Source organism: Lysinibacillus sp. OF-1, assembly GCF_028356935.1.
Classification (GTDB): domain Bacteria; phylum Bacillota; class Bacilli; order Bacillales_A; family Planococcaceae; genus Lysinibacillus; species Lysinibacillus fusiformis_D.
This window is the reverse complement of the sequence record NZ_CP102798.1, coordinates 3,286,847-3,402,189: the sequence shown is the minus strand read 5'-3', so window position 1 is coordinate 3,402,189 and position 115,343 is coordinate 3,286,847. Positions and strand designations below refer to the sequence as shown.

Genomic DNA, 115,343 nt, shown 5'->3' with positions numbered 1-115,343 from the left:
ATTGGACGGTCAAAACAAGGTCAGCCTGTTATTTTCCAAGCTGGGTCATCAGATGCAGGCATTCGATTGGCCGCCAAGGATGCAGATGCTATTTTTACACATGGTGCATCAATTGAAGAGGCGCAAACATTTTACAGAAGAGTAAAAACAGAGGTGGCAGCATTTGGGCGTAATCCAGATGAAGTAAAAATCTTCCCAGGAATTTCACCTATTATTGGCGATACAGTGGAGGAAGCAGAGGCAAAATATCAAGAAATCGTTGAACTAGTTTCCATAGACCGTGCACTTGCTTATCTTGGGCGTTATTTCGACCATCATGATTTTACTCAGTATGATGTGAATGCTCCGTTTCCTGAACTAGGTGACATTGGAGCCAATAGCTTTAGAAGTACAACTGATTATATTAAACGATATGCTAAACAAGAGGGTCTTACATTACGTCAGGTTGCTTTACGTGAAGCTACACCTAAAACAGCCTTTTTTGGGACAGCTGAGCAGGTAGCGGATCTAGTACAGAAATGGTTTGAAAAGGAAGCGGCAGATGGCTTCATCATTGGTGTGACAGTGCCTGGTGCTCTTGAAGATTTTGTGGATAAGGTCGTGCCTATTTTACAAGCAAGAGGACTTTATCGTAAAGACTATGAGGCAGAAACACTGCGTGGGAATTTGGGGTTACCATTCAAAGAAAGTCGCTATGTCACACAGTCTGTCTAAAAACCTAGTAAATTTATTCGAATAAAAGAAATTAGGAGGCATTATATGAGCTATACATTAGGCATATTAGATCAAAGTCCGATTATCGAGGATGCAACAAACGAACAAACTTTGCAAAAAACAGTGGCACTTGCACAAAAAGCGGAGCAGTTGGGTTACTCACGTTTTTGGGTGTCGGAGCACCATCATACAGAAACATTAGCAGGTTCCTCGCCAGAAGTATTAGTTTCCTATTTATTGGCAAAGACAAAATCCATTCATATCGGGTCAGGTGGTGTGATGCTACAACATTACAGCCCATACAAGGTGGCAGAAAACTTCCATGTACTGGCAGCGTTGGAGCCAGGACGAGTGGATTTAGGTATTGGAAAAGCACCAGGTGGTTTACCTCTTTCCACAAAGGCATTACAATATGGCACGCTCAATCAGGGGGACGATTTTGAAGATAGACTAACATTTTTACAGCAATTAATGGAGCAATCAATACCAAAAGAGCACGAATTATATGGTATACAAGCAACGCCGATTCCGAAGATAAAGCCAACATTATTTTTACTCGGTGCTAGCCCAGAAAGTGCTGCTCTTGCAGGAAAACTCGGCATTGCATTTGTCTTTGCTCGATTTATTAATAGTGACAATGATGTATTAGCGCAAGCAGCACGTATCTATCGTGAGTATAATGCCAGTGGCCACTTCGCCATATCAATCGCAGCCATTGCAGCTCCAACCAAAAAGGAAGCAAAGGAATTGATTGGGGATCAAAAAATTACGAAGGTGCATTTAGCGAGTGGTAGAACACTGACATTACAATCCATAGAGCTAGCTGAAAAATTTGGTCAAGAGTCTGGAGAGGCGTATACAGTCAAACAATATGAGGCAGATATTGTCTATGGATCGCCTAAGGATATTAAAGCAATATTAGATGATTTTCATGTTCAATATCAGGTAGATGAATTCATTTTGCATACTCCTGTATTGAAGGAGTTTGAACGTAAACGCTCATTCGAACTATTAAGTCCAGTTAATTTACAGCTACAGCAAAAAGTGGCAGTCAGCTAAGGAGGTCATCATCATGACAAAAAATGTAGAGATAATTGTTTGGTCGAAACAAGGTTGTAGTTATTGCGAGGATATAAAAGCGTATTTACAGGAACAACGAATAGCATACAAAACGGTGGATGTCACGTCGAATGATACGTTCCGCGACATCCTTGAAATAAAATATGGTGTTCGATATGTACCTGTTGTAGAAATTGGATCAAGTGAAACGGGTATCTATCAAGCTGTAACAGAAATAGGTTTAGAACACCTGCAGAAGGCACTTGCTGTGAGCTTACCCTCACATGCATAACAGAAGGAATGAGGGATTTTATGAAAAAAATATCGTTTTATCTACTATTTGTACTAGCGGCACTATTAACAGCCTGCGTAAGCTCAGAAAAATCAGATGGAGATGCGAGTGCTCAAAATACAGCACAGGGTGGGAAAGATGTTCAAAAAATCATTGTAGGTACGGGGACACAGTTTCCAAACATCTGCTTTTTAGATGATAAAGGCAATTTAACGGGCTATGACGTGGAGCTTGTTCGAGCAATTGATGAGAAGCTACCAGAATATGAATTTGAGTTTAAAACAATGGAATTTTCCAATTTATTACTAAGTTTAGAGACAGGGAAAATTGATTTTATTGCCCATCAAATGGAAGTCAATAGTGAACGACAGGAGAAGTTTTTATTCAATAAAGAGCCGTATAATGTCTTCCCATTAAAGGTGACAGTGAATGAGAAAAATAAAGAAATTCAATCCGTTGAGGATTTGAAAGGGAAGAATGTCAGTGTTTCACCAACGAGTAACTCCGCTGTTTTTATTGAAAAATATAATAAAGAGCATAATTTAGGAGCGAATATCGTCTATTCTTCTGGTTCAGTAGATGTCAATAATCAACTGGCTACAGGTCGTATTGATGCCATTATTACAACACCGTTCGCAGTCAGATACTATAACGAGAGCAATGAAGCACAACAAAAGGTTGTAGGTGACGCATTATTAAATTCAAAAGTATACTTTTTACTCAATAAAGATGAAGTGACATTACAGGAGCGTTTAGATGAAGCTATCGTTGAATTAAAGAAAGAGGGAGTGGTAAGTGAACTTAGTAAAAAATGGTTAGGTGATGATTACACAGTAGACTTCTAATGACAGGAAAGGAAGGCGGAAGTATGGAAAATAACTTTGATGTCATGCTCATTGCGAAGATCATTCCAACATTGCTTCAATATTTACCAGTAACATTTGAAATACTACTATTCTCCATACTTTTTGGTATGGTACTAGGGATTGTGCTAGCCATACCGAAGCTACTTCACATACCCGTATTGAAGCAGATCATCACGGTCTATATATCCTTTATTCGTGGAACCCCTATTTTAGTGCAGTTGTTCTTAGTATTTTACGGCATACCTGCATTGCTAAAATTGATTCATATTGACGTTACTCGCATGGATGCGATGTATTTTGTCATTATTACCTACACACTAAGCAATGCGGCAGCCTTTGCCGAAATATTTCGTGCTGCTATTTTAACCGTTGACCGAGGACAAATGGAGGCTGCCTATTCAGTAGGCTTAAATGGAACACAGGCTTTTATGCGCATTGTTTTCCCACAGGCAATTCGTGTTGCTTTTCCAAATATAGCAAACACGATGATTAGTTCATTAAAAGATACATCACTAGCGTTCTCTATTGGCGTAATGGATATGGTTGGACGTGGAGAAACCTTGATTGCTTCAACGACACGAGCGTTTGAAATCTATGTAGCATTGTCTATTGTTTACTATATTATCGTGATCGTGCTGGAAAAACTATTTAAGTTCAATGAACGCTATTTTAATCGTTATATGCCAAAGGAATTGGCTTCACAATAGGGGGAATATAGTATGACCATTGATCTGGCTTTTATAGTAGAAGCCTTACGAGAAATTAGTAAAGTAATACCTTTAACCTTATTCATGACCATTACACCTGTTTTATTAGGTATTGTTATAGGGATAATCGTCGCTTTTGTTCGCATTAAACAAATAAAATTTATTGCGCCTATACTTAATTTTTATGTCTCTTTTTTTAGAGGCACGCCCATTATTATGCATATCATGCTCGTTTATTTTGGCTTGCCAATGCTAGTGGATATGATGGCAAGTACTTTACAGTTAAAGATACAATCAAGCACCATTCCTATATTATTTTTTGTCATACTCGCCTTAACACTTAGTGCGGGAGCTTATGCTTCTGAAATTATTCGCTCAGGAATATTAAGTGTACCGAAAGGACAATTAGAAGCAGCCTATGCGATTGGTTTAACATTTACTCAAGCGATGCGACGTTATATCTTACCGCAAGCATTTGGGCAGTCTATTCCGAATTTGACAAACGTCTTTATTGGCTTTTTACATGCCACATCCTTAGCATTTTTTCTATCTATTAAAGAGTTGACTGGTGCTGCGAATATCGTTGCTTCTGTGAATTTAAAGTTTTTAGAGTCATTTATTGCTGTGGGAATCATTTATTGGGGAATATCAATTGTGGCAGAATGGATCTCACATCGCATTGAAAAAAGAGTAACCGCCTATCGTAAGGGTGGCTTTTCATCATAGAAAGGGGAAACTAGCATGACAGTAGCTGACATTGTGATTGAACATTTACAAGAGGAAGATTATGAACGCTATCTTGAGGTTTTAGTCGAGAGCTATGAGCAATACGAAAAAGACTATCAGGACCCTGAACATTGGCAGTCATATTTAAGTGATATCCGTGCTTCAGTCGGCAATCCGAACGCAGAAACAATTCTTGTAGCAAAGCGTGGTGAGGAGATAGTAGGAGGGCTACAAATATTTACTGATGCGGAAAAAGCATATGGCTTGCCAGAGCTGAATATTCAATCTACGATCGTACGCTTGTTAGGCGTACATCCGAAAGGGAGAGGGCAAGGGGTCGCTAAGAAATTATTACACGAAAGTTTTGCCTTTGCCAGAAAGAGACAGGATAAGGCTCTTTATTTACATTCAGGTGATATCATGCAGGCTGCTATTAATCTTTATTTATCTCTAGGCTTTGTACGAGACGAGTCAAAGGAATTTTATAAGGGCGACATTTTAGTCAAGAGCTTCCGCTATGATTTATAAACATAAACCCGCTGATGACATAGTCATTCAGCGGGTTTATCGTTAGTTATAGGGTGAAAATTTTTCCTGGATTCATAATGTTATATGGATCGAGTGCTGCTTTTATACTTTTCATGACAGCTAAAGAGGTACCGTGCTCAGTAGCTTGATATTTCATTTTGCCAATGCCAACACCATGTTCACCTGTACATGTACCACCCCGAAGTAAAGCATATTGAACAATCTGTTCATTGAAGCGATCTGCTTTTGCCTGCTCCTCTATGTCATTAGGATTTAACATTAGTAGTGCATGGAAATTTCCATCGCCCACATGTCCGACAATCCCGCCTGCAAGACCAATATGATCGAGCTGCTCACGCGCATACAAAATGGTTTCTGCAAGCATGGAGATTGGTACACAGACATCTGTTGACATAAGCTTTTTCCCAGGGTAAGCATGAATATACGCATAGGCTAAGGAATGACGTGCTTCCCAAAGCTTGTTACGTGCCGCATTATCTTGTTCAAATTCAACGGATAGACAGCCGAAGTCCTCAAAAATTTCTGTAGCAAATGCTATATCTGCATGCATACCTGCTTCATTTCCGTGAAATTCTAAAAATAATGTTGGTTTTTCGCTATAGGAAGTATCGTTATAGATATTGGCTTGTTTCATAGAGGCTTCATCAACTAATTCCACTCGGCCGATTGAAATGCCTACCTGTAATAAAGCAGTGACGGCACAGACAGCATCGCCTACTGTGTCAAAAACTGCGCGTCCTGCTGTTACAAATTCAGGTATACCGTAGACTTTCAATATTAACTCTGTAAAGCAGCCAAGTGTCCCTTCTGAGCCTACAAATAGACCGTTGAGATGATAACCAGAAGAGGACTTCGCGGCTAAATTACCAGTATGGATGACGGAGCCGTCTGCAAGTACAACCTCTAAATCACGAACTTGATCCCGCATAACACCGTAACGTACTGCGGTTGTACCACTAGCATTCGTTGCTGCCATGCCACCTAATGTTGCATCTGCACCTGGATCTACTGTGAATTGTAGACCGTGCTTTTTTAATTCCTTATTCAATTGAGAACGTGTGACCCCAGGCTGTACTTTTACAAGAAGGTCATCAGGTCGAACTTCTAAAATAGCATTCATTTCAGAGAAGTCGATGGAAATACCATGTGCAATAGGAATTGCATTTCCTTCTAGGCTGGAGCCAACACCAAATGGTACAACTGGTACACGTTGTGCATGTGCAATTTTTAAAACGGCACTGACATCTGCTGTGGAGCGTGGAAAAACAACGATATCAGGTAGGCTCACGGCATGATGAGATTCATCCTTCCCATGTAGCTGTCGTACCGTTTCGTTTGTTGACACTTGTTCTTCTAATAATACCTGTTTGAGTTGATTGACAAGTAATTCTACTGCAACAGTCATTCCAATCCCTCCAAATTTTCTGATAAATAAAACTTTATCACGCATTTATTGGAAATGGAATGCACTGTGCATTAAAAATCAGTTTGCAAATATTTTTTCTAGTTTTTGAACGAATTCATCTTGTTCAGATGGACTTGATTGCTTCCACCAATTTTCGAAAAACACCCCAAGCCCTGGCAGTAAATGTTCTTCTCCACGGTTAATGGCATCTTCCACAATATCTTTAAATTCTGCTGCAGATTGACCATGAACATTTGCAGTAATGGCATCTCTTATTTGAAAATTCATCTATTTCGCCTCCTTAGTAGTAATTTGTCCAATCATCGTTTAAATATGTATGAAATGCCAAAGAAAAATATATGATTTTTACAATAAATTGCTGAGATTATGTATAAATAGGTCAGGGATTTTAGTCATTCTCAACGATGAAATGATGAAAATGTGTACTCGCTTTCAATAAACGCCAGGGACTAAGATAGTATCACCTAGGAATATTGGACTGTGCATAGTCGACAGGAAGAGTAAAATGTCTATTCAGAACGAGCAAAAGCTTTCACCAACACAATCCTTTGAAGAAATATTAGAATGTGTGCAACCAATGATTACCGTTATTCTTAAGCAACTTCATATCTATAAGGAGTTTGATTATTATCGTCATATTGCTTCCATTGCTGTATGGAGGGCATGGCTAAAAGCAGATCCAGCAAAAGGACAATTTTCCGCTTATATATATTCATCGATCAAAGGAGAGATTTTAAATGAATTATCAAAGGAAAGAAGCTATAAAGAGCGAATAACAGTCGTTGATGATGAAACACTCGATTATGTTCGTAGTGAGTTCAAAGGAGGGGAGAATCAAAAAAATTCTATTGACCTTGAAAGTATTTTGACCCAGTTAAAGCAGATAGAAAGAAAAATACTACTCCTTTATTATGTAGAAGGCTACAATGATCAAGAAATAGCCAAAGTACTAGGTTTATCTGTCGCTGCTAGTAAAAAAAGACGGGCTAGAATCTTCCAGAGGCTAAGTAACCAAGTTTTTGAAGTGGAATGAAGTACTAAAATATCAAAAGTATGCTAATATTGAAATAAAATGAATATTAGCATACTTGATATGAATGCATACAAATTCAGATAAAAGTGTTATGATTTGTAAGAAGTCAAAGAAATATACAATTCTAAGTGTATTATTTAATATAGTTAGTTAGAATTTCCTAGTCAATGTTTAGATAGTTGTATGGAGGGTTTGTAGTGGAGAAATGGTTTAATCAAATAGAGAAAAAAGAGGTTTGGTACATAATATTGCCGTTATTACTTGTCATACCATTATTAAGCTTTAGCAATCAAATGTATGGTGTATTCCAAGGTGACATTTATCAAAATTTAAAATTGGTGATCCAAGTTTTAATCATTGTTTTTACAATGGCTATTGCGATCCAATCTTATTTAGTATTTTCACACTTATTATCCAATCAAACTTTATACATAGGGAACATTTTTTTTATAATTGCATTACTTGAATTAGTTAGCTTGTTCTTTAGTCAATCTACTGAATGGGGCTATATGGACGAGTCAATACATATATTAATGCGTGTGTATCTATCCATTGGATTTCTACTGATTATTTTATTCAAAAGACAACAATTATCAATGAACTATCGGTTGTTTACATATGGTAGTTCTTTGCTATTCGTTATAGTCAGTATTTCTCTAGTGTATATGGTATCCAACATATTGTCAGAACAATTGCTAGTGTATATTGATAATATGGTACACCTTTTTGCTATAATTCTTCAAATTATAACCATTGTGATAGTAAGTAGGTATCTAAAAAAAATGCCGAAGCGATCGATGTGGTTAATCAGTGCAGCCATCTCGCTTATTGTAAGTGATGTCTTTTTTATTTTTAGTCAAGATCAAAATGCGATATGGGATTTCTCGGCATTAATTTATCAATTTTTAGCCTTTTACTTTTTCTTAAAGGCGATTTATTATACATCTGTGGAAAAGCCGTTTCAACAATTATTAAAAATTAAAAAGGATCTTGAACAATCTCAAGAAGAGCTGCGATTTCAGGCCTATCACGATGATATAACACTACTGCCAAATGAGCATTTATTACTAAAGACGTTAAAGGAAAATTTACATGATAATCAAGTGCAGAAGGCCATCATTGCCATAGAAATTGACCGTTTTGCAGCCATTCGCTCCTCTATCGGGATAAGTAATTCTAATAAAATGATGAAGCTTGTCGCAGAGCGCATTCAAGCGATTGTACCTCCTCATTATTTTGCAACGAAGCTGCGAGAGGGTCAATTTGTTATTTATATTAATCATGTAAAGACGGTTGAAGAATTATTACAATTTTGCTTAAATCTCAAAAGTGCCATGAAAGACCCTTTGCAGGTACAATTATTTTCATTAAATGGCAACTTGAATATGGGCATTGCCCTCTATGAGGATAAATGGACGGGCGAAGAGCTATTGATGCATGCCCAATTAGCAATGAGAGAGGCTAGACAAATACCCCAAAGATTTCTTTTTTATAAGCCTTATATGTCAAAAGACATTGCAGATCGAATTTTGTTAGAGCAAGACTTACATAATGCATTAGCCAATAATGAGTTTTATTTAGATTATCAGCCACAGGTAAATTTAAAGACGGGCACAATTGAATCCGTCGAAGCATTGGCCCGCTGGCGGCATCCGACGCGTGGCTTTGTACCACCAGATGTATTTATTCCCATTGCCGAAGAGTGTGGGCTTATTATCCCATTAGGTAAATGGATATTAGAAACAGCTTGTATGCAAGCGAAAACATGGGAAAAACAAGGGTTACCCCCGATGAAGGTGGCAGTGAATTTGTCACTTGGGCAATTATTTCAGCAGGATTTAGTAGAAATGGTGGAAGAAATTTTACAACGCACAAAATTGACGCCTAAATATCTACAATTAGAAATTACGGAAAGTATGACGATGAATATTGATCAAATGACACAGCTATTACATGAATTAAAGGCATTAGGCATTCAAATTGCTGTAGATGATTTTGGAACAGGCTATTCATCTTTATCCTATTTAAAGGATTTTCCCATTGATTGTTTAAAAATCGACCGTACTTTTGTAAGAAATGTGCCGCATAATCCAAACGATGAAGCACTTGTTTCCATGATTATTTCGATGGCTAAACATTTGCGTTTAAAGGTTGTTGCAGAAGGTATTGAAGAAGTGGAACAACTATCATTTCTGATGGATGGCGGTTGTGATTATATTCAAGGCTATCTATTTAGTAAGCCAATCTCACCTCAGCAAATTTCAGAAACCTATACGGAGTTACACCACCATATAGATGAAGTGTTAACACAGCTTCAATATATTGAGGATTATATTATTTAAATAAAAAAAGAACCTGCTTATTGACTATGCAAATAAGCAGGTTCTATCTGTTTAATGAACGAGATATTCTTCCTTTAATTCGGAAATAGCTACTTCAGATCGCTCTTCTAAAGAGCGGCGAAGGTGAACAGTCGCTGTTTTCTCATCATTGTGGAGTTGGTCGATCCAGACGGAAACGCCATTATAGCTCACTTCATATTCTGACGGTGAGGCGACAATTTCTTGTGCACGTTGAAAATTCAACGGAAGCCCCCCTTATTTTTTTTGTTTATTTTTGTTTTGTGTGACTGAATTAATGAGCTCCATAAACTCTTGAGAAAATTCTTCACTCACCTTATTTGGTGCGATTTTTTGGTTTTTTGGTGTTTGAGGTAATGAAGCTTTATTATTGCTTTGACCTTGTTTATTGTCTCTTCCCATGTGAGTTGCTCCTTTCCTGTTGATATAGGTTAATATGGCTTCAAACAGCATTTTTTATCCCGACATCACAGGTAGTAAGTCGTTACTTCACATGGGAAAAAGTTGCATAGCTCTTTATTTTTTGAGAACAATAACGAGCACTACGGTTTTTTAATGGAAAAATGATTGCTTAATAAAACCCAATTTTGAGGGAACGGGAAACCTAATGCCCAATAACTAATACCTCGAAGGTTATAGTGTTTGACCATATCAAATTTCGCCTGTGCACTTCTTGCATCTTCAAACCATACCTCGTGATGCCTTCCTTGCTCATCGACATACTGATAAAAAGGAGATTGTGCAGTCGGGTCAAATTGTATTGTTGCTCCGTACTTGATGGCTCTATTAAGCGCCTCCTGCGGACTAAACGTTTCTGCTTCCTGTCCTTTGACATGAGGTAAGAGCCAATCACGCGCATACAGCTCAAAGCCCAATAGAATCTTATCGGCTGGAATTTCAGTTAAGGCATATTCCACAACTCTTCGCATTTCATTAATAGGGGAAATGGCTTGTGGAGGGCCAAGTCGATATCCCCATTCATACGTCATTAATACTACAAAATCTGCAATTCTCCCATGTGCTTCGTAATCATGTGCTTCATACAATGTGCCAGTTTGCGTAGCACTTGTTTTTGGTGCAAGGGCAGTTGACACTAAATAGCCCTTTGGATGAAGCATATCAGCGGCTAATTGTATAAAAGCATTGAAATTTTCACGATCTGCTGGCAAAACATTTTCAAAATCGATATTCAATACTTGGTAGCCTTTATCTTGCATCACTTGTAAAACATTATTCATGACTTTTTTTCGTAGGTCAGCATCGGACAAGACGACATGTGCTAAATTAGAGCCTTCCTCTGTAGCAGTAAAATTAGCGAGCGTTAACATAGGGATGATGTTTTTAGCCTTTGCAGCTGCTATCATACTTTCGTCGCTGATGGGCTGTAATGTACCGTCTTCCTTCATTTTATAAGCAAAGGGACTAAAGTACGTTAAAAGGTGACCAACGGCATTAATTGAATCAATCGCTTCTTCAGATGGCTGATAGGAATAAGCATTGACTTCAATCATCGGTAATTCTCTTGGGATGATTAAATTAGTTCCTACATATAGCATATTAGGATTGTTTATTTGATTTTCCACCACAATGACTTGAACGGTCGTACCGTAGCGCTGAGCTATTTGCCATAATGTTTCTCCTGGCTGCACGATATGGATGATGGGGGGAATTATTAATTTCGTTCCTGGTGTTAACATATCAGGATTTGTTAGATGATTTTCTGAAATGATGGACTGTAAAGGAACACTAAAACGTTGAGCAATTGACCATAACGTGTCCCCACTTTGAACAGTATAAATGGTATAAGGAGAAGGAATAACTAGTGATTGCCCGATAGCTAATTGATCGGGTGTAGCTAATGTATTTAATAGACTGATCGATTGAACAGGTACAGCATAATGATTGGCTATTTGCCATAATGTTTCGCCAGCACTCACTACATGAATAAGCATAGAACACCTCCTACACGATGTTATTAGTGCATCATATGTTTCAAAGGTGAAAATGAGTATTTTCATGTGAGTCCAGTAAAATAGTTGAAACTTCAAATTCTTTGATAAGTTTCATGGGGAGAAAGGCGCTTGTTGTTGAAAAAGGTGAGGCTCACGGGGACGGCAGAGCCCTTCTCCTTATGTATTTTAAATATCGATCATTTTAAAAATGTTCATGATATAGAGGGTCATTAAGTGGGAGATGATGTCCTGTTCAATTAGCACAGCTACTGCAGCATCGAGTGCGTGTAAAAGACAATGTTGCTCGTTACGGCGATGAGGAATTTATCAGCATCTTACCAGTGAACGAAATAGCTGTGGCAAAAGCAATTGGAGAACAATTAAGACAAACTGTTAAGCAGGATAATTGGCCGACAGGACGTATTACGCTCAGTAGAGGGATTGCTACAATAACAGCTGGGGATACAGACATGCCTTTCATAAAAAAAGCAGATGAAGCACTGTATGTATTGAAAGCGTATGGATGCAACCGAGTTACTCATTATCATGAGATGAAATGAATGTCTTTATTTTTCGGCTAATAATTTTTGGATAGAAGGTAGATCTGCTGGAGCGAATGGAAGTTCGAGCAATTGCTTGCGAGGAACCCATTTTGCTTCAGCATGTTCTAGTATTTTGGGTACGCCTTTCACAATCGTTGCCTTATATGTTTCTAAGTGAACGAAAAATGTGTCGTATTCATGAAGGGTTACTGCGACTCGATCACCTACTTGAATCATACAGTCAAATTCCTCAAAAATTTCACGATAAAGCGCCTGCGCAGGTGTTTCGCCGTGTTCTATCTTCACACCAGGAAACCCCCAGTAATTTGCTAGTACCATATGTGGATTTCTTAAAGCACAGAAAATTTTTTGCTGCTCATTTTCTATAATGGCACCAACGACATGTATCGTTTTTTTCATTTATATTCAGCTGCCTTGACTTAGTATGCTGTGTCTAATTATAGCATGTCTATATTGTTCTTTACTGAACGACTGTAGAAAATAATAGTTTTCTCACATAACTATGAAATTTGCCATTTGCTAAGGTATAATAGTGGTCAATATATAGGAAAAAGGCGGTAAGAGGTAGCATATGAAGAGAATTGAATCTACGCAAAATGCGTTAGTGAAATATTGGAAAAAGTTAGCGACAACAAGAAAAGAGCGTGAACGATCAGGTGAATTTCTAATAGAGGGTTTTCATCTTGTGGAGGAAGCTTTAAAAAATAAAGAGCAAGTATTACAAATTATTGTACGTGAAGGTATTGATTTGCCAATGTTATGGCCGATTGATGATGTTGCTATTGTAGAAGTAACAGCAGCAGTAACAAAGGAATTCGCAGAAACAGAAACTTCTCAAGGCGTGTTTGCTGTATGTAAACAGCCAATTTTAGAGGATGAAGTGAAGGCCACTTGGCGTAAAGTGCTATTAATTGATGCAGTCCAAGATCCTGGTAATATTGGAACAATGATACGCACTGCCGATGCAGCAGGATTAGATGCCGTGATTTTAGGAAAAGGCTGTGCAGATGCCTACAATCCTAAAACATTACGCGCAGCTCAAGGCTCCCATTTCCATATCCCAGTAGTACGCGGAGACTTAGCAGAATGGGTAGACTTGCTACAAAATCAAGGTGTACCTGTCTTTGGTACTGCTTTGGATGAGGAGGCAGTGCCATATAGTGACATTCAGCATTCGGGTGCATTTGCTATTATTATGGGGAATGAAGGAAGTGGCATCCAGCCACAGCTATTAGCGATGACAGATCAAAATATGATTATTCCACTTTTTGGACAAGCTGAATCATTAAACGTAGCAGTTGCAACAGGTATTGTTTTATATGGCTTTGTGAAATAATTGACAGATCCTTGTGGGATTCAGGTAGTTGTCTCTTGATTTGCTACTATTCGTTATTGTATAATTTATTCTAAAATGTATGTTTAAATAATAAATGCTTTGATCGGGAAGTAGTAAAGATTGTGAATGGACGACAGGGAGCGTAAGGCCGGAGATTGAGAGCCGACGCCGTACCAATGCAATTTTGAATTCAGCCCGTGAGCAGCTACCGGGACCAGCGTGATGCTGTAAAGGTGTGCCGGCTTCATCAAGTCGTTATGTCAATGAAGTGATTGTAAGTTTTTTGCTTGCAATAACTAGGGTGGTACCGCGAATATGTCCTCGTCCCTTTTTAGGGGCGAGTTTTTTTTATGCCTAAAATGCAGGCATTTATTTTCTAAGGAGGTTTTAACATGGAAGAGCAATTAAAACAATTAGAGCAAGAAGCTCTTGCTAAAATTGAAGCAGCAGCAAATTTAAAAGAATTGAATGAAGTGCGTGTTGCATATCTAGGGAAAAAAGGACCTATCACAGATTTACTAAAAGGGATGGGGAAATTATCAGCTGAAGAACGTCCGAAAATGGGGGCTTTAGTGAATAATGTTCGTGAAAATGTAACAGCAGTACTAGAAACAAAGGTGGTTGTTCTAGAGGAAGCAGCGATTGCTGAAAAATTAGCAAGTGAGTCGATTGATGTCACTTTACCAGGTCGTGAAGTGAAAGTAGGAAATCGCCATCCGTTAACACGCGTTATTGAAGAAATTGAAGATTTATTTATCGGAATGGGTTATGAAATTGCTGAAGGTCCTGAAGTAGAAAAGGACTACTATAACTTTGAAGCACTAAATTTACCAAAAGGACACCCAGCACGTGATATGCAAGATTCGTTCTATATTTCCGAGGAAATATTGCTACGTACGCATACTTCGCCAGTACAGGCTCGTACAATGGAAGCAAAAAAGGGTGAATCTATTCGCATCATTTGTCCAGGTAAAGTATTCCGTCGCGATAATGATGATGCAACACATTCCCATCAATTTATGCAAATTGAAGGTTTAGTCATTGGCGAGAATATTCGTATGAGTGATCTAAAAGGAACATTAGATACTTTAGCGAAAAAAATGTTTGGTGCAGACCGCGAAATTCGACTTCGTCCGAGCTTCTTCCCATTCACAGAGCCATCAGTAGAAATGGATATTTCTTGTTTCAAATGTGGTGGCGCTGGTTGTAATGTATGTAAGAGCACAGGTTGGATTGAGATTCTAGGCGCAGGTATGGTGCATCCAAATGTATTAGAAATGGCTGGCTATGATCCGAAGAAAGTTTCTGGCTTCGCTTTCGGTATTGGTGCAGAACGTATTGCGATGTTGAAATATGGTGTTGACGATATTCGTCATTTCTATACAAGTGACACTCGTTTCTTATCACAATTCGAGCGAACAGAAGCGTAAGGGGGATAAAACATGTTAGTATCATTAGAATGGTTAAAAGATTATGTCAATACACAGGACTTAGCGCCTGAGCTATTAGCTGAAAAAATTACACGCTCTGGTATCGAAGTAGATGCAGTTATTGATCGTGCAAACGCTATGGATAAAGTAGTGGTTGGCTATGTAGTGTCTAAAGAGAAACATCCAGAAGCTGATAAGTTAAATATTTGTCAAGTTGATGTTGGAGAAGCAGAGCCACAACAAATTATTTGTGGTGCACCAAATGTAGATGCTGGTCAAAAAGTCATTGTTGCTCGTCCCGGTGCACATTTACCAGGTGGCATTAAAATAAAAAAAGCAAAACTTCGTGGTCATGAATCAAACGGTATGATTTGCTCATTGCAAGAACTTGGAATCGAAGGCAAGCTTGTTCCTAAAGCATATTCAGAAGGAATCTACGTATTACCGTCAGATGCAGAAGTTGGCTCTGATGCACTGGCTATTTTAGGCTTACGTGATACAGTGCTAGAGCTAGGCTTAACACCAAATCGCTCAGATGCTCTTTCTATGCTTGGTGTAGCCTATGAAGTAGGTGCCATCCTTACTGAGGAAATTAAGTATCCAGAGATTGCATATAAAACGGCTAATGAAAAAGCACAGGATTTATTAAAGCTACGTGTGGAAGATTTACAAGCAAATCCGATGTATGTCGCAAAAGTGGTGAAAAACGTAAAAATTGGTGAGTCACCAATGTGGTTACAAAATCGTTTAATGGCAGCGGGTGTACGCCCTCACAATAATGTCGTGGATGTAACCAACTATGTGTTAATGGAATATGGTCAACCATTGCATGCTTTCGACTATGATAGCCTAGCAACAGGTGAAATCGTCGTTCGTAAAGCAAAAGAAGGTGAGAAAATCACAACACTGGATGACCAAGAACGAACTTTAAAAGCTTCTGATTTAGTCATTACGAATGGAAAAGAACCAGTGGCGATTGCTGGCGTAATGGGTGGTGCCAATTCAGAGGTAACAGACGCAACAACGACTGTTGTCATTGAATCAGCTTATTTTGATGGTTTAACAGTACGCCAAACATCTCGTCACCTTGGTCTACGTTCAGATGCATCGGCTCGTTTTGAAAAAGGGGTAGACCCAAATCGTGTCTTACCAGCCGCTGAACGTGCTGCCGCATTGCTTGCTGAATTAGCTGGCGGTGAAGTATTAGAGGGTACATGTCTAGTAGATGAGTTAGATAAAACAGCAGCGCGAGTAGTCGTTTCTCCAGATTTTATTAATGAGCGTTTAGGGATGAAGATTGCATTGGAAGATATGCTTTCGATTTTAGAGCGTCTAAAATTTGGTGTAGAGGCAGCAAATGGTTTACTAATGATTGATGCACCAACACGCCGCCAAGATATTAAAATCGAAGAGGATATTGTAGAGGAAATTGCTCGTCTTTACGGTTATGATGAAATCCCTATGACATTGCCAGAGGGGGCAACACAAGTAGGCAATCTAACACCATACCAAGCTAATCGCCGTGTTGTTCGTCATTATTTGGAAGGGGCTGGCCTCTACCAAGCTGTAACATATTCATTAACATCTGATGCATTGTCACAACGTTTTGCCTTAAAAGCAGAGCCAGTAACTAAATTGTTAATGCCAATGAGTGAGGAGCGCTCTACATTACGTCAAAGCCTTATTCCACACTTAATCGAAGCGGCTGCGTATAATGTGGCTCGCCAGGCTGAGGGTGTTGCTTTATATGAAATTGGTTCTGTGTTCCTTGGTCAATCAGATGAAGGGCAACCTTACGAAGAAGAGCATGTAGCAGCGGTACTAACAGGTAAATGGCTAGATCATGCTTGGCAAGGTGAGAAAAAAACAGTAGATTTCTTTGTGCTAAAAGGTATTATCGAAGGTGTAATCGGTAAACTTGGCTTAGAAAATCGCATGACATTTGTGAAAGCACAAGTGGATGGATTACATCCAGGACGTACGGCTAGCATCTTATTAGATGGCGAGCAAGTCGGTATTATTGGTGGACTCCATCCTGCAGAGCAAAAAGCATGGGGAGTCAAAGACACATATGTTATGGAAATGAATTTAGTTGCCCTATTAAATGCAAATGCACAAGAAGCCCCACTTGCATATACATCAGTGCCTCGTTTCCCAGTCATGTCTCGTGATATCGCGCTCATTATGGACCGTGCAACAACAGCAGGTGAAGTTGTCGAAGCTATCAGCGCAGCTGGCGTGAAATTATTAAAAGACGTTCGCATATTCGACGTTTATGAAGGGGAAAAAATGGAGCTAGGTAAAAAATCCGTTGCATTTTCTCTCACATACTTCGATCCAGAACGTACTTTAACGGACGAAGAAGTAGTAGCCGCACACAATAAAGTGTTAAAAGCTATTGCTACGATTGCAGGTACAGAAGTACGCTAATCTATTTGAAAAAAGACTGTCTTTTTGAGGCAGTCTTTTTTTACTTGGGGAATTTAGCTAAGGGGGAGGATCAGCGCAAGCAGAAAGGCACTCTCAAAGAGGCTCAAAGCGTTCACTCCGAGAAGGTAGTTGCTCAAAGTAGTCCAAGTCGCTCTCAATCGAATTAAAAGCGTTCTCGTACAATTGGAATCTAGCAAGATTACTATTTTTCAAAAGAACCTAGATATGGGAACTACCCATAAGACTCCCCCTGCTACTTAAAAGAACATGGAATGCTTTTTAAATCTTCTTTCGTGCTTTTTCGGTGTTGGCAAAATGCCATTTTGTTATGGAGCGTAGAAATTCCTCGCCATGGCTACGCCAAATGCGAGCTGCTTGCATATCTACCTTGCTAGAAGCCCCCTTCATTAAGGTAAGCCCTGCGATTGCACTCAATCGATCCATTTCCTTTAAAAATGCAGCACGCGCTAAAATAGATGCTGTAGCGACAGCGACATGTAATTGCTCTGCTTTGGTAGAAAAATAGACATTTTCTTGTACAAGTTCATGTTCGTTTTTTAAATAATTGTAATAGACACCGCGTTCGGCAAACTGGTCGATTAAAATGAATTCGGGTTTTTCAGGTGCCATTTTCGTCAGCGTATTTTTTAGAGCCTTGTTGTGCATCATGGCTTTCATTTTTCCTTGGGAATAGCCTTTTGCCTGTAGGCTGTTATATTTCTCGTTGTGTAATACGAGGACACTATGGACACAAGCTGCTCGTAAATCCGGTGCAATTTTTCGCATGTAATCATCCGTTAGCATTTTCGAATCTTTTACGCCAAGCTCATTAATAAGTTCGATTTTGGAGGTAGGTACATATACCGCAGCCACTGTGATAGGGCCGAAATAATCACCTGTGCCAGTTTCATCTGAGCCTAAGACAGACATTGCTGCGAAATTTTCAGGTAGTACATCACCCTTTGCCCCGATAGATGAGGATGTCTGGCTAGTTGTTTTTTCAATAGTTCCCCAACGTGCCGCCTCGCGTTCAGCACCACCTCCTTGAAACATTAATTTTCCTGATTTATACATAGTAATGGCGGTATCTGGTAGCTTTGCAGCAAAGATGACACCAGGAGCCTTACGCTCGATAAAATAGGTTGCGTAGTAAGCCATCACCTCTTTTTGAATATTTGTTGAAATGGAAAGCACAATATTTGACATTTAATCGTTCCTTTCTGTCCTCATTGTTCACAATTTTATACCTTTCATGGTATGATAATAAATAGCTTTTTTGTGTGATGGTGCTCACAAGCTGAAAAGATCGTGTGTGCATCGAATTTATAGGAGGGTGCGACTATGGAAAAACAAGAAAAAAATAAAATTTCTGTGGAAATATATGGTCATACATATAAAATGGTCGGCTCAGAATCCATTGGCCATATGCGACTTGTTGCTTCGATTGTTGATGACCGGATGCGCGAGATGAGCGTACATAATCCCTCACTTGATAGCACAAAACTTGCTGTTCTGACGGCAGTAAATACAGTACATGATTATTTACTATTAAAAGAACGAATGGAGCAACTAGAAGAAGAATTGAAAAAACTAAAGGGTTGAAGAGAATGTTAGATTTAATCATATTAGTGGTACTGCTAGCTGGAATTGGTGTCGGTGCAAAACGAGGTTTCATTGTACAAATGATGCACATTGTCAGCTTTGTCGTAGCCCTAATTGTTGCGTATATTTATTATAAGCCATTAGCACAAAAATTTGTATTTTGGGTGCCTTATCCAGGTGTCACTGATACAGGTAGCCTTGGTGTCGTCATTGATAGTCTCGATTTAGATCGCACCTTCTATCGTGTGATTGCCTTTGCGGTAATTTTCTTTGCTGTTAAAATAACATTGCAAATCGTGGCATCGATATTTGATTTTATTGCGTATTTACCTGTGCTCAATACAGTGAATCGTTGGCTTGGCGCATTACTTGGCATGATTGAAAACTATTTAATTATGTTTATTTTGCTATACGTGTGCGCTTTATTGCCGATTGATGTCATTCAAAATTTAATGTCGAAGTCATTGTTAAGTGGGCTTATGTTGGAGCATACACCGATTATTACGAAGATGTTCCAAAACTGGTGGTATATTTATATGCAATAGTAAACTGTGCACTTCTCTCTGTTTTGAGAGAAGTGTTTTTACGATAGGGGGAATTACCAATGAATAAAAAAACAATTATTCGCACACTCGAAAAAATTGCTTTATATATGGAACTACAAGGAGAAAACCCATTCAAGGTATCTGCTTTTCGGAAAGCAGCTGCAGCACTGGAGGGGGACGAGCGTTCATTAAGTGAAATGGACGATGTAACAAAACTTAAAGGGATTGGTAAAGGAACGGCTGCTGTCATTGAGGATTTGATGGTAACAGGTGAATCTAGTTTGTTAAAAGAACTAGAAGACATTGTCCCTAAAGGATTATTGCCATTGTTAAAATTGCCAGGCTTGGGAGGTAAAAAGATTGCGAAGCTTCACCAAGAGCTAGGCATTGACTCAGTAGAAAGCTTAAAGGCAGCTTGTGAAGCAGGGAAGGTTCGTGAATTAGCAGGCTTTGCTGTAAAAACAGAGGAAAAAATTTTAAAGGAACTCGCTAATTTGGCGAATCGCTCAGAACGTTTACCAATTTGGCAGCTTGAGCCTGTGGTTTTACAAATAGAGGCGCTTCTAGGTAGTATGAAGGAAGTGGAACGTTTTTCAGTTGCTGGAAGCTTCCGTCGGGCGCTAGAAACAAGTAAAGATATTGATTTTATTGTGGTGACACAAGCAGTTGAGGCTGTACGTGAAAAGTTATTAAATGGATTAGCCATCCAAGAAGTAGTGGCAGCGGGAGATACTAAAATTTCAGTGATTTTAGACTTAGAGGAGCCAGTTGGTGTTGATTTCCGTTTAGTGAAGGACAATGAATATGCAACTGCCTTGCATCATTTTACAGGGTCAAAAGACCACAATGTGCGTATGCGCCAACTTGCCAAAGCGCGTGGTGAAAAAATTAGTGAATATGGCGTTGAACAGGAAGATGGTACCGTTATAACGTTTTCAGATGAAGCGGCATTTTTCGCTCATTTTGACCTACCTTGGATTCCACCAAGCTTACGCACAGGAACTGTGGAATTTGATAATACAAAGACGATTCAACAGTTAGTGCGATTAGAGGATATTCAGGCAGATTTACATATGCATACGACCTGGTCTGATGGTGCATACTCTGTTGCAGAAATGGGCGAGGCATTACGAGCGCGTGGCTATCAATATAGCGTTATTACAGATCATTCACAATTTCTAAAAGTAGCAAATGGTTTAACACCGGAGCGTTTAGAAAAACAGCGTGTGGAAATTGAGGCATTTAATGCAACACATCCAGATTTCCATTTGTTTAAAGGGACAGAGATGGATATTTTGCCAGACGGCTCCCTTGATTTCGACGATCAAGTGTTAAAAGAGTTAGACTTTGTTATCGCTTCTATTCATTCGAGCTTTACACAATCACAAGATAAAATTATGGCACGTTTACTAACGGCCATGCAAAATCCTTATGTTCATATGATTGCCCATCCAACTGGTCGAATTATTGAGGATCGTGATGGCTATAATCCTGATATGAAACAGCTGATTGCGTGGGCGAAGGAATATGGTAAAATTTTAGAGTTAAATGCAAATCCGTATCGTTTAGATTTATGTGTGGAACATTTAGAAATGGCTTTAGCTGCAGGTGTACCTGTAGCCATTAATACAGATGCTCATGATATAGCGCATTTACGTTTTATGGATATCGGTGTTCGCTATGCCAATAGAGCATGGCTACCGAAAGATATGATAGTGAATACATGGACGCTTGAACAATTTGAGGCGTTCATACGACGAAATAAATAGGTTGAGGAGGTGTTCTCAGTGATAGCAGAACGCGCATTGAAAACACTAGAATACGATAAAGTTCGGCAACAAGTGGCCTCATATTGTACTTGCTCTATTGGGAAATCTGCCATTGAGGAGCTTGTACCACAAACAGATTTTGATAAAGTAGTACAATTATTAGAGGAGATGGATGAGGGATTATCCATTTTACGTGTTAAAGGCAATGTTCCAATGGGAGGAATATTTGATGTACGACCATCTGCAAGACGTGCCCAAATAGGAGGCATGCTAGCAGCAATAGAATTAATGGAAATATCGAGCACAATTCGAGCGAGTAGAATTTTACGTAATTTCATTGAGGATTTAGAGGCTGATGAAGTGATTGAAATTCCACATTTCATCGCGAAAAAGGAAGCGATACCTGTTTTAACAGGTTTGCAACATGAAATCAACAACTGTATTGATGACAATGGAGCTGTTTTAGACTCGGCTAGTCAAACATTGCGTTCTATACGCCAATCTTTACGAGCTGAAGAAGGGAAAGTCCGTTCTAAGCTGGAAAGTTTAATTCGTGGAAGTAATGCAGCGAAAATGCTTTCTGATACACTTGTGACAATTCGTAATGATCGCTTTGTTATTCCTGTTAAACAAGAATATCGTCACCATTATGGCGGGATTGTCCATGACCAATCCTCTTCTGGTCAAACCTTATTTATCGAGCCAGACTCTGTTGTACAAGCGAATAATGAAATTCATCGCTTAAAAATGAAGGAGCAGGCGGAAATTGAGCGTATTTTACTGGCATTAAGTGCAATGGTGCAAGAAGTAGCATCAGATTTATTTAATTTAGTGAAAGTTTTAGGGGATATTGATGTTATTTTAGCTAAAGGCAAATATGGACAAGCCAATAAATGTACAATGCCTAAAATGAATAAGGATGGCTATATTCGACTAGTTCGTGCACGTCATCCACTTCTACCAATAGAGATAGCTATTCCGAATGATATTGAATTTGGTAAAGAAATTACAGCTATTGTCATTACGGGTCCTAATACAGGTGGTAAAACGGTAACATTGAAAACGGTAGGTCTGTGTACATTAATGGCGCAGGCAGGATTACCAGTGCCAGCATTAGATGGCTCAGAACTTGCTGTATTTGAGCAATTGTTTGCTGATATTGGTGATGAGCAATCAATTGAGCAGTCACTTTCTACGTTCTCGTCTCATATGGTCAATATTGTAGACATTCTACAAAAATTTGATCATGAATCACTTGTTCTTTTCGATGAATTAGGAGCAGGTACTGATCCTCAGGAAGGAGCAGCCTTAGCTATCTCCATTTTAGACGAAGTACATGGACGCGGTGCACGTGTAATGGCTACAACTCATTATCCTGAGCTAAAAGCGTATGGCTATAATCGACCAGGTGTTGCCAATGCTAGTGTAGAGTTTGATATTGAAACTTTGAGTCCAACCTACCGTCTACTTATTGGTGTACCTGGGCGCTCTAATGCATTCGAAATATCCAGTCGTCTTGGACTGCCTGAATCCATTATCGATCGTGCGAAAGGCTTTACAGGGACAGATCGACATGAGGTTGAATCGATGATTGCCTCATTGGAGGAAACACGTCGCCAATCAGAAGATGATGCAGAACGTTCCCATGCATTGCTAGTAGAATCGGAAACTTTACGTAAAGAGCTTCAAGATAAATTGCAAGCCTATGAAGAGCGTAAAGAGGCACTTGATAAGAAAGCAAAGGAAAAAGCTCGTAAAATTGTTGATGAAGCGAAAAGAGAAGCGGAAGCGATTATTGCAGAGCTTCGAGAAATGCGCAAAAATGCTGATCAAGTTGTCAAGGAGCACGAATTGATTGAAGCACGTAAACGTCTGGAAGAAGCAACACCACTTGAAGACAATAAAGTACTGAAAAAAGCAGCGCAAGTAAAAGCACGTGCGCAAAACTTAGTTGTCGGGGACGAGGTAAAGGTGTTAAGCTATGGTCAACGAGGTACTTTGTTAGAAAAAGTGTCAAATACCGAATGGGTTGTCCAAATGGGGATTTTAAAAATGAAAATCGCTGATAGTGATTTAGAGTATATTAAGCCTGAAAAAGAGACGGTATTACGAACAGCTGGTGTGAAAAATCGCAATAGCCATGTAAAATTAGAATTAGATTTGCGTGGTGAACGCTATGAGGACGCTATTTTAAGAACAGAGAAATATATTGATGATGCGTTACTCGCTAATTATGGGCGTGTGTCTATTATTCATGGGGTTGGTACAGGGGCTTTACGTCAAGGTATTCAAAGCTATTTAAAGAAGCATAAGCGCGTGAAATCCTTCCGTTTTGGTGAAGCCGGCGAGGGGGGCTTAGGCGTCACAGTTGTTGAATTGAAATAAGCTATAAAGGGGACGGAGAAAAATGCTGAATTCTGGCTTTTGGCGATATCCAATTATCGAAACGGCAGGATATTTTAGTGTTGTTGTATTATGTTTAGTCGTCTCGATGGCATTGTTCGAAGTCGTTACGAAATATAAGAATTGGGAAGAAATTAAAAATGGTAATGTTGCTGTGGCCCTTGCAACAGGTGGAAAAATACTAGGGATTTGCAACATCTTTCGTTTTTCCATAGCACGCCATAGCACATTAAGTGAAATGATTGGCTGGGGTCTTTTTGGCTTTACACTATTGATTGTAGCGTATTTCTTATTTGAATTTATGACACCTCGTTTTAATGTAGATCAAGAGATTGCCAATGATAATCGCTCAGTTGGTTTCATTTCCTTTACCATTTCAGTCGGTCTATCGTTTGTAATTGGGGCAAGTATTGCATAGGAGTGTCATGACATGGAAAAATTAGCAAAAGTACTAATCATTGTCTGTATTGCATTTTTGGCAGTGGGCGTCTACTATATGATGACTGTTTAAGTAAAAAACGCATTCTCTTATGAGGGTGCGTTTTTTGTATTTACTTCAATTTCTGCTAACAGCTATTCATTTTCCTCCATAACCTGAATAAATAATTATTTTTATAGTATAGGAATATCCTCATAATTTTCTATTTGAAAGATTTGAGAATGAATGAGGATTCATAAGGTGTATGCAAATAAAACAGACTAAACATCTGTCATATTAATGTTGTGAATTGCATAATAATTAATCGAAAATGCATTTATTTTCTATTTTCTGTTTGAAACTGCATTTCTTTTTCATTATAATAAATATAAGAATTGACAAAGTTTGGGACAAAGGGGAGAGGACGTATGACAGCAAAACCATGGCTAGCAAATTATCCTGAAGAAGTACCACCGTCTTTAACGTTTGAGGAAATTCCAGTGCAAGAGTTTTTGACACGCGCCTATAAAAAGAATCCATCCAAAGTTGCGATTCATTTTATGGGGAAGGATTTGACGTACACCGAGCTATATGAGTCAGCTTTAAGGTTCGCAAACTATTTACAAGCATTAGGTGTGGAAAAGGGAGATCGAGTAGCCATTATGCTACCTAACTCGCCACAAAGTGTAATCGCTTACTACGGCGCTATGTATGCAGGTGCTGTTGTCGTACAAACAAATCCACTTTATACTGAACGTGAGCTTCAATACCAAATGGCTGATTCAGGTGCAAAGGTTATTCTTGTCATGGATATTTTATATCCAAGAGTGATGAAAATTATGAAAGAGACAGCACTTGAAAATGTTATCGTGACAGCCATTAAAGATTATTTACCATTCCCAAAAAATTTAGTCTATCCATTTATTCAAAAAAAGCAGTATGGCTTTAGTGTCAAGGTTGAACATAGCGGGCAAAATCATTTATTTTCAGAAATCATGCGCTCTGCACCGATTAAGGTAATTGATCATATCTCATTTGATTTTGAAGAAGACCTAGCACTCTTACAATATACTGGTGGAACAACGGGGTTCCCAAAAGGGGTTATGTTAACCCATAAAAATTTAATTGCCAATACGACAATGTGTGATGCCTGGATGTATAAATGTGTGCATGGTGAAGAGACCATTATGGGCATTCTTCCATTCTTCCACGTCTATGGTATGACAACGGTTATGCTATTATCAGTATTCACTCAAAATAAGATGGTGCTCTTACCGAAATTTGATGCTGAAACGGCATTAAAAACGATTGATAAACAAAAACCAACACTTTTCCCCGGTGCACCAACCTTATACATTGGTCTTCTAAATCATCCAGACATTGCGAATTATAATTTATCATCTATTAAGGCGTGCTTAAGTGGCTCTGCTTCATTGCCAATTGAAGTTCAGGAGAAATTTGAAGCGGTTACTGGTGGGAAGCTTGTAGAGGGCTACGGATTAACAGAAACATCACCTGTAACACATGCTACGCCAATTTGGGGTAAGCGAGTGATTGGTTCAATCGGTTTACCTTGGCCTAATACAGAAGCTGTTATTTTACGTACAGGGGATACGGAAGAGCTTCCAGTTGGCGAAGTGGGTGAAATCGCTGTCAAAGGTCCACAAGTGATGAAGGGCTACTGGAACCGACCTGAGGATACAGCAGCGACATTTGTCGATGGCTGGTTTTTAACAGGTGATCTTGGTTATATGGATGAGCAAGGTTTCTTCTATGTAGTGGATCGTAAAAAAGATTTGATCATAGCGGGTGGCTTTAATATTTATCCTCGTGAAGTGGAAGAAGTGTTATACGAACGCGAAGAAATTCAAGAGTGTGTTGTTGCAGGCATACCTGACCCGTATCGTGGAGAAACGGTAAAAGCTTATATTGTTTTAAAAGAAGGATATTCGATCTCGGAGGACGAATTAAATAAATATTGCCGTCAGCATCTAGCGGCATTTAAAGTTCCTCGTTATTATGAATTTAGAGAGGAACTACCAAAAACAGCCGTAGGAAAAATTTTACGCCGCTCTTTGGTAGACGAAGAAAAAACAAAATTGGCGAATAAAGAAGCGAAATAAATACGTGTGAAAGTATTGACAAGTAATGCTGTAAAATATAATATGAAAATATGAATGAATGACCATTCATATTTTCATATTTTTTTAGGTTCACACGTCATATTGATATTGTAGACGTGCGCATGTTTTTTAGGTGGTGATATAAAAGTGAAACGAGATAAGCCGAAATATAAGCAAATTATTGATGCAGCTGTCATCGTTATTGCGGAAAATGGGTATCACCAAGCGCAAGTATCGAAAATCGCCAAACAGGCAGGGGTGGCCGATGGAACAATCTATTTATATTTTAAAAATAAAGAAGATATATTAATTTCTGTCTTTAATGAAAAAATGGCTGTTTTTGTAGAGTCATTACAAGATATAATAGAAAATGGAAGTACGTCTCGTGACAAACTTTCACGAATGATTGCCAATCATTTTAATGTTCTTGCGACAGATCGATACCTAGCAACCGTCACACAATTAGAGCTTCGCCAGTCAAACAAAGACTTACGATTAAAAATTAATGGTGTACTACGTGAGTATTTACATTTACTCGATCAAATTTTAGTCGAAGGTATGCTTTCAGGGGAGTTTAATCAGACGATGGATGTACGCTTGGCACGACAAATGGTTTTTGGAACAATTGATGAAACGATTACGTCGTGGGTTATGAATGACTATCGATATGATTTGATGGAACAAGTTCCAAAGGTTCAGGCATTAATCCTGAACGGCATTAAAGCTTAAAAGGATGTGGAGAAATGGAATTTCTAAGTTGGAAAGTAGAAGATGGGGTAGCGATTATTACAATTGCACGCCCACCAGCAAATGCATTATCTCGCGGTATTATTGCAGAAGTTAACGCTGTCTTAGATGCTGTTGAACACGATGATGCAGTAAGAGTCCTTGTACTTCATGGTGAAGGCCGTTTCTTCTCTGCAGGGGCAGATATTAAAGAATTTACTGGGGTAGAATCTGGAGAAGAATTTACGAAGCTAGCTAGCAACGGGCAGCAAGTATTTGAGCGAGTTGAATCATTCTCGAAGCCTGTTATTGCAGCCATTCATGGTGCGGCATTAGGCGGTGGGCTTGAATTAGCCATGAGCTGTCATATGCGATTTGTCACTGAATCGGCAAAACTAGGTTTACCTGAACTACAATTAGGTCTTATACCTGGCTTTGGTGGTACACAGCGCTTACCACGTTATGTAGGTGTAGCAAAGGCTGCTGAAATGATGTTTACAAGTGAGCCAATTACTGGTGCAGAAGCCGTGCAGTGGGGCTTAGCGAATCGTACATTCTCAGACGAAGCACTACTAGATGAAACGTTGAAAATTGCGAAAAATATTGCAAAGAAAAGCCCAATTGCTTTAAAAGCAGCTATTCAAACATTGCAATATGCAAAGCATGCATCATTTTATGAGGGCATTGAAGCAGAGGCAACATCCTTTGGGACAGTATTCGTATCAGAAGATGCCAAAGAAGGAATTCAAGCATTCATTGAAAAGCGTGAGCCTATGTTTACTGGCAAATAATTTCCCAAATGTCGATAACAGTTTTAAGATGTTATCGGCGTTATCGAAACTGAAAATATATAATATTTATAAGTTTACTTAGAATTATAAAACGTTCCAGGAGGTATGGATATATGAATATTTTTGCATTAATTAAACGTACGTTTGATACAGAAGAAAAAATCGTAGTGTCGGGTGGTAAAATCCAAGAGGACGGCGCAGAATTCATTATCAACCCTTATGATGAATATGCCATTGAAGAAGCAATCCAAGTTCGCGATGCTGCTGGTGGTAAAGTAACAGTAGTGACAATTGGTGGCGAGGATGCAGAGAAGCAATTACGTACAGCACTTGCCATGGGAGCAGACGAAGCAGTGCTAATTAATACGGAAGACGATTTAGATGAGTTAGACCAAAATGCAGCAGCTTATCTATTAGCGGAATACTTAAAAGATAAAGAGGCGGATTTAATTTTAACAGGAAATGTTGCGATCGATGGTGGTTCAGGTCAAGTAGGTCCACGTGTTGCAGACTTATTAGATATAAATTATGTAACAACGATTACAAAGCTTGAAATTGATGGAACATCTGCGAAAATTGTTCGCGATATCGAAGGAGATTCAGAGGTAATTGAAACTTCTTTACCATTACTAGTAACAGCTCAGCAAGGTTTAAATGAGCCACGTTACCCATCTCTACCAGGTATTATGAAAGCGAAAAAGAAACCGCTTGCAGAGCTTGAGTTAGATGATTTAGATATCGATGAAGATGATGTAGAAGTGAAGATTGAAACAGTAGACATCTTCTTGCCAGCTCAAAAAGCAGCAGGCCGCATTCTAGAGGGCGACCTTTCTGTACAAGTAAAAGAGCTAGTAAATCTACTTCACACAGAAGCAAAAGTTGTTTAATTTATTTGATGTTAATCGAATCTTAAAGGGTAACGGAGGGAATATGCTATGTCAAAAAAAGTATTAGTATTAAGTGAAGTTCGTGAAGGAAGCTTACGTAATGTTTCTTTCGAAGCAATTGCAGCTGCAAAACAAATCGCTGATGGTGGCGAAGTTGTTGGGGTACTTTTAGGAGATGCTGTAGCAAGTTTAACAGGACCATTATTTGAATATGGTGCTGACCGCGTAGTAACAGTGGAACACCCACATTTAAAACAATATACATCTGATGGCTATAGTCAAGCACTATTAGCTGTTATCGAGCAAGAAAAACCTGCTGGCATTGTCTTTGGGCATACAGCAAATGGAAAAGATTTATCACCAAAAATCGCAAGTAAATTACAAGCAGGTCTAGTATCTGATGTTACTGCTATTGAGGGTGCAGGCGATGATGTTGTCTTCATCCGACCAATTTACTCTGGTAAAGCTTTTGAAAAAGTGAAAGTGAAAGAAGGCGTTGTTTTAGCTTCCATTCGTCCAAATAACATTACACCTTTAGAAAAAGCAGAGGGTAAAACTGGTGATGTGTCTGCAATCACTGTTGATATTACAAACCTTCGCACAATTATTAAAGAGGTTGTTCGTAAATCTTCAGAAGGTGTTGATTTATCAGAAGCGAAAGTAGTCGTTGCTGGTGGTCGTGGGGTGAAATCTGAAGAAGGTTTCGAACCATTAAAAGCGCTAGCAGATTTACTAGGCGGTGCAGTTGGAGCATCACGTGGTGCATGTGACGCTGAATACTGTGACTATTCACTACAAATCGGTCAAACTGGTAAGGTAGTCACACCAGATCTTTATATTGCGGCTGGTATTTCGGGAGCGATTCAACATTTAGCAGGAATGTCAAATTCAAAAGTAATTGTTGCTATTAATAAAGATCCAGAAGCTAATATTTTCAAAGTAGCGGATTATGGTATCGTTGGAGATTTGTTCGATGTGATCCCACTTCTAATAGAAGAATTTAAAGCGTTAAAAGTAAACGCGTAATGCACAAGCGGGAAGGGCTAATCCTTCCTGCTTTTTTTATGATGAAGTACTATTTGAAAATTATCGCAAAATAAAATATTGACATAATTAACGTTAGCCAGTATAGTGATTGATACAATAATAATGATTAGAAACGCAAAGATTAGGAGTAGTAAAAGCTCATTATTCGGTGAAGAGAGCTGCGGGATGGTGCAACGCAGACCAATAAGACTTTGAACTTGCCTAGGAGTGGTAACATAAATAGAATTGTCGGATTATTCTATTTGTTTGACGATTAACCTTCGTTACAAGGTTTTTAAGCTGGGTTCTCAAGAACCAATTAGAGTGGTACCGCGGTTTGCTGATAGCATATCGTCTCTTCTTTCATTTGATGATGAAGGAGTAGATGATATGCTTTTTTGATTTTTAGGAGGTAAGAAAGTGGAAAAGAACAAGCAACAATTAACAAGAACTATGACCTCGCGTCATATCACCATGATGGCGTTAGGTGGAGCCATCGGAGCAGGTCTATTTAAAGGAAGTAGTGCAGCCATTGATATGGCAGGACCTTCAGTGCTGATTGCCTATTTAATAGGGGGCATTATTTTATTATTTGTCATGCAAGGTCTAGCAGAAATGGCTGTTCGAAATAAAGACGCAAGAACGTTCAGAGATTTAGTTCAATCAGTGTTGGGAAAATACCCTGCTTATTTCCTAGATTGGATCTATTGGAAAATGTGGGTTTTAAATATTGCAGCAGAATCTGTCGTCGCCGCTATTTTTATTCAATATTGGTTGCCAGAATATCCAATTTGGATACTTGCCCTGTCTGTTTCTGTGTTAGTGACAGCCATTAATTTATTATCGGTGAAAATATTTGCGGAAACAGAATACTGGCTAGCATTGATCAAAATTACCGTTATTATTGTCTTTATTATAGCAGGACTTATTTTATTACTTGCTACGTTTGGAAACCATAGCGCCGTTGGTTTTTCTAACTTAACTGAGCACGGTGGTTTTTTCCCTAACGGATCTATGGGATTAATTGCTGCTATGTTAGTTGTTATTTATTCTTATGGTGGTACAGAAATCATTGGGATTACATTAGCAGAAACGAAAAATCCTGAGAAAGTAGTGCCAAAAGCGGTTCGTAGTACATTAGTACGTATTGTTACATTCTATTTACTGCCTTTCTTTATTATCGTAAGCTTGATTCCATGGAATGAAGTAAACGGAGTTCCTGAAAGTCCTTTTGTAATGGTGTTCAAAATGATTGGCATTCCAGGCGCAGATCACATTATGAATGCTGTTGTGATACTTGCCATTATTTCTTCCATGAATTCAGGGCTTTATGGCTCATCCCGTGTACTATATACACAAGCTGTAGACGGACGGGTTCCTAAAATATTTGCCCACTTATCTAAAAGAAAAGTGCCAGTATATGCTATTTTAATGTGTACATTAGCGATGTATTTAGGAGTTATTCTATCTTTATATGTTGGCAGCAAGACTTTTGATTTTCTAATGGGATCACTTGGCTATACCGTGTTATTTATTTGGTTAATTATTGCGATTGCCCATTTGAAATCCCGTAAAAAACAAGCAGAACATACAAGTGCCTATGAAGTAAAATGGTTCCCGTATACAACATGGATTGCCATTATGGCGTTAAGTGCGATTTTAATTGGGATTATTTTTACAACATCTATTATCGTGACAAGCATTACGTTAGGCATTTATCTTTTTATAACATTCACCTATGTATGGAAAGGTCGTTATCAAGCCAATTAATGGTCTTTATAGTTTTTTTCGACACAGTTTTTCATAAAAAATACATTGCAGGCAGATTGTTCGCTCAAGTGAATTTATCCATGCTATACTACAATCATAGTAAGTTTAAGGAGGATTTCAAATGGCAATTGTACATGCAACAGATGCTACGTTCCAGGACGATATTAAAGAAGGGTTAGTACTTGTAGACTTTTGGGCTGCTTGGTGCGGACCTTGTAAAATGATTGGGCCAGTTCTTGAAGAAATGGACGCTGCAGGAAGTGCGGCTAAAATTGTAAAAGTTGATGTAGACAATAACCAAGGTACTGCAGCTCAGTATCAAATTATGTCAATTCCGTCTTTACTATTATTTAAAGATGGAGAATTAGTTGACAAAACTGTAGGCTTCCAACCGAAAGAAGCTTTAGAAGCATTTATCGCAAAACATGCGTAATTAATGAAGTTCACAAAAGCCGGACCATCAATAGATGTGTTCGGCTTTTTTTCGTTATATAATAAAGGTAATATCTATCATATTCAATTGAGAGGGATTTTTACGTAGGGGGGGCAGGTAGGTAATGAACGATTTAATCAAGCGTAAACTAGATATTTTACCGGATCAGCCTGGCTGCTATTTGATGAAGGATCGTCAAGGGACAATCATTTATGTGGGCAAAGCGAAAATACTGAAAAACCGTGTACGTTCTTATTTTACGGGAACACATGAAGGCAAAACACAAAGGCTTGTCGGTGAAATAGAAGATTTTGAGTATATCGTGACATCATCTAATATTGAAGCACTTATTTTAGAGCTGAATCTCATTAAATTACATGATCCAAAATACAATGTCATGCTAACAGATGATAAGACATATCCATATTTAAAAATTACGAATGAAAAACATCCACGTCTTATTACGACACGTAAGGTAAAAAAGGATAAGGCTAAATATTTTGGTCCTTACCCCAATGCTTATGCGGCAAGTGAAACGAAAAAGCTGTTGGATCGATTGTATCCATTGCGCAAATGTGTCCAATTGCCTTCCAAAGTTTGCTTGTATTATCATATGGGGCAATGTTTAGCACCTTGTGTAAAAGAAATTAATGGTCAGGTTTATCAAGAGATGATTGAGGATATGACGAAGTTTCTAAATGGTGGTGTCGAGGCAGTCAAAAAAGAGCTTGAAGTTAAAATGCTTGCAGCTGCTGAAAACTTAGAATTTGAGCGAGCGAAGGAGTTTCGCGATCAGATTGCACATATTGATACGGTCATGCAGAAACAAAAAATAGTATCAAGTGATACAACGAACCGCGATGTATTTGGCTATGCCGTCGAAAAAGGCTGGATGTGTGTGCAAGTTTTCTTTGTTCGCCAAGGAAAGCTGATTGAGCGTGATGTCTCGGTTTTCCCAATTTATCAAGATGCTGAGGAAGAGTTTTTAACATTTGTTGGCCGCTTTTATGAAAAACCAGAGCATATTAAGCCGAAAGAAATTTTTATTCCACAAGCAATTGATGCAGCCATCTTAACGGAGTTATTAGAGCTTAAAGTTCTTACACCAAAAAGAGGTCAAAAGAGGGAATTGGTTGAATTAGCAACTAAAAATGCTGAGATTGCTGTGGCAGCTAAATTCCAGCTAATTGAACGGCAGGAAGAACGGACAATTGGTGCTTGTGAGGCACTTGGTGAAGCAATAGGTATTTCAACGCCATTACGAATTGAGGCATTTGACAATAGTCATATGCATGGCACGGATGCTGTATCGGCTATGGTTGTCTTCATTGATGGAAAGCCTGCGAAAAAGGAATATCGTAAATACAAAACGCGTACGGCTGCAAAGCATGATGATTACGGTGCGATGCAAGAGGTTATACGTCGGCGATATTCGCGTGTCTTAAAGGAAGGCTTGCCATTGCCAGATTTGGTCTTAATTGATGGTGGCAAGGGGCAAATGGAAGTCGCCCGTGAAGTACTAGAAGATGAGCTTGGACTTGTTATACCGATTGCAGGTTTAGCAAAAGATGATAAGCATAATACGTCGCAGCTATTGTTTGGTGATCCACCAGAAGTAATTGCCTTAAAGCGTACTAGTGATGGCTTTTATTTATTACAACGAATTCAGGACGAAGTTCACCGCTTTGCTATTACCTTCTTGCGCCAACAGCATGAGAAGCATGCCATTCAATCGGTGTTAGACCATATTGAAGGTGTGGGGCCAAAACGCAAGCAGCAGTTGCTCAAACATTTTGGTTCAGTTAAGAAAATTCGAGAGGCGAGCGAGCTAGCTTTGCAGGAGGCAGGAATACCTGCTAATTTAGCGAGCCAAATTTATAGCTATTTTCAGCAAGAGTCATTGTCAAAGGAATAGACATGTGCTAAGGTTGTAAATAACATTGTTCGTCAATGTGATGAATAGCGAACTGGTGTGGCTAGCATGTTGACGCCAGCGTTAAACCAATTGAATACATTCACTTTATGGTGATGATAGAGGTGCAAGATTCAAGAGTAACACAATGGAGGATGAACAAGTCCAGAGATCGTGTGTGAAAGGGGAGCTTGCCGAAGTATAGCATTGTTGTTTCCTTTGTTGTACTGGTTTTACATTTAAGAAATGTAAGATTGTCGATTCTAAAAGTTTCGGAGAGCTATCACACATGCACAAGTTACGATCATTGTACATGTTATAGGCAGCTTTCACGTTATGTGGAGGCTGCCTTTTAGTTTTCTAGAAGCAGGTGAAATATATGACTGGAAAGGAGAACGCAAGAAATGGCTAAAATAGTGATGAAGTTTGGAGGGGCTGCACTAGCTTCTACTGAACAAATCCAAGAGGCAGCAAGGAAGGCGATTGCTGAAAAGGACAGAGGCTTCGATGTAGTCGTGGTCGTTGCAGCAATGGGACACACAATGAAAGATGTGCAAACGATGGTACATCAACTAACGGACGAAGTGCCCAAACGAGAATTAGCTGCAGTCGTGTCTACGGGCTCTCAATTATCCAGCGCTTTATTTGCCATCGCATTACAGGAAGCGGGCTATGAGGCAGTGTCCTTAACTGGATGGCAAGCAGGTATACATACAGATTGTAAGTATCGTCATGCACGTATTGACTATATCGATGACAGTCGTATTGAAGAACATCTTGTACAGGGACAAATTGTAGTGATTGCTGGAGAACAGGGTATTGATGAGGAACAAAATATTACTACACTTGGCAAAGGCGGAGCTGAAACAACAGCTATAGCACTCGCGGTAGCATTGGAAGCAGAGCGAACTGATATGTACACAAATGTTGACGGTGTTTATACAGCAGATCCACGCTATGTCAGCAAAGCTCAAAAGCTGCAGGAAATCTCCTATGATGAAATGCTGGAGTTATCTAATTTAGGATCACATGTTATTCATCCTCGTGCAGTGGAGTTAGCAAAAAAATTTCAAATGCCCGTTATTATACGCTCTAGCTTAGTAGAGTCAGTAGGTACTTTATTGAAGGAGGAAGTGGAAATGGAGAAAAATTTAGTCGTCCGTGGTGTAGCCTTTGAGTCAGATATTATCCGTTTAACAGTGGGGTATGATGCGTATGCCGATGGTGCATTGGCAGATATGTTTACAATCCTTGCAGAAAACCGCATTAATGTAGATATTATTGTACAGGCAATCATTGATGGCTTAAAACCAACTGTGTCTTTTTCCATTTTAAAAGAAGAATTTGCGGAAACATTGCGTGTTCTAGAAGATAGTAAATTGTCACTTGGCTTTAGTTTTGCTGACTTTGAAATAGGGTTGGCGAAGGTTTCTATCATTGGTTCAGGTATGGCCTCTAATCCAGGTGTGGCTGCTCGCATGTTTGATCGATTACGTCGTGAAGATATCCCTATAAAAATGGTTAGTACGTCTGAAATAAAAGTGTCTGTTGTTGTACCACAGGATGATATGATTCGTGCAGCAAATGCCTTGCATGATGAATTCAATTTAGAGCAAGCACTTTATATATAATAATAGAAGAAACAGTATTTTATGTAATAGTCCGAAATTAAAGGAAGAAAAAAGAAGGATTGTCATCCCGTTGAATAGGGAGACAATCCTTTTCATCATTCAGTAGGGATGGTATTCATAATACGTTCCTTGACATCCCATTTGACTGTAAACATGACATAGTGCTGCTTTTCTCGCTTTTCATCATAGCATTCTGTAAGGTAGCCTTTAGCTAATTGAATTTGCTCTGCTATAAATCCTGCTTCCAGTCTAAAGCTTCGTTGTTTGATTTGCAATATTTCAGGGTCATTTGTCAATTGGAAAATGCGACCATCCTTTGATTCCTTCATGAGCTCTAGTGTACCCCAGCAGGCATCTGCGAAAAATGCGATAAGTTCGTCTTGACTTTTGCATGGGAACTTGCGAGCAAGCTCTTTACCTGCCCAATAAAGGACATCATTCTCATGTTTACCAAGGATAGAAGATAGAATATGATCGCGAATGAGCTCATAACCAAATGATGAAATTGTAGGAGATGGAGTGTTTAACATTGTTATCCTTCTTTCTTAGAATTTTCTTAAAATTCAACAGTAATAAAGTAATGATAGATTTTTCGAGAAAAAACAACGCATCATGTACTAGATTAGTTCTTTAATAAGCTCTATGAAAAACTCCGAGTTGCCTTGACGCTCGTAGCTCTTGAGAGTACAATAAACATGTCATAATATTGTACCATGATGAAATACACAGTCAATGAAGTATCATTTACAAAATGATGACTTCTTTTGTTGTGCTATTTTAAGTACTAAGGGGGGTAACAGTCTTGTCGAAAGATCGAGAGTTTTTATGGCGTCGCTTACATTCTCTACTTGGTATCATTCCAGTAGGTCTGTTTTTAACGATGCACCTGTTCATTAACTTTACAGCAACAGGCGGGGCAGAAAGTTACAACGATGCTACCGCAGTAATGGAAAAGATTCCATTCCTTATCCTAGTTGAATGGATTGTCATCTATATTCCATTAATGTTCCACGCATTCTATGGTGTCTACATTGCATTCACTGCTACACCAAACACAGGACGTTTCAGCACATACCGTAACTGGATGTTCTCTTTACAACGTTTCACTGGTGTATTCCTAGTGATTTTCATTGCATGGCATATTTTCCAAACTCGTATTCAAAAAGCACTTGGCACACACGTTGATTACGACATGATGGCGAATATCGTTGCTAATCCATTCATGCTTGGATTCTACATTGTTGGTATTTTATCAGCAACTTTCCACTTATCTAACGGTTTATGGGCATTCCTAGTAAGCTGGGGTATTACACAATCTCCTCAGTCTCAAAAGATTGCTACTTACGTAACAAACATTATTTTCGTAATTCTAAGTGTAGTTGGTGTGGCTGCTATTTTAGCTTTCGTATAATTCAATAGAAGCTACGATAGAGTAACAGCAATCATTGCAATTTTTTAAGAGGAGTGAGAAATAATCATGGCGAAAAGCAAAATAATTGTTGTCGGCGGTGGTCTTGCCGGTCTGATGGCAACGATTAAAGCAGCTGAAGTTGGTACTGAAGTTGATTTATTCTCATTAGTTCCTGTAAAACGCTCACACTCTGTTTGTGCGCAAGGCGGAATTAATGGTGCGGTAAATACAAAAGGTGAAGGGGATTCTCCATGGATTCACTTTGATGATACTGTATATGGTGGGGACTTCTTAGCGAACCAACCACCAGTAAAAGGTATGTGTGACGCAGCACCTGGCATTATCCACTTAATGGACCGTATGGGTGTTATGTTCAACCGTACACCAGAAGGACTTTTAGATTTCCGTCGTTTTGGCGGTACTTTAATGCACCGTACAGCTTTCTCTGGTGCAACAACTGGTCAACAATTACTATATGCGCTAGATGAGCAAGTTCGTTCTCATGAAGTAGCTGGTTTAGTAAATAAATATGAACACTGGGAATTCCTTGGTGTTATCATCGATGATGACGGCGTTTGCCGTGGTATCGTAGCGCAAGATATGCGTACAGAAGAAATTAAATCATTCCGTGCAGACGCTGTTATTATGGCGACTGGTGGCCCTGGTATTATCTTCGGTAAAACAACAAACTCTGTTATTAACACAGGTTCTGCTGCTTCTATCGTTTATCAACAAGGTGCTTCATATGCGAATGGTGAATTCATTCAAATTCACCCAACAGCGATTCCTGGAGATGACAAAAACCGTCTAATGTCAGAATCAGCTCGTGGTGAAGGTGGTCGTATTTGGACTTATAAAGACGGTAAACCTTGGTACTTCTTAGAAGAAAAGTACCCAGCTTATGGTAACTTAGTACCACGTGATATTGCAACACGTGAAATTTTTGATGTCTGTGTAAACCAAAAACTTGGTATTAATGGCGAGAACATGGTATACCTAGATCTTTCTCATAAAGATCCACATGAATTGGACGTTAAACTTGGTGGTATCATCGAAATCTACGAAAAATTCGTAGGGGATGATCCACGTAAATTACCAATGAAAATTTTCCCAGCAGTTCACTATTCAATGGGTGGATTATGGGTTGATTACAACCAAATGACTGAAATTCCTGGTCTATTTGCAGCAGGTGAATGTGATTACTCTCAACATGGTGCAAACCGTCTTGGTGCGAACTCATTATTATCTGCTATCTACGGTGGTATGGTTGCAGGACCAAACGCAGTAGATTATGTAAAACACCTTAAAAAGCATGCAGAAGATCTTCCACAAGAGATTTACGATGCTCGTGTCAAAGAGGAGCAAGCGAAATGGGATGCTATCATGAAAATGGAAGGCACAGAAAACGCTTACTTACTGCATAAAGAGCTTGGTGAAATGATGACTGCTACAATGACTGTAGTACGTTACAATGATCAGCTTGAAGATACATTGAAAAAACTTGATGAGCTTACTGAGCGTTGGAATAACATCAACATTAACGATACGCAAAAATGGAGTAATCAAGGCGCGCACTTTACGCGTCAACTTAAAAATATGTTAGTGCTTGCAAAAGTAATGACAAAAGGTGCACTATTACGTAATGAATCTCGTGGTGCACACTATAAACCTGATTTCCCTAACCGTGATGACGAGCAGTTCTTAAAAACAACAATGGCGAAGTTTGACCCAACTACTGGTAATCCAATCATCACGTACCAAGAAGTCGACGTTTCTTTAATCCCACCACGTAAACGTGACTACTCTGCGAAAGGAGACTAAAAGTTATGCAAATCGCAGCTAATACTGGAAGAATGGTCAAAGTGGAAATCTTACGTCAAGATACACAAGGCGGCAATAGCTACTGGCAAAAATTCCAAGTGCCTTACCGTCATGGTATGAACGTAATCTCAATTTTAATGGAAATTCAAAAAAATCCTGTTACTGAGGATGGTGTAAACACATCGCCAGTATCATGGGATATGAACTGTTTAGAAGAAGTTTGTGGTGCATGTTCAATGGTCATCAATGGCCGTCCACGTCAATCATGTTCAACACTTGTTGATCAATTGACTGAGCCAATTAAGCTTGAGCCAATGAAGACATTCCCTGTTATTCGTGACCTACAAGTTGACCGTGAACGTATGTTCAATGCACTTAAAAAAGTGAAAGCTTGGGTACCAATTGATGGTACTTATGATTTAGGTGAAGGTCCACGTATGCCAGAAGGTAAACGTCAATGGGCTTATGAATTATCTAAATGTATGACTTGTGGTGTATGTATGGAAGCATGTCCAAACGTGTCTGAAAAAGCTTCATTCATCGGACCAGCTCCATTATCACAAGTACGTCTTTTCAACACTCACCCAACTGGTGCAATGGTTAAAGATGAACGTTTAAATGCTATTATGGGTGATGGTGGCCTTGCGAACTGTGGTAACTCTCAAAACTGTGTAGCTGCATGTCCAAAAGGTATTCCTTTAACAACATCTATCGCTTCACTAAACCGTGCAACTACAGTGCAAATGTTCCGTAACTTCTTCGGTTCTGATCACTACGTAGATTAATATACGGACAAGCTAAATGCCCAAACTCTCTTACACTTTGTGTGAGGGAGTTTTTTTATTTGAAGTTGCATATGATATAAACAGAAGGAATATTTGTGATAAAAGGCGTAAATTGCGGTTTTTTCTATGATAATATAGTATTTTCTTTTATAATGAATATGTATTCATTTCATTTGCCGTCATTATAATTAAAACAGGCAAATACATAACAGGGGATGGTGTAACATGAAAGCAAACTATATTGAAGATTTTCAAGAGTGGGAAAAGGATTTTTCCTTTTATAGTGAGGTACGTGTACGTTTTTCAGAGACAGACATGTTTGGTCATATGAACAATACCGTTAGCTTTACATATTTTGAGCAAGCAAGAATTGATTATTTCCATCATTTAGGTATTTTAATGCCTTCAGCAGTTAATGAGGATGTGGAGGCTATACCGATAGTCGCCGATTTACAATGTGATTATGTGAAGCAGGTCTTCTTTGATGATGTTCTCCGAATTTACACAAAGATCGCGAAAGTTGGAAATTCATCACTGGACATTCATTATCTTGCTAAAAATCAAAAGAATGAAATTTGCTTCACTGGTCGTGGAACAATTGTGCAAATGGATCCTCGAACAGGCAAGAGTGTGCCGATTTCTGAGGAAGATAGGACGAAATTCATTCAATTGGCTATTCTTCCTCATTAGTTTATAGTGTAATTATATGAAAGTTTATTGAAAAAGTAGGAATTGCATTTTACATAAAATTTATGAATGTATCGATGTAATTTTCGAAATTTTTAAGGAAACATGGAATAATCATGCAAATAGCCGTCACCGCTTCCAGCCCCTTAACATAAGTTACAATACGTGCGGGGGAGGAGGGTGTAACTGAATGAATGGCTCTCATCATCGTTCTCTTTTAACAAACCGAGAACGTGAAATATTTGCGCTTTTATTAGCTGAAAAAACAACGAGAGATATTGCAGAGCAGCTTGGTATTAGTGAAAAAACAGTGCGGAATCACATTTCCAATACAATTCAAAAGCTAGGTGTAACGAATCGATCTCAGGCGTTAATTGAGCTGTTACGCTTGGAAGAATTTAAATTAGACTAATGGACACTTGCTATTTCGTGAAAAAAACGACAAAATAGAACTATTCAACGTATTTTTAGGAGTGAAATAGTTATATGTCGGATGAAGTAACAAAGCACTCACCTGAAACCGTTGCAACGGTTGAAAAGGAATTACGCTATATAGCGGCCATCGTGAAGCAAAAGGGAAGAGAAATTGTTTCCGACTATGCGATAACGCCGCCACAATTTGTTGCATTACAGTGGTTAGAAGAGCTTGGTGATATTACAATTGGCGAATTATCAAACCGTTTATATTTAGCCTTTAGCACAACAACAGATTTAGTGGATCGAATGGAGAAAAATGAATTAGTCAAGCGTGTGCGTGATGAAAATGATCGCCGTGTTGTTGTCGTTCATCTTCTCGAAAAGGGCGAACGTATTATTCAAGAAGTTATTGAAAAAAGGCAGCAATACTTGCAGGAGATGCTTGTTGGTTTTAATGAACAAGAAGTCGCGCAATTATCAAGCTATTTAGAAAAACTACATGTACACATGAAACAGGATTGAGGCGGAAAGTATGAATGCCCCGATAGGCGTTATTGACTCAGGAGTAGGCGGTTTAACCGTAGCAAAAGAAATCATGAAGCGATTGCCAAACGAAACGATCTATTATATTGGCGATACAGCAAGATGTCCGTATGGTCCAAGAAGTCGTCAGGAAGTACGGAATTTCACTTGGCAAATGGCAAAAGCACTCGAAAAAATGAATATTAAGATGCTCGTTATTGCTTGTAATACAGCGACTGCAGTAGCACTCGAAAGTTTACAAAGAAATATGCCTTTTCCGGTACTAGGCGTTATTAATGCTGGCGCACGTGCAGCTGTAAAAAAGACGAAGCGACATGAAGTCGTTGTGCTTGCAACAGAAGGAACAATTAAAAGTGGGGCGTATGAAGAAGCCTTATTATCACTTAATACGTCAACACATATTATCCCACTAGCATGTCCAACATTCGTACCACTTGTAGAAAGTGGCGAATACAAAGGTGACTTTGCAAATAAGTTAATAGCTGAAGGCTTAAAGCCGTTGAAAAATCGACAATTTGATACGGTTATTTTAGGGTGTACACATTACCCTATTTTACAAAAACAAATTGAAGCTGTTGTCGGAGGAGATGTGAATGTGTTATCTTCTGCGGAGGAAACAGCAAAAGATGTTCAAGAAATGTTAGCGTATAACGGCACTTTAGCAAATGCTGATGCGGTGCCTGCCCATAAATTTTTTGCATCTGGTTCTGTTCCAATTTTCCGTTCAATCGCTGAGAATTGGCTGGAGCAAGGTACTCTTGACATAAAACGTATGACATTAAAATAAAAAATCAGCTTAGCAACAGGCTAGGCTGATTTTTGCCGTTTTTTTAGCTATGTACATAAACGTCTGAGTACTTTTTTGATGGCACAAATTGTGATAAGATGAGGGCGCGAAAGTTTTTAGGAGGAACGAATGATATGACAAGATTTGATGGAAGAAATGCAGACGGGCTACGACCTGTAAAAATGGATACAGAGTATCTATTACACCCAGAAGGCTCGGTATTAATTCAAGTAGGTAATACAAAAGTAATTTGCACAGCAACAATTGAAGACAAAGTACCTGGCTTTTTACGTGGCCAAGGGAAAGGATGGATCACAGCCGAGTACTCAATGCTTCCTCGTGCAACCGCTCAACGTACACCACGTGAATCCTCACGAGGAAAAGTCAATGGCCGTACGATGGAAATTCAACGCTTAATTGGGCGTGCATTACGTGCTGTTGTCGATTTAGAAGCCCTTGGAGAACGCACTGTATGGATTGACTGTGATGTTATTCAAGCTGATGGTGGCACTCGTACAGCATCTATTACAGGAGCATTTGTTGCAATGACACAGGCAATTGCTAAGTTTGCTGAAGAAAAGCCATTTGAGAAGTTCCCAGTAACAGACTTTTTAGCGGCAACAAGTGTTGGCATTGTAGAAGAACAAGGTGCCATTCTTGATTTAAATTATGTAGAAGATGTGGCTGCTGCTGTTGATATGAATATTGTGATGACAGGCACAGGGCGATTTGTTGAAATACAGGGTACAGGTGAGGAAGCTACCTTTTCTCGTGAAGAACTGAATGAATTGTTAGCATTGGGTGAAAAAGGCATTCAGCAATTAGTAAATCTTCAAAAAACAACGCTTGGTGAACTGGCCAACAAAGTCGGAGGGAATCAATAATTATGAAACAAGTAGTCATCGCCACAAAAAATAAAGGAAAAGCAAAAGATTTTGAAGCATTATTTGGTCCACTAGGTTATGAAGTAGTGACAATGTTTGAAGTAGCACCAGAAATGGAAATAGAAGAAACTGGTACAACATTTGAAGAAAATGCAATCTTAAAAGCAGAAGCGTTGGCGAAGGAACTTGGCACAATTGTGATTGCAGATGATAGTGGCTTAGCAGTGGATGCATTAAATGGTGAGCCAGGCGTGTATTCTGCCCGCTATGCTGGCGATCATGACGACGAAGCAAACATGGTAAAATTGTTAGCTAATTTACATGGTGTCGAAGATGACAAACGTACTGCCCGTTTTTGCTGCTGCATTGCAATTGCAGGACCTGATTTTGTAACGACAACGGTATTCGGCACATGTGAAGGGGTTATTGCACATGAAAAACGTGGAACGAATGGATTTGGCTATGATCCAATCTTTTTCGTACCAAGCTTAAATCGTATGATGGCTGAGCTTTCACCAGAGGAAAAAGGCTCTATTTCTCACCGTGGCAATGCCATTCGCAAGTTAAAGGAACAATTACCGAATCTTATAAAATAAGAGGTGATATCCATGAAAATACTTGTTATGAGCGATACACATGGTGATAGCCATGTCATCGAAAAGGTTAAAGGTTTTTATCCTGAAATAGATGTTGTCATTCATTGTGGAGATAGTGAACTTCCTTTCTCACATGAGGCATTAAAAGGCGTGAAAAAAGTAAGAGGAAACTGTGATCGTGAAACAGCTTTCCCCGAAGAGGAAATTTTCACAGTCAATGATGTTAAAATTTTTGTGACGCATGGCCATTTATTCAATGTGAAAAATTCCATCTTATCATTAACCTATCGGGCCAAAGAGGTGGACGCACAAATCGTATGCTTTGGTCACTCTCATATCCTTGGTGCCGAAATGATTGATGATATTTTATTTTTAAATCCTGGAAGCTTATTAAAACCACGTGGTCGTAAAGAGAAAAGCTTTGCGGTTGTGGAAATCACTGCAACCTCTTTTAAAGTCGCTTGCTTGACAGATGATCATCAAAGTATTGCGACTCATATTTTTCAACGAAATTAACATAAAATAAAAATCCGCATAACATTAAAGTTATGTGGATTTTTATGTAGGCTTTCTAGTGGTAAATTTGACTAGGAATGATTAATGTTGAAATAGCAAAAATAAATCAAAAGGCAATAAAGGAGAAAACATGGAAAAGACAATTGGCTGGCATTTTGATAATAGTTATGTTCGACTACCAAGTATTATGTATTCCGATATTTCGTTAAATCCTGTTCGTTCACCAAAGCTAGTTCTGTTAAATGAAGCTGTTGCAGTGTCACTTGGATTAGATGCTCAAGCTTTACAGAGGGAAGAAGGAGTCGCTATCTTAGCTGGCAATAAAATCCCAGAAGGTGGCGAACCAATTGCACAAGCCTATGCAGGGCATCAATTTGGTCATTTTAATATGTTGGGTGATGGTAGAGCGCTTTTATATGGAGAACATATAACACCTCAACAGGAACGGTATGATATCGCACTAAAAGGTTCTGGTAGAACACCTTATTCTCGTGGTGGAGATGGACGAGCTGCGTTAGGGCCAATGCTAAGGGAGTACATCATGAGTGAGGCGATGTTTGCGTTAGGGATTCCCACATCACGTAGTCTTGCAGTAGTGGCTACAGGTGAAATGATTATGCGAGAAACTGAATTACCAGGAGCAATTGTCACGCGAGTTGCCAGCAGTCATTTGCGAGTAGGGACCTTTCAATATGCCGCACAATGGGGAACAGATGAAGAGCTCCAACGCTTGGCTGACTATGCATTAGAACGTCATTTCTCAGCTGATACTGGCACTCAAAATCGCTATCTTTATTTGCTAAAGGAAGTCATGAAGAAGCAGGCATCCTTAATAGCACAGTGGCAGTTAGTGGGCTTTATTCATGGAGTCATGAACACAGATAATATGACCATTAGCGGTGAAACCATTGATTATGGTCCTTGCGCTTTCATGGACACCTATGATCCCGCGACTGTATTTAGCTCTATTGATCGGCAAGGTCGTTATGCTTATGGAAATCAGCCCAACATTGGTGGCTGGAATTTAACACGCTTAGCTGAGACGTTACTCCCTTTCATTCACGATGATCAAGAAGAAGCTATTCAATTGGCACAAGACACGCTACAACAATATCCTCACTTCTACGTTGAAAATTGGTTAAAGGGGATGCGCGCAAAGCTAGGTATTTTTAATGAAGAGCAAGAAGATGTCCAGCTTATTGAAGGGCTTCTCCAGCTTATGCAACAATACGAAGCAGATTATACGAATACGTTTATCGCTTTAACCTTTGAGCAAATGGAAGATACCCCATTAATGAATGCATCAGGGTTTCAAGAATGGCATCAAAAATGGACGGAGCGATTAGCGAGACAGCAGCAAACGAAAGAAATGTCACAACAATTAATGCGTCAACATAATCCTGCTGTTATTCCTCGCAATCACAGGGTAGAAGAAGCTTTAGAAGCAGCTGTAGAACGAGACGACTATCGTGTTATGAATAATTTATTAAAAGTCCTTGCTCAGCCTTATGCCCATACGAAAGAGCAACAAGAATATGCTGCATTACCTGAACCGTCTAATCAACCATATCGTACTTTTTGTGGCACATGAGTAAAAACGAGAGACATTCATTCTCTCGTTTTTTATTGTATATAGGCACTCTACAGAATCCGATCGCATACTCTATGTATGAATAAAGATAAAGGAGAATGGGGTCGGTGCATAAATTTTCAAAAGGTTGGTTTGTCAAAGAGTTACGAGCTCATGGGATAATGGTTCATCCTCAATTTAAAAACCATTTAGGCTTATTTAAAGAATCTGAATTACGAAATTTATATTATCGGTATGTTGAAATAGAATATGCTGAGCAAGATCAATAGTCCAGTTGTTTGAATAACTCCTTTCTAGGAAAAGCTAGTAGTTAGAAAGGAGTTTTTCTATGTGGATGATGACACAGACATGGCAAGATGTTCTATTTTTACACTGGCCCATAGACCCCAAAGAGTTAGAAAAACATCTACCTGAGGAACTAAAACTTGAACTCTTTGAACAAAATGCTTGGCTAAGTGCTGTCTTTTTTAAAGTTCATCGACATCGACTACGATTTCTACCAACCTTTCCTGGGATGAATATCTATTTACAATTGAATGTCCGAACATATGTAGAGTATAACGGCATGAAAGGCATCTATTTTTTTCATTTAGATGTCACGAATTATTTCGTGTCAAAAATCACGGCATTAGGTAGTTTACCATACCGCTTCTCCAAAATCTTAGCAAAACAAAGAGAAAATCACTTTTCATATACAAGCCATTACAAAGCCTGTGACGAAAGATTAAGGGTTACTTATACAATAGAAGATCACACGAATACTAATTTTGACCAATGGATTGTAGAACGTTATCATTCATGGGCCAAGTGGAAGGATACCCTTTTTCGAATTGATATCCACCACTCACCATGGGAATTACAGCGGGCAAGCGCAACGATTCACAGTAATACATTAGCTTCTTTTATGAAGGGGAATTTTCAGGGAACGCAGCCTATTGCTCATTTTGCTAAAAACAAAGTAGCGAAAGTTTTTCCACCAGTAGTTGAACGCAAATAAATGGGATTTTTACATTAAAAAAGATAACAAAATTGCATCACAATGGCGCCAGCAATCATATCTGACATGGCTAGAGCTTCTGCTTCAATTTCATCAAAAACGTCTATATCAGCTTGATAATCTTTCTGGATCATCGTCACGGCTTCATTTTTCGTTAAAGCTAAATGCGTATAAAACATTTTTTGGACAGCCTCTCTACTTAAGTAAGGATTAATCGTATGCAAAAATAGCGCAATATCATCTGCATTGCGATACCATTCCTTCTCTTTTGCTTCCGCTATGGTAGCATCTCCTTTAGAAGCAGCTGTCACTAATTGAGCAGCCAGCAGCAGATGTTCTTTAATTAATGCTGTATATCGATCTGCTATAGAGTCGCCGTAAAAGGGACGTAGACAATTTCCTAAATCAGTCGCATTTCGTAACAGACGCTGCTGCACAAAAGGAAGATCAGGTAAATTGAAGACAATGCTAATAATCGTCATTCGCGTCCAATTGACATGCTCCATCCAAAGTAAGCGATTCATCGCCATAAAATCAGCTTCGGCTTTACTGATACAGCGCCGGTAATCATGTGCATGTAAAAAGTGACGAATCAGTGCCGTATATTGAGTAGAGGGGGCTTGATACAGCTGGCTTAATGAAAAACCATTTGAATAGGGGGACAAGGCTTCACTCCTTCTTGTTCTTTCTCCTACAGTAGCATACTCTAAGGAAACTCTGGGTATGAAGAACAAGTAAGGAAGAGCAAATGACAAAACTACTCTTCATACATCATTTTCTTTGTCATGCCGCCATCGACCGTAAGATTAATGCCTGTCACAAAATTATTTACGGGGTTTGTTAAATAGAGACAAGCCTGTGCGATATCTTCAGGCACACCAACCCTTCCTGATAAATGCTGTACATGATCGACTGGTCGAAGTGCCTCATAATCGCCTGTTTCAATCCAGCCAGGCGAAATACAATTCACCGTGATTTGATCAGGACCTAAAGACCGCGCTAAAGCATGTGTTAACGCCACAATACCACCTTTTGTAGCCGCGTAGGCTTCTGTATTAGGTTCTGACATCTCAGCCCGTGTAGATGCTAACGAAACAATCGAACCACCTTTCACATTGCGCCTCATCACCTTCGCAGCCTCTCTGGCACAGAAAAAGGCACTCGTTAAATTTGTGTGTAGTAGATGATTCCACTCCTCAAACGTCACATCATAAGGAGAGATATGCTGAAACTGCCCAGCATTATTAATTAAAATATGAATAGTCCCATATTGCTCAACAGCTCGTTGCATTAACTGAACGATATCCTGTTCCTTCGTTACATCTGTTTGAACAAATAAAACAACGTAGCCTTGTGCAAGCATATCCTGTTCTAATTGTTGACCTAAACCGTCATTTAAATCAGCAATTACCACCTTTGCGCCATGCCGTGCATATGCAAGTACAATCCCTTTGCCAATCCCTTGTGCGCCACCTGTAACAACAACGACCGAATCCTTAAACATCTACATACCTCACAATTTTTTATCGCCAATAGTGTAGCAAATATTTTCATATTCGTCTTCTTGAGAGGAGTAAGACATGGTATAATCGAAGCTGTGGCAACATATGATGAACAATATGAGGCAAACCTTGCCTACATAGTAAAATTAATGTTGACATTATGCCATAAAGTACATATAATAAGTATTGTCCTTCCTATGAAATACATAGAAACGACACCATGTCTCAGTAGCTCAGCTGGATAGAGCAACGGCCTTCTAAGCCGTCGGTCGGGGGTTCGAATCCCTCCTGGGACGTCAATAACAAATCAAAGGTTAATTTTTAACCAAATTGAAAAGCGCTTGAAACCTTATGAACAATAGGTTTTGAGCGCTTTTTTTGTTTATATTAATATTTTTAAGAATCGCATAGAATAACATATAAAAAATAAATTAGGTAAACAAAATGTAAACATGGTGAACAAAGAAATTAAAATGGAACAGACGAATTGATAAAAGATCCTACAGTTAAAGATCGTTATACAAAAGAATTTGTTTCGTTTAAAGAAGGACAAAGAGTTAGGGTTGCAATTCAAAAAGGGAGTTCATGGTCAGGGTCATATTCAAAGTATGATTGGATTATAGTATCAATGTTCCCTGTATTTTAAATTTATGTTACAATCTATATTATGGAAATTTTTAAAGAAAGTGACTATGGGATGGGAAATAATAAAATTATACAAAATGTGAAACAAACTATTTCTGGGATTGAAATTGGGTATTTTACCACTGCCAAGAGTTATATTTACGATGAATATTTTAAATATTTTAATGATGAGGATCAAGAAACTAAAAAATATGCATTACTACTTTTTACATGCATGTTAGGTAACTGGTATAATAAATCGACTTTTGTCTTTAAACCTGAAAAGGAACGTTTACAATATAACAATGAAAAAGGAGCAAAATTTTTTAATTTTGAGGACTATATAACTTCATTGTTAGATAACTATCAAAATATTAAACGAGAATTTCCTTATATGTTTGAAATTATTGTTGTTTATTTACTTCTGATAGAGAAAGATAAACATTTGAGTTATGAAGAATGGTTTCCGGAAATTAATCCAGAAATATTTAAAGAACTCAGGGAGGAAATTTTAATTCCCAACAGAAATTTGGTCAATGATTGCCATCCAATAAAATATTTATTTAGAGAAGTTGGAATAAAACCTTTTTTCAAAGGTGATTTTTTTTAATGAATAAATACTAAAGCCACATTCAAAAAAGAGTGTGGTTTTTATTTTGTTAACTCATAAAAATAAATAAGTAAGAAAATGAATTTCTTAATACTAGGAAAGTTCGCAAAAAAACAGTGTGAATTGATCAAAAGCGTTGATTACTTCCATCCTATTTGTCCCATGATATGGATAGATGGGGGGTGTTGGTTAATGGATTATGAATATACTGTAAAGTTTTACTTTGAAGAAAGTCGTGAAGAAGAATATAAAATCAAGACAAATATTGGACAAGAAACTTTTGCAGAAGAAATTACTAATGGATTCAATGAGAAGTCCTGGTATTCATTTACTGAAACAGAAAATTATAAAACGGTATTAATTAATACTAAAAATGTTTATAAGGTATCAGTAGTGCAAGACACTGTAGAATTTGATTAATCATAATAAGTCACATCCAAAGGTAGTGACCTTTTAATGTTAAAGTTTTAGTTATGCAGCTAATTGGCTGGCATGAGTTCGGTAATTTACTGGGCTCAAGCCAGCCAGTTTTTGTTTTAATTCGTTCATTATTATAGTAATCGATAAACTTCTCTATTTTCTTTTTTAACGCTTCATAGGAGATTCATTCTTCCACGTCATATATTTCTTGTTTGAGTAAATCAAAGAAGTTCTCCATTGCGGCATTGTCTGCACAAGTTGTTTTACGAGATATGCTTTGGAAAATCTTGTTTTGTTTTAATGTTTGCACCCACGAATTATGTTGATAATGCCACGCTTGATCTGAGTGAATGGTCGTATGGTATTTTACACGTTCATGAATGATTAGGAGCACTAACCCATCACAAAATCGAGTGTCGGGCATTTTGATATGCTAAAGCAATAATCTCACCATTATATAAATCCAGTATTAGGCTTTTTCGTCTATATGTCTGTTACGACTTTTTGAAGGGTATACGGTACTGAAACGACGGTTTAAACGTTCCCAAACAGTGCCTTTATATAATTTATAGCGTGATTTGCGTACGAATTTCTCACATTTGAAGGAATTAAAGAGAAGGAATCCTAACTATATATGAAGAAGTAGTAACTTGTTGAGATGACTCAATCATTTTTAATTAAGGAGGAACTTTTTTGCAATTACTTTTTAAATATAATTGGATGGTAAGAGAAGACTGGTTTCGTTGGTGCGACGAGTTGAGTGAAGAAGAGCTTTTGCAAAACCGACCTGGTGGAATGGGAAGTATATTACATACACTTTTCCATATAATTGATGTCGAATGGAGTTGGATACGACTTTTACAAGGTAAAACTGATTTTCAGGAGAGTTTTGAGGAATATAATAGCTTGGAAAAGGTTCGTAAATTGGAAGCTGAATTTCATTTAGAAGTAGAAAACTTTGTAAACCAATGGGATGACAGTATGGAAGAGCGTTTACTCCATAATACATTGGCAGATGGAAGGATTGAGACGCATACATGGGGTGAAGTCATTCGCCATACGATTGTACATGAAATCCATCATATAGGACAGTTATCAATTTGGGCTAGAGAGATGGGGAGAGAGCCTATCTCTGCAAACCTAATTAGACGGGGTCTCTCTTCATCATTGAAGGATTAGAGGTAGTGACCAAATAAATATAAATAGATGGAAAGATTTAATAAGTTTTTAATATACTGATTGATAAAAAGCTATAAAAATAGGTTTTAGATAGAGGAAAATGAAAACATAGTAATGGATAGAAAAAGTAAAAATAGCTTAGATATCAGACACTCTCGCATGAGGGTGTTTTTTTATTGATAGGAGTAAAAAATGTAGAAATATGAAAATAATCATAGAATTACCTTGATTATCCATGTATATTTGTGGAGAAGGGAGTTTGAATAAATGAAAAAATTGCTTATTTTGCTATTAGGTATTTTGTTAGTAGCTTGTAGCCAAGGTGATGAGAGTGGTAAGAAAAAAGAAGGTGCTGATAAAGCATCAGAAGAAACATTAAAAGTGGATAAAGGACTTTTAAATGTTGAAGTTACCATACCGGCTACACTTTACAAGGGACAAGACATAGATTCTATTATTTCGGAGGCAAAAAATAGTGGAATTAAGGAAGTTATTAAGAATGATGATGGATCTTTAACTTATAAAATGTCTAAATCCGAGCACAAAAAAATGATGAAGGAATTAAAAGAAAGAATAGTAAAAAGTGTAGAAGAACTTAAAACAAGTGAAGATTTTACTTCTATAAATGATGTGGCTTATAACAAATCTTTTTCTGAGTTTACACTCACAGTAAATAAGGAAAAGTTTGAAGGTAGTTTCGATGCACTGGCATCCTTTGGGCTTGCTTTAGCAGGCATGTACTACCAATTATTTAACGGTGCAGACGTTGAACATTATAAAGTCACAGTATATATTAAAGATGAATCAAATGGAGAAGTATTTGATACTATGGTTTATCCAGATGAATTAAATGAAAATAACGATAAGTAACTTGAAGAGCACCTAATATACAGGAGGAGTTGTCATGAAAAAGCTAGGATTATTATTATTGGTGTCTATTTTATTGGTAGCTTGTGGTCAAAGTGATAAAAACAGCAGTTCAGATAACAAAACAAAAGAGTCTGTTGAGAAAAATGCAGAGGAAGAAGTTAAGGCATCTGAAAATAATGAAGAAAATGAACCAGAGGTAGAGGAAGTTCTGACGATTACTAAAGGTAATGTATTAGTAGTTGATAATTATGCAGAAATCACAATTAACAACAATATTTTTGGTAAACAAATTTCACCACCAAATCCAAGTTCTGTGTATACATATTACAAAAATGAAGAGGAGGGGGAAGTATACTTAGATACAATTATTTTAGTAAAAAGTTTACTAACAACAGGTCAAACATCTAATGAATTTGTAGATGTAAAAATTATTTATGATGGAAAATACGAATACAAGACTTTCTCAACAATAGAAAATCGAGGTGGATCAGATTTCACGTTTACAAATATTACATCAATTGAACCTCTGAAAAATGGTACACTACATTTTTTAGCTTCCGTTCCAGAACAAGTAGAGCAGGATGGGAAGCCGCTTAAAGCGATAATTACTGTAAAAGGGAAAACGTATGAACAAATAATTAGATAGCTATTTATTGTATTAAGCACTCCTATTTGGGTGCTTTTTACTATGTTAAAAAGAGACAGCAACTATTCGAACAGTAATCCAAATCGACGATCGTTTGAGCCAGCCATGAGAGTAATACAAGGCTGTTCAACTTATCTTTATATCTCCTAAAATAGGAAGCAATCAAGCTTCAAGGTAGCTACAGTTACCTCAAAAGTATCTAATAGTATAGTTTTGTTCGGCACACAACTCTCCGACAAGGAGGATAAAAAACATTTAGCGTGAAGCCATCTAGATGGTAATAAATCTTCTTCAAATAACATAGTAGTCATTTTAAATATCGTTTGCTACGTTCATGAGAAAACAATATGTGTAGACGAATATGCTTTGTTAAGATTAATAACATATTAAAAAAGTTTGCTAAGGTATAGTGAAAAATTTACTTGTTTAAAATAAGTTCATTCTTTGGGAAAGTAGCTTAGCTATATTTATAAATGCAATGTAGATGTCATATTTTCTTTTCCTAGTTATTTAGCTTTATTGCAAGGACATTTTTTTAATTTGATTTATATTATTAACACTTAAAATGATTATTTTGTATTGAGTGGAATTTCCTAATTATGATACCATATAGATTAATACATATATGGAGGAATTATTATGGAAAAGAGTAAAATAAAGTTATTATTACTATGTTTATTGTATATTTTAATTCTATCAGCATGTAATCAGAAAGAAGAGCGTGTTGATAAATCAGGTGAGAATGAACAAGAAAAAGTAGAGACTTTACATCAAGAGGAAAAAGCAGTAACAACAAATCAAGATAATTTAGCTATCGAGAAAGCTTCCACTAATGAAGAGACTGATGAAGACAATCATTTAAATACATCTTTGACAGTAGTTTTAGAAGATGTTATTCCTAGAGATCCTAGTACTGATAATAATGTCTATGGATATGAATTAAATTTTATTATGAAATATATAAATCACACAGATAAAGACATTAAAGGATTTTTAGCAGAAACATATTTTTATGATATGTTCGGCGAGTTAGTATACAAGTCAGCAATGAAATATGAATGGGATGTTATTCCTGCAAATGGTTCTACAAACTTTAATACTGCTGTTGATTTAAATCAATTCAATGATGTAGATATGCGCTTTTATAATTTACCATTTGAGAATATGACTTTTAACTATAAAATTAAATCCATAATCTTTACGGATGGAACAAGTATATAAAGCCTTACAATATGTTTATAAGATAACTTTAATTATCAAATAGTTTTTACATTCTTGCTTCTTGATTAAATAACTATTTATATAAATTAGCAAAAGTGTGTCGTTAATCGATAACACGAATCTGGATTTTTTTATAATATAATCCCATCACTACTGAAGGAGTAACGAAGATAAGCTTTACCAAACTCAGTTGAGAATAGATAAGTATACCCTTTCCATTCTCGCTCCTTACTAGATTACAGCAAGCAGTCTATAAAGCTTGGTTTGACAAAAAATGAACTGATTAAAGGAAAGCTAGAAGGTTTAAGATTATTTTTCGCAATTTCAATCATAGATGCAGTATCGCTAGACTACTTGAATAAAAAAACCCCCATAAAAGTTTAAATTAGTATCTGACTTTTATGGGGTTAGTTCATATGATTCTCTGTTAATTACTCCATTATTATTAATTAATTGCTTGTAATGAGTCTAACCCTTCTTTAAGATATACAAAACTTTTATATTTTATTACATTACTATCTACCGCCATCAAAGAATTTAAATATCTCTTTAATTCATTAATATAAGCACTTGTAAAATCGAATAAATCGAAAGTATGTACCCATTCATTATTACCAGATAATTGACTGTAGTTCGTAATAATGAGATTATGACCTTTCTTTTCAAAGCTAATAATATTAGCGTTTCCAAATGGGTCTAATTTTTGTACTTCATTTGTTTGATGAAGTCGTATTAATAACTCATTTAATTCAATTACAATAGTACTGTGCATAGTTGTAGAAAAGAGTAATTCTTCGACATCTCCATCACTAACTAATACTTCTAAATAACTATCGAAATAGTAATCATAACCAAGATCCTCGTTTTTTAAAACGAATATATCTTCATCGACATTAAATTTTATTCGCATGTAGTGCTCTCCTCTAATTATTTTTTAGTGATGACTGATTTCCCACTGGTTGGGTAAGAAGTTTTTATAACATAATTATCTGTCACAACTGTTGTCATTTCATCAATACCATATTTATTAGGTTTATATTTATATACCATAGTACCATCTTTTGGATTAACACTTGCTAATTGTCCTTTTTCTAGAGACTCCATAATTAAATTTTTAATTTTCGCCTCACCAAGGTGTTTTGGAAAAAGTGTTGTCCCTTTTATAGCAGCAGTTCCTGACACATGTCTTTTATCAATATGTTGCCATCCAGTCTTAGAATTTCCATCCATTAAGATTCCTCTGCTATTAAACTTTTGAACTTTCCCTAATCCTGCTAATGCATTTACCTCATCCTTTTTACCGGATTTCTTCAATAAACTATAGATTTTCCCCGATTTTACGACTTTACCTGCTGGAAATAAAGAAATGATAGCAAGATTTATTTATGATGAAAAGCGAAAAATGAAAAACAGGCGACTTTATTTGCCATCTGTTCTATTTTTCTCTGCCATCTTTCAATATAAAACTTTCCTCGAATTGTGCATCTGGAATTTCTATCATTTTATTCAATTATGTCTAGCTTATTGGTTATATTGAACTGACGAAAATTGAAGTGAGAACAATAGCATTTCCTTAAAAAAGACGCCTAGTCCGATGAAAAGCTGGGAAAAGAACTGGCTTTTTACGTGGACTAACAAAATTTGACGAGGCAAGTTTTATAATGACATCAACAAGATGTTCTCACCATAACAAAAGGGTCACCAGCTGGAGGTGACCCTTTTCTTATGGTGCTGAGTAACGACATGATTGATAGTTGCCAATAATGAAGGCACTAGCTTATATTCGTTTTCTTACAGTGAAAGATGATTCATATTAATATTCTTTTTGCACGAAAGTTGCGCCTACAATAATTAAAAGAATAAATAGAACAACAATTAAAACGAATGTGGAACTATTATTTTTACCGTAGTCCATGCAATAACCTCCGCCATAGTCTTGACCAAAGCCTTGACTATAGCCTCCGTAACAACAATTAAAACCGCCTGTGTTTCCAAAGTATCCCATTGTGACCTCTCCTTTCTTCAATTTATTGTATGTGGGGATATTGAAAGGAGAGGGGTATTCGTCTAATTGATTATTCTATAATGACCCAATCCAGAATTGTAGCTAGTGTTTTAGCTTAAATGAAGCGGTGATGCTTTTATAAAAAAATAAATGTCAAGTTTCAAAAACGCCGCTTTTATTATTATTTGGTGTTAGTGCAATATGGGCGAACCAACTTACCATTCATCGTTCAATTCATAAGACTACCCATTCTTTTTGCCTTTTTAATTTGCGCAGGTGAAAGTCTTCTGTCATCTCCTCAGCATTACGAATAGAATCTTAAAAAGTATAGAGGTGACCTTTCCTGTTTGAACCTACCATTTAATTTTCAACCTACAATGAAAATAGATGGATAAAATTCTTATCTATCATTTAAATGTGTGAAATATATCCATTGATTGTGACGAACTATCCTTCTTTTCTTCATCGAAAATGTAGGCGTTATCTAGATTTTCTTTTTTGTAGCAATGAGTGTAAACCCTAGTGAAAAATAGAGGAAACTTGCCACAATGGTGCTATACAACAATATCGTAATAGAAGTGGGAGCCCAAACTTTGATAAATGTCCAATTTAGGCCACCGAGTAAAATAGTGGGCGTAAAAAATATCGCGGCCAGTAGTGTAGTAGCGAGTACAAAATGTACAGATAAAAGGAATATTCTTTTGTAATTTAATTTTGCCAAACCACATTGCTTGTTATAGAGGCTTTGAATATTTTTAAATAATAGGTAACAGAAGAAAATACTAATTGCGATGACGATAGCACTTATAATTGTTACAATTTTATCAAGCTTTTGATAGCTACTAACATGTTGATTTTGAATCGTTTTGCCTTCCCATAAATCCATGACCCCTTGTCCAATCGCTGTTGTAAAACTTGTATTCATATTGACTAAAATAGCTACGCCTATTTGTTCATCTGGTTGCATGATGAAATATGAAGTAAAGGTTGGATTTTCACCAGCATGGTAAATATATGGTTTATTGTCCTTTTCAACAACTGCCCAACCGTTTGCATAAAAAGTATTCGTATCAAAAGGCTCCACTGTTTGATCGGGAATATGGGATTGTTGAATGAGATTGTTACTGAGTGAATAGATTTCGCTGTTTCCTAACTGTAATTTCAACCATCTCGCTATATCATTGGCGTTACTGATGATATAGCCAGCAGGGATATTCCCACGGTAGACAGGTGGTATATATGCCTGCTCTCTCATAAGGCCAATTTTATAACCAGAAGCCATATTACTAGATTGTACTTGATGAACCCCTACAAAAGATTGATCCATGTTAATAGGTTGTAAAATATTTTGCTGGATATATTGATCAAATGGCTGTTTCGAAACATGCTCAATAATTAGTCCTAAGACATCATAATTAATCGTTGCATATTCAAAGGAGCTACCTGGTTTGCGATTTAATGGATGATCCAGTAATGTTTTGACCGTTAGCTCAAGGGCGTTATCAGCCGTGCTTTCTGGAATACGAGTAATTGAATTAGAGGGAATTCCGCTTGTATGTGACAATAACTGCTGAATTGTCATGACCTGTTCCTCCCCTTTATAGGCTAATGATAACCAAGGGATATATTTTTGAACATTATCAGAGCGTTTTAACAAACCTTGATTTTCTAATTGCAGAATAGCAAGCGCCGTAAATGCTTTAGAGGTGGAGCCTAGCTCAAAAAGGGTATGAGAAGTGACAGGCGTTTTTGTTTTCATATCTGCAAAACCAAAGCCCTTTTGATATACCGTTTTCCCTTTATCAACAATGATTACCGAAAGGCCTGGGATTTCGCTAATGGTTTGCTGTTCCTCAATAAATTGATCAATTTTCCTAATTGTATCATTTGATGCAGCCTGTACTAATTTGGGTATCAAAATATAAAAGATCAATATTACAGCAATCATCATCGATTTTTTCATTAATCGTGTCATGTTGTTTTCTCCTTAGAATGAAATATATTTGTTACAACATGGATTACTATAACAACCAAAATATGGTCAAACCATCGATTAGCATGACTATTCGAGGGATAACATGACAATTTTGTCACATCAGAAAACTCAAAAAGGGCTACTCCTATATCAATAGGAGAGCCCCAATAAAATTTATTTAGTTTGCTCTGGAAGTAAATCTTGCCCATTAATTATGAGTTTAGATGCAGAGATGAGAATATCTTTATTGGCCTCATAATAAGGATCTAAAATTTTATAGAAGGCTTCCCATTGCTCACCAGCTTTTTCTTCTTCCCCATCTTTCTCAAGGGTAACAGCTTTTTCATAGTGTTGTTTTAATTTTGTGTAATCCGATTGACTAATTTCGAATTCAATATCAGCCATATATTCTTCAAAGGAAATTTGTTCATATTTAAAATGTGAGTTCAACTTTTCGTAGAATTGATCCCAAAGCTTCATTGATAACTCTTCGTTTTTATCTTTATCTGCTTTTTGAGCTTCATCATAGATAGATTTTAACTCTGTGAGTTCCTCTTTTGTCAAATCTACTTCCATGTCCGCCATGTATTGCTCAAACGTTAGTGGCGGATACAGCTCTTGGTGATACGGCTCAAGGATCGTGTAAATTTTATCTATTTTTTCTTGTGCCATTTCCGTTTTATCTTCTTTTGTGAATTTTATCCATTCTGTATAAAGAATTTTCAACTGCTCTTTATCTTGAGCTTTAATAACAATGTTCTTTTCAGTAAAGGCTGCTTCATTGATAAATTCTTCAAACGGCTCAGGTTGCCAGTTTGCTAATTCATAGGGTCTTGTGATGTTATCCATCGCTTGATAGAGACGTTCCATTTCCTCATAATTCTCTTCTTTTCCTGCTTTTTTCATGTCATGAAAGAGTTTTTCTAATTGGATTAACTCTTCTTTCGTTACGCCCTTAGGTAGTGATTTTTTGTACACATCAAAGGTATAGAAGTCCGAGTAATCCTCTATAATGCTACCTTCAACTGAAATTTCCTGTCCTTCCACTAGCTTCAATTGCTCGATTTGCTGATCAGAGAATTTGTGTAACCCAATATAATAATTTTTGCCATCTGTACCTTTGATAGTAAGGCCATCACCACCAAAATATTTAACGGTACCTTGTATTTTTTGTTCTATTTGCATTATGACATTATTTGTTGTTTCCACAGATGTTGCACCAGCTTGCAGCGGTGTTAATACAGCCATTCCTAGTGTTAGTGCTGAAGCCAATAGCCATGTTTTTTTAACAGGTTTTTTCATGTTTATCAATTCTCCTTTAGGTTAACTTGTGTTACCAATAATTAGACGTTTTACCAATTGAAAAGGTTTTATCTTTTTTAAAAATTTTTAAAGAAATCAAAAGAGCGGAGTTCAAGACATGCCCTCTCTTTTTTAGTACCCGATTGCTTTGAAAAATAGCCATTATTTACAGTACAACTTACACAAAAGATTGGGTCTTATTTAGATTGAAGGAAGGAGTATATGTACAAGGACATGACGAAAGTGTTTTCTATAGGGAGAAAGAGAACTGAACGTTACTATTCTGCAAGGAGAGGAGCGTTTTCCGTTACGACCTAGTACGTCCTTGGAATTGCACGAGTAACGAAGGCATTAGTGCAGAGTATGATGGTTTTAGCTTTGTGCTCCTAATTGTTAGCTTTAGGAGCACCTTCTGATGAACATCAATTGAATTCTAATGTTTAAAATGTTCCACTACTACTGACTATAGTGAAAGTCTACCGATTCCAGTGGGTAAGCGAGCCTTTTTGAGACCCTGCACGTAGAGATAGCGAAGGAAGTAGCTTAACGCCAATCCACAGGACAGCGGGTAGTCTGAAATGGGAATCATTATTTTTTATTTGTTTATGTTAAATCAGCTTTCATAAAAAGTGAATGCCCTTTCTACTGTTCATCCTGGAAATAGATTTTATAGAATTTACGATTCGTTGCCTCATCATAGCCAACTTCAATCAGCTCATCTATTTGATCGATATGTTGAATATTTACTTGTATTTCAATGTTGGCATCCAGTTTGATTTTACGTTTATACTTCTTCTCAGCCTTTTCTAAAGCACTGTCCGAAATGACTGTTTCATAGGGTTTGACTGAGTTGATGATGATATCTTTTTGGCTAGCATCTGCTTGCTCAAATACGGTGTCGATATAATGGTTTACTTGAAACTCCTCTTCATTTCTAAAATAATCTAGTGTTTTATTCAGAAGTCCCAGCTTCTCCGTGTTTGTATAATTTTCTTCCTTTAAGATGTATTTTTTACATTCAGCTAATGCTAAATCCGTTTTATGATAATGTTCATCTGCTGCTTTAATTTTTAAAAATCGTTCTTGCCAATAAACAATATCTTCTTTACGTTTCGTTTTCATAAACACAGCAGGTGCTTGATCTGGTCCCATATCAACAATGATAGCCATATTATTTATTTTCTTGACGTTAATACCATCAACGCCGTTGATAATCATTTGATTGTGGTCATTTTTTACATCTAAAAATATTTCTTTTTCATCAATTTTGACAATGGCAATAACTTTTTTAGCCTCATTCAATAGTAAACAATTTTCGAACAAACCAATAAACAGTTCACCGCTTTTGATGTTTGGATGTTGTGAGACACTATGTAAGTGCCTAGCCATATTTTGTGACTGTTCTAGAAAGTTACTGTTCTGTTCAAAAATAGCCTTAGAATACGTAAAAACTTCATTAAGCTCAATATTGGTTTCATGGAAAAATTCGTATTGCTGCTCCATATCTATTTTACTAAATGCAAGCTGTGTAAAGGCTGCTTCTAGCATGACTTCCGGTTGAGACAAGGCTTCTTCTCCTAAAATAAGTGTTTCGCTCACAAAATGTAGACTATATTGTGCTAATTTACTTTCACTGACTTCTAGCATAAATTTCACCTTCTAATTTTTCATAGTAGCTAGTATACCATATCCTATTTAATAGATTTCATTTATCCTAAACATTAAAGGTGGAAATAAGGCATGAGAGGGGAATGGGGAGTCCTGCTCATAACGCATGAAATCAATGTCGTTAAAGAAAATTGGATTTAGAAAGTAAGTAGAATCGATATTGAAGAATACTTAGGAAAGACAAGTCAGCTTATCCAATACCTCAACAATTTATTAATACCAGTTCTCAAATTATTTGAGGCTGGTTTTTTTATGGCTGTCAAAGATCAGATGTCTTGTTTTGAGAAGAATGTTGGGGATTAGAAGTTTAAAATGCCGTTGCTTAGATAATGCTAAAAACATGTAGGGATACTCTGTACGATTGTACTAAAGAGGGTGATCAATATGTGGGAAAAGGTGATTTCCTATGTGCCGCATTGGCAAGTTTTTTTTCAGGGCTTTTTAGCATTTTTCATTCCATATTTGATTTTCAAATTGTTTAATGGTTTTTTTATTGTCAAAAAGGGCAACGGCAAGATTGATATAAAAGAATATAGTGATCAAAGTGAGACGGTGCATAAACCTATTCAAAAAACGTTAGAGCAATTTACAGGTAATTACAGTGAAGATCTCTTACTAATGAGGAAAGAACTTGGTCATAATTGGGATATCCATTTCAGAGAATTTCATATTGGAAATACTGGTAATCGTGCAGCCATCGTTTTTCTTAAAGGGTTATGCGATAAAGAGCTGATTGACAAGCATATTTTAAAATCATTAATGAATGGACTTTCAGAAAGTTCCACGTTGATAAGAGGTTATGAATTACAACAATTGATTGCAAATGAAATCCTACCAGTGAGTGATCTTATAGATGAATCGAATGTCATGAATTCCGTGGGAAAAGTATTAACTGGCTCTACTGTATTAATTGTTGACGGTATACCGAGTGTATTTATCATTGGTACCGCACATGGAAAGACTCGAAATCTTGAGGAGCCTGTTTCTGAAGCATTGGTACGTGGACCAAGGGTGGGCTTCACGGAAAAATTAAGTGTCAATACTTCTTTATTGAGGCAACATGGTGAAAACCAACATTTATCTATTATTGAAATGGAAGTGGGGGAGCGAATAAAAAAACAGTTAGTCTTAGCCTATATAGATGAAATTGTGGAACCTGATCTCGTCAAAGAGGTGAGGAAACGGATTGAAACAATCAATTTGGATGATGTAGCTGAATCAGGTTATATTGAGCAATTGATTGAGGACAATTACCTTAGTCCGTTTACGCAAGTACAGAGTACCGAGCGTCCTGATCGTGTTGTTGCAGCTTTACTGGAAGGACGAGTTGCAATTCTATTAGACGGCACTCCCTTTGCTTTAATTGTACCTGTCACATTTAATATGTTATTGCAATCACCAGAAGATTATTATGAACGTTGGTTGCCTAGCTCTCTTATCCGTTTGCTTCGTTATTTTGCTGCAGGTATCACTTTATTTGGACCGTCCTTGTATATTGCTTTTGTGTCGTTTCATCAGGGGTTAATTCCCACTAAACTAGCGTTGTCCATGATGGGGACAAGGCAAGGGGTACCCTTCCCAGCATTAATCGAAGCTCTCATTATGGAGGTTGCCATTGAAATACTACGAGAAGCGGGCCTTCGCTTGCCTAAGCCGATTGGTCCGACAATGGGAATTGTTGGGGGGCTTGTCATTGGAGAAGCAGCAGTACAGGCAGGAATTGTTAGTCCAATTATGGTTATTGTTGTTGCACTAACGGCGATTTCTTCCTTTGCTATTCCTCAATATAATGCTGGCATCACGCTACGAATGCTGCGATTTGTCTCAATGTTTTCTGCTGCTTTATTTGGACTATATGGCATCATCCTATTTTTCTTATTCCTTTGCAGTCATTTAGTGAAACTAAAGAGCTTCGGCGTACCATATCTTAGTCCTACTGTTCCGTATAGAGCAGGTGACTGGAAAGACTTTATGGTTCGTATGCCGTTCAGGGTGATGAAACATCGTCCGAGATTATTAAAGCCAAAAGATTCTATCCGCAAAGGGAAATAAGAGGAAAGGAGAAAAACAGCCATGAACAGCACTTTAAAAGATAAAATAACGACATCACAAGCAGTTGTTATTATTATTAACTATATTCTTGCCACTGGAATTCTTACCTTACCTCGTGCATCTGTAGAAAAAGTAAAAACGCCGGATGTATGGATTAGTGTTTTTTTAGGTGGAGTTGTTGCCATGATTGCGGGCGTAATTATTGTCAAGCTAAGCCAACAATATCCTGACAAAACATTTTATCAATACAATCAAGATATTATAGGGAAATGGTTGGGCTCATTCATAAGTATATGTGTAATTGTCTACTTTTTTACCATTTCTGCTTTTGAGGTTCGCATAATGGCTGAAGTAACATCTCTCTTCTTATTAGAAGGAACACCTACATGGGCTATCATTTTGCCCTTTTTGTGGGTAGGGATTTATTTGATTAGTGGTGGCATCAATACAATTGCTCGTTTGTTTGAAATCATTTTCCCTATAACCTTTGTGATTTTTTTGCTCGTGGCCTTTTTAAGCTTAGGAATCTTTGAAATCGATAATCTTAGACCAGTATTAGGTTTGGGTGTTGTACCCATGTTAAAGGGGATCAAAACAGCGACACTGGCATTTTTAGGTCCTGAAATTATGCTGCTTATAGTAGCATTTATGTATCCATCAGATAAATCAAAAGCTGTAAAGGTTGTACTAGTGGGCATAACGATTCCTTTACTTTTTTATGTTATTACAGTTGTTATGGTTATTGGAGCTTTATCCATTGAAGGGGTTATGACAAGGACATGGCCCACGATTGAATTGATGCGAAGTTTTGAAATTCCTGGATTAATTTTTGAACGCTTTGAGTCGTTTTTACTGGTCATCTGGATTATGCAAATATTTGCTACCTTCTCGATTACCTATTATGCAGCTGCTTTAGGATTAGCTCAACTTTTTAAGAAAAGTATGAATCCTTTCTTATACGGATTATTACCGATTATTTATATCATTGCGATGACGCCAAAAAATATTAATGATCTTTTTACATTTGGCGATAAGATTGGCCATGCTGCACTAATTTTATTTGGTGCCGTACCTATAATTTTACTCCTTATATCGAAATGGAGAGGAAATAAAGCATGAAGCGAAAACATCAATATATCCGATACCTTCTATTAATGACTGTATCCTTTCTTCTTACTGGTTGCTGGAGTAGTAAAGAGATTGAGGATTTAGGTATTATTGTAGGCACATCATTGGATTTAGAAACAGGTGATGTATCTTCTGAGGAGCAACAAGATGCTAGATATGCAAATAGGGATCTGCTAACAATTACCAATCAATTCATTACATCAGAGACAACAGTTTCTGGAACGAAAGAGGGTACCTTACCTGAAAAAGCATATAAAAATGTCACTGAAACGGGCGATGCGGTGTTGCCAACATTACGAAATATGCTTCTAAAAGTTGATAAACGCTCCTTTGCTGAACATTCCAAAGTGATTATTATTGGGGAAGATTTAGCCAGTACCGTCAATCTTCAACAAACACTAGATTTTTTTCTAAGAGAATTAGAAATACGACCGAGTGGCCTGCTCCTTATTGCTCAAAATCGTGCAAGTCAGGCACTTGAAACGAATGAACCAACGAAAATTCCAGCTTTTCAATTAGTGGAAATGATGGAGGGGCATGAAAGGACGACTAAGATTTTACCACCGATGACCGTTGCCAAGTTAGAAGGAAAGCTCTATTCAGACTCAAGCTTTTTATTGCAAAATGTGTTAGCGGAAGATGGGGAAGTAAGGTTTGCAGGAGCTGCTGTCATTGAAGGCAAAACGAAAAAGTTGCGTGGCTTTTTAAATGAAAGTGACTTGGAAGGAATTGCATGGATAACAGGCGAAGGGAAAGGTGGTTTAGTCAAAGGCTTTGATGAGGAGTCAGGGGCACCCATTATCTATGAAATTATTTCAGCTAAAAGTAAAATTATTCCTCTCATAAAGGACGATCAAATCTCTTTTACCATAAAAATTCAAACAGAGGGTAGAATCTCTGAACATTGGGTCCTATCAGATAAGGCATTTGACAATCGATTTTTGAAAAAAGCGGAGAAAGTATTTGAAAAAGAGATTGAACGATTAGTGAAGAAGGTTTTGGAAAAAACGCAACATGAATTTCAAACGGATGTTGCTGGATTTGGCAATAAAATAAGAATAGATTATCCAAAGGTATGGCAAAAAATAAAAAAAGATTGGGATCAAACATTTAGTGAGGTTCCAATCACATGTGAAGTGAATGTAACCATTAAAGATTATGGGACGTCAGGTGATTAACGAGGTTAATCATCTTTTTTTTGTCTATTTTGTATATACTGGAATTAAAGTCCGTATTATTAAACATTCGAAACGATGGGAGATAAAAGACATGCAATATATCGTTCAATCAATCGCTACAGTTTATAACAATCGGCAAATGATCAAAGATGATTATTGGGGAGAGATTATTTCAACTATTGAACTTGCTGATCATATCCAGGAGGCATCCTTAAAAGGAATAGGAGATTTTTCTCATCTAGAAATTATTTTTTATTTTGATAAAGTTACAGACGATCATATCCAATATGAGGCGAGACATCCTAGAAATAATCAAAATTATCCCGAGGTCGGCATTTTCGCGCAAAGGGGTAAGAATAGACCCAATAAATTAGGAAGTACAATCGTTGAGTTATTAGAGGTCAAACCAAGAGCATTAATCGTCCAAGGGCTAGATGCCATTGATGGCACACCTATACTAGATATAAAGCCTGTGATGAAAGAGTTTTTACCTAAAAAGGATGTTCAACAGCCAGCATGGTCAATAGATTTAATGAGGGCCTACTGGGGGTAATAAAGTTGTTAAAGCGAAGACATTTGAGTCTAAGAAAATTGTTGCATTATGCAATGGATGCAGAGCATACTTGTGTAGTAATCGAGGGGAGTTGCATGCTCCCCCTGAATTTTTATAGAATAATTCCCTCTTGATAAAGAATGCTAATGGCATGAGAACGATTTCTGGCATGTAATTTTTTGATAGCAGATTTGACATATTGGGTAATAGTTAATTCACTTAAATCCATAAAATCTGCAATTTCCTTCGTACTTCCCCCTTGTGCTACCTGTCTCATCACCTCCAGCTCACGTTTGCTAAGAAGGCCTTCCTTTTTGCTATTTCTAGCTTGCATGATAAGCTGACCAATAACATTTCCAAAAGCTGTCATGTCATCCAATAGCTTTTCATTTATAGCGATTTCCTCTTCCAATTGTGTACTACAAATATAGCCGAAAACATATTGGCCAATGAAGATGGGAATGATTAAAAATGAATTATTTTGTGAGGGAATAGAATATTTAATACTTATATTTTTTAAATAATCCATTCCTGTACAAAATTTAGCCTTCTTATCCTCAATAGCAGCATAAATAATAGGGAAGCTACGAATCTCCTCTCGAATTTCACCGATATGACTACCTCCAGATTCATTCAAAAAAATGATTCCTTCAGCTACAAAGCCTATTGGAGAATACCTTAATAAGTAGGCATCTTTGATAGGAAAAGAATCTAAATATACCTGCAAAATATGTATCAACAGCTCTTCATGATTGGCATAACTTTGTACCGTGTCGAAACGTTTTTGAATGGTATAAAGATTGGACATGACCTATCCCCTTTTTTAAGTATATACTACGCTTAAAATAAGGAATTTTCAATATTTTCTGTAAGTTGTAGTATTTAAGCTAAGGAAATCCAGTATTTTCTTGTATTTGTATTTAATAATTTATTGGAGTGAGGGGTGTAGTGGATGAGTAGCCAAACAATTAAAGAGGTGGATGCAGTTGTTTTAGGCGCTGGCTTTGCAGGCTTATATATGTTACATCAGCTGAGGAGTAAAGGTTTTTCTACCATTGTATGCGAGGCTGGAGATGGTGTAGGCGGTGTTTGGTATTGGAATCGTTATCCGGGCGCTAGATGTGATATAGAAAGCATCTATTATAACTATACATTTTCAAAAGAGTTGTATGAAGAATGGACTTGGACATCTAGATTTCCAGAACAAGCGGAAATATTACGTTATTTAAATTACGTGGCAGATCGCTTTCAATTGCGAACGGATATCCAATTTAATACAAGGGTCACTGCAGCACATTTTGATGAGGAACGTCATAAATGGATTGTTTATCTAAACGACGGACAGCACATCTTAGCTAAGTATTTTATTACAGGAATAGGCTGTCTGTCTGCTGCCAATGTTCCTAACATTCATGGACTGCAACAGTTTAGCGGAAATTGGTATCACACGGGGCATTGGCCACATGAAAAGGTTGATTTTACAGGGAAACGAGTAGGAATTATCGGGACAGGCTCCAGTGGTATTCAAGCCATACCTGTAATTGCGAAAGAAGCAGAGCAGCTTACTGTATTTCAACGGACACCACAATATACGATTCCGGCTCGTAATCATCCATATGATGAGAACTTTATCAAAGAAACCAAGCAAAATTTCGAAGCTTTAAAGCAGTCGATGAGAAATTCTATATCAGGTACACCTTTTGCACAAAATCAGCAATCTGCAATGGAGCATAGTGATGATAAAAGGATGGCGGTTTTTGAGAAAGCTTGGGCACAAGGTGGTTTTGCCTTCGCAGCCACTTATGATGATCTGTTAACAAATGAACAATCCAATGAAAAAGCAGCGGAATTTATTCGCTCTAAAATACGACAAATTGTGAAAGACCCTGTGGTAGCAGAAAAATTATGTCCGAAGTATATGTATGGCACGAAAAGACAGGTTTTAGATAGTGATTATTTTGAAACCTACAACAGGGAGAATGTTGTACTGGTGGATGTAAAAGAATCACCTATCAAAAAAATAACAGAAACAGGTATTCAAACGACGGATGAACATTACGATTTAGATCGTATCATTTTTGCAACAGGCTATGATGGCATGACAGGACCATTATTTAAAATTGATATAAGGGGAAGGAACGGTGAGACATTAAAGGAAAAATGGGAGGATGGTGCTTCTGTTCAAACATATCTCGGACTAACAACAGCAGGTTTTCCTAATTTATTTATGATTACTGGTCCAGAAAGTCCATCTGTCCTCGTGAATATGCCAATCGCTATTGAGCAGCATGTAGAATGGATTGCACAATGTATCGATTACTTGCGTGAGCATGACATTGACCTTGTGGAACCAAATAAAGATGCCGAGGAAGCTTGGAGCAAGCATTGTCGAGAGATTGCTAACACAACACTTTACGTCAAAGGTGATTCCTGGTATACGGGAGCTAATATTGAAGGTAAACCCCGCAGTTTTTTAATTTATCTGGGCGGATTTGATTATTATACAAAGCATTGTCATGAGGTGGCTCAAAATAATTATGAAGGCTTTAAATTAATGAGATTAAAACCAATATCATAGTTTGCAAGAGAGGAGCATATATCAATATGGGACAACAAGTAGTCATTATTACAGGTGCAGGAAATGGTATAGGGAGAGAAACAGCAAAATTACTAGCCACACAGGACAAGGCATTAGTATTAGTAGATTTTGATGAGAAAAGTGGTCAAGACACACTACACGCTGTGAAGGAACATCAACAACAGGCTATCTTTGTCCACGCAGATGTTTCTAAAAGCCAAGACGTGAAGAAATATGTGGAGGCTGCAAAAGAAGCGTTTGGTAGAATTGATGCGTTCATCAATAATGCAGGTGTGTTAAGCCCGCCATCTTTACTAGCAGATTTAGAGGAAGAGACATTTGATAACGTCATTTCGGTCAATCTAAAAGGAACTTTTTTAGGCTTAAAATATGTATTAAAAGAGATGGAGCAACAACAGTCAGGTGTCATCGTGAATACTTCTTCAGCGGCAGGAATACAAGGACAACCCTATTTAGGCGGCTATGCTGCTAGTAAGCACGGTGTTATTGGGTTAACTAGAACTGCTGCCATTGAATATGGTCCTAGCGGTATACGAGTAAATGCTATTTGTCCAGGTGGTGTAATGACTAATATGACAAAGGGCTTAACGTCCAGTCCAGAGGAAAACGGCCCCCTAAGAAGATTAGCAGATGCTTCTGAAATCGCAAATGTAATCGCTTTCTTAATTTCGGAGGAAGCCTCTTATGTGAATGGCGCTGTCGTACCAATTGATGGCGGTTTAACATCGTAAAAAATATTTTAAATAAGAAAGGAAGAATTTTAATGGAACATCGTATTGATTCAGAACTAAGAGAAACGTTAGCAATTTTCCCCCCATTAGATTTAGATAATGTACAGGCAACAAGAGAAGGAATGGCAGCCGTTGCTGTGCCAGCTCCGATAGATGAACAGATAACAGTTGAAAATAAAGTGATTCAAGGGCCTGATGACAACGATTCTCTTCGCATTCGTATTTATAAGTCAAAAGAGCAGAAAGAAATTTCCCCAGGGCTACTATGGATTCATGGCGGCGGCTATGTCTTAGGTGCTCCAGAAGGAGATGATTTGCTTTGTCAGCGCTTTGTTAATGAAGCGAAGTGTGTGGTTGTATCTGTAGACTATCGACTTGCTCCTGAACATCCTTATCCAGCACCACTTGAAGATTGTTATGCTGCGTTAAAATGGGTAGCAGATCATGCGGACGAATTAGGGATTGATCCCAGTCGTTTAGGAATTGCTGGAGCAAGTGCTGGAGGAGGTCTCACAGCTGCACTCGCATTACTTACTCGAGATCGTAATTATCCAAAGCTTAGTTTCCAAATGCCTCTATATCCAATGATAGATGATCGGAATAACACACCATCTTCATTGGAAATTACGGGACATATGATCTGGAACCACTCGCTCAATCAAAAAGGCTGGGAAATGTATTTGAGTGGAGAGAACGGCAGCGACAATGTGTCACCATATGCCGCAGCAGCTAGAGCAGATGATTTATCAGGATTACCGTTTACGTATACATGTGTTGGACAATTAGATCCATTCCGTGACGAGACTTTACAATATGTGACAAAGCTATGTCAGGCTGGAGTAGATGTCGAATTCCACTTATACCCAGGTTGCTATCATGGCTTTGAAAGTATTGCTCCAACAGCCGCAGTCAGTCAAAGGGCTGCCACAGAGTATGTAGAAGCTGCTAAATATGTTTTGCATCGAAAGATTTCAGTGCCTTTATAAATAACTTACAAAAGTCTCGAAACTTTGATTTAAAAAAGTTTCGAGACTTTTTTGGCAATCATAATTACATCATAACTAGTTTGTAATGCCACCTTTTAGGTTAGACTTTTATCGAGTGAAAGGAGGAGAATACAAATTGCTACAATTTGATTCAAAAATTGTTGGAAAAGAGATTGGTTTCGGCTATTTACGTGATAAAATTGCCAATCGAGGTTTTACGATTGGTGGGAATTGGGAGTATTATAAAGGAAGCTTCGATTCGATATTATGGAAAGAGGCAGGGGAAACTATTTATTTGCGTGTTCCCTTTATCGTAACATCAGGGGAACTTGATAATGAGGATGCCCAAATTCGTTTTCAAAAACCATTTGTCATTAAGCATGTTGAGAATATAGGTCTAGATTATGATGAGGGGTCTTTACTTGATGCAACTGGTGTTAGTCAATTCCAAACTCCGCTTGATAAAGACGGGTATATTCACGATAAAAGTAGATGGATTCAAGCAGGCGAACAAGCTGTTGAAGAAAAAGTGCTACCTTTTTTTATGCATTAGCTAGATAAATTTGAATAGCTAATGGCTAAAATTATATGCCTTTTTTCCTTTTTATTATTGGGAACTTGTAATCAAAAATAGAAATAGAATTGTCGTAAGAATTTTCCAACATTATAATAGTGTTAACGTACACTACTAGAAGAGGTGAGTTTATGGACAAAATAGCTATAGATGATTTTCAACATTCCCATCAGAAATTGCAACAAGAAAGACTCATCCATCGAAAAGAAGCGTATCTTGATGTGTTAGCGAAAACAAAAGCATTTGGTGAAATAATCACTTTTGAAGGTATAAAAGGTAATAAAAGAGACGTCTAGGGGACGTCTCATGTTGTTGAAATAAGATCATGTCAATAGCAGAAAAAGAACTTTTAGCGAGGGGTTGATTTCCGTTCCGCCAGCGTCCTTTCCAGGGGGCGTCCGCTGAGCCGCTTCACTCACTTCCGTTCGCTCCAGGGTCTCAGCTGTGACGCTAAATCCCCTAGGAGTGACGCTGGCTCCACTTCAATCAACCATTTGGCAAAAGTGGCTTTTCTTTCTCTTTCATATGAGCCGTCACGATCAAAATCGCTCCTTATTTGCCTGATGAGAGAAAGGAAAGCTCCTTATTTTCAATGTGGAGAAGTGATGCGTGACAACACCTCTTCATAAAGAGTAGGGAACACCTTCACTTCATTTGAAAACCTTTGCTAAAAAGAAACATCTTTATGGATTGGAGTGGAAGGCTACTTGACTCCCGTGGGATAGCGAGACAGGCGAGCCCCTGCACGGAGCGGTAGCGGAGGAAGCGGCTCGGCGCTCGCCCACAGGAAAGCAAGTAGCCTGCAACGGAAATCTATTTTTACCTTTCACAAAATTTCTATAGATCGTTTTGTTTTTCAACACTAAGAGACGTCTAGGGGCGTCTTTTTCTATTTTCTTAATGCATTAAAAATGAAAGGGTGAACAACAATGAAATGTATCATGCCACTATTACTGCTAGTAATGGTTTTATGTGTTGCTTGCGTGCCACCTAAGGACAAGAGTGACGGAGGCTTAGAAAAAGAGGAAACGCGCATGGCTCCTTCAATAAATTCAACAGTAGAAATACTAGCAAATCAATTGCAAACACCATGGTCGATTCAAAAAAGTGGTACTGTTTTTTATGTAGCAGAAAGGCCTGGTAGTATTGTGAAAATTGAGGAAGGAGGAGCAGTTGACAGGCAACAGGTCATCCTCGATAAGGAGCTTTCAACAGCGCCAGAAGCTGGTTTATTGGGGTTTGTATTAGCACCTAATTTTTCAGACAAACAGATTGCCTTTGCTTATTATACGTATGTTGAAGGAAGCGAGCAGTTTAATAGAATTGTTACATTAACCTTGAACGATAATAAGTGGTTAGAAACGGATCTTATCATAGATCGAATAAAGAGTGGTACATATCATCATGGTGGTCGTTTAAAAATAGGGCCTGATGGTAAACTGTATGCAACAGTAGGTGATGCGACGCAACCTTCCTTAGCACAAAATTTAGATGCTCTAGAGGGAAAAATTTTACGCATCAATTTGGATGGCTCCATACCGAACGATAATCCTTTTCCACAGTCCTATGTATACAGCTATGGACATCGAAATCCACAGGGCTTGACCTGGGCAACAGATGGTACGATGTATGCCAGTGAGCATGGCAATGCCGCAAACGATGAAATTAATATAATCGAGAAGGGGAAGAATTATGGCTGGCCCGATATTGAAGGAACAAAAAAACAGCAAGGTATGATCACACCTCTCTTTACATCAGGTACTTCTAAAACGTGGGCACCATCTGGCATTGATATGATGGATGATCAATTATATGTCGCAGCTTTAAGAGGTAGTGCAGTGTTAGCGTTTGCTGTGAAAGAAAACAAATATATTGAACGATTGTCGGAATTTGGAAGAATTCGTGATGTCTTTGTGGATGACGCATTTCTTTATTTTATTAGCAATAATACAGATGGTCGAGGAAGCCCACAGTCACAGGACGATAAACTATATCGGATACCATTGTGATATACTATTTGTGAAGACATAGAAGGGTATAAGGAATGGGGAGGACTAACATTGGCTAATTATCTTAAAATCGCAGTGGCAATTGATTTCTCGGAACAATCATTAAAAGCATTGGATCGAGCAAGTCACTTAGCCATGCAACACAATGCTATTTTGCAATTAGTGAACGTCATTGATACAAAATCATTTGGAGCGGTATCTGCATATGATTTGAAATATGCGGAGGAACTAAAGAAAGAAAACGTTGTAAAAATGGAACAGCTGGAAAAAGAGGCATTGCAGACAGGAGTCAAAACCGTGGAATCTGTAGTAGAAGCAGGCTCACCAAAAGGTATTTTAACGCAATTACCGAATGTGGACTTAATTGTCTGTGGTGCAACAGGGTTAAATCGTATGGAGAAAATGATGTTAGGATCTGTTGCAGAGAAAGTAGTGCGCTATGCTCTATGTGATGTGCTAATTGTCCGTTAATTTTTTGAATAAAAAAGACCTGCTTGTGCTAGTAGACAAGCAGGTTTTTTCATTATTATTCGATTGTTTGAGCGTTATCAATAATGCTTTGAGGAATATCAATTGTTTTTAGGTGGTTGAAATCAGTGTAAGTAACGACTGACTTTGTATTCATGATTAATTCGTCACCTTCTACGGCCATTTTTAAATCAAAATTCATATCCATTTTTTTTGTATCGAAAGTCTCTTTATCGATGTGTAATACATAGTTGATTTTTTCAATTGTTAATTGATCCATTGGATTTTCTTCTAATCCCATATCCTCGATAGATTTAGTGATCTCAGAATCAATTAGCTCTTTAAATTTATCGCCTTTTGCTTCTAAAGTAAGGACATACTCATCGTCTGTTTGTTCAAATTTAAAATCACCAATGAATTTTTTTAGATGTTCTAGCTGTTCTTTCGCATCTGCAGAAGCAGCCGTTTGATCTAAAATCTCATCAAAATTCTCATCAGGTAACTTGATCCAGCTATCAGTTGTCATATCTTTCATGAAAAGACCAGTGTCTTTCTTCATGTACATTTCTATTGGCATGTCCGTTGTTTCTTCGCCTTCACTCATCATATCGGGCATCGACATTGAACCTGACAAATGCATTGCAAGTGGGTCAACAATGATGTCCATGTCCATTTTAGAGTCGATAGAAAATTCCATTGCCTCTTTACCAGATCCAACCTTTGTTACCTGTGTCATGTCCATATTGGCACTTGCACTTTTAATGTCAGCCTGGCGGTCCACTGCTTTGTCATACACTTGTTCTAAAGTGAGTTTGCTTGTTTTAGTTGTGTCTTTCGTAGGGGTAGCACTCGAGTTACAAGCTGCAAGTGTCAATGCTAGTGTCCCAACTGCTAATACTTTAAAAATTTTCTTCATTACTTTCATCTCCTATTCTTGGTAAAAAACACTATCTACTACTATACGCCCTAAAAAAGGAAAAGTTTCGTTATTTTTAAAAAAAGACTAAGCTTTTATTAAAAAAATAACATTCTTTTCACAACTGCACGTGATAAACATGCAAAAATTAATAAAGGTACAGAAGCCATAATTAAAAAGGAAAAAGCTGTCACCAAGCAATTGTTCAATGACAATAGCTTGGGACAGCTTTTTTGATTATCTTTGTTCAGCAGAGATTTAAGTGTCCACTGATCACGATAATGCCCTGATGTAATGGATTAATTATAACCCCAGATCATGGCGAATAATGTACCAATGATTGTGACTACACCTACGAATACTGAATATAAAATCGTTGTATACAACGTTTTCTTATCTTCAGATTCACCGATGTGCATGAATAATACTAATTGTACAGTTGCTTGTGCAAGGGCAGTTACTAGTAAAATTCCAAATGCCATATTAAGAGACATATCGAATTTAACAACAGCTAAAGCTACAATTGTTAGTAATAGTGAGAAGCCGAAGCCCATCACATGTTGTTTTGGGAATAATTCCTTCATCAGCTAATCAGTCCTTTCAAGTAGACGAAGCTGAAGATGAAAATCCAAACAACGTCTAGGAAATGCCAGTACAATGAGAAGATAAACGCTTTGTTCGCTGTTTGTGGATTTAAACCACGTTTAGCCACTTGGATTAAAATAGCTACGCCCCAGAAGAAACCAAATGTTACGTGGGCACCATGCGTTCCAAGTAAAGTCATTAAGGACGATAAGAATGCGCTTGTTTGAATCGTCGCACCTTCGTGTACATAAGTGACAAATTCATCAATCTCAATAGCTAAGAAGCCAAGACCTAGTAAAAGAGTGATGATAAAGAATGTCATCATCGCTTTTTTACGACCAATACGCATTGCATGAACACCAAGACCAATTGTGAAACTACTTGTTAATAATAAGAATGTTTCCCATAGCACTGGAGTTAATTCGAAAATTTCGGCACCATTTGGGCCACTACCTGTACGTGTATGAAGTGTGAAATACACTGTGAATAGTGTGGCAAATAACACGATTTCGGCGCCGAGGAAAATCCAGAAACCAAAGATTTTTAGACGGTTTTCCTCTGTACTATATTCTAATGGAAGTGAAGAATCGATTTTCATATTATTTATCACCTCTCAAGCTTTTTTCAGTTGCCATTACTTCCTCAACTGAAATGTAACGACCATGATCTTTTTCGAATGAACGATGGATCATGAAGCCAAATACACCAAGCATACTGATGATGGCTGGAATCCATAGATTGAATACAGCGAAGAATGCTGCAAGGAAGAAGAATCCACTCATCCAGAATGGTGTGCCTGTATTATTTGGCATGTGAATTTTTTCGATTGGACCTGCAGTAATATCGCGACCTTCTTTTTTCGCGAACCAAAACTCATCTAAGCGAGTAACAGTAGGCACTACGGCAAAGTTATATTCTGGTACTGGAGAATGTGTAGCCCACTCAAGTGTACGACCATCCCAAACATCTGCCTTTTCATTGCGAGGCATATGTTTCCAGCTGTAGTAAATGTTATAAACAATTAATGCAAAGCCGACTGCAAGTCCTAGCGCACCGATGAACGATAACATGTTCAATGGACCATAACCAGTAGATTCTGAATAAGTGTACATACGACGAGCATAACCATCTAAACCTAAAATAAATAGTGGGAAGAATGTTACGTTGAAGCTAATGGCAATGAACCAAAAGCCAGCTTTCCCTAATTTTTCATTTAAACGGAAACCGAACATTTTTGGCCACCAGTAGTGGTAACCTGCAAGTACACCAAATACTGTACCTGGAATTAATACATAGTGGAAGTGGGCAACTAAGAACATCGTATTATGATATTGGTAGTCGGCACTTGCCATCGCGAGCATAACCCCTGTAACCCCACCAATAGTGAAGATAGGAATAAAGCCAAGTGCATAAAGCATCGGTGTTGTAAATTGAATTTTCCCGTGCCTCATTGTGAGTAGCCAGTTAAATATTTTAACACCAGTAGGAACTGCGATTGCCATTGTTGTAATAGAGAAAACACTGTTAACCATTACACCGTGACCCATTGTATAGAAGTGGTGGGCCCAAACTACGAATGATAGTAGGGAAATGACCACCATACTCATCACCATTGATTTGTAACCGTATAAGTTTTTACGTGCAAACGTTGCAATGATTTCTGAGAAAATACCGAAAGCAGGTAGGATAACGATATAAACCTCAGGATGTCCCCAAACCCAGAATAGGTTGGCCCAAAGCATATCCATACCACCGTCTTGCATTGCAAAGAATTTTGTGCCGAATTGACGGTCAAACATCATAAGTGCAAGCGCTACAGTTAATACTGGGAACGCGAATACGATAATAATGTTTGTAATTAAAATAGACCAAGAAAACATTGGCATTTTCATTAATGTCATACCAGGGGCACGCATTTTAATGATCGTCGTGATAAAGTTAACACCTGTCATTAAAGTACCAATACCTGATAATTGAAGTGCTAAAGAATAATAGTTATTCCCTACAGTCGGACTAAATTCCGTACTTGCAAGAGGGAAGTAGGCTGTCCAACCAGCGTCTGGTGAACCACCGATAATGAATGATAAGTTTAATAAACCAGCACCTGCTGCAAATAGCCAGAAGCTGACAGCGTTTAGACGTGGGAAAGCAACGTCACGTGCACCGATTTGAAGTGGAATGACAATGTTCATTAAGCCGATCACAAATGGCATCGCCATAAATAGAATCATTAATAAACCGTGTGTTGTGAAAATTTCATTATAGTGTTGTGCATCAAGAAGTCCGTTATCTGGAACGGCTGTTTGTGCACGCATTAACAGTGCATCGATACCACCGCGGAATAGCATTAATAAGGCTACTGCGATATACATAATCCCGATTTTTTTATGGTCAACAGTTGATAGCCAGTTTTTGTAGAAATAGCCCCATTTTTTGAAATAAGTAAGGCCTGCTACGATAACCACTGCACCAACTACGATACTAATAGCTGCCGCTAAAATCATCGGTTCTTGCATTGGATGGAATAATTCTTCCATACTCATTGGATGCGCTCCTTTCAAAATTAAAAATTAATGGTAATATTCGTTCGAATAAAAAATTAGTGATGTCCTGAATGCTCTTCAGACATATCCTCATGATCCATGTCATCCATATTCATGTGTTTACCATGTTCCATTGGAGCTGGTCTGAAGTCTAAGTGTGTAGATGAGAAGCTTTGGCGACCAACATGCTCCGCCTCTAATAGCTCGTCAAATTTTTCTTCAGTTAATGGTGCTTCTTTTGCTTTGACATCAGCAACCCATTGATCGAAATCTTCTTGCGTCATAGTTTGTGCTTCAAATTCCATTTCTGCAAAGCCACGACCATTAAAGTTAGAGTTACGTCCCATAAATGAACCAACTTCATCTGCAGCCAAGTGAATCGTTGTTAACATATCACTCATGGCATATTTTTGACCTGCTAATTGAGGAATCCAGAAACTTGTAATTGGACCAAATGAATAAAGCTTAAACTCTATTGGACGATCCACTGGAATGTTTACATAATTAACTGTTTCAACACCTTCTTCAGGATAACTGAAGTGCCATTTCCAGTTTGATGATGATGCATAAATAACTAAAGGCTCCTTATCGTCATAACCCGCAGGTTGGGCTTCTACTGTAGAAGTTGTTCTTACTGTAACAACAGCTAAGAAAGCTACGATAATAATTGGAATTACTGTCCATGTAATTTCAAGAAGATGGCTACCCTCTTCATGAGGAGGCTCATAATCTGCAGATGCTTTTGATGCGCGATATTTTGTTAGCATAAAGGCTAAAAGCACATACACGACTAGTAATATAAAGGCCATTGTAATAATGGATAAGATAATTGTGTTTGATAATGTTTCGGCATTAGGTCCTTTTGGGTTGAACACTGTTAATGGTTCACAACCAGCAAGAAGAGCAAGCGCACTCAATGCTACAAACATTAAACTTAATTTTTTCTTCATGTTTGACTCCTTTCTATAAGAACGGCTATTCATAAAATTCATGTGTTTTTTGTCAGTCTCACATTTACAAATAGTAGATACTGAGGTCACCTCTTTTATCTTGGAGTATCAATCAACAGCATAAGAATTTACAATGGCATGGTTCAATATGAAACATAAAATCTAGTGTTGATTGATGTGATGCAAGCGTTAGCAAAATCAAAGCGATGTGCAATCGTTTCTAAAGACGTACTTGCCTGACTACGATTGTCACATTTTGTCGTTGTTTGCACATTGGATTATACGCCCTGTTTTTAAGAAAAAACATAATTTTGTTATGAAAATGATAGTAAGACGACACCGAATTTGAACATTTTTTGAACGAAAATCGTTATTTTAGTATTGGTATTTATAGGTTTTTATTAATAAACACTGTGGAAACGTTGAAAATACTGGATTCCTCATGTTTACCTAAGTAAATAAATTTTTTTGTGAAAAATAGCATTTCACATTTTGGACGCTGTTTTGTAATAAAATCAGCGCCTAATAAGTCGTTACAACACTTTTTGTTTGCCTTTTTTTAAAAAAAGGAGTAAACGCAATAGCGTTGTGTGGAAACTATAGGATGAATTTTCAATGTAAGGAATTTGCAATAAGGGAATAATTGGAGGGGGTTATTAATTATGTTAATATAACTATTACTTTTCTTTAATATCCAATTTTTTACTTTGTTTATTCTATCTGAAAAGTAAAAAAGCAAACTAAGACTTGTCCTAGTTTGCTGGTGTTTTAGAAAATTTTTAAGTTATGGAGAAGGAAATGTAGTAAATCAGCATTTTTGAAGTTGACTGTCAATCCCCGAGCTTTAGCCATTTAGAAACTTGCCCATAAATCGTGTTTTGCAGTTGATGTGCTTTATTATTCATTTTCAACGAAAAATACAATGTTTTCATAAAGTTTAAGGTACAGGTGCGCCCACTAAAGAAGGAATTATTATAACCTTGTGTCATTAAATGCATTTCAAATCTATCAAAAGCCTGCTCTACAAACTCTATTAGTGCTTCTTCGGAATAATTTTGTTGTAATAGTGCGTCAACTATGTTGATTAAGCGCTCCTCTTCATCATTGATATAGACATTGTCCTTCCAAGTTACAAGCTTTAATGCGTGTAAGATTGATGGTGCGTATTGTAAATCGAATTTTGGATGTTTAATGGTCGTTGCAGCTAAGTCAGCACCGTGTGCAATGCTATGTGCCCATCCTTTATCCTGTACATAACCTCTTATATCATGCTCCAATAATAGATAGCGTCCGATTTTTTTAAAGAAAATGTGTAAGTCATCATCGTTTAAAACTAATAATTCAGCATCCTTTGCAAGAAGCCCTGCTACAAGTAAAGCAGAAAATGAACGAGTAAAGACGCTATCTGTAGCTTTTTCACCAATATGTAAATATAAGAAATCCTCGCTAATTGCTGTTTCAAATAAATAGTGTAGTTGTTGGGGAGTTAATAAATTGTCACTTAGTAATTCAATGAAAGTCCGATAAATTAGGTGGTCGCGTAATTCTGCATCAACTGAGCCGATATGAGCTAACATTTCTTGTAATAACCAATCACTATGCTGTAGCATAAATGCCTGTCGTTCAGAAAGTGTCATTGTAGAAAAAGACTGTAATGTTTCTTTAATGTTCATATTTGAGAAAGCCCCCATCATCATTTTTGTACTATATATTATAGCCTTTTTTATTTCGAATGGAGCAATTTGAAACCTTCATTATATGAAGAAAGGATACGTGGCTAATTACCAATATAACTTTTACAATATTATTTCCAGAAACTATAGAAAGTTGTTATGATAGAAACGCTACAAAATGGTAAAGCTTAAATGTGAACAATAAATAAAGACATACCTATTTAAGTATGTCTTAGTCTAGTTAGACGATGATTGCCGCTTTTATGCCGATGGGCCATTCAATAAGGGTGTGCTGATTTGTTTTTAACTCGACAAGAATGTGGGTATTTTTGATCGCATCAATAAGCCATTCACTGTAATGATGATTTGGCTCAGGATGTTGTAAAATTTGCTGCATATCTTTTTTATCAACATGTAACAGCTTGTAGTTACATTCAATGTTTACTTTTTGAGGAATAATGGAAAGTGATTCATTTTGATGACCAAGTGCAATAGAACCAGGAATACACCCTTGAATACGTAAAATATAGGTGCAGGCTTCTTGCGTATAGACGTCAATTTTGGTGCGTGTTAAAAATTCAAATTCTATCGGCTTATCTTGAAAAGGTCCGTCCGCTGTAGAAAATGAAATGACTTTAATTGATAATGCCTCAAATGCAGATGAGATACAATGATCAAATTCTGTGATTGTATCTAGTAATTGCATGGATTCCACTCCTTATTAAGAACTTGATTTTCTTGAAGTAGCAGACATTAATAAAGAGCGTCCGCAATTTGTAATAAATTTTAGATTATTCTAATTATAATACAATTTATTACAAAATATGAATGTAAAGCAATGATTTTTTGTTAAAAATAAGAAACTTGTGGATTTTTTAGTAAATAACCGAAATGAAAAATAGAAATAAAGAGGTGAGAAAAATGACAAAACGAAAGCGTCATGTTCTTAAACATGACAATATTGTTGTTTTTCCTGGCACTGTCCAAACGTTACTACGTGAAGGGCATATGTTTGCTGAGAATTATCAATATGAAAAGGCGGTAGCCAGTTTTGAAAAGGCATTTGTCTATGAAGCGGGAGATGAATTTGCACTCAGTGCATATGCCTTTGCTTTATATGAATTAAAAGACTATGACAAAGCGAAAGGTGTTTGTGAACAGTTATTTACGATGGGAACGACACTTTATGTGGAAGTGATGGAATTGTACATTACAATATGTATGCAGTTGAAAGAATACCATCAGGTTGAGACATTAATTACGACGCTTCTTGAAGAAAATGTATTGCCTCATGATCAAGTGGAGAAATTTGAACGATTGAAGAGTTTAAATAGAGAAGTGTCTAAAAATCTAGAAAAAAGAGAAAATGCTCAGCTTTTAATAGAGGAACAGGAATATGAGCTGGAGAAATTTTGTGCGCTTACTCCAAATGAACAATCCATTCGTTTACATCGTCTGATGGATACAAATGTAAGACAATTAAAAACGGCACTAAAAGCGATTATTGAATGTTCAACGATTCATCCTTTTGTCCAGAGCTTGGCATTAATTTTATTAGTGGAACAAGAAGTAGCCATTGACGTTACCGTAGCCAAATTTAAGCAAACCAAAAACGTTAATCCTGTCCAGTTAGTATTACCTAACCAGCTACCACAGTATGGCGAGATAAAAAATATAATAGAAAAGAAGCTAGAACAAGACCCAACGACATTAGAAATGGTACAATATTTAATGGCGAAACATGCTATTGTAACGTATCCGTTTGAATGGCATCCATTCGAAGCCGATGATGTTGCCTATAGTTATATTGATTTTGTCTCAGCGATGCTAGGTAATGTGCAGGAAATGGACTATGAACTCATCGACTTTTTACAAATGTTAGAAAAGCTAACAGAACTACATTAGGTATGAAATAAGTTGAAACTATACTCATCTATGTTATACTAAAATGGTTGTCAAAATCGTAGTTACGAATGAATTGTCTAACATCTAAACTTGATTATTTATTTGGAGGTATTTATACATGTCAGCAAAATGGGAAAAACAAGAAGGTAATATCGGTACTCTTACAATCGAAGTACCTGCTGTAGAAGTAGATGCAGCAATGGACCAAGCGTTCAAAAAAGTTGTAAAACAAATTAACGTACCAGGTTTCCGTAAAGGTAAAATGCCTCGTAAAATGTTTGAACAACGTTTTGGTATCGAATCTCTATACCAAGATGCATTAGAAATCATCGTTCCTGATTCTTATGCAAAAGCAATTGATGATGCTGGAATTATGCCAGTTGATTACCCAGAAATCTCTGGTACAGAAAACTTTGTACATGGCCAAGACTTCACTTTCACTGCACAAGTAACAGTGAAACCAGAACCAAAGCTTGGTGACTACAAAGGTCTAGAAGTATCTAAACTTCCAGTAGAAGTAACAGATGAAGAAGTGGATGCTCAAATTCAAGAACAATTAGCTCGTAAAGCTGAGCTAGAAATTAAAGAAGACGAAGCAATCGTAGATGGTGATACAGCTGTAATCGACTTCGAAGGTTTCGTAGGTGGAGAAGCTTTTGAAGGTGGTAAAGGTGAAGACTATCCACTAGAAATCGGTTCAGGTTCATTCATTCCTGGGTTTGAAGAGCAATTAGTAGGTGTAAAAGCTGGCGAATCTAAAGATGTTGTTGTGACATTCCCAGAAGAATACCATGCAGCTGAATTAGCTGGTAAAGAAGCTACGTTCAAAGTAACTGTGAAAGAAGTTAAAACAAAAGTTCTTCCAGAGTTAAATGATGAATTCGCAAAAGAAATTGATCCAGAAGTGGAAGGCGTAGAAGCTTTACGCGCTAAAATTAAAGAACAAACTGCAGAGCAAAAAGTAGCAGAATCAGATGCAGCTCTTCGTGATGAGCTAGTAGAAAAAGCTGCTGAAAATGCTGAATTTGAAGTACCAGCAGGTATGATTAACTCTGAAACTGATCGTATGTTACAAGAGTTCGGTCAACGCTTACAAACGCAAGGTATGAACTTAGATCTTTACTATCAATTCTCTGGTCAATCAGAAGAAGATCTACGTGGCCAAATGAAAGAAGAAGCAGAAAGCCGTGTACGTGTGTCATTAACACTTGAAGCGATTGCTGAAGCTGAAAAAATTGAGGCAACTGAAGCTGATATTGAAGCAGAATTAGAAAAAATGGCTGCTCAATTCAACATGACAAAAGATCAAATCACAGGTGCTTTAGGTGGAACAGCAGTACTTGAAAACGACATCAAAATCCAAAAAACAGTTGAATTTTTAGTAGAAAACGCTAAAATTACTGAATAGGTTTTTGTGTAATTAGATAGTTAAAAAAAACAAGGTACGGCATTAATCCGTGCCTTGTTTTATCACATAAACTCTTAAAATCAGTCCCCTTAAAGTTTAGTTCTCTTTTTACTTCACTTATACATAGTATTGTTTTAGTTTTTATTTTCATTCAGCAGATGTTTGTACTGAAAGTATAGATCAGTACAAAAGACCTCTTCTCTTTAGGGGGAGTGTTGTATTCTATATAGACTTTGTAGTGTGTGTCCAATCACTGAATGAAGATAGAGCCATTGACAGGTTTCGAGAAATTAAAGGTGCTAGCACAATTTAAAATTTAGATGACCTTGCGTCAAGGCGAAATTGATACGATGCTAAATTTAACTTCATTCAGATAGATCTTATTAACATGACTTATTTTTTTGAATGAAAAAAGCCCTCGGTCCATGCATGTAGTAGATTTATAAATAGAGATCAGTTATTCTTTTGTATAACTGGAGTGAAGAGCCGTAACTTTATAGCGCGTAAGGTGGCAAAGGTAACAGGTTTCTACAGTGCTTCAGGAGACAAATGAAGTAAAGTACATGACGATGCGTTATAATCTATGTAGGCAGGAACGCCGAGCAGTAAATGATGCAGACAATTTATTTGATAAAGGTTCAATAATCTTGTAAGATTGTTGCTTGAATAGGGGTGAAACATATTGTTCAAATTTAATGATGAAAAAGGCAATTTAAAATGCTCATTCTGTGGAAAACCACAGGAACAAGTACGTAAATTAGTTGCAGGTCCAGGTGTTTATATTTGTGATGAATGTATCGAGCTTTGTTCCGAAATCGTTGTAGAGGAACTAGGTGTAGAAGAGGAAATCGAATTCCAAGATATCCCAAAACCGAAAGAGATCCTAACGATTCTAGATGAGTATGTAATTGGACAAGAGCGTGCTAAAAAAGCATTGGCAGTCGCAGTTTACAATCACTATAAACGCATCAATACGAACAGTAAAATTGATGATGTTGAATTAGCAAAATCGAACATTGTGTTAATCGGCCCAACTGGTAGCGGTAAAACTTTATTAGCTCAAACGTTAGCACGTATATTAAATGTTCCATTCGCAATTGCGGATGCTACCTCACTAACTGAAGCAGGTTATGTCGGTGAGGACGTAGAAAATATTTTATTAAAGCTAATCCAATCAGCAGATTATGATATCGAGCGTGCTGAAAAAGGGATTATCTATATTGATGAAATCGATAAAGTTGCACGAAAGTCAGAAAACCCATCGATTACACGAGATGTTTCTGGCGAAGGTGTTCAGCAGGCACTCCTTAAAATTTTAGAAGGAACAGTTGCAAGTGTTCCACCACAAGGAGGACGAAAACACCCTCATCAAGAGTTTTTACAAATTGATACAACCAATATTCTTTTCATTGTTGGTGGTGCATTTGATGGTATTGAAACTATCATTAAACGCCGACAAGGGGAAAAAGTAATTGGGTTCGGTTCAGATCCGAATAAAGTAGAAGTTGATGAAGGTTCTATCATGTCCAAGCTGATTCCTGAGGATCTACTGAAATTTGGTCTAATACCAGAGTTCATTGGTCGATTACCTGTACTTGCGAGTCTAGAGCAATTAAATGAAGCTGCACTTGTACAAATTTTAACGGAGCCAAAAAATGCACTAGCTAAGCAGTATCAAAAAATGCTTGAAATAGATGGTGTTGAGCTTGAATTTGATGAAGGGGCTCTTGTGGCAATTGCGAAGGAAGCGATTGAGCGTAAAACAGGTGCGCGTGGTCTTCGTTCAATTATTGAGTCAACAATGCTTGATGTAATGTACGAATTGCCTTCCCGTGAAGACGTAAAAAAATGTATCATTACAGCAAAAACAATTACGGATAAAGAAAAACCGAAATTGCTTCTTGAAGATGGCACTGAACTCGATGAAGGTAGCGACACTAAAACTTCAGCATAACGAATAGATGTGGCTGTCTACCGTTGTGAGATAGAGAGTAATTAGCTGACTTCGATTGTGCAATATTCGCACATATCGACAGTCAGCTTTTTATTCATTCCTACATAAAGCCAGCTGTAACTTGAAGAAATTTTTGGCTCGCTTCAATAACTAGTGTGAATCAATTTTTTAAACACATACTAGTAGCGCGGGATGTGAACATGAAAATTTTGACGGAGGTGAATGCCCGCATGGTGACAATACAAAAAACAACAAATGTACCATTATTGCCTTTACGTGGACTTTTAGTATACCCATCGATGGTGTTACATATTGATGTGGGTAGAAATCGTTCTGTAGCGGCGCTAGAGCAGGCGATGTTAGAGGACCAAATGATTTTATTGGTGACACAAAAAGAAATGCACGATGAACAGCCAGAAGAGCAAGATTTGTATGCAGTTGGTACGATGGCTTTTGTTAAACAAATGCTAAAATTACCAAATGGCACATTGCGTATACTAGTAGAAGGGGTATCGCGTGCTACCTGGAATAACTACCGTGCGTTAGAGAAGTATACTGTTGTGGATGTTGACGTAAAAGAGGAGTCAATAGATAAAGATGTAGAAACGCAGGCATTGATGCGTACATTAATGACGTATTTTGAAAAATATGCAAAATCCTCCAATAAGATTACGACTGAAACCATCAACACTGTAACAGATATTGAAGAGCCTGGCCGTTTAGCAGATATCATTGCTTCTCATTTACCATTTAAGATTGCGGATAAGCAAGAAGTATTGGAAATGCTGAATGTAAAAAAACGATTAGATCACTTAATTATTCGTTTGCACGATGAACAAGAAGTGTTAGATTTAGAAAAGAAAATTAATTCTAAAGTAAAGCAATCAATGGAGCGTACGCAGAAGGAATATTATTTGCGTGAGCAAATGAAAGCTATTCAAACAGAGCTGGGAGACCGCGAAGGGAAGACTGGAGAAGTAGCGGAATTGCGTAAGCGTATTGACGAAGCGGGTATGCCAGAGTCAACAAAAGAGGCGGCACTGAAAGAATTAGATCGATATGAAAAAATACCAAGTGCCAGTGCAGAAAGCGGCGTTATTCGCAATTACATCGATTGGCTCATCTCATTACCATGGACAAATTCAACAGAAGATCGCATGAATATTGCCCATGCTGAGAATATTTTAAATCGAGATCATGATGGATTAGAAAAAGTCAAAGAACGAGTTTTGGAGTATTTAGCTGTGCGTCAGCTGAAAAATTCGCTTAGAGGACCTATTTTATGCTTGGCAGGACCACCAGGTGTGGGGAAAACATCGTTAGCTCGCTCTATTGCGGAGAGCTTAGATCGTAAGTTTATTCGTATTTCATTAGGTGGCGTGCGTGATGAATCTGAAATTCGCGGACATCGACGAACGTATGTAGGCGCAATGCCAGGACGTATCATTCAAGGAATGAAAAAAGCGGGTACCATTAATCCGGTATTTTTATTGGATGAAATTGATAAAATGTCGAATGATTTTAGAGGGGACCCAGCAGCAGCAATGCTAGAGGTTTTAGATCCTGCGCAAAACAATACATTTAGTGATCATTATATTGAGGAACCGTATGATTTATCGAATGTATTATTTATTGCAACAGCCAATGATTTAAGCAGTATTCCAGGACCATTGTTAGATCGTATGGAAGTGATTTCCATTGCAGGTTATACAGAAATTGAAAAAGCGCAAATAACGAAAAACCACTTAATACCAAAGCAACTTAAAGAACATGGCTTGAAAAAAACACAAGTGGTAATGAAGGATGAAGCAGTCCTCGACATTATACGTTATTATACACGTGAGGCAGGCGTTCGTGGTTTAGAACGGCAAATTGCTACACTTTGTCGTAAAATCGCCAAAGTAATTGTATCTGGTGAGAAAAAACGAGTAACAGTTAGCTCAAAGTCTGTACAAGAATTACTTGGTAAACATCGCTTCCGTTATGGACAGGCTGAAAAGGAAAATCAAGTGGGAGTCGCTACAGGGCTTGCTTATACAACAGTCGGTGGAGATACACTTCAAATTGAAGTATCCTTAACACCAGGTAAAGGGAAGTTACAGCTAACTGGTAAACTTGGTGAAGTCATGAAGGAATCTGCTCAGACAGCATTATCCTATGTTCGTACGAAAATGGAACAACTTAATGTGGATGCAGAATATTTTGATAATCATGATATTCATATCCATGTGCCAGAAGGGGCTGTACCAAAAGATGGACCATCCGCTGGTATTACAATGGCAACAGCTATTGTCTCAGCGATTCTACATCGTCCGATTCGCCGTGAGGTAGGTATGACTGGTGAAATTACGTTACGCGGCCGTGTATTGCCAATTGGCGGTCTAAAAGAAAAAACATTAAGTGCTCACCGTGCAGGCTTAACAACGATTATTTGTCCAAAAGATAATGAACGTGACATAGAAGATATTCCTGACAGTGTGCGTGAGCAACTAACATTTAAACTAGTGTCGTCGGCTGATGAAGTATTAGCCTATGCACTGGACGGAGGTTTTTAGAAAAATGAAAGTCCATAATGTCGAAATGGTCATTAGTGCGGTAAGGCCAGACCAATATCCAGAAGATGGACTGCCAGAATTTGCATTAGCTGGTCGTTCGAATGTAGGGAAATCTTCCTTCATTAATCGAATGATTGGACGTAAAGCTTTAGCGCGGATTTCTTCGAAGCCTGGTAAAACACAAACCCTTAACTTTTATAAAATCGAAGAACAATTATTTTTTGTGGATGTTCCGGGTTATGGATATGCAAAGGTTTCTAAGTCTGAACGCGAAGCTTGGGGAAAAATGATTGAGCGTTACTTTACAGGGCGCCAGGAATTAAAAGCGGTTGTACAAATTATAGATTTGCGTCACCCACCAACAGCAGATGATCGCATGATGTATGATTTTTTAAAGCACTACAATATTCCTTGTATTGTTATTGCAACGAAGGCAGATAAAATCCCAAAAGGTAAATGGGATAAACATAAAAAAATTGTCAAAGAGACATTGGAACTGGAGAAAAGTGATCCACTTATTGTCTTTTCTTCGGAAACGGGTCTTGGCTTTGAAGAAGTTTGGGAAACAATTGAAAATAAAATGTAATGTAAAAACATCTATTGTGTCTAGTCGTTAGGACAGTAGATGTTTTTTGTCTTTTTACCAGTAAGATAAGTAGAAAATTGGGGAAAACGCTTGATGATTAAACAATTTGTCCGATAAATGAGATAGGAGGTGGACTAGATGGATATCGCAGCTTTATCAATGGCAATGAATCAAGCGACACTTATGCAAAATGTATCTTTAGCTGTTACGAAACAGGCTATGGATATGCAGCAACAAAACACAGAACAATTAGTTGAAATGTTAGATGCTCCACATCCAACAGCCGGACATACAATAGATATTCAAGTGTAATGCAGGCAAGGTAGCTTGAAGTTGAAAGCTACCTTTACTTTTAAGAATGTTTGAAACTTCTAAAATGTAACTTTTCGAATAAGAAAAACTACCAATAATACGATATACTATTACTAATATTTAGTAAGGAGGCAGGATTTTTGAGAAAGTATTCATACATACTAATGCTGATGTTACTGATGGTTATTGGTTTTTCCTTTAGCCAACCTGCAAAAGCAGCCCAATTGGTGACGGGGACCTTTGTCGATGTAACGTATTCAGAATATACAAAGCCAGATGGTACGATAGAAAAGCAGCTTAGCAAAGTGACATTGCAAAATGATCGTGGACGAACAGTCACATTCAATATTAATAAGAACACTCGTTTATCAATTAATAATACGTCTACGACTATTGAGGGCTTTAAAATGGGCATGGCAGTGGAAGCTGAAATATCCTTAAGAAGTGTTGTAGAGCTTCGTGGTACATCTAATACACCAATAGAAACGAATGGAACATCAACTGGAGGTAGCGTTAAAACGTCGGCTGGTGTCGTAACGAGTATTGATCCAAATGGATTATTTATTATGGTAAAACCAGATGTTGGTGCAGAAACAACCTACTATATAAACAAAGAAACCAATTATCAAAAAGGCTCTTCAGCAACAGATATTAGTGCGTTATATGTTGGAGATCGAGTTAAATTAAGTTTTAAAAATAAAAATACCTCTGTGGTGACGAAAGTAGCCATTAGTGAAACAGGTACTCTAGTGGAAAACTTATACAAAGGCGAAATACAAGCGGTCAATCCAAATGCTAATAAATTAACCGTGAAAAACCAACATGCCTTTGTGAATTGGCAATTTGGCTCACAAACAACAAATGACCTTTCGACAATGTCTTTTACATCCAAGGTGCCAATATATGTTGGCAATACGAAAGTAGAGAAAGGTCAACTGAAAAATTATATAGGTAGTGAAGCATACTATGCGACAGTTAAACAATTTGGGAAAGAAGTCATTGAGAAGATTGTAGTATTGAAAAATAATGAGCGAACGTATTATGAGCCAATGCTTTCTGTAGATACAGATTATAAACTGTTGAAACTAAAAACAGCGGGCTCAATGTACTTCCATAATGGTACCATTTTAATTCGGAATGGGCGTTTAATTGAACCTACTGGGCTGATGGCGTATGGTACTGCTTTTGTCATTACAGACGGTGCTGCTCGTGATCATTATGCACAGGTTGTACAAGTGACAAGTGATAGCTTTATATCACCTAACTTAGCTGGTCATGAATTATATTATGGACGCTTAGCTCAAGCAGATGGTTATTTAATTGAGATTGACGATGCGATGAAAATTGAATCGAATGTTTTCAAGAAAACTGAACGTACAGTACTGTCAGTAAGTAATTCCACAAAAGCTTTAGTGGATGATGGCAATAAAACATATAGTGTTATGCCGGATATTGAACTTTACTTATCTGAAGGTGATTATGGTTACTTCTATGTGAAGGAAGGGCATGTACAAGCACTTCATATTTTAAATAATGCTAAACCTGTTGCTCCATTAATGCTGACAGGGAAGCTACAATCAGTAAAATCTACGTACCCTGCTGTGCTAAATGTCAAGAGTGTGAGCCAATGGCAAAATGGTCGTTGGTATGAAGCGGGTGAAATGGTTAATGTGAATATTGACCAAGCGACGTTGATTAAAGCGGGAAAAGTCATTCAAGCTGCTGACTTACAACCATCCGATCGTTTAGTTGTCTTATCCGATCGATTTGTGAAAGCTCATTTTATTTTAGTAGATTAGCATAAAAGACAAAGAAAGAATCTGCGAGTCTAATGCGAATAGTATTTGCAAAAAGGCGATGTATACATGATCTGAAAAGAGGAAGGTACTTCGCATAGGCTTGAATACATTCGATAGACGAGCAGATTTTTTTTGTTAGTCATGAGACCAAGCTTCATTATGCACTTCATGCACAGTGAAAGAGAGGAAAAGCAAATGCAAAAATATTTATCCAAAATAACGTTGGTAGTTCTTGTTATTTTTGTAATTGGAACTACTATCCCGTTCAATGCATCGGCTGCTTCATTAGAAACAACAGGTGCTGTAAAAAACGAGTATACATATGAGGAAGCCGTGTTCCTGTCAGGGACACCAGTTATTTTTAAGGGAACAAGTAAAGATCTTAAAATTGCACAAAAGGAATCCAAAGGTAAGTTAACAGAAACGTATAGCATGAAGCTAACGGCAAGCAATGGGGCTACATTGACAAGAAATATTGCCTACGAATCTGATGTAGTAGATTATGCGGTACTCGGCCAAAAAACATCCAATGGTGAGGTTAAAAAGTATACGGAGAAAATTACGATTGGATCTATTACTTATACATTAGTCGATTATCAATTTTCTCAAGGAACGGTTACGGATAATCGTGCAGCCTCTGATTATTACTCAGGAAATGTAATCTCGCGAAAAACGTATGCATTTGAAACAGGAAAAGGAAAAAACGCAGTTCAAAACACAGTAACGATTGAAACAGATAGTCGACATGCTGGCTATGAAAATTTTTGGGGAGCAACAGAAACACAAATTACAGAGTCAGTTTATTCCTATAGTAATGGCAAGACAAGCCATGTGAAAAATCGTTTGTCTACAAGTAAATCACGTGTTTTAAATTATGAAGAAAACCTTGGTAGTTTAGGAAGTTTTGAGGGTGGCTATGCAGTTTTAAGTGAAAAGGATGTTATTTCTGAATACACTTATGATTTATCTTCTGGACAAAAAGGTACGCTTGATTTAGATACAGAATACATGCCAACGATCGAGCGCCTTATTATTCCTAAATTCCGTGATTTAACTAATCACTACGCAAAAGAAGCCATTGAAAAGCTATATTCTCTAGGAATTTATTCAGATTCAAGTAATTTCTTCTCTCCAAACACACCGATGAAACGCATAGACTTTACAACAGCAATTGGTAAAGCAGTAGATTTACGTGTGTTTGAAGAAAAGAAATCGAAAAAGACTGCAACTACAAGCGTGTTTAGAGATTTAAAGCGTTCTGTTAAAGATTATGGTTATATAGAGTCAGCCTTAAACAAAGGGATAATTAAAGGTGTATCTGCTGATTACTTTAAGCCAGATAGTGCCATAACAAGAGCACAGGCTGCCACTATTTTTGTTCGTGCCTTAGGCCTTGAAAATAGAGCACCAAATCCTGGCTATATAACGAAATTTAAAGATGAAAACCAGATTCCAAACTATGCAAGAGATGGCATCTATATTGCAAATGAAATTGGTCTTATGATTGGCGACTCGGCCGGTCGTTTTAATCCAAATAAACCATTAACTCGTGCAGAGGCATCAGTTGTTCTAGAGCGTTTCTTGAAATATTTAGAAGATGACTTAAAGCAAAACTATCGTGATGACATATTGTTCTTTAACTAAGGAAAGGACTGAACAAAAATGACCTATGTAAAAAAAGCACTGCTCACTACGCTTTGCTTCATGCTAATACTGATGACAGCAACGCCTGTCGTCACGCAAGCAGCTCCAACAATTAAAGATGTTCCTACAAATAGCAATAATTATAAGGCTATTTCTTGGGCAGTTGACAATGACCTAATGTCTTTGAACAATGCCAATAACTTTTTACCATATGAACAAGTAACGGAACGAGAGCTTATCTTGATGTTTGCTAAGCTGGATCGTAACTATGCATTATCATATATTGATAGTGTTGCTTATAATTTCTATAGTGATTTTTATTTACCGTTTAATGGTACAAATGTGAATGCTAATCGAACAAAAGCCGTTACACGTGGCCAATTTGCTCGAATTTATGCTGCCTTTAAAGGCTTAGATTTAGATGAACCACAGGCTGTACAATATTTATATTCAAATGAACTATCTACAAGTAGTTCAGGCAAAAAAACATTTGCTAGTTTTAATCCTTCTACTAAACTAACACGTGGTGATGTTGCAACCTTTTTATATAGAGCTGTTCAAAATGGCAATTTTGCTGTACAAGGATTAAAACGTAGTGCAGCAGGTCGTGATAATGACAGTATCACTTTACCGCCTGGTTTCATGGGCTCCAACAGTTCTGATTTTGAAGTACCAAAGGATAATTCCAATGATTTTACTGGTCCTAGCAATGTTAATAATGCATTGCAAAGCATTGTGGTGGAAAAGCCAGATTTAATTGCGAACGATGTAGATTCTACACTTGTGACCGTATCGCTAAAGGCTTGTAATGGTGACCCGATTGCGGATGATAAATCGTATACGTTCAAAGTTACGTCATCTTACGGCACAATCGTTGATACATCTGGAGAAGCAGTTAAAACTGTCCAATCTGACGGCTCGACTGTATCAGCTATCGTTATCGCACCATCGTTAACTAAATCAGTACGTGATACTATCTCTTTTGAGCTAGTGAATAATACAGATCCAGCTATGAAATGTCTTGTTGGGGAGAAGCTAAATGCAGAAGTTCGTTACGCACCACAGCCAGAATTACGTATTGATTATCAAGTATATGATCCTGCAAATTCAGATGATGATAATGGCAATGTGACACCTCCATATATCCCTTATGAAAAATTGCCAGAGTTCTTCACACAAAACTTAATTGATGTGTATGATCCAATTCCTTTTGCGTATGATGGGGATAAAAAGCTATTTAGTATTGGGCAGCAAACAAATGTAACAGATGCTTTGGGGAATGTACAAAATGTCTATTTGCGTTATGGTGGATCTGACCCTAGATATCCAGCATTAGGGTATGAACATGCAATATTACAATTTGAAAACTATGATATTTCCGTTTTCTTATTTGAAGAACTAATAAAAGGTCGTTTGCTTGACTCTGTGACTACACCTGCTAAAACTGAAATCATGTATATGATTTCGGAAGACGGTCGTCCAATTTATCGCGTTCAAGGGATTGATGATGATATTGCATCACAGGTTGAAAATATTAATCCGGTCGGCGCCATTATTCAACTTATGAAAGAAATGCCAGATGAAAAAAATCTAACATTAGAGCACTATGATAGTGTGATGAAAATTTATGCTATCTTCACTAACTTAAGTAACTATGACCGTACGGTGTTATTAAAATATCAAGGCGGGAAATTACTTGGGCAAGTAGAGGCCTACAAAAAACGTGTAGATGCATTGAAAGAAAGTGCCGATGCAGCCTCAAGACCATCTGGGAAAGATCGATATACAAAAGTTATGGTGACTTTAGTTCGCCCTGGTGGAGAGCCTGTGACGGATTATCAAGGAACCGTTAAAATTAAGTATGATGGCGTGGAAAAAACAGCTTCATTCATTACGAATACTTCAGATCCATTAAATAATACAGGTAGCCCAGGCACGGCCGTAGCCTACTTTGACTCAGTTATTTATGGAAAATCAAAAGTGGAGGCAACACTCGTTAATCCAATAGATCCTCGCTATGCAACAATTTTAAGGGGTTTAAAAGATAAAACAGTAACGAAAGATATTTTTACTAATCCATACTTTAGTAAAAATTCATGTTCGTTAGCAACAGAGATTGCCTATGTAGTCGACTATTCTTCTTCTATGAAGGCAGTTGATCCAACGAATTATCGTGGTAAAAAAATGATTGAGCTGATCAATCAATTGAAAGCAAAAAATAATATCGTCATCGAAACGAATACAAAAGCAACGGTTCTTGGTGAAGGGACGACAGATGCTGTGCTGAAGAAAGATCTTTACAAAGCATCCAAAGAGAAGGGTGCGACAGATATTTTTGCTGGTATTGATATCGCACTAACAAAATTCTCAAATGATACAAAAACAGCCAAAGCGATTGTCGTAGTATCTGACGGTAAAACAAGTAAAACCAAAATGACGAAGGTTATTAATGAGGCGAAAAAGCAAGGCGTTAAAGTGTACACTGTAAGTATGGGCAAAAAATCACAAGTAAATGATGCCACATTAATGCAATTGTCTACAGAAACTGGCGGAGCATATTTCCATGCGATTGATAATCTAAAATTGCATCAAGTGTTCCAGAAGTTAATTGATACTATTTTATGTAAAACACCTGCTTCAAGCTGTATCAACCCGGAAGATTTATTTGAAGAAACAAGCGTTTCGCTACGAAAAGGCTATCTTACAATGAGCGCTCGAGTTGATGGTAATTGTCAAAACGTTGATAAGATGAATGTACGCTACAATTCGATTAGTGGAGATGTCCAATTTGAATTACAAAAGCGTAGTGATCATGTTTATATGTTAACGAAAACTGTACAAACGATGCAGGACTTTAAAGTCAATAATGAAATCCAGTTTGTGGCATATGATAAAGATGGCAATATAATCGCGTTACAAACAGTTACAATTACAAATTAATAAGCAAACTGCCCCCAAACAGTGGGGGCAGTTTTTTAATTTGAAACAAGACGTATAATTTGTTACACTTAGTTTATAATAATTCTAATGTAGATGACGAATTGCAGTTCTTCATGACATGTTCACAAATTAGTGATGAACTATTGTCGAACTGTGCTATAATGAGATTTGTGAATTAGAACGTGTGAGGTGTTATTCATGCATACCATCGTAGTAGGCTTGAATTATAAATCAGCGCCTGTTGAAATACGTGAGAAGTTATCATTCATTGAGAGTGAACTACCACAAGCAATGGAAGCGCTGCAAAAGCAAAAAAGTATTTTAGAAAACGTTATTGTTTCGACTTGTAACCGTACAGAAATATATGCTGTTGTGGATCAATTGCATACTGGACGTCATTTTGTGAAACAATTTTTAGCCAAATGGTTTGATTTGCCTGTGGAGACATTTTCTTCGTATTTAACGATTCGTGAAGAAGATGAGGCAATCGAACATTTATTTAAAGTGACAGCTGGAATTGATTCAATGGTTCTTGGTGAAACGCAAATTTTAGGGCAGGTAAAAAAAAGCTTTTTAAGTGGACAAGAGATTGGTACAACAGGTACGGTTTATAATCAGCTATTTAAACAAGCGGTAACATTTGCAAAACGTGCACATAATGAAACAGCGATTGGTGAGAATGCAGTATCTGTTTCCTATGCAGCCGTTGAATTAGCTAAGAAAATTTTTGGCTCTTTACAACGTAAGCATGTAGCTATTTTAGGTGCAGGAAAAATGGGGGAACTTGCTATTGAGAATCTTTACGGTAGTGGTGTAGGAAAAGTTACTGTCATCAACCGTACATTTGAAAAAGCAGAAACTTTAGCAGCTAAATTCCACGGAGAAGCCAAGTCAATGAAGGAATTGCAATGTTCTCTCTTAGAGGCGGATATTTTAATCACTTCAACAGGTGCAACAGATTTTGTTATTGATTATGAGCTGATGCAATTTGTGGAACGTTTACGTAAAGGAAAACCTTTGTTTATGGTTGATATTGCTGTTCCTCGTGACATTGATCCACGAGTAGGCGACTTACCAAATGTTTTCTTATATGATATTGATGATTTACAAGGTATTGTTGAAGCGAATTTAGCAGAGCGTGAACGTGCTGCTGCTGATATTACAGATATGATTGGCAAAGAAGTTGACCAATTTAAAGATTGGGTAGCAACGCTTGGTGTAGTACCAGTCATCTCAGCGTTACGTAAAAAAGCTAATCGTATTCAAGAAGAGACGATGATTAGTATCGAAAATAAAATGCCAAATTTAACGGATCGTGAACGTAAAATTTTAAGCAAACATACAAAATCTATTATCAATCAATTGTTAAAAGAGCCAATTTTACAAGCTAAAGAATTGGCAAATGAACCAAAAGCAAATGAACAGTTACGTTTATTCCAACAAATTTTTGGTATAGAAGAGGCTGTTGAAGTTGAAGTTCAGGAGATGACAAAGCAAGATCTTGAGCGTAAAGAACGCTCAAAGGCATCTCAAACTTCTGCTGAGCCAAAGTACTCTTTCTAAAATATCCAATGTGTACGCGTAGCCAAAATGGTTGTACGTAAGTACTTCGCGCAATTGGATTCTCTACTGATATTACAAGAGGCGTTTTCGTATCTGTATGGTAAACTAAGGATACGAAAACGTTTTTTTGTTTTCTGAGAGATACTAGCTTGACCATTTTACTACAAAGAAGGGATGTCTATTGGCTGATTTGACCATGACGAGACTATATGAAGTGATGATCGTCTTGTATGCGATCAGTCTAGTTTTTTACTTTACTGATTATTTTTATAAGCAAGTACGAGCAAGACGCATTGCTTTTTGGCTTGTTTCATTTGTATGGGTGATTCAAAGTGCCATTATTATTTTAACATTTGTGGAAACAAAGCGTTTTCCGATTCTATCCTTGTCCGAGGGAATTTTATTTTATTCCTGGTTACTTGTGACGTTATCGATTATCCTTCACTGTATTGCGAAGGTGGACTTACCGGTGTTTATTATTAATATACTAGGATTTTTATTCGCTAGTATCTTTACATTTATGCCTAAACGCCCTACAGGAGCCGTCGGAGAGACATTAATTTCGGAAATGCTTTTTATTCATATATCATTTGCGATACTGTCATATGCAGCGTTCACTTTAACATTCGTGTTTGCCATTTTGTATCTCGTTCTATATCGTTTACTGAAAAAGAAAAAGTGGACACATTTATGGACAAGATTACCATCCCTACAGCAAACGAGTAGCTGGATGAATATTTCATTTTTTATTGGGATTCCGATGTTATTTATAAGTTTAATATTAGGGTTTGAATGGGCACTATTAACATTAGAGAGTCTTTCGATTTTCGATTCGAAAATCATAGGGTCCTTCATTATTTTAATTTTGTATTGCTTTATCCTATATGTGAATCGCAAAAGCAAGCTGACAGGAACAACTTATGCATGGGTACATATTTATGCCTATCTATTAGTTGTTGTGAACTTCTTCCTAGGAAGTAGTTTATCGCGATTCCATTTATGGTATTAGAAGAAAGGTTGGAGACTGTTGAGAAAAATTATTGTAGGTTCTAGGAGAAGTAAGCTAGCGCTAACTCAAACAAATTGGTTCATTAATGAATTAAAAGCGGCTGGTGCCCCATTCGAATTTGAAGTAAAAGAGATCGTAACAAAAGGGGATCAAATTTTAGATGTGCAGCTTTCAAAAGTAGGGGGAAAAGGATTGTTTGTGAAAGAAATTGAGCAAGCCCTCTACGATAAAGAAATTGATTTTGCTGTCCATTCTATGAAAGATATGCCTGCTGTGTTGCCAGAAGGGTTAGTGATTGGTTGCATTCCTCCACGTGAAGATGCACGTGATGCCTTTATTTCGAAAGGTCATGTTAAATTTGCAGAACTTCCTGCGGGAGCTGTAGTTGGGACAAGTTCATTACGTCGCAGTGCACAGCTATTAACAGTACGCCCAGATATCGAGATTAAATGGATTCGAGGAAATGTTGATACACGTTTAGCTAAGTTGGAGACAGAGGAATATGATGCAATTATTCTAGCAGCCGCTGGTTTGAAACGTCTTGGCTGGAGTGATGATGTAGTCACAGAGTTTTTACCTGTAGAACATTGTCTGCCAGCAGTAGCGCAAGGCTCTCTTGGTATTGAATGTCGTGGAGATGATGCGGAGCTATTAGCTGAGTTAGGAAAATTAACGGATCCATCCACTTGGCAAGAGGCACATGCGGAACGTGCCTTTTTGGCAGCAATGGATGGTGGCTGTCAGGTACCAATCGCTGGGTATGCCACTTCAAATGGGGGCGAAATGACATTAACTGGCCTTGTCGCAGCTCCAGATGCTTCTGTTTTGTATAAGGAAACAGTAGTAGGAACAGACGCACAAAAAATTGGGGAAGAGCTGGCTGCTATTTTAACAGAACAGGGCGCTTTCGAACTGATTCAACGTGTAAAGGCAGAGCAAGATGCCAAGTAATTTACCTCTAAAAGGTAAAACGATCCTTTTAACGGGGACATCTAAGACAACAGCCATTGTCGACAATATAACAGCTTTAGGTGGCCATGCCATCATTGCCCCATTAATTGAAACATGCGAACGATTAGACAATCATGATGCTGAACGATTGAATTGTGCGAATCAATTTGATTGGCTTATTTTTACGAGTCAAAATGCTGTCGATGCTTTTGCTCGTAAAATGCTGCGGCATCATTTGAATGCCGATCACTTCCAAGGGAAAATTGCTTCCATTGGAACAAAAACAACGACAGCATTAGAAAAGCTAGGATTTCAAGTGAGCTTTATGCCTTCTGTATTTAGTGCTGATATTTTCGTCCAAGAATTTCCGAGTGTAGCAGGTAATCTTCCGAGATGTTTGTTTATTCGTGGAGAGAAGGCGAAAAGTACGCTGAAGGATGGACTGCCCTTTGAAGTAAAAGAGTGGACTGTTTATGAAACGAGGGAACGACATGATCAAACCTCAGTTATTCTCAAATGCATCGAGCAACATCAAGATGTCACGGTCATTTTTGCTAGTCCATCAGCTGTTGATGTGTATGCAAGGGATGTAGCATCACATGTTGGCTGGCGAGCAACTCGTATTGCAGCCATTGGTCATATTACGGAAGCGGCTCTTGAACAATATGGTGCTACTGTGGAGATTATGCCAAGTGTATATACCATGCAAGCAGTTATCGAAGAAATTATGAAAGTAGGGGACAAATCATGACAAAACTACAATTTCAAAGACATCGTCGTTTGCGTGCTAATGCAACGATGAGATCAATGGTAAAAGAAACATACTTACATAAAGAGGACCTGATCTATCCTATTTTTGTAATTGAAGGCGAAAATATTAAAAATGAAGTACATTCAATGCCTGGCGTTTTTCAATTTTCATTGGATAAACTAGAAGCTGAAATTGATGAGGTTGTAGCATTAGGAATTCCTGCGGTTATTTTATTTGGTTTACCAGCTGAAAAAGATGCTGTTGGAACAGGTGCGTTCCATGATCATGGCATTGTTCAAGAAGCGACACGACTTATTAAAGCACGTCATCCTGAGCTATTAGTCATTGCCGATACATGCTTATGTGAATTTACAGACCATGGACATTGTGGCTTAATTGAAGGCGATCAGATTTTAAATGACCCTTCATTAGATGTGTTAGCCCGTACAGCTGTGTCACAAGCAAAAGCTGGTGCAGATATTATTGCTCCATCTAATATGATGGATGGCTTTGTTACAGCAATCCGTGCTGGTCTAGATGAAGCAGGATTCGAGCATATTCCAATCATGTCGTATGCAGTCAAATATGCATCTAGCTACTATGGTCCGTTCCGTGACGCTGCAGATGGTGCACCGCAATTTGGTGATCGGAAGTCCTACCAAATGGATCCATCGAACCGTTTAGAGGCTTTCCGTGAGGCAGAGTCAGATATCGAAGAAGGCGCAGATTTCTTAATTGTAAAACCTGCCCTTAGCTATTTAGATATTATTCGAGATATGAAAAATAACTATCCATTACCGCTTGTTGCGTATAATGTTTCAGGTGAATATGCAATGATTAAAGCGGCTGCTATGAATGGTTGGATTGAAGAGAAAAAAGTTGTGCTTGAAACATTATTAGGTATGAAACGTGCAGGCTCTGATTTAATCATTACGTATCATGCAAAAGATGCTGCACGTTGGTTGGAGGAGAAATAAATGACACGTTCTTACGAAAAATCAAAGCAAGCTTATGCTGAAGCTGTTCAATTAATGCCAGGTGGCGTTAGTAGCCCAGTACGTGCATTCAAATCAGTAAATATGGATCCGATTTTCATGGAATCTGGCCACGGTGCTATTATTAAAGATATTGATGGCAACGAATATATTGATTATGTATTATCTTGGGGGCCACTGATTTTAGGCCATACTCATCCAGAGGTAGTGAAAGCAATTGCTGACACAGCAGCAAAAGGCTCTTCCTTTGGTGCGCCAAGCTATACAGAAAATCGTTTAGCTCAATTAGTTTTAGATCGTCTGCCAGGTATGGAAATGATTCGCTTTGTTTCTTCAGGAACAGAGGCTACTATGTCTGCCTTACGTGTAGCTCGTGGTGTTACTGGACGTGATAAGATTTTAAAATTTGAAGGCTCTTATCATGGTCATGGTGATTCCTTATTGATTAAGGCTGGCTCTGGTGTAGCCACATTAGGCTTACCTGACAGCCCTGGTGTACCGGCAGATATCGCTCGAAATACGTTAACAGTTGCCTACAACGATTTAGAAGGGGCAAAAACGGTGTTCGAGAAATTTGGTGCAGAGCTAGCAGCAGTCATTGTGGAGCCAGTTGCAGGGAATATGGGGGTTGTACCACCACAGCCAGGTTTCTTAGAAGGTCTACGTGCCCTTACAACGGAGCACGGTGCAATATTAATCTTTGATGAGGTTATGACAGGTTTCCGTGTAGATTATGGCTGTGCACAAGGCTATTTTGATGTCACGCCTGATATAACTACTTTAGGAAAAGTAATCGGTGGTGGTCTGCCAGTAGGAGCGTTTGCTGGGAAAAAAGAGATTATGGAGCAAGTAGCACCAGCTGGCCCTATTTATCAAGCAGGTACACTATCTGGGAATCCATTAGCGATGACAGCCGGCTACGAAACGTTATCACGCTTAGACCATAGTACGTATGATTACTTTAAAAAATTAGGTGATCTGCTGGAAGCAGGTTTCCGTGAAGCCGCAACAAAATACAATATTCCGCACACAGTTAATCGTGCTGGTTCTATGATTGGTTTCTTCTTTACGAATGAAGATGTTATTGATTTTGCTTCTGCTAAATCATCTGATTTACAATTATTCGCTGAATACTTCCGCCTGATGGCAGAGGAAGGGATTTTCCTACCACCTTCTCAGTTTGAGGGATTATTTATTTCCACAGCACATACGGAAGAACATATTGCTAAAACAGTGGATGCCTTCCATAAAGTATTTGCACAATTAGCAAGATAACAAAGTTTAGGGCATGCTAGAAACAAATCTAGCGTGCCTTTTTTAGCTTAATTCAGCTTAAAGTGAAGCGACAGAGGCAGAAAACCGCAAGCGCTTACGATTAATGGTTTTCTATGATGGAAGTCATTCTAGTACTTGAGCAATGAATGAGCAAAAGAGAAAGTATAGCATATATTAACTAGCAAATAAGAACTTCTATACTGGATGAAGGACCTGTTTTTGTTAAAATTATATCTTTCAGCATGGCCAAATTGTGGGCGATATCGTTTATAATATAGCTATTCATAATAGAAAGTAGTGAATTAATATGGCAACTGGCACACACATGGTCGAAGTACCCGTAGGAATTGATAATGTATGGGAATTCGTCAGTGATATGGAAAAATGGGCAAAGCTTGTCCCAGGTTATAATACACACGAAATGATTGATGACAAACATTCAACATGGACTTTTAAAGGCAATGTTGGCGTTTTGAAAAAAACGGTACAAGTAGAAATTACAATTTTAGAATGGGTAGCACCATCAAAAGTTACATTCGAATTAAAGGGTCTTTCTGATAATTTCACTGGAAATGGCTATTTCCTTGCAGAAAGCATTGATGCTGAAAACACAAAAATGACAGGTTTTTTAGAAGTCGTTGCTGGCGGCTTAGCTGGCCCTGTGTTAAATCCGATTTTTAAACCGATTGTACCAAAGGCAACACAAATGCTAACAGATCGTGTAGCTAATAAAATTAAATTAGTCAATGTTTAAATGATAAGAACATCCATGAAAATGGCATGCTAGAAGTAATATTCTAGCATGCCATTTTTCTAGTAGTATCTATTTATAATTATGTTCAACTTGAAACACACTAGCATACTATCCTTTAAATCGTCATATGATGCAAAGGGAGGGATTATTATCGAACAAAAAACTTGGAATATGCGAGAAACATTTTGTTTTCCTGGATATGGTTGCCCAACAGAATTAGCTGCTGTACAAATTAAACCACAGTGGCAAGCCATGCAGTTAGAGAATTCACTTCGATTAATGGGCATCTACCATATTACGGCACATGTTCGTTTTGATTTTCAAGATATGCAAGCATTTACAGGTGATGATAATTTAATTACAATTGATGCCCTTGATGTCCAAGGAGATACTGGTTATTTTGAGTATGCTGTCCCTTTACATGTGGATTTACCAAAAGAATCGGATGTCAAAGATTTAATGGTCAAAGATATTCGCCCTAGTCTGTCGAATCAGATGTGTCAGCTTGAGTGGACAGTTACAAGTATTTTTAACGAATATGAACCCGTTGTTGAAAATGATACTTTAGACAATCCACACCTAATGGCTCATGCTTTCGATCAAGAAGAAAAAATGGCTGTGATCGAGGAAAGTGTTCAAGTGAAACAACCTACCGCAGTAGCAGCAGCTTCACGCCAAGAGACCTCTACAACAGTTGACCAAAAGATAGTAATGAGAGAATCCTCAAGCCATATTGTTGTACGTGAATCCAGCACTTGGCATGAAGTGCCTTCCATGATTTGGGACCTAACAGAAGAGTATACACCGCTTAAAGTCCGTGTTTCAAATGATGTCTTTCAAAAGTAAATAGCAGAGAAGTAGTAGGAGCAATAAGAAGACTAAATCGCCTGATGTTGGCACAATAATGACACGGATAAACTGAAAAGCACAAATTGGCACAATAATGGTTCTACAATAAAAACGAACTTGTCGTAGCCAAGGAGGTAAAAGCCAAGGGTTATACTTGCGTCGACGCATTGAATTGTCACTTCCTTTTCTATTTACTTTACTCTTACTAAAAGATGACTAAATCACTTGAAAAATGACACGATTCTGCGGTACAATAAGGAAAATCAAATACAGATGCTATGATAGGGAAGAGTAAATTATGTCTACATTTTCAGAGAGGAAACGGTAGCTGAGAAGTTTCTATTTGTACTTAATTGAAGGTAGCCCTTGAGCAGCTTTAGTGAACTAACAGTAGTTAAAGCCGGTTAAACACCGTTACCGAATTAAGAGCCAGTAGGGAAGGCTGAGAAAATGTGTCATTTAGCATTGATCTTAACCGCTGCTGGAATTAAAGGTGGTACCGCGAATTAAAACTCCTTCGTCCTTTTAGACGAGAGGAGTTTTTTTATTGGGTAAAAAAATGAACAGCATTTCTTTACCAATAGTCTTCAAACAATAGGAGGAGTCAAGATGACAGAAAACATTTCAATGCCAACTAAATATGACCCACAGTCCATTGAAGCCGGTCGCTATGAATGGTGGTTACAAGGGAAATTTTTCGAGGCACAGCCTGAAAGTGGGAAAAAGCCTTATTCCATCGTTATTCCACCACCGAACGTAACAGGTAAATTACATCTTGGGCATGCTTGGGATACAACATTACAAGATATCCTTACTCGTATGAAACGCATGCAAGGCTATGATGCCCTTTGGTTACCAGGTATGGACCATGCAGGGATCGCAACACAAGCAAAAGTAGAAGCAAAACTGCGTGAGGATAATATTACACGTTATGATTTAGGCCGTGAAAAATTCCTTGAAAAAACATGGGAATGGAAAGAAGAATATGCTGGACATATTCGTGATCAATGGGCAAAGCTTGGCCTTGGTTTAGACTACACACGTGAACGTTTCACACTAGATAAAGGTCTTTCAGATGCAGTTAAAACAGTTTTTGTTGAGTTATATGAAAAAGGTTTAATTTACCGTGGCGAACGTATTATCAACTGGGATCCAGCAGCGAAAACAGCATTATCTGATATTGAGGTAATTTATCAGGATGTGCAAGGTGCATTCTATCATATGAAATATCCTTTAGCGGATGGCTCAGGATATGTAGAAGTTGCTACAACACGTCCTGAAACAATGCTCGGTGACTCTGGGGTAGCTGTTCACCCGAACGATGAGCGCTATCAGCATTTAATTGGTAAAACAGTTATTTTACCGATTGTAGGTCGTGAAATTCCGATTGTAGCTGATGACTATGTTGATAAGGAATTTGGTACTGGAGTTGTAAAAATGACACCAGCCCATGATCCGAACGACTTTGAAGTTGGAAATCGTCACAACCTAGAGCGCATTCTTGTGATGAATGAAGACGGTACAATGAATGATCTTGCTGGCAAATATAAAGGGATGGATCGTTTTGAATGCCGTAAGCAAATTGTTGCTGATTTACAAGAAGCAGGCGTGCTGATTCGTATTGAAGAGCATATGCATTCAGTAGGTCACTCTGAACGTTCTGGTGCTGTTGTTGAGCCATACCTTTCAGCACAATGGTTCGTTAAAATGCAACCACTTGCTGACACTTCCCTCGAGCTTCAAAAAGATGAAGAAGGGAAAGTAAACTTTGTCCCAGCTCGTTTTGAAAACACATATTCTCGTTGGATGGAGAATATCCGTGATTGGTGTATTTCTCGTCAATTATGGTGGGGCCATCAAATCCCAGCTTGGTATCATAATGAAACAGGCGAAGTTTACGTAGGAAAAGAAGCCCCAACTGATTCCGAAAATTGGACGCAAGATGAAGATGTACTCGATACTTGGTTCTCTTCTGCGCTCTGGCCGTTTTCTACAATGGGCTGGCCAGATGAGGCAAATGAAGAATATAAACGTTATTACCCAACCAGCACATTAGTAACGGGATATGATATTATTTTCTTCTGGGTATCTCGCATGATTTTCCAAGGCCTTGAATTTACAGGTCAACGCCCATTCAAAGATGTGTTAATTCACGGTTTAGTACGTGATGGCGAAGGTCGTAAAATGAGTAAGTCACTTGGTAATGGTGTAGATCCAATGGATGTTATTGAGCAATACGGTGCAGACTCTTTACGCTATTTCCTAGCGACTGGTTCATCACCTGGTCAAGATTTACGCTATACAACTGAAAAAGTAGAGGCAGTATGGAATTTTGCCAATAAGATTTGGAATGCATCACGTTTCGCACTTATGAATATGGACGGTATGACCTATGATGAAATCGACTTAACAGGTGAAAAATCCGTTGCTGACAAATGGATCTTAACACGCTTAAATGAAACGATTGAACGTGTAACTTCTCTTGCAGAACGTTATGAATTTGGAGAAGTTGGTCGTGAATTATACAATTTCATTTGGGATGATTTCTGTTCTTGGTATATTGAAATGGCGAAATTACCACTTTATGGTGAGGATGAAGTAGCTAAAAAGACTACTCGTTCTATTTTAGCTTACGTACTGGATCAAACAATGCGTTTATTACATCCATTTATGCCATTCATTACAGAAGAAATTTGGCAGCACTTACCACATGAAGGTGAATCGATTACAGTGGCTGCATGGCCAACAGTACGTGCGGATCTTCATTTTGCTGATGAAGCAGATAATATGAAGCTCCTAATGGATATTATACGTTCAGTACGTAATATTCGTGCGGAAGTGAATACACCGATGAGCAAAAAAGTACCGCTATTTATTTCAGCGAAAGATGCAGCAACAGTAGCTGTTCTTGAAGCGAATCAAGGCTATTTAGAAAAATTCTGTAATCCTGATACCCTCACAATTGGTGAAGGTTTAGAGGCACCAGGTCAATCAATGACGGCTGTTGTCACAGGAGCGCAAGTGTTCCTACCACTTGTTGGTCTTATTAACTTAGAGGAAGAAATTGCTCGCCTTGAAAAAGAGTTAGAGAAATGGGCAAAAGAAGTAAAGCTTGTTACTGGTAAGTTATCAAATGAGAAGTTCGTATCGAAAGCACCTGAAGCGTTAGTCAATGCAGAGCGTGAAAAATTAGCAGATTATGAAAGCAAGCATGCTGTTGTGTTAAAACGTTTAGAAGAATTAAAAAATATGTAATGAGGAAGCAATGGATGGCTGTAAAGTCATCCATTGCTTCTTTTTTATATGGAGCAAAAGGTATGTGTGTAATTAGGTTAAAATATAGTGTTATTCGAAATAATAAGTCTAATAGATTAGTGTTATCATTCGTTCAGTAGGATAAAAAACCTGAATGTTTTGGTGAATTGGGATGGCTAGCCCCCTTTTTGTAGAGCCTATTGTATGAAAAGTGGAGGTGTTGAGGTTGACAGGACACATTGCCACAATTATTACGAAAGTCAATAAAGCATGTGATGAATTAGATTTTGTAAGTGCAAGGGTACTGATAGAAACGAATCTTTTGAAATTATTAGAAGCAAAGTATTATCGTTTATTTAATGCCAGTGGACGTGTGCTCTATTAGCAAATAAACCTCAACAGAATTGTATCCAGTTATCACGTACAGATTTATTAACGATTCAAAAAATAAATGAGTATTGCTCGAATTTCGATATTTAAATGTTAAAAACCCCTTTGAATGAGTACAACGTCCAAATATTCTCCCGCTATTGACAATATGGGGGTTCTATTAGATGCTCACCAAGTACATTAATTGAAAAAATAAAACTAACACGCAGTCGCTAGCAGCGTGTTTTTTCGAGTGTTTTGCTATTTAACGATGTTATTAAACATTACTTGTACTAAAATAAAGGTATTGCAGTAAGAGGGAGTGTTTCTTTTGTTTAACACAATGAACGAATGTACAAAATTTATCTTTACATTAAAAGCAGTTGATCATAAACGTGCACCACTTGTCCTCATGCGAGAAGTACTTGCCCATTTAGGTCATCCGCACAATCAACTACGTGTAATTCATGTGGCAGGTTCAAATGGCAAAGGCTCTACGGTGAATGCCTTAAGAGAAATGCTACAACATGCGGGTTACAAAGTAGGAGCATTTACGTCCCCGCATTTGGAGAGAGTCAATGAACGGATGACTATTAACGGCAAGCAAATCTCGGATGAGCAATTTTTAGCCTATTTCAATCAACTAGCCAAAATTATAGAAGAACAATACAATGGCGATTTTCCCAGCTTTTTTGAGGTAGTCACACTGATTATGTTTCAATATTTTGCCCATCAAGGAGTAGATATAGCGATTATTGAAACAGGGCTTGGAGGACGTTTAGATGCGACCAATGTCGTCACGCCGCTTTTAGCGATTATTACAACGATTTCGCTAGAGCATACTGCATTTTTAGGTGATACATTCGCAAAGGTTGCCAGTGAAAAAGCAGGCATCATCAAAAGAGGCGTACCAGTTGTAGTAGGAGTTAGGAATGAGGAGGCATTAGCTGTTATTAAAGCCACGGCAGAGGAACGACACGCACCATGCTTCGTTTTAGGACAAGATTTTACGGTGACAAATAGTGAGCAAGGCACAGATTATCAGCAATTTACATATAAAAAAGAACAGGTCGTGATGATGGATGTACCTTTAAAAATGGCTGGTCCCCATCAAATTAATAATGCAAGTCTTGCTATTACGGCTCTACTTTTATTACGTGAAGACGGATACCTTTCCTTTGCTGATGATACAATTCGTCAAGGACTACAACGCGCACAGTGGGCTGGCCGTTTCGAGCAATGGCCGAATCATATTGTGCTAGATGGCGCTCATAATTCAGAAGGTACAGCTGCCCTAATCCAAACACTCAAGGATGTCTATCCTAACAACCAATATCGATTCATTTATGCAGCATTGGCTGATAAGGATCATGCCAACAGTATAGAGCTAATGGATGCTGTGGCGATTTCAATTGCTTTTACGCAAATAAACCTGCCCAATGCAATGCCTGCCGAGAGCTTAGCGATGTTATCGACACATGCACATAAAACACATCACGAAGAATGGCTAGAAATTGTTCAAACTGTACTACATGAACGCCATGAAGAGGATATTGTGGTCATTACAGGTTCTTTATACTTTATAGCGGAAGTTCGACAATGGCTAGAGGAGGAAGGACAATGATTCCAAAACTTGATCATTATAAAGAAAAATGGCATGTCAAAAGCGATGATGTGATTAAACCTGGTCTTGAGGCGATTGAAGAGGCCTTGTCCTTAGTAGGAAACCCCGAGCAAACATTGCGTGTTGTCCACTTAGCAGGCACAAATGGTAAAGGATCTACGTTAACGTTTCTGGAGGCAATTGCTCAAGAACATGGCTTACGCGTAGGCAAATTTATGTCTCCATGTATAGTGGATGTCCATGATCAAATTCAAATAGCTGGTCACCCTATAACGGAAGCTGAAATGGATCGAGTTTTTCAACAAATGCAACAGGCAGAGCTTAGTGAAAAACTAACGGATTTTGAATTACTAACTGTAGCTGCATTTTTACATTTTGTGAATGAGCACGTGGATATCGCGCTTATTGAAGCAGGTATGGGTGGGTTACTGGATAGCACGAATGTGGTAACACCGATTGTCTCCATTATCCCAAGCATCGCGTTAGAACATACAAAATTTTTAGGAGATACGCTTGCCCATATTGCCCGTCACAAAGCAGGCATTATTAAACGATCTCGCCCTGTCATTATAGGTGATTTACCAGATGAAGCTAAGCGTATTGTTGATGATGAAGCCGCTCGGAAAAATGCCAATGTTCTAGCATTAGGTCAACATTTTACTGTCAAATCAACAGCTGATGGAGAATGCTATACCAATGTAGTGCAACAGTTTCAAATAGCAAAACTAACTCGGTCTATGAAGGGAACACATCAAGCGAATAATATGGCACTTGCCATTACAGCATTTTTTGAAGTGGCATCTGTATTAGATGTATCTACGAGTGAAGTAGCTATACGTCAGGCAGTGCAAAGGGCTACTATTTTAGGACGTTTTGAAGAAATAATGCCCTGTGTTATTTTAGATGGTGCTCATAATCCAGCAAGTGCGGAAAAATTAGTGGAAACGATTCAATGTGAGTTTCCAAATGAGCGCATAACATTTGTTATCGGTATATTAGCAAATAAAGACGTACAGCAGATTCTCCGCCTTTTTGAGCAGGTCAGCGATAATTTTTATTTTGTTGATTTTGACAATCCGCGAGCGATGACTGCGCAACAAATGCTAACCCTTTCCAATGCAGCATCCAAAGCTGTCCTTGTGGATTATGTACCTTTTTTACAGGCGCAGTCACTAAGTCAGCAAAGAACAATCGTATCTGGCTCATTGTATTTACTAACAGCGGTACGTAATAGATTAAAAGAATAAACCGACTAGGACTCTTGAGAGGGAGTCCTAGTTTTTTTATAGCTAGAGACCATGTTTTCCTTTCAACAGTTCTGTAGCAAATCACAATTAACTCGCATTTACACTTCGTAATCTACATATACTTATATCATATTGAGTCATCGAATTTTTGCAACGCTACTAGTTGGATAGATCGGTGGAAGGGTGAGGTGATAGATGCATGAAAATTGTAAGTCATGTGATAAAAAAACAAATATTTCGAGCAATGATTATTGGTGGATTTGTTGGTTTATTAGGTGTGGCGATTTTTTTAGGCGTGTTACAGGCCAGTACACAGTTACCGTTAAAGATAAATGGTAGTGAAGTAGCAAATAATCAATCAAAAACAGAGACGATTCCAACTGCCGGTGAGACAACCAATACATCTAATGCCCCTATGTTTTTTGCCAGTCAAGCAGGTGTGTATTCGAATTATGAGAGTGCCAGTTCTTTTGTTGCGGAATACCCAGCATTAAAAGAGAGTGCGATTGTTCAGGTTGATGGAAAATTCTATGTATGGACAAGCATGGTAACAGAAGAAAGTCAGCTAGAATTTTTACAGGAACCCGCAACCTTTAAAAAAGCATTTACTGTCAGTGGCGCAAGCTGTAAGGAACCAACACTTGCAGAACTGCCAACAGCCTTAGCAGACAAAAAAGCTACAAAATTAAATTTTAAAGAAAATGGAAAGGACTCTACATTACCAGAGGATTGGCAATCAATTGGAGCGGCTGCCTCTACTATTTCCAACGATGTTAACATTATTCGACTGCATGTTTTTGCGCATTATCAATCTAAAAATACATGTCTTCAGGTGAAGTTTTAAGCATAAAAGATCGCGAAAGTATCATTATCTTGATTTTTTGAAAATTTTCAAATCGTCTATTCTTCGTTATCATAAGGATAAGGAGGAATGGTCAGATCATGTTGAAAACAAATTATAAGCTTGTCCTTGCTTCTGCGTCACCAAGGAGAAAGGAATTACTGGGCATGTTAGCACTTCCGTTTGAAGTAATGACTAGTGAAGTGGAGGAAACAAGTGTACAAGCCAATACTATGCAGGATTATGTAAAGGGAGTGGCTTTATTAAAGACGCGTGATGTAGCCAGAAAAGCACCTAATGCCACGATTATTGGTGCAGATACAATCGTGGTTTACAAGGATGAGCTACTACATAAACCAAAAACACGTGAGGAAGCTATTTCACATTTACAGCGATTGTCAGACAACAAGCATGTTGTTATGACAGCGGTAGCAATTATCGAACCAAATGGAAAAGAAACGATTTTTGTAGAGGAAACTACAGTTATTTTTCATCATTTATCACAAGAGTTAATTGAAGCCTATGTAGATTCTGGAGATCCATTTGATAAAGCTGGTGGTTATGGTATTCAGACAGTAGGCACACTATTAGTTAAACGAATTGAAGGAGATTATAACAATGTTGTAGGTCTACCACTTGCAGCTTTGTTTTCGCAATTGGTAGCACGACAAATTATCCAATTTGCGAAGGAGTGAGTATTTTTGCTGGAAGAGGTTTTACCAAGTTTGATGATACGTGATGTCCATATGGAGGATCGTCCTCGTGAACGGCTGTTACGGCAAGGGGCTGAAAGTCTATCCAATCAAGAGCTGCTCGCCATTTTATTGAGAACAGGGACGAAGGAAGAATCTGTACTTGCTCTTGCAAATAGAGTATTAAATGTGTTTGAACGTTTACATCATTTGAAGCATGCAACCATCGAAGAAATGGTGGCTATTAAAGGAATCGGTGAGGTGAAAGCCATTCAATTACTCGCAGCCATTGAACTTGGTAGACGATTGGCTCAAAAACAAAATATTGAGAAATTTACGATACGTTCTCCGCAAGATGCAGCAGCCTACTTAATGCCTGATATGACGTCGCTTAACCAAGAGCATTTTGTTGTTCTTTTTCTGAATATCAAGAATCAAATTATTCATAAACAGACCATTTTTATAGGTAGTTTAAACGCCTCGATCGTTCATCCCAGGGAAGAGAAGTCTTATATTTACTGGTATAAAAGGCTTTAGATACTAGGAAATATAAAATGAGTGACCAAAAAGTGACCAACGTTATAAAATATCGTCAAACTTTGAAAGCTCTTTTAACTTGAAATCTTTTGTTAAATGACTGTATGTTTGAATTGTTTGTCTAACATCGGTGTGTCCTAACTGTTCTTGAATTACTTTAATATTTGAGTTTTTGGCCACCATAAAAGAAGCGAAAGAGTGCCGCAATCCGTGGAAATTTATATAATCAAGATTGTGCCTTTTCAATAACTTTACCCATTCATTTGTGATACTGTTTATATGATTCGGGTATCCGTATGGATTGGTATATAGTAAATCAAGAGGTTCTCCATTTTCGTCAATTGCTGGTTCCCATGCATCGCCGCATAACTCTTTTTGTTTCCTATGTTCTTTCATATATTCTTTTATCTCCTCCATAAATTTATCTGGAACTATAACAGTTCTTGCTAATCCATTTTTAGGAGGGCCAAGTAAAAACTTTTTATGTTCATGGTCATAATGTAATTGTGCATCGATTAAAATAGTATTATTATTAAAATTAACAGAGTGGTGGCGTATACCTAAGATTTCAGACCGTCTTAGTCCTAATACTGCTGCCATTTTTATTGCTATTCTTTGTTTCGGTTGCACTCCTTCAAGTACTTTGAATAAAATCAAAAGTTCCTCTTCATTGTAATAACTCTTTTCTCGATGTCGCTTATCAACATTTGGTTCTTTTATTTCTTCCATGGGATCATTCTCTTTAGAGATAAACTTCCATGTTATAGCCTTCGTAAATATACTTTTCAGGATCAGATACTTGCCTTTCAAGTTTTTTCGTCCTGAATCTTTCTCATAAGCAAAAAATTCCTCGATATCAATCGGTTTAATCTTGCTTAATTTCATACCTTTGAAAAATGGAATGATGTAATTTGTTAGTGTGCTATTGTAAGTTTGATAGGTTCTTAATCTTAAATTCTTTTTCACATGCAACTTCATCCATTTTTCCAATACAAAAGCTTCAAATGAAAGTTCCTCGTTTTTGGTTACCTTATTAGATGTTGCCACCTCAAGTTCAAATTCCTTTATAGCCTTTTTAATCGCTCTATCAGATAGACTCTTCATACGTACAGTTTTTGTAAAACGAATGCGCCGTCCTCTATCATCATAGCCTTCTTCCACGGTAATTTTTATTCGTGGTTCACCTTTTTTAGTAGGGTTTAAAATTTCATAACTTGCCATATAAATTCCCCTTTATTCAGTATTAAGAAAAGAGCTAGACGAATGAGCCTGCTCTTTCTTGATTTTAATGCTTAAACGTTTAAGTATTAATTTATAAATCTTGTGTATAACGTACTGCTTTTCCAATAACTCTTACCGGATTGTTTTCGTCCACTAAAATCGGATCATGTTTAGGATTATCAGGCATGAGGAAGATGGCGTTTCCTTGCTTCTTAATACGCTTCAACGTTATTTCCGTATCACCGTTCACTAACACAGCTGCTATCTGTCCATATTCTATTTCTGGTTGTTCTCGTATTAATACGTATGAGCCGTCTGGAACTGTTGGTTCCATACTGTTGCCTTTCGCTTTTAAGTAGAATAGATTCCCACTTGGTAACGTTTCCTCAGGTTCATACCTATACCCATCATGATTTTCAATTGCTGTGATGGGGTCTCCGCAAGCGATGTTACCTAAGATTGGTATTTCCACAAAGTTAGGCTGGACCGGGATAAGGTTTGTTGGTAAGTTTTTAATATTTGCACCAGATATATCTCTAATATATAAAGGGGCATTCTTATCAAAAAACACTGCTGGATTAATTCCATGGACTTCCATCATTTTTGAGATTACAGACTTAGGTAATTCTCTTCGACCTTGCACATAATTATTAAAAGCTGCCTTTTTAAGTCCGATGGTTTCCCCGAATCTTTCTTGCTCCATCCCACTTTTTGAGATAATATCTTTTAAAACTTTTGATATATCAACCAATGTTTCACCTCCCTTCAACACATAATATACTATACAGTACACATTTTGTAAATTAAATTAATGTTTTTTGTTGACAGTACACGAAATGTGTACTATGATGTTGAACAAGGAGGTGAGATTGTGAAAAAAGAAGTTACATTTCCAAAATTGCGCGGAGTGCTTGCTGCTAATGGTATGACCATAAAAGAATTAGCATTTCTTATGAGAGAAAGAGGTGTATTTTTAACTGCATCTGCTTTAGGAAATAAAATTAACGGTGTAAGAGAATTTAAAAAAAATGAAATGCAAATAATAGCAGAAATTTTAGGTGAAAATCCTGTTATTCTTTTTTTTGATATAGAGTACACGAATTGTGTACTGGGGGAAAACGAACTATCTTGCACAGTTTAAATAAAAGGAAATAAAGGAGGTGAAAATAATGGGAAACTCTTTAGTGCTTTATCCAACAGAAACTTTCGAGAATTACAAGAAAGTCGTCAACTTTTTAATTGAAAGTGGAATTGACGAGGAACAAGTAGCAATTATCGCTAAAATGCTCCTCGCCCATTATGTGTGATTATTTCAGAACTTTCATACCTGATCCGTTTAACTTGTTGTGATCATCTGCAACTTTAACAGCAGTTTGATAAAGTTCTAAAGCCTTTTTAGCAATTTCTTCTGGTGTATTTCCCGCCACAGGATTTCCAGATACTACTGCTAAAGCAAAATCTTTTTTATCAATGTGTTTTGACACGTTTATCACCGCCTATCAATTTAAGATAGGAACATTATACCAAATATTTAAAGCGCTGAGCTGGTAGCCAATGAACTAGCATAATCAGACTTATAGCTGATGTGACGGTAGCAACGTTAGAAAATGAAAAGGAGAAAACAAATGAAAGTCAAGCGCCTAGCACTTGTTAATGGTGACGAATATGAAAATGTCGAATTAGTAATAGAAATACCAATTGAGATAGAAAGTATAGTGCCTGGGCATTTCATTGGTGTGAAGACCAAGCAATATACAATCTACCTTCAAAAAGAGTTTATTGCATCACTGCAACTAGAGAAGAACTTGAGAGCTATTTCTTCTTAGCTTGAGCAAGAGCAGAAGCCGCAACCGATTTAGAAGTAGCGCTATAACGGTTATCTTTTAATATCTTGCTAGCTTTTGAAGCAACACTTTTAGATGTTTGCTTTTTATTAGCCATATTTCACACCACCTTTCTAGGAAAAAAGCATTTGATTAGAAGAACTCATAACGGTATCTACCACCGCCACGGACGATTAAAAAATATCTACCCATGCCTTTGACGTTGATTTTTACAGGTGTCTTGTTGTAATGACCGCCATAATACTCAAAACGTTGTCCTGATTGATACTTTCTAAAATTATTTTGGTCTACTAAAAATACATCAGCAGCATGTTGAAGTTCTACCACCACGCCTAGTTGACCAGCGCTGTCAGCATAAGGGATTCTAGTCATATAATCACATCCTTAGATTAATATAACTGTAATTTAACACAATATATTGTGGTGGTCAAATGATTGGAGGTACTATATATTGAATTTTTGTGTGAGAGAGATAAGAGAATATCGCAAGTTATCAAGATATCGACTTGCAAAACTATCAGGGGTTAATGAATCTACTCTTCAAATGATAGAAAACAGTGATAATCCTAACCCTACTTTTCGAGTGATGTGTAAGATTGCAGATGCCCTAGAAGTAAGTTTGGATGATTTAAGAAAAGAGGCTAAGGTATGTCAGAAGAGTTAGGTGCTCTAGTACGTTCAGAATTATTCAAACGCAAGATGAGCCAAAAAGATTTAGCAAAAATGCTTGGTATTTCTAGTGTCTATCTATCAGACATTATTCGTGGTAATAAAACGGGTCCAAAAGCACAAGAGCATATCAGACACATTCGTAAAATTTTAGAAATTTAATACATTTCATTAGTTATTAGAGAGGAAGTGAAAGTATGACTGAGAAGATTAGGGCAGTAAGAACAGTAGATAAATTAATGCAGTATTTAACTGAACATAATTGCCCTATTGGAAAATCAACTCTTTTAAATTTAATTCACAGTGGTGAAAT

Annotated in this window: 115 protein-coding genes, 1 tRNA gene, 2 pseudogenes, 1 riboswitch and 2 other annotated features (2 of these 121 running past the window's edge); of the genes and pseudogenes, 88 read left to right on the top strand and 30 right to left on the bottom strand. The window is 37.6% G+C overall.

Going from position 1 to position 115,343, the window contains the following annotated elements:
• The 7 genes in view from NV349_RS16695 to NV349_RS16665 are tightly spaced (at most 45 nt apart) and all read left to right on the top strand, a layout consistent with a single transcriptional unit that may run on beyond the window.
• Window positions 1–714 carry the 3' portion of an LLM class flavin-dependent oxidoreductase gene (locus NV349_RS16695; RefSeq protein ID WP_036128276.1) on the top strand. The gene continues 615 nt to the left of window position 1, outside the view, so 714 of the gene's 1,329 nt are visible here — the last part of the coding sequence; its start codon lies beyond the left edge, outside the window; its stop codon occupies window positions 712–714.
• A 45-nt stretch (window positions 715–759) separates the two neighbouring features.
• A complete protein-coding gene (locus NV349_RS16690) occupies window positions 760–1,773 on the top strand; it encodes an LLM class flavin-dependent oxidoreductase (RefSeq protein WP_271910660.1) in 1,014 nt (337 codons plus the stop codon).
• Between the two features lie 13 nt (window positions 1,774–1,786).
• Window positions 1,787–2,065: a glutaredoxin family protein gene (locus NV349_RS16685; protein WP_036128274.1), complete on the top strand. Its 279-nt coding sequence runs from the start codon at window positions 1,787–1,789 to the stop codon at window positions 2,063–2,065.
• Window positions 2,066–2,085: 20 nt separating this feature from the next.
• The gene (locus NV349_RS16680; protein WP_058844327.1) at window positions 2,086–2,910 is read left to right on the top strand and encodes a transporter substrate-binding domain-containing protein; all 825 of its coding nucleotides are present in this window, start codon (window positions 2,086–2,088) and stop codon (window positions 2,908–2,910) included.
• Window positions 2,911–2,933: 23 nt separating this feature from the next.
• A complete protein-coding gene (locus tag NV349_RS16675; protein WP_036128280.1) occupies window positions 2,934–3,638 on the top strand; it encodes an amino acid ABC transporter permease in 705 nt (234 codons plus the stop codon).
• 12 nt (window positions 3,639–3,650) lie between these two features.
• The gene (locus tag NV349_RS16670; protein ID WP_036128272.1) at window positions 3,651–4,364 is read left to right on the top strand and encodes an amino acid ABC transporter permease; all 714 of its coding nucleotides are present in this window, start codon (window positions 3,651–3,653) and stop codon (window positions 4,362–4,364) included.
• 15 nt (window positions 4,365–4,379) lie between these two features.
• A complete protein-coding gene (locus tag NV349_RS16665; RefSeq protein WP_036128271.1) occupies window positions 4,380–4,892 on the top strand; it encodes a GNAT family N-acetyltransferase in 513 nt (170 codons plus the stop codon).
• Between the two features lie 46 nt (window positions 4,893–4,938).
• Here NV349_RS16665 and NV349_RS16660 read toward each other — a convergent pair whose 3' ends face one another.
• Window positions 4,939–6,318 (bottom strand): FAD-binding oxidoreductase, encoded by a 1,380-nt coding sequence (locus NV349_RS16660; RefSeq protein ID WP_036128270.1) that lies wholly within the window; start codon window positions 6,316–6,318, stop codon window positions 4,939–4,941.
• Window positions 6,319–6,396: 78 nt separating this feature from the next.
• Window positions 6,397–6,606 carry a small acid-soluble spore protein SspI gene (gene sspI / locus NV349_RS16655; protein ID WP_036128269.1) on the bottom strand — a complete coding sequence of 70 codons (210 nt, stop codon included), beginning with the start codon at window positions 6,604–6,606 and terminating at the stop codon, window positions 6,397–6,399.
• Between the two features lie 238 nt (window positions 6,607–6,844).
• Between sspI and NV349_RS16650 the strand changes: the two genes are divergently transcribed.
• Window positions 6,845–7,372, top strand: a complete 528-nt coding sequence (locus NV349_RS16650; RefSeq protein WP_271910658.1) for an RNA polymerase sigma factor — start codon at window positions 6,845–6,847, stop codon at window positions 7,370–7,372.
• A 197-nt stretch (window positions 7,373–7,569) separates the two neighbouring features.
• Window positions 7,570–9,714, top strand: a complete 2,145-nt coding sequence (locus tag NV349_RS16645; protein ID WP_244504879.1) for a bifunctional diguanylate cyclase/phosphodiesterase — start codon at window positions 7,570–7,572, stop codon at window positions 9,712–9,714.
• A 51-nt stretch (window positions 9,715–9,765) separates the two neighbouring features.
• On the opposite strand, the gene NV349_RS16640 is transcribed toward NV349_RS16645, so the two are convergent.
• The 3 genes from NV349_RS16640 to NV349_RS16630 all read right to left on the bottom strand — a co-directional run bounded on the left by NV349_RS16640 (window position 9,766) and on the right by NV349_RS16630 (window position 11,684).
• A complete protein-coding gene (locus NV349_RS16640; RefSeq protein WP_036128267.1) occupies window positions 9,766–9,957 on the bottom strand; it encodes an H-type small acid-soluble spore protein in 192 nt (63 codons plus the stop codon).
• Window positions 9,958–9,969: 12 nt separating this feature from the next.
• Complete coding sequence (locus tag NV349_RS16635) at window positions 9,970–10,134, bottom strand: YfhD family protein (RefSeq protein ID WP_139149533.1); 165 nt, start codon at window positions 10,132–10,134, stop codon at window positions 9,970–9,972.
• Between the two features lie 140 nt (window positions 10,135–10,274).
• On the bottom strand, window positions 10,275–11,684 hold the full coding sequence (locus NV349_RS16630; protein WP_271910653.1) for a glycoside hydrolase family 18 protein: 1,410 nt from the start codon (window positions 11,682–11,684) through the stop codon (window positions 10,275–10,277).
• A gap of 281 nt (window positions 11,685–11,965) precedes the next feature.
• Here NV349_RS16630 and NV349_RS16625 point away from each other — a divergent pair, with 281 nt between their 5' ends.
• Complete coding sequence (locus tag NV349_RS16625; RefSeq protein ID WP_058844330.1) at window positions 11,966–12,244, top strand: diguanylate cyclase; 279 nt, start codon at window positions 11,966–11,968, stop codon at window positions 12,242–12,244.
• 6 nt (window positions 12,245–12,250) lie between these two features.
• Here the strand turns inward: NV349_RS16625 and NV349_RS16620 are convergent, their stop codons facing one another.
• Entirely contained in the window at window positions 12,251–12,646 is a 396-nt protein-coding gene (locus NV349_RS16620; protein WP_271910651.1) for a (deoxy)nucleoside triphosphate pyrophosphohydrolase, read from the bottom strand.
• 172 nt (window positions 12,647–12,818) lie between these two features.
• Here NV349_RS16620 and NV349_RS16615 point away from each other — a divergent pair, with 172 nt between their 5' ends.
• The 3 genes from NV349_RS16615 to pheT all read left to right on the top strand — a co-directional run bounded on the left by NV349_RS16615 (window position 12,819) and on the right by pheT (window position 17,443).
• Window positions 12,819–13,583, top strand: a complete 765-nt coding sequence (locus NV349_RS16615) for a TrmH family RNA methyltransferase (RefSeq protein WP_058844332.1) — start codon at window positions 12,819–12,821, stop codon at window positions 13,581–13,583.
• Window positions 13,584–13,975: 392 nt separating this feature from the next.
• On the top strand, window positions 13,976–15,013 hold the full coding sequence (gene pheS / locus NV349_RS16610; protein WP_036128260.1) for a phenylalanine--tRNA ligase subunit alpha: 1,038 nt from the start codon (window positions 13,976–13,978) through the stop codon (window positions 15,011–15,013).
• A gap of 12 nt (window positions 15,014–15,025) precedes the next feature.
• The gene (gene pheT, locus NV349_RS16605) at window positions 15,026–17,443 is read left to right on the top strand and encodes a phenylalanine--tRNA ligase subunit beta (protein ID WP_089934415.1); all 2,418 of its coding nucleotides are present in this window, start codon (window positions 15,026–15,028) and stop codon (window positions 17,441–17,443) included.
• 279 nt (window positions 17,444–17,722) lie between these two features.
• Here the strand turns inward: pheT and rnhC are convergent, their stop codons facing one another.
• Window positions 17,723–18,649 carry a ribonuclease HIII gene (rnhC, locus tag NV349_RS16600; protein WP_036128256.1) on the bottom strand — a complete coding sequence of 309 codons (927 nt, stop codon included), beginning with the start codon at window positions 18,647–18,649 and terminating at the stop codon, window positions 17,723–17,725.
• A gap of 135 nt (window positions 18,650–18,784) precedes the next feature.
• Between rnhC and zapA the strand changes: the two genes are divergently transcribed.
• From zapA to NV349_RS16530, 14 genes are all read left to right on the top strand, one after another.
• Entirely contained in the window at window positions 18,785–19,045 is a 261-nt protein-coding gene (gene zapA / locus NV349_RS16595) for a cell division protein ZapA (RefSeq protein ID WP_036128254.1), read from the top strand.
• A gap of 5 nt (window positions 19,046–19,050) precedes the next feature.
• The gene (locus tag NV349_RS16590) at window positions 19,051–19,590 is read left to right on the top strand and encodes a CvpA family protein (RefSeq protein WP_036128251.1); all 540 of its coding nucleotides are present in this window, start codon (window positions 19,051–19,053) and stop codon (window positions 19,588–19,590) included.
• Window positions 19,591–19,649: 59 nt separating this feature from the next.
• Window positions 19,650–21,359, top strand: coding sequence for a DNA polymerase/3'-5' exonuclease PolX (polX, locus tag NV349_RS16585; protein WP_036128250.1), 1,710 nt, complete (start codon window positions 19,650–19,652; stop codon window positions 21,357–21,359).
• A gap of 18 nt (window positions 21,360–21,377) precedes the next feature.
• Entirely contained in the window at window positions 21,378–23,744 is a 2,367-nt protein-coding gene (locus tag NV349_RS16580) for an endonuclease MutS2 (RefSeq protein WP_271910647.1), read from the top strand.
• 22 nt (window positions 23,745–23,766) lie between these two features.
• On the top strand, window positions 23,767–24,180 hold the full coding sequence (locus NV349_RS16575) for a DUF350 domain-containing protein (protein ID WP_036128246.1): 414 nt from the start codon (window positions 23,767–23,769) through the stop codon (window positions 24,178–24,180).
• 428 nt (window positions 24,181–24,608) lie between these two features.
• A complete protein-coding gene (locus NV349_RS16570; protein WP_101966537.1) occupies window positions 24,609–26,303 on the top strand; it encodes an AMP-binding protein in 1,695 nt (564 codons plus the stop codon).
• Between the two features lie 147 nt (window positions 26,304–26,450).
• Window positions 26,451–27,032, top strand: coding sequence for a fatty acid metabolism transcriptional regulator FadR (locus NV349_RS16565; RefSeq protein WP_036128243.1), 582 nt, complete (start codon window positions 26,451–26,453; stop codon window positions 27,030–27,032).
• Window positions 27,033–27,046: 14 nt separating this feature from the next.
• Window positions 27,047–27,820, top strand: coding sequence for an enoyl-CoA hydratase (locus NV349_RS16560; protein WP_271910646.1), 774 nt, complete (start codon window positions 27,047–27,049; stop codon window positions 27,818–27,820).
• A 113-nt stretch (window positions 27,821–27,933) separates the two neighbouring features.
• Window positions 27,934–28,707: an electron transfer flavoprotein subunit beta/FixA family protein gene (locus tag NV349_RS16555; protein ID WP_036128240.1), complete on the top strand. Its 774-nt coding sequence runs from the start codon at window positions 27,934–27,936 to the stop codon at window positions 28,705–28,707.
• A 48-nt stretch (window positions 28,708–28,755) separates the two neighbouring features.
• A complete protein-coding gene (locus tag NV349_RS16550; RefSeq protein ID WP_058844336.1) occupies window positions 28,756–29,733 on the top strand; it encodes an electron transfer flavoprotein subunit alpha/FixB family protein in 978 nt (325 codons plus the stop codon).
• Window positions 29,734–29,862: 129 nt separating this feature from the next.
• Window positions 29,863–30,095: a binding site (T-box leader), on the top strand.
• 91 nt (window positions 30,096–30,186) lie between these two features.
• Window positions 30,187–31,503: an amino acid permease gene (locus NV349_RS16545; protein WP_283778264.1), complete on the top strand. Its 1,317-nt coding sequence runs from the start codon at window positions 30,187–30,189 to the stop codon at window positions 31,501–31,503.
• Between the two features lie 121 nt (window positions 31,504–31,624).
• Complete coding sequence (trxA, locus tag NV349_RS16540; protein WP_004226420.1) at window positions 31,625–31,936, top strand: thioredoxin; 312 nt, start codon at window positions 31,625–31,627, stop codon at window positions 31,934–31,936.
• 124 nt (window positions 31,937–32,060) lie between these two features.
• Entirely contained in the window at window positions 32,061–33,851 is a 1,791-nt protein-coding gene (uvrC, locus tag NV349_RS16535) for an excinuclease ABC subunit UvrC (RefSeq protein WP_036128233.1), read from the top strand.
• A 109-nt stretch (window positions 33,852–33,960) separates the two neighbouring features.
• Window positions 33,961–34,139, top strand: a riboswitch (Lysine riboswitch).
• A gap of 113 nt (window positions 34,140–34,252) precedes the next feature.
• Window positions 34,253–35,479 (top strand): aspartate kinase, encoded by a 1,227-nt coding sequence (locus NV349_RS16530; protein ID WP_271910643.1) that lies wholly within the window; start codon window positions 34,253–34,255, stop codon window positions 35,477–35,479.
• 95 nt (window positions 35,480–35,574) lie between these two features.
• Here the strand turns inward: NV349_RS16530 and NV349_RS16525 are convergent, their stop codons facing one another.
• Window positions 35,575–36,009: a YslB family protein gene (locus tag NV349_RS16525; protein WP_036128229.1), complete on the bottom strand. Its 435-nt coding sequence runs from the start codon at window positions 36,007–36,009 to the stop codon at window positions 35,575–35,577.
• A gap of 272 nt (window positions 36,010–36,281) precedes the next feature.
• Between NV349_RS16525 and NV349_RS16520 the strand changes: the two genes are divergently transcribed.
• The 13 genes from NV349_RS16520 to NV349_RS16460 all read left to right on the top strand — a co-directional run bounded on the left by NV349_RS16520 (window position 36,282) and on the right by NV349_RS16460 (window position 46,514).
• The gene (locus NV349_RS16520; RefSeq protein ID WP_141904737.1) at window positions 36,282–36,890 is read left to right on the top strand and encodes a succinate dehydrogenase cytochrome b558 subunit; all 609 of its coding nucleotides are present in this window, start codon (window positions 36,282–36,284) and stop codon (window positions 36,888–36,890) included.
• A gap of 66 nt (window positions 36,891–36,956) precedes the next feature.
• Window positions 36,957–38,711, top strand: a complete 1,755-nt coding sequence (sdhA, locus tag NV349_RS16515; protein WP_036128225.1) for a succinate dehydrogenase flavoprotein subunit — start codon at window positions 36,957–36,959, stop codon at window positions 38,709–38,711.
• A 5-nt stretch (window positions 38,712–38,716) separates the two neighbouring features.
• On the top strand, window positions 38,717–39,496 hold the full coding sequence (sdhB, locus tag NV349_RS16510) for a succinate dehydrogenase iron-sulfur subunit (protein ID WP_058844339.1): 780 nt from the start codon (window positions 38,717–38,719) through the stop codon (window positions 39,494–39,496).
• Window positions 39,497–39,721: 225 nt separating this feature from the next.
• A complete protein-coding gene (locus NV349_RS16505) occupies window positions 39,722–40,186 on the top strand; it encodes an acyl-CoA thioesterase (protein WP_036128221.1) in 465 nt (154 codons plus the stop codon).
• Between the two features lie 187 nt (window positions 40,187–40,373).
• Window positions 40,374–40,595, top strand: coding sequence for a helix-turn-helix domain-containing protein (locus NV349_RS16500; RefSeq protein WP_004226437.1), 222 nt, complete (start codon window positions 40,374–40,376; stop codon window positions 40,593–40,595).
• A 74-nt stretch (window positions 40,596–40,669) separates the two neighbouring features.
• On the top strand, window positions 40,670–41,122 hold the full coding sequence (locus tag NV349_RS16495) for a MarR family winged helix-turn-helix transcriptional regulator (RefSeq protein WP_016991542.1): 453 nt from the start codon (window positions 40,670–40,672) through the stop codon (window positions 41,120–41,122).
• Between the two features lie 10 nt (window positions 41,123–41,132).
• Entirely contained in the window at window positions 41,133–41,930 is a 798-nt protein-coding gene (gene racE / locus NV349_RS16490; protein WP_036128218.1) for a glutamate racemase, read from the top strand.
• 134 nt (window positions 41,931–42,064) lie between these two features.
• Entirely contained in the window at window positions 42,065–42,814 is a 750-nt protein-coding gene (rph, locus tag NV349_RS16485; protein WP_141904741.1) for a ribonuclease PH, read from the top strand.
• Between the two features lie 2 nt (window positions 42,815–42,816).
• Complete coding sequence (locus tag NV349_RS16480) at window positions 42,817–43,410, top strand: XTP/dITP diphosphatase (protein ID WP_036128214.1); 594 nt, start codon at window positions 42,817–42,819, stop codon at window positions 43,408–43,410.
• 12 nt (window positions 43,411–43,422) lie between these two features.
• Complete coding sequence (locus NV349_RS16475) at window positions 43,423–43,926, top strand: metallophosphoesterase (protein WP_036128211.1); 504 nt, start codon at window positions 43,423–43,425, stop codon at window positions 43,924–43,926.
• A 130-nt stretch (window positions 43,927–44,056) separates the two neighbouring features.
• A complete protein-coding gene (locus tag NV349_RS16470; RefSeq protein WP_271910636.1) occupies window positions 44,057–45,517 on the top strand; it encodes a protein adenylyltransferase SelO in 1,461 nt (486 codons plus the stop codon).
• A 98-nt stretch (window positions 45,518–45,615) separates the two neighbouring features.
• Window positions 45,616–45,786, top strand: a complete 171-nt coding sequence (locus NV349_RS16465) for a DUF2639 domain-containing protein (RefSeq protein WP_170829897.1) — start codon at window positions 45,616–45,618, stop codon at window positions 45,784–45,786.
• 59 nt (window positions 45,787–45,845) lie between these two features.
• Window positions 45,846–46,514: a YqjF family protein gene (locus NV349_RS16460; RefSeq protein WP_271910634.1), complete on the top strand. Its 669-nt coding sequence runs from the start codon at window positions 45,846–45,848 to the stop codon at window positions 46,512–46,514.
• Window positions 46,515–46,528: 14 nt separating this feature from the next.
• Here the strand turns inward: NV349_RS16460 and NV349_RS16455 are convergent, their stop codons facing one another.
• Together NV349_RS16455 and NV349_RS16450 are read right to left on the bottom strand one after the other, a co-directional pair.
• Window positions 46,529–47,143, bottom strand: coding sequence for a hypothetical protein (locus NV349_RS16455; RefSeq protein WP_442916454.1), 615 nt, complete (start codon window positions 47,141–47,143; stop codon window positions 46,529–46,531).
• A 128-nt stretch (window positions 47,144–47,271) separates the two neighbouring features.
• The gene (locus NV349_RS16450; RefSeq protein ID WP_271910632.1) at window positions 47,272–48,018 is read right to left on the bottom strand and encodes an SDR family NAD(P)-dependent oxidoreductase; all 747 of its coding nucleotides are present in this window, start codon (window positions 48,016–48,018) and stop codon (window positions 47,272–47,274) included.
• 220 nt (window positions 48,019–48,238) lie between these two features.
• Between NV349_RS16450 and NV349_RS16445 the strand changes: the two genes are divergently transcribed.
• The 3 genes from NV349_RS16445 to NV349_RS16435 all read left to right on the top strand — a co-directional run bounded on the left by NV349_RS16445 (window position 48,239) and on the right by NV349_RS16435 (window position 49,670).
• Window positions 48,239–48,312 (top strand) — tRNA-Arg (locus NV349_RS16445).
• Between the two features lie 401 nt (window positions 48,313–48,713).
• Complete coding sequence (locus tag NV349_RS16440) at window positions 48,714–49,250, top strand: hypothetical protein (protein ID WP_230593913.1); 537 nt, start codon at window positions 48,714–48,716, stop codon at window positions 49,248–49,250.
• A gap of 192 nt (window positions 49,251–49,442) precedes the next feature.
• The gene (locus NV349_RS16435; RefSeq protein WP_036125924.1) at window positions 49,443–49,670 is read left to right on the top strand and encodes a hypothetical protein; all 228 of its coding nucleotides are present in this window, start codon (window positions 49,443–49,445) and stop codon (window positions 49,668–49,670) included.
• A gap of 51 nt (window positions 49,671–49,721) precedes the next feature.
• Here the strand turns inward: NV349_RS16435 and NV349_RS16430 are convergent.
• Window positions 49,722–50,025 (bottom strand): annotated as a pseudogene (locus NV349_RS16430) (transposase); the annotation flags it as partial.
• A gap of 338 nt (window positions 50,026–50,363) precedes the next feature.
• Here NV349_RS16430 and NV349_RS16425 point away from each other — a divergent pair.
• The 4 genes from NV349_RS16425 (at window position 50,364) to NV349_RS16410 (ending at window position 53,586) form a co-directional block, all read left to right on the top strand.
• Complete coding sequence (locus tag NV349_RS16425) at window positions 50,364–50,849, top strand: DinB family protein (RefSeq protein WP_036124239.1); 486 nt, start codon at window positions 50,364–50,366, stop codon at window positions 50,847–50,849.
• Between the two features lie 267 nt (window positions 50,850–51,116).
• Complete coding sequence (locus NV349_RS16420; protein ID WP_036124240.1) at window positions 51,117–51,719, top strand: hypothetical protein; 603 nt, start codon at window positions 51,117–51,119, stop codon at window positions 51,717–51,719.
• 34 nt (window positions 51,720–51,753) lie between these two features.
• Window positions 51,754–52,365: a hypothetical protein gene (locus NV349_RS16415; RefSeq protein WP_036124242.1), complete on the top strand. Its 612-nt coding sequence runs from the start codon at window positions 51,754–51,756 to the stop codon at window positions 52,363–52,365.
• Window positions 52,366–53,004: 639 nt separating this feature from the next.
• Window positions 53,005–53,586 carry a hypothetical protein gene (locus tag NV349_RS16410; protein WP_058844348.1) on the top strand — a complete coding sequence of 194 codons (582 nt, stop codon included), beginning with the start codon at window positions 53,005–53,007 and terminating at the stop codon, window positions 53,584–53,586.
• 445 nt (window positions 53,587–54,031) lie between these two features.
• Here the strand turns inward: NV349_RS16410 and NV349_RS16405 are convergent, their stop codons facing one another.
• The 6 genes from NV349_RS16405 to NV349_RS16380 form a co-directional block, all read right to left on the bottom strand.
• Window positions 54,032–54,496 carry a hypothetical protein gene (locus NV349_RS16405; protein ID WP_036124246.1) on the bottom strand — a complete coding sequence of 155 codons (465 nt, stop codon included), beginning with the start codon at window positions 54,494–54,496 and terminating at the stop codon, window positions 54,032–54,034.
• 17 nt (window positions 54,497–54,513) lie between these two features.
• The gene (locus NV349_RS16400; protein WP_271910628.1) at window positions 54,514–54,900 is read right to left on the bottom strand and encodes a hypothetical protein; all 387 of its coding nucleotides are present in this window, start codon (window positions 54,898–54,900) and stop codon (window positions 54,514–54,516) included.
• Between the two features lie 499 nt (window positions 54,901–55,399).
• Complete coding sequence (locus tag NV349_RS23265; protein ID WP_036124248.1) at window positions 55,400–55,591, bottom strand: YjcZ family sporulation protein; 192 nt, start codon at window positions 55,589–55,591, stop codon at window positions 55,400–55,402.
• Window positions 55,592–56,075: 484 nt separating this feature from the next.
• Complete coding sequence (locus NV349_RS16390) at window positions 56,076–57,566, bottom strand: serine hydrolase domain-containing protein (RefSeq protein WP_271910626.1); 1,491 nt, start codon at window positions 57,564–57,566, stop codon at window positions 56,076–56,078.
• A 174-nt stretch (window positions 57,567–57,740) separates the two neighbouring features.
• Window positions 57,741–58,868, bottom strand: a complete 1,128-nt coding sequence (locus tag NV349_RS16385; RefSeq protein WP_271910624.1) for a hypothetical protein — start codon at window positions 58,866–58,868, stop codon at window positions 57,741–57,743.
• A gap of 642 nt (window positions 58,869–59,510) precedes the next feature.
• On the bottom strand, window positions 59,511–60,515 hold the full coding sequence (locus tag NV349_RS16380; RefSeq protein WP_141904993.1) for a nucleoid-associated protein: 1,005 nt from the start codon (window positions 60,513–60,515) through the stop codon (window positions 59,511–59,513).
• 405 nt (window positions 60,516–60,920) lie between these two features.
• Here NV349_RS16380 and NV349_RS16375 point away from each other — a divergent pair, with 405 nt between their 5' ends.
• From NV349_RS16375 to NV349_RS16360, 4 genes are all read left to right on the top strand, one after another.
• Complete coding sequence (locus NV349_RS16375; protein WP_036124257.1) at window positions 60,921–62,588, top strand: spore germination protein; 1,668 nt, start codon at window positions 60,921–60,923, stop codon at window positions 62,586–62,588.
• A 21-nt stretch (window positions 62,589–62,609) separates the two neighbouring features.
• Window positions 62,610–63,707, top strand: coding sequence for a spore germination protein (locus NV349_RS16370; protein WP_036124259.1), 1,098 nt, complete (start codon window positions 62,610–62,612; stop codon window positions 63,705–63,707).
• Entirely contained in the window at window positions 63,704–64,894 is a 1,191-nt protein-coding gene (locus NV349_RS16365) for a Ger(x)C family spore germination protein (RefSeq protein ID WP_036124261.1), read from the top strand. The genes NV349_RS16370 and NV349_RS16365 overlap by 4 nt, the downstream gene beginning before the upstream one ends.
• Before the next feature lie 91 nt (window positions 64,895–64,985).
• Window positions 64,986–65,447, top strand: a complete 462-nt coding sequence (locus NV349_RS16360; protein WP_058844358.1) for an SAM-dependent methyltransferase — start codon at window positions 64,986–64,988, stop codon at window positions 65,445–65,447.
• Between the two features lie 112 nt (window positions 65,448–65,559).
• Here the strand turns inward: NV349_RS16360 and NV349_RS16355 are convergent, their stop codons facing one another.
• Window positions 65,560–66,255, bottom strand: a complete 696-nt coding sequence (locus tag NV349_RS16355) for a response regulator transcription factor (protein WP_058844352.1) — start codon at window positions 66,253–66,255, stop codon at window positions 65,560–65,562.
• Window positions 66,256–66,399: 144 nt separating this feature from the next.
• On the opposite strand from NV349_RS16355, the gene NV349_RS16350 reads away from it, so the two are divergent.
• From NV349_RS16350 to NV349_RS16320, 7 genes are all read left to right on the top strand, one after another.
• A complete protein-coding gene (locus NV349_RS16350; protein ID WP_271910622.1) occupies window positions 66,400–68,025 on the top strand; it encodes a flavin-containing monooxygenase in 1,626 nt (541 codons plus the stop codon).
• A gap of 26 nt (window positions 68,026–68,051) precedes the next feature.
• On the top strand, window positions 68,052–68,777 hold the full coding sequence (locus NV349_RS16345) for an SDR family NAD(P)-dependent oxidoreductase (protein WP_196243750.1): 726 nt from the start codon (window positions 68,052–68,054) through the stop codon (window positions 68,775–68,777).
• Between the two features lie 32 nt (window positions 68,778–68,809).
• Window positions 68,810–69,763: an alpha/beta hydrolase gene (locus NV349_RS16340; protein ID WP_058844355.1), complete on the top strand. Its 954-nt coding sequence runs from the start codon at window positions 68,810–68,812 to the stop codon at window positions 69,761–69,763.
• Between the two features lie 136 nt (window positions 69,764–69,899).
• On the top strand, window positions 69,900–70,316 hold the full coding sequence (locus tag NV349_RS16335) for a YugN family protein (protein ID WP_036128457.1): 417 nt from the start codon (window positions 69,900–69,902) through the stop codon (window positions 70,314–70,316).
• Window positions 70,317–70,468: 152 nt separating this feature from the next.
• Window positions 70,469–70,633 (top strand): hypothetical protein, encoded by a 165-nt coding sequence (locus tag NV349_RS16330; RefSeq protein ID WP_186436205.1) that lies wholly within the window; start codon window positions 70,469–70,471, stop codon window positions 70,631–70,633.
• Between the two features lie 633 nt (window positions 70,634–71,266).
• Complete coding sequence (locus NV349_RS16325) at window positions 71,267–72,346, top strand: PQQ-dependent sugar dehydrogenase (RefSeq protein WP_271910618.1); 1,080 nt, start codon at window positions 71,267–71,269, stop codon at window positions 72,344–72,346.
• A 51-nt stretch (window positions 72,347–72,397) separates the two neighbouring features.
• Window positions 72,398–72,817, top strand: a complete 420-nt coding sequence (locus NV349_RS16320) for a universal stress protein (RefSeq protein WP_036123932.1) — start codon at window positions 72,398–72,400, stop codon at window positions 72,815–72,817.
• Window positions 72,818–72,872: 55 nt separating this feature from the next.
• On the opposite strand, the gene NV349_RS16315 is transcribed toward NV349_RS16320, so the two are convergent.
• The 7 genes from NV349_RS16315 to NV349_RS16285 form a co-directional block, all read right to left on the bottom strand.
• Window positions 72,873–73,730: a DUF6612 family protein gene (locus tag NV349_RS16315; RefSeq protein ID WP_058844877.1), complete on the bottom strand. Its 858-nt coding sequence runs from the start codon at window positions 73,728–73,730 to the stop codon at window positions 72,873–72,875.
• A 299-nt stretch (window positions 73,731–74,029) separates the two neighbouring features.
• Window positions 74,030–74,314: a cytochrome aa3 quinol oxidase subunit IV gene (qoxD, locus tag NV349_RS16310; RefSeq protein ID WP_004226585.1), complete on the bottom strand. Its 285-nt coding sequence runs from the start codon at window positions 74,312–74,314 to the stop codon at window positions 74,030–74,032.
• Complete coding sequence (gene qoxC, locus NV349_RS16305) at window positions 74,314–74,913, bottom strand: cytochrome aa3 quinol oxidase subunit III (protein ID WP_004226587.1); 600 nt, start codon at window positions 74,911–74,913, stop codon at window positions 74,314–74,316. The genes qoxD and qoxC overlap by 1 nt, the downstream gene beginning before the upstream one ends.
• 1 nt (window position 74,914) lies before the next feature.
• Window positions 74,915–76,858, bottom strand: coding sequence for a cytochrome aa3 quinol oxidase subunit I (gene qoxB / locus NV349_RS16300; RefSeq protein ID WP_036123939.1), 1,944 nt, complete (start codon window positions 76,856–76,858; stop codon window positions 74,915–74,917).
• A gap of 56 nt (window positions 76,859–76,914) precedes the next feature.
• Window positions 76,915–77,808 carry a cytochrome aa3 quinol oxidase subunit II gene (gene qoxA, locus NV349_RS16295; RefSeq protein ID WP_036123941.1) on the bottom strand — a complete coding sequence of 298 codons (894 nt, stop codon included), beginning with the start codon at window positions 77,806–77,808 and terminating at the stop codon, window positions 76,915–76,917.
• A gap of 830 nt (window positions 77,809–78,638) precedes the next feature.
• Window positions 78,639–79,481, bottom strand: a complete 843-nt coding sequence (locus tag NV349_RS16290; protein WP_271910615.1) for a DUF2785 domain-containing protein — start codon at window positions 79,479–79,481, stop codon at window positions 78,639–78,641.
• Window positions 79,482–79,722: 241 nt separating this feature from the next.
• On the bottom strand, window positions 79,723–80,187 hold the full coding sequence (locus NV349_RS16285; RefSeq protein WP_271910613.1) for a hypothetical protein: 465 nt from the start codon (window positions 80,185–80,187) through the stop codon (window positions 79,723–79,725).
• A gap of 215 nt (window positions 80,188–80,402) precedes the next feature.
• On the opposite strand from NV349_RS16285, the gene NV349_RS16280 reads away from it, so the two are divergent.
• The 24 genes and pseudogenes from NV349_RS16280 to radC all read left to right on the top strand — a co-directional run.
• Window positions 80,403–81,386, top strand: coding sequence for a DUF3196 family protein (locus NV349_RS16280; protein WP_271910612.1), 984 nt, complete (start codon window positions 80,403–80,405; stop codon window positions 81,384–81,386).
• Window positions 81,387–81,504: 118 nt separating this feature from the next.
• Window positions 81,505–82,794, top strand: coding sequence for a trigger factor (gene tig / locus NV349_RS16275; RefSeq protein WP_036123952.1), 1,290 nt, complete (start codon window positions 81,505–81,507; stop codon window positions 82,792–82,794).
• 682 nt (window positions 82,795–83,476) lie between these two features.
• Window positions 83,477–84,748 carry an ATP-dependent protease ATP-binding subunit ClpX gene (gene clpX, locus NV349_RS16270; RefSeq protein ID WP_036123956.1) on the top strand — a complete coding sequence of 424 codons (1,272 nt, stop codon included), beginning with the start codon at window positions 83,477–83,479 and terminating at the stop codon, window positions 84,746–84,748.
• Between the two features lie 230 nt (window positions 84,749–84,978).
• The gene (gene lon / locus NV349_RS16265; protein WP_058844880.1) at window positions 84,979–87,303 is read left to right on the top strand and encodes an endopeptidase La; all 2,325 of its coding nucleotides are present in this window, start codon (window positions 84,979–84,981) and stop codon (window positions 87,301–87,303) included.
• Window positions 87,304–87,307: 4 nt separating this feature from the next.
• Entirely contained in the window at window positions 87,308–87,889 is a 582-nt protein-coding gene (gene yihA, locus NV349_RS16260; protein WP_036123963.1) for a ribosome biogenesis GTP-binding protein YihA/YsxC, read from the top strand.
• 138 nt (window positions 87,890–88,027) lie between these two features.
• The gene (locus NV349_RS16255; RefSeq protein WP_082673761.1) at window positions 88,028–88,201 is read left to right on the top strand and encodes a YjfB family protein; all 174 of its coding nucleotides are present in this window, start codon (window positions 88,028–88,030) and stop codon (window positions 88,199–88,201) included.
• A gap of 140 nt (window positions 88,202–88,341) precedes the next feature.
• Window positions 88,342–90,000, top strand: coding sequence for a hypothetical protein (locus NV349_RS16250; RefSeq protein ID WP_271910609.1), 1,659 nt, complete (start codon window positions 88,342–88,344; stop codon window positions 89,998–90,000).
• A 195-nt stretch (window positions 90,001–90,195) separates the two neighbouring features.
• Window positions 90,196–91,644 (top strand): S-layer homology domain-containing protein, encoded by a 1,449-nt coding sequence (locus NV349_RS16245; protein WP_036123969.1) that lies wholly within the window; start codon window positions 90,196–90,198, stop codon window positions 91,642–91,644.
• An 18-nt stretch (window positions 91,645–91,662) separates the two neighbouring features.
• A complete protein-coding gene (locus NV349_RS16240) occupies window positions 91,663–94,584 on the top strand; it encodes a vWA domain-containing protein (protein ID WP_271910607.1) in 2,922 nt (973 codons plus the stop codon).
• A 198-nt stretch (window positions 94,585–94,782) separates the two neighbouring features.
• Window positions 94,783–96,147: a glutamyl-tRNA reductase gene (hemA, locus tag NV349_RS16235; protein ID WP_271910605.1), complete on the top strand. Its 1,365-nt coding sequence runs from the start codon at window positions 94,783–94,785 to the stop codon at window positions 96,145–96,147.
• Between the two features lie 181 nt (window positions 96,148–96,328).
• Window positions 96,329–97,156 (top strand): cytochrome C assembly family protein, encoded by an 828-nt coding sequence (locus NV349_RS16230; protein ID WP_036123979.1) that lies wholly within the window; start codon window positions 96,329–96,331, stop codon window positions 97,154–97,156.
• An 18-nt stretch (window positions 97,157–97,174) separates the two neighbouring features.
• The gene (gene hemC, locus NV349_RS16225) at window positions 97,175–98,107 is read left to right on the top strand and encodes a hydroxymethylbilane synthase (protein WP_058844882.1); all 933 of its coding nucleotides are present in this window, start codon (window positions 97,175–97,177) and stop codon (window positions 98,105–98,107) included.
• Window positions 98,097–98,858 carry a uroporphyrinogen-III synthase gene (locus NV349_RS16220; protein WP_271910604.1) on the top strand — a complete coding sequence of 254 codons (762 nt, stop codon included), beginning with the start codon at window positions 98,097–98,099 and terminating at the stop codon, window positions 98,856–98,858. The genes hemC and NV349_RS16220 overlap by 11 nt, the downstream gene beginning before the upstream one ends.
• Window positions 98,855–99,835 carry a porphobilinogen synthase gene (gene hemB / locus NV349_RS16215; protein ID WP_036123992.1) on the top strand — a complete coding sequence of 327 codons (981 nt, stop codon included), beginning with the start codon at window positions 98,855–98,857 and terminating at the stop codon, window positions 99,833–99,835. The genes NV349_RS16220 and hemB overlap by 4 nt, the downstream gene beginning before the upstream one ends.
• Window positions 99,836–101,128: a glutamate-1-semialdehyde 2,1-aminomutase gene (hemL, locus tag NV349_RS16210; protein WP_058844884.1), complete on the top strand. Its 1,293-nt coding sequence runs from the start codon at window positions 99,836–99,838 to the stop codon at window positions 101,126–101,128.
• 307 nt (window positions 101,129–101,435) lie between these two features.
• Complete coding sequence (locus NV349_RS16205; RefSeq protein WP_036124000.1) at window positions 101,436–101,882, top strand: SRPBCC family protein; 447 nt, start codon at window positions 101,436–101,438, stop codon at window positions 101,880–101,882.
• 81 nt (window positions 101,883–101,963) lie between these two features.
• Window positions 101,964–102,728 carry a valyl-tRNA synthetase gene (locus NV349_RS16200; RefSeq protein WP_271910601.1) on the top strand — a complete coding sequence of 255 codons (765 nt, stop codon included), beginning with the start codon at window positions 101,964–101,966 and terminating at the stop codon, window positions 102,726–102,728.
• Between the two features lie 272 nt (window positions 102,729–103,000).
• Window positions 103,001–103,259, top strand: a binding site (T-box leader).
• Between the two features lie 81 nt (window positions 103,260–103,340).
• Window positions 103,341–105,986, top strand: a complete 2,646-nt coding sequence (locus NV349_RS16190) for a valine--tRNA ligase (RefSeq protein WP_036124012.1) — start codon at window positions 103,341–103,343, stop codon at window positions 105,984–105,986.
• A gap of 226 nt (window positions 105,987–106,212) precedes the next feature.
• On the top strand, window positions 106,213–106,371 hold the full coding sequence (locus NV349_RS16185) for a hypothetical protein (protein WP_230593861.1): 159 nt from the start codon (window positions 106,213–106,215) through the stop codon (window positions 106,369–106,371).
• A 327-nt stretch (window positions 106,372–106,698) separates the two neighbouring features.
• Complete coding sequence (locus NV349_RS16180; RefSeq protein WP_180957786.1) at window positions 106,699–107,979, top strand: bifunctional folylpolyglutamate synthase/dihydrofolate synthase; 1,281 nt, start codon at window positions 106,699–106,701, stop codon at window positions 107,977–107,979.
• Entirely contained in the window at window positions 107,976–109,226 is a 1,251-nt protein-coding gene (locus NV349_RS16175) for a bifunctional folylpolyglutamate synthase/dihydrofolate synthase (protein ID WP_271910596.1), read from the top strand. The genes NV349_RS16180 and NV349_RS16175 overlap by 4 nt, the downstream gene beginning before the upstream one ends.
• A 199-nt stretch (window positions 109,227–109,425) precedes the next feature.
• Complete coding sequence (locus NV349_RS16170) at window positions 109,426–110,070, top strand: hypothetical protein (RefSeq protein ID WP_058844888.1); 645 nt, start codon at window positions 109,426–109,428, stop codon at window positions 110,068–110,070.
• A 98-nt stretch (window positions 110,071–110,168) separates the two neighbouring features.
• Window positions 110,169–110,762, top strand: a complete 594-nt coding sequence (locus NV349_RS16165) for a Maf family protein (protein ID WP_036124089.1) — start codon at window positions 110,169–110,171, stop codon at window positions 110,760–110,762.
• 33 nt (window positions 110,763–110,795) lie between these two features.
• Window positions 110,796–111,260: pseudogene (gene radC, locus NV349_RS16160) on the top strand (RadC family protein); the annotation flags it as partial.
• Between the two features lie 78 nt (window positions 111,261–111,338).
• On the opposite strand, the gene NV349_RS16155 reads toward radC, so the two are convergent.
• Window positions 111,339–112,517: a tyrosine-type recombinase/integrase gene (locus tag NV349_RS16155; protein WP_271910594.1), complete on the bottom strand. Its 1,179-nt coding sequence runs from the start codon at window positions 112,515–112,517 to the stop codon at window positions 111,339–111,341.
• Window positions 112,518–112,608: 91 nt separating this feature from the next.
• Window positions 112,609–113,268: a LexA family transcriptional regulator gene (locus NV349_RS16150; RefSeq protein WP_271910592.1), complete on the bottom strand. Its 660-nt coding sequence runs from the start codon at window positions 113,266–113,268 to the stop codon at window positions 112,609–112,611.
• A 120-nt stretch (window positions 113,269–113,388) separates the two neighbouring features.
• Between NV349_RS16150 and NV349_RS16145 the strand changes: the two genes are divergently transcribed.
• The gene (locus NV349_RS16145; protein WP_271910590.1) at window positions 113,389–113,658 is read left to right on the top strand and encodes a hypothetical protein; all 270 of its coding nucleotides are present in this window, start codon (window positions 113,389–113,391) and stop codon (window positions 113,656–113,658) included.
• Between the two features lie 28 nt (window positions 113,659–113,686).
• Window positions 113,687–113,824, top strand: coding sequence for a hypothetical protein (locus NV349_RS16140; RefSeq protein WP_271910588.1), 138 nt, complete (start codon window positions 113,687–113,689; stop codon window positions 113,822–113,824).
• On the opposite strand, the gene NV349_RS16135 is transcribed toward NV349_RS16140, so the two are convergent.
• The gene (locus NV349_RS16135; RefSeq protein WP_271910586.1) at window positions 113,825–114,001 is read right to left on the bottom strand and encodes a hypothetical protein; all 177 of its coding nucleotides are present in this window, start codon (window positions 113,999–114,001) and stop codon (window positions 113,825–113,827) included. It abuts the gene before it with no gap.
• A 141-nt stretch (window positions 114,002–114,142) separates the two neighbouring features.
• On the opposite strand from NV349_RS16135, the gene NV349_RS16130 reads away from it, so the two are divergent.
• Window positions 114,143–114,343 carry a hypothetical protein gene (locus NV349_RS16130; protein ID WP_271910585.1) on the top strand — a complete coding sequence of 67 codons (201 nt, stop codon included), beginning with the start codon at window positions 114,143–114,145 and terminating at the stop codon, window positions 114,341–114,343.
• On the opposite strand, the gene NV349_RS16125 is transcribed toward NV349_RS16130, so the two are convergent.
• Together NV349_RS16125 and NV349_RS16120 are read right to left on the bottom strand one after the other, a co-directional pair.
• Window positions 114,330–114,458, bottom strand: a complete 129-nt coding sequence (locus NV349_RS16125) for a hypothetical protein (protein ID WP_271910583.1) — start codon at window positions 114,456–114,458, stop codon at window positions 114,330–114,332. The two genes, NV349_RS16130 and NV349_RS16125, sit on opposite strands and share 14 nt — an antisense overlap.
• 35 nt (window positions 114,459–114,493) lie before the next feature.
• Window positions 114,494–114,733 (bottom strand): DUF1883 domain-containing protein, encoded by a 240-nt coding sequence (locus tag NV349_RS16120; RefSeq protein WP_271910581.1) that lies wholly within the window; start codon window positions 114,731–114,733, stop codon window positions 114,494–114,496.
• A gap of 91 nt (window positions 114,734–114,824) precedes the next feature.
• On the opposite strand from NV349_RS16120, the gene NV349_RS23260 reads away from it, so the two are divergent.
• The 3 genes in view from NV349_RS23260 to NV349_RS16110 are tightly spaced (at most 35 nt apart) and all read left to right on the top strand, a layout consistent with a single transcriptional unit that may run on beyond the window.
• Entirely contained in the window at window positions 114,825–115,025 is a 201-nt protein-coding gene (locus NV349_RS23260) for a helix-turn-helix domain-containing protein (protein ID WP_423791710.1), read from the top strand.
• Window positions 115,010–115,192, top strand: coding sequence for a helix-turn-helix domain-containing protein (locus NV349_RS16115; protein WP_271910580.1), 183 nt, complete (start codon window positions 115,010–115,012; stop codon window positions 115,190–115,192). Before NV349_RS23260 ends, NV349_RS16115 begins: the two co-directional genes overlap by 16 nt.
• Before the next feature lie 35 nt (window positions 115,193–115,227).
• Window positions 115,228–115,343, top strand: the 5' portion of a protein-coding gene (locus NV349_RS16110; RefSeq protein WP_271910578.1) for a helix-turn-helix domain-containing protein. Its footprint extends 103 nt past the window's final position; 116 of the gene's 219 nt are visible here — the first part of the coding sequence; it begins with the start codon at window positions 115,228–115,230; its stop codon lies beyond the right edge, outside the window.

Excerpts from the sequence above, each read along its gene's own strand:
- NV349_RS16350 (WP_271910622.1), top strand. The coding sequence starts at position 66,400 with ATGAGTAGCCAAACAATTAAAGAGGTGGATGCAGTTGTTTTAGGCGCT.
- racE (WP_036128218.1), top strand. The coding sequence starts at position 41,133 with ATGAATGCCCCGATAGGCGTTATTGACTCAGGAGTAGGCGGTTTAACC.
- NV349_RS16200 (WP_271910601.1), top strand. The coding sequence starts at position 101,964 with ATGTTCAACTTGAAACACACTAGCATACTATCCTTTAAATCGTCATAT.
- NV349_RS16220 (WP_271910604.1), top strand. The coding sequence starts at position 98,097 with ATGCCAAGTAATTTACCTCTAAAAGGTAAAACGATCCTTTTAACGGGG.
- NV349_RS16460 (WP_271910634.1), top strand. The coding sequence starts at position 45,846 with ATGTGGATGATGACACAGACATGGCAAGATGTTCTATTTTTACACTGG.
- NV349_RS16530 (WP_271910643.1), top strand. The coding sequence starts at position 34,253 with ATGGCTAAAATAGTGATGAAGTTTGGAGGGGCTGCACTAGCTTCTACT.
- qoxD (WP_004226585.1), bottom strand. The coding sequence starts at position 74,314 with ATGAAGGAATTATTCCCAAAACAACATGTGATGGGCTTCGGCTTCTCA.
- NV349_RS16560 (WP_271910646.1), top strand. The coding sequence starts at position 27,047 with ATGGAATTTCTAAGTTGGAAAGTAGAAGATGGGGTAGCGATTATTACA.
- trxA (WP_004226420.1), top strand. The coding sequence starts at position 31,625 with ATGGCAATTGTACATGCAACAGATGCTACGTTCCAGGACGATATTAAA.
- NV349_RS16440 (WP_230593913.1), top strand. The coding sequence starts at position 48,714 with ATGGGAAATAATAAAATTATACAAAATGTGAAACAAACTATTTCTGGG.
- sspI (WP_036128269.1), bottom strand. The coding sequence starts at position 6,606 with ATGAATTTTCAAATAAGAGATGCCATTACTGCAAATGTTCATGGTCAA.
- NV349_RS16255 (WP_082673761.1), top strand. The coding sequence starts at position 88,028 with ATGGATATCGCAGCTTTATCAATGGCAATGAATCAAGCGACACTTATG.
- qoxA (WP_036123941.1), bottom strand. The coding sequence starts at position 77,808 with ATGAAGAAAAAATTAAGTTTAATGTTTGTAGCATTGAGTGCGCTTGCT.
- NV349_RS16405 (WP_036124246.1), bottom strand. The coding sequence starts at position 54,496 with ATGCGAATAAAATTTAATGTCGATGAAGATATATTCGTTTTAAAAAAC.
- NV349_RS16570 (WP_101966537.1), top strand. The coding sequence starts at position 24,609 with ATGACAGCAAAACCATGGCTAGCAAATTATCCTGAAGAAGTACCACCG.
- NV349_RS16615 (WP_058844332.1), top strand. The coding sequence starts at position 12,819 with ATGAAGAGAATTGAATCTACGCAAAATGCGTTAGTGAAATATTGGAAA.
- NV349_RS16345 (WP_196243750.1), top strand. The coding sequence starts at position 68,052 with ATGGGACAACAAGTAGTCATTATTACAGGTGCAGGAAATGGTATAGGG.
- NV349_RS16165 (WP_036124089.1), top strand. The coding sequence starts at position 110,169 with ATGTTGAAAACAAATTATAAGCTTGTCCTTGCTTCTGCGTCACCAAGG.
- NV349_RS16330 (WP_186436205.1), top strand. The coding sequence starts at position 70,469 with ATGGACAAAATAGCTATAGATGATTTTCAACATTCCCATCAGAAATTG.
- NV349_RS16480 (WP_036128214.1), top strand. The coding sequence starts at position 42,817 with ATGAAACAAGTAGTCATCGCCACAAAAAATAAAGGAAAAGCAAAAGAT.
- NV349_RS16190 (WP_036124012.1), top strand. The coding sequence starts at position 103,341 with ATGACAGAAAACATTTCAATGCCAACTAAATATGACCCACAGTCCATT.
- NV349_RS16370 (WP_036124259.1), top strand. The coding sequence starts at position 62,610 with ATGAACAGCACTTTAAAAGATAAAATAACGACATCACAAGCAGTTGTT.
- NV349_RS16140 (WP_271910588.1), top strand. The coding sequence starts at position 113,687 with ATGGGAAACTCTTTAGTGCTTTATCCAACAGAAACTTTCGAGAATTAC.
- NV349_RS16435 (WP_036125924.1), top strand. The coding sequence starts at position 49,443 with ATGGATTATGAATATACTGTAAAGTTTTACTTTGAAGAAAGTCGTGAA.
- qoxC (WP_004226587.1), bottom strand. The coding sequence starts at position 74,913 with ATGAAAATCGATTCTTCACTTCCATTAGAATATAGTACAGAGGAAAAC.
- NV349_RS16550 (WP_058844336.1), top strand. The coding sequence starts at position 28,756 with ATGTCAAAAAAAGTATTAGTATTAAGTGAAGTTCGTGAAGGAAGCTTA.
- pheT (WP_089934415.1), top strand. The coding sequence starts at position 15,026 with ATGTTAGTATCATTAGAATGGTTAAAAGATTATGTCAATACACAGGAC.
- NV349_RS16505 (WP_036128221.1), top strand. The coding sequence starts at position 39,722 with ATGAAAGCAAACTATATTGAAGATTTTCAAGAGTGGGAAAAGGATTTT.
- NV349_RS16120 (WP_271910581.1), bottom strand. The coding sequence starts at position 114,733 with ATGACTAGAATCCCTTATGCTGACAGCGCTGGTCAACTAGGCGTGGTG.
- yihA (WP_036123963.1), top strand. The coding sequence starts at position 87,308 with ATGAAAGTCCATAATGTCGAAATGGTCATTAGTGCGGTAAGGCCAGAC.
- NV349_RS16125 (WP_271910583.1), bottom strand. The coding sequence starts at position 114,458 with ATGGCTAATAAAAAGCAAACATCTAAAAGTGTTGCTTCAAAAGCTAGC.
- NV349_RS16155 (WP_271910594.1), bottom strand. The coding sequence starts at position 112,517 with ATGGCAAGTTATGAAATTTTAAACCCTACTAAAAAAGGTGAACCACGA.
- NV349_RS16555 (WP_036128240.1), top strand. The coding sequence starts at position 27,934 with ATGAATATTTTTGCATTAATTAAACGTACGTTTGATACAGAAGAAAAA.
- pheS (WP_036128260.1), top strand. The coding sequence starts at position 13,976 with ATGGAAGAGCAATTAAAACAATTAGAGCAAGAAGCTCTTGCTAAAATT.
- NV349_RS16685 (WP_036128274.1), top strand. The coding sequence starts at position 1,787 with ATGACAAAAAATGTAGAGATAATTGTTTGGTCGAAACAAGGTTGTAGT.
- NV349_RS16175 (WP_271910596.1), top strand. The coding sequence starts at position 107,976 with ATGATTCCAAAACTTGATCATTATAAAGAAAAATGGCATGTCAAAAGC.
- NV349_RS16470 (WP_271910636.1), top strand. The coding sequence starts at position 44,057 with ATGGAAAAGACAATTGGCTGGCATTTTGATAATAGTTATGTTCGACTA.
- NV349_RS16380 (WP_141904993.1), bottom strand. The coding sequence starts at position 60,515 with ATGCTAGAAGTCAGTGAAAGTAAATTAGCACAATATAGTCTACATTTT.
- hemA (WP_271910605.1), top strand. The coding sequence starts at position 94,783 with ATGCATACCATCGTAGTAGGCTTGAATTATAAATCAGCGCCTGTTGAA.
- NV349_RS16690 (WP_271910660.1), top strand. The coding sequence starts at position 760 with ATGAGCTATACATTAGGCATATTAGATCAAAGTCCGATTATCGAGGAT.
- NV349_RS16590 (WP_036128251.1), top strand. The coding sequence starts at position 19,051 with ATGTTAGATTTAATCATATTAGTGGTACTGCTAGCTGGAATTGGTGTC.
- tig (WP_036123952.1), top strand. The coding sequence starts at position 81,505 with ATGTCAGCAAAATGGGAAAAACAAGAAGGTAATATCGGTACTCTTACA.
- NV349_RS16375 (WP_036124257.1), top strand. The coding sequence starts at position 60,921 with ATGTGGGAAAAGGTGATTTCCTATGTGCCGCATTGGCAAGTTTTTTTT.
- NV349_RS16575 (WP_036128246.1), top strand. The coding sequence starts at position 23,767 with ATGCTGAATTCTGGCTTTTGGCGATATCCAATTATCGAAACGGCAGGA.
- polX (WP_036128250.1), top strand. The coding sequence starts at position 19,650 with ATGAATAAAAAAACAATTATTCGCACACTCGAAAAAATTGCTTTATAT.
- sdhB (WP_058844339.1), top strand. The coding sequence starts at position 38,717 with ATGCAAATCGCAGCTAATACTGGAAGAATGGTCAAAGTGGAAATCTTA.
- NV349_RS16410 (WP_058844348.1), top strand. The coding sequence starts at position 53,005 with ATGGAAAAGAGTAAAATAAAGTTATTATTACTATGTTTATTGTATATT.
- NV349_RS16420 (WP_036124240.1), top strand. The coding sequence starts at position 51,117 with ATGAAAAAATTGCTTATTTTGCTATTAGGTATTTTGTTAGTAGCTTGT.
- NV349_RS16465 (WP_170829897.1), top strand. The coding sequence starts at position 45,616 with ATGGGGTCGGTGCATAAATTTTCAAAAGGTTGGTTTGTCAAAGAGTTA.
- NV349_RS16130 (WP_271910585.1), top strand. The coding sequence starts at position 114,143 with ATGAAAGTCAAGCGCCTAGCACTTGTTAATGGTGACGAATATGAAAAT.
- NV349_RS16290 (WP_271910615.1), bottom strand. The coding sequence starts at position 79,481 with ATGAACATTAAAGAAACATTACAGTCTTTTTCTACAATGACACTTTCT.
- sdhA (WP_036128225.1), top strand. The coding sequence starts at position 36,957 with ATGGCGAAAAGCAAAATAATTGTTGTCGGCGGTGGTCTTGCCGGTCTG.
- NV349_RS16630 (WP_271910653.1), bottom strand. The coding sequence starts at position 11,684 with ATGCTTATTCATGTAGTGAGTGCTGGCGAAACATTATGGCAAATAGCC.
- NV349_RS16660 (WP_036128270.1), bottom strand. The coding sequence starts at position 6,318 with ATGACTGTTGCAGTAGAATTACTTGTCAATCAACTCAAACAGGTATTA.
- NV349_RS16365 (WP_036124261.1), top strand. The coding sequence starts at position 63,704 with ATGAAGCGAAAACATCAATATATCCGATACCTTCTATTAATGACTGTA.
- NV349_RS16475 (WP_036128211.1), top strand. The coding sequence starts at position 43,423 with ATGAAAATACTTGTTATGAGCGATACACATGGTGATAGCCATGTCATC.
- hemB (WP_036123992.1), top strand. The coding sequence starts at position 98,855 with ATGACAAAACTACAATTTCAAAGACATCGTCGTTTGCGTGCTAATGCA.
- qoxB (WP_036123939.1), bottom strand. The coding sequence starts at position 76,858 with ATGAGTATGGAAGAATTATTCCATCCAATGCAAGAACCGATGATTTTA.
- NV349_RS16245 (WP_036123969.1), top strand. The coding sequence starts at position 90,196 with ATGCAAAAATATTTATCCAAAATAACGTTGGTAGTTCTTGTTATTTTT.
- NV349_RS16500 (WP_004226437.1), top strand. The coding sequence starts at position 40,374 with ATGAATGGCTCTCATCATCGTTCTCTTTTAACAAACCGAGAACGTGAA.
- uvrC (WP_036128233.1), top strand. The coding sequence starts at position 32,061 with ATGAACGATTTAATCAAGCGTAAACTAGATATTTTACCGGATCAGCCT.
- NV349_RS23265 (WP_036124248.1), bottom strand. The coding sequence starts at position 55,591 with ATGGGATACTTTGGAAACACAGGCGGTTTTAATTGTTGTTACGGAGGC.
- NV349_RS16525 (WP_036128229.1), bottom strand. The coding sequence starts at position 36,009 with ATGTTAAACACTCCATCTCCTACAATTTCATCATTTGGTTATGAGCTC.
- rph (WP_141904741.1), top strand. The coding sequence starts at position 42,065 with ATGACAAGATTTGATGGAAGAAATGCAGACGGGCTACGACCTGTAAAA.
- NV349_RS16450 (WP_271910632.1), bottom strand. The coding sequence starts at position 48,018 with ATGTTTAAGGATTCGGTCGTTGTTGTTACAGGTGGCGCACAAGGGATT.
- NV349_RS16340 (WP_058844355.1), top strand. The coding sequence starts at position 68,810 with ATGGAACATCGTATTGATTCAGAACTAAGAGAAACGTTAGCAATTTTC.
- NV349_RS16355 (WP_058844352.1), bottom strand. The coding sequence starts at position 66,255 with ATGTCCAATCTTTATACCATTCAAAAACGTTTCGACACGGTACAAAGT.
- rnhC (WP_036128256.1), bottom strand. The coding sequence starts at position 18,649 with ATGTCAAATATTGTGCTTTCCATTTCAACAAATATTCAAAAAGAGGTG.
- NV349_RS16665 (WP_036128271.1), top strand. The coding sequence starts at position 4,380 with ATGACAGTAGCTGACATTGTGATTGAACATTTACAAGAGGAAGATTAT.
- NV349_RS16620 (WP_271910651.1), bottom strand. The coding sequence starts at position 12,646 with ATGAAAAAAACGATACATGTCGTTGGTGCCATTATAGAAAATGAGCAG.
- NV349_RS16545 (WP_283778264.1), top strand. The coding sequence starts at position 30,187 with ATGACCTCGCGTCATATCACCATGATGGCGTTAGGTGGAGCCATCGGA.
- lon (WP_058844880.1), top strand. The coding sequence starts at position 84,979 with ATGGTGACAATACAAAAAACAACAAATGTACCATTATTGCCTTTACGT.
- hemL (WP_058844884.1), top strand. The coding sequence starts at position 99,836 with ATGACACGTTCTTACGAAAAATCAAAGCAAGCTTATGCTGAAGCTGTT.
- NV349_RS16415 (WP_036124242.1), top strand. The coding sequence starts at position 51,754 with ATGAAAAAGCTAGGATTATTATTATTGGTGTCTATTTTATTGGTAGCT.
- NV349_RS16315 (WP_058844877.1), bottom strand. The coding sequence starts at position 73,730 with ATGAAGAAAATTTTTAAAGTATTAGCAGTTGGGACACTAGCATTGACA.
- NV349_RS16325 (WP_271910618.1), top strand. The coding sequence starts at position 71,267 with ATGAAATGTATCATGCCACTATTACTGCTAGTAATGGTTTTATGTGTT.
- NV349_RS16115 (WP_271910580.1), top strand. The coding sequence starts at position 115,010 with ATGTCAGAAGAGTTAGGTGCTCTAGTACGTTCAGAATTATTCAAACGC.
- NV349_RS16390 (WP_271910626.1), bottom strand. The coding sequence starts at position 57,566 with ATGACACGATTAATGAAAAAATCGATGATGATTGCTGTAATATTGATC.
- zapA (WP_036128254.1), top strand. The coding sequence starts at position 18,785 with ATGGAAAAACAAGAAAAAAATAAAATTTCTGTGGAAATATATGGTCAT.
- NV349_RS16240 (WP_271910607.1), top strand. The coding sequence starts at position 91,663 with ATGACCTATGTAAAAAAAGCACTGCTCACTACGCTTTGCTTCATGCTA.
- NV349_RS16170 (WP_058844888.1), top strand. The coding sequence starts at position 109,426 with ATGAAAATTGTAAGTCATGTGATAAAAAAACAAATATTTCGAGCAATG.
- NV349_RS16205 (WP_036124000.1), top strand. The coding sequence starts at position 101,436 with ATGGCAACTGGCACACACATGGTCGAAGTACCCGTAGGAATTGATAAT.
- NV349_RS16680 (WP_058844327.1), top strand. The coding sequence starts at position 2,086 with ATGAAAAAAATATCGTTTTATCTACTATTTGTACTAGCGGCACTATTA.
- NV349_RS16280 (WP_271910612.1), top strand. The coding sequence starts at position 80,403 with ATGACAAAACGAAAGCGTCATGTTCTTAAACATGACAATATTGTTGTT.
- NV349_RS16495 (WP_016991542.1), top strand. The coding sequence starts at position 40,670 with ATGTCGGATGAAGTAACAAAGCACTCACCTGAAACCGTTGCAACGGTT.
- NV349_RS16650 (WP_271910658.1), top strand. The coding sequence starts at position 6,845 with ATGTCTATTCAGAACGAGCAAAAGCTTTCACCAACACAATCCTTTGAA.
- NV349_RS16635 (WP_139149533.1), bottom strand. The coding sequence starts at position 10,134 with ATGGGAAGAGACAATAAACAAGGTCAAAGCAATAATAAAGCTTCATTA.
- NV349_RS16675 (WP_036128280.1), top strand. The coding sequence starts at position 2,934 with ATGGAAAATAACTTTGATGTCATGCTCATTGCGAAGATCATTCCAACA.
- NV349_RS16285 (WP_271910613.1), bottom strand. The coding sequence starts at position 80,187 with ATGCAATTACTAGATACAATCACAGAATTTGATCATTGTATCTCATCT.
- NV349_RS16385 (WP_271910624.1), bottom strand. The coding sequence starts at position 58,868 with ATGAAAAAACCTGTTAAAAAAACATGGCTATTGGCTTCAGCACTAACA.
- NV349_RS16360 (WP_058844358.1), top strand. The coding sequence starts at position 64,986 with ATGCAATATATCGTTCAATCAATCGCTACAGTTTATAACAATCGGCAA.
- NV349_RS16670 (WP_036128272.1), top strand. The coding sequence starts at position 3,651 with ATGACCATTGATCTGGCTTTTATAGTAGAAGCCTTACGAGAAATTAGT.
- NV349_RS16180 (WP_180957786.1), top strand. The coding sequence starts at position 106,699 with ATGAACGAATGTACAAAATTTATCTTTACATTAAAAGCAGTTGATCAT.